We start from the raw sequence: 115,343 nt of genomic DNA, 5'->3' as shown, positions 1-115,343 counted from the left end.
TCCTGACCGAGTCTCACCAGGCCGCGCAGCACCCGCAGATGCGCTTCCGTGCGGCGCTGCGCGGCGCGCGCCGCGCCCAGCGGCTCCAGCAGCATGCGGATCTCCAGGAGGTCGGCGGCCTCCCGCTCCGTCGGCTCCGCCACACAGGCGCCCGCGTGCCGGCGGGTCACGACGAAACCCTCCGACTCCAGGGTGCGCAGCGCCTCGCGCACCGGGACGCGGGAGACCCCGTAGCGGCGGGCCAGCTGCTCCTCGGTGAGCCGGCTGCCGCGCTCGTAGACCCCGGAGACGATGTCGTCGCGGATCGCCGTGCATACCGAGTGCGCGGGAATACGCATGACCGAACCTCCGCATTGATCCGAGCGAAACGCAGCCGATTGACGCGTGTTCCCGTGACTCTATTGCAATCAACGCGGTTTTCCGACGCCAGGACGAAAACCATGGAAGTCTCTTGACGGAGACGGTAATCACTCAATGGGCGAAACGCCGTGGAATGCGCCGAAGGCCCCCGGCGGGGAGCCGGGGGCCTTCGGACTTGAGGCGCGGGACGCGGGGCGCCGAGGGTCAGACGTTGACGCCGTGCGAGCGGAGGTAGGCGACCGGGTCGATGTCGGAGCCGTACTCGGCGGTGGTCCGGGCCTCGAAGTGGAGGTGCGGGCCGGTCGAGTTGCCGGTCGAGCCGGACAGGCCGATCTGCCGGCCCGGGGTGACCTGCTGGCCGACGGAGACGCTGATGGACGACAGGTGGCCGTACTGGGTGTACGTGCCGTCGTTCATCCGGATGACGACGTTGTTGCCGTACGCGCCGCCCCAGCCGGCCTCGACGACGGTGCCCGAACCGACGGACACGACGGAACTGCCGGAGGCGGCACGGAAGTCGACGCCGGAGTGGCTGCCGGAGGACCACAGGGCGCCGCCGGTCTTGTAGCCGGTGGTGACGTACGAACCGGCGATGGGGAGCCGGAAGGAGTTCAGCCGCTTGCGCTCGGCCTCACGGGCGGCGCGCTCCTTGGCCTCGCGGGCCTCCTTGGCACGCGCCTCGGCCTTGCGCCTGGCCTCCGCCTTCGCCTCTGCCTCGGCCTTCGCCTGCGCCTTGGCCTTGGCGGCGGCCTCCTGGGCCTCCCTCTCCTGGGCGGCGGCCTGGTCGGCTATCTCGTCGGCGAGCGACCCCATGGAGACGATCTGGGTGAGGCCGGTGTCCTCGACGGACGGGGCCTCGGTGTCAGCGGCGAGCGCCGGGGAGGCGAGGGTTCCGATGACGCCGGTGGTGGCGAGGGCGGCGACGCCGGCCAGGTTCGCGCTCCTGCGCGTCAGGCGGCTCGGGGCACGATGCTTCCCGGTGGCACGGGTGAACGCCATGAAGAGGCTGGTCCTTTCCTTCCTTCTCGCCTACCGGGTTAGCTGACGGGTTCGGAGCAGGAAGGTCTCCTACGGCCCCCTCCGCACGGGCGAAGGACGGCCGATTCACCCCAGGGACTGCGTGGGTCCCCGGCTCCCCAGGCTCGCGCCTGACGGGGACTCGGCGATGGCTGCCCGATGCCGCGGGCGCGACGATCTTCAGGCGGACAGCCGGACCGACGCTAGGCAACCCATTCGTCAATCACCAAACAGACAGCCCGTTTTGTAGCGCATGCCACAGGGCAGACAGGCACTCAAGCCTGCAAATCGGACATAGAGCAGGACCCCGGCAAACGATTCGAAGCCGGGGTCCTGTTCGTGCGGATTGCTCGTTTCTTGAGTCGCCGGGGCCGGGCGGCTCCCGTATCAGCCCGTGACAACCCTCACTTCACCGATGCCGAGCGCCTTCACCGGCTCCTCGATCTGCGACGCGTCGCCGACGAGCACGGTCACCAGCCGGTCGACCGGGAAGGCGTTGACGACCGCCGCGGTCGCCTCCACGGTGCCCGTCTCCGCCAGCCGGACGTACATCTGCGCCTGGTAGTCGTCCGGGAGGTGCTGCTCGACCTGGTCGGCCAGCGTGGCCGCGACGGACGCCGCCGTCTCGTACTTCAGCGGGGCGACGCCCACCAGGTTCTGCACGGCGACGTCCCGCTCGGCGTCCGTGAGCCCCTCGGCGGCGAGCGTGCGAAGCACCTTCCACAGGTCCTCGAGCGCCGGACCGGTGTTGGGCGTGTCCACGGAGCCGCTGATGGCGAGCATCGAGGCGCCGGAGCCGTCCGGAGCGGAGCGCAGCACCTGGCCGAAGGCGCGCACACCGTAGGTGTAGCCCTTCTCCTCGCGCAGCACCCGGTCCAGGCGGGAGGTCAGCGTGCCGCCGAGGCAGTACGTGCCGAGCACCTGGGCGGGCCAGACACGGTCGTGGCGGTCGCCGCCGACGCGGCCGATGAGCAGCTGTGTCTGCACCGCACCGGGGCGGTCGACGATGACCACCCGGCCGGTGTCGTCGGCGGTGATCGTGGGCACCGGACGCGGGTCCGCCTTGTCGCCCGTCCACGCCCCGAGCGTGTCGCCGAGGACGGCGTCCAGGTCGATGTCGGTGAGGTCGCCGACGATCACCGCGGTGGCGGTGGCGGGCCGCACATGCGCCTCGTAGAAGGCGCGTACGGCGGCCGCGTCGATCCGCGCGACCGTCTCCTCCGTGCCCTGGCGCGGCCGGGAGACGCGCAGCGAGGCCGGGAAGAGCTCCTTGGAGAGCTGCTTGGCTGCCCGGCGGCCCGGGTTCGCCGTCTCGTGCGGGATCTCGTCCAGGCGGTTGCGGACCAGCCGCTCGACCTCGCCGGCCTCGAAGGCGGGTGCGATCAGCGCCTCGGAGAGCAGCCCGAGCGCCTTGTGCAGCCGGGAGACCGGCACCTCGAGGGAGACCCGGACGCCGGGGTGGTCGGCGTGCGCGTCCAGGGTGGCGCCGCAACGCTCCAGTTCCGCGGCGAACTCCTCCGCGGAGTGCTTGTCGGTGCCCTCCGACAGGGCGCGCGCCATGATCGTGGCGACGCCGTCGAGGCCCTCCGGCTCGGCGTCCAGCGGGGCGTCGAGCGAGATCTCGACGGCCACCACCTGCTGGCCGGGACGGTGGCAGCGCAGCACCGTCAGTCCGTTGTCCAGCGTGCCGCGGTCGGGGGCCGGGAAGGCCCAGGGCCGGGCGGTGCCCGGGGTCGGCTGCGGGTGGAACTCCATGGTCACGGCAGCGTCGCTCACTGGTCCGTCCCCTCCTGCTCGTGTCCGTCGGCCGCGTCGGTCTCTTCTTCGGCGACCGGTTCGTAGACCAGCACCGCCCTGTTCTCCGGGTGCAGCCGGGCCTTGGCGACCGCCTGCACCTCCTCCGCGGTCACGTCGAGCACCCGCTGGACGGCGGTGAGCGCCAGCTGCGGATCGCCGAACAGCACCGCGTATCGGCAGAGTTCGTCGGCGCGGCCCGCGACCGTGCCGAGACGGTCCAGCCACTCGCGCTCCAGCTGGGCCTGGGCGCGCTCCATCTCCCCCGGCGTCGGGCCCTCGGCCGCGAACCGGGCCAGCTCCTCGTCGACGGCAGCCTCGATCTGCGGCACCTCGACACCGCCGGACGTCTTCACGTCCAGCCAGCCCATCGACGGGGCGCCCGCCAGCCGCAGCAGGCCGAACCCGGCCGCGACGGCCGTCCGGTCACGGCGCACCAGGCGGTTGTGCAGGCGGGACGACTCGCCGCCGCCGAGGACGGTCAGCGCCAGGTCGGCGGCGTCGCACTCGCGGGTGCCGTCGTGCGGGAGGCGGTACGCGGCCATCAGGGCGCGGGCGGGAACCTCCTCGACGATCTCCTCACGCAGCTGCGCGCCGATGTTCTCCGGGAGGGTGCCCTCACGCGGCGGCTGCTTGCCGCTGTGGGAGGGGATGGACCCGAAGTACTTCTCGATCCAGGCGAGCGTCTGCTGCGGATCGATGTCGCCGACGACCGACAGCACCGCGTTGTTGGGCGCGTAGTAGGTGCGGAAGAAGGCGCGGGCGTCCTCGAGGGTCGCCGCGTCCAGGTCGGCCATCGAACCGATCGGGGTGTGGTGGTAGGGGTGGCCCTCCGGGTAGGCGAGGGCGGTCAGCCTCTCGAAGGCCGTGCCGTAGGGCACGTTGTCGTACCGCTGGCGGCGTTCGTTCTTGACGACGTCGCGCTGGTTCTCCATCGACTCGTCGTCGAGGGCCGTCAGCAGCGAGCCCATGCGGTCGGCCTCGAGCCAGAGCGCGAGCTCCAGCTGGTGCGTCGGCATCGTCTCGAAGTAGTTGGTCCGCTCGAAGCTGGTGGTGCCGTTCAGCGAGCCGCCGGCCCCCTGGACGAGCTCGAAGTGTCCGTTCCCCTTCACCTGTGCCGAGCCCTGGAACATCAAATGCTCGAAGAGGTGGGCGAGTCCCGTACGGCCCTTGACTTCGTGGCGGGAACCGACGTCGTACCAGAGGCAGACCGCGGCGACCGGGGTCAGGTGGTCCTCGGAGAGCACCACGCGCAGGCCGTTGGCCAGGCGGTGCTCGGTCGCTGTCAGGCCGCCGGAACCGGCCGGCGCTGTGGCCGTGTGACCCATGGGCATGTACGTCCCTTCGATCGCGAAAACTAAGAGGTGCTGCCAGACCTGCCACTGTATGCAAGCGTGCTGACACCTGGCGAAGTTCCCGGGCCGCGATCTGCGCCGTTCCACCCGCGGGGCGGGGTCGAACATGGGTCGCGGTCGGTGTTGTCAGCGGGACGGTCCACAATGGTCGGCGTCAGACGCCCAACTGGTACGTGAAGGAGCAGCAGCCGCGATGGCCCGCCGCAGCACGAAGACCCCACCGCCGGACGACTTCGAGGAGCGCATCCTCGACATCGACGTGGTGGACGAAATGCAGGGCTCCTTCCTCGAGTACGCGTACTCGGTGATCTACTCCCGGGCCCTTCCGGACGCACGCGACGGCATGAAGCCGGTGCACCGCCGCATCGTCTACCAGATGAACGAGATGGGCCTGCGCCCCGACCGCGGCTATGTGAAGTGCGCGCGCGTCGTCGGCGAAGTCATGGGCAAGCTGCACCCCCACGGCGACGCCTCCATCTACGACGCCCTCGTGCGCATGGCGCAGCCGTTCTCGATGCGCCTGCCGCTGGTCGACGGCCACGGCAACTTCGGCTCCCTGGGCAACGACGACCCGCCGGCCGCCATGCGGTACACCGAGTGCCGGATGGCCGACGCCACCAGCCTGATGACAGAGTCGATCGACGAGGACACGGTCGACTTCCAGTCCAACTACGACGGCCAGGAGCGCGAGCCCGTCGCGCTGCCCGCCGCCTACCCGAATCTCCTGGTGAACGGCGCGTCCGGCATCGCGGTCGGCATGGCCACCAACATGCCCCCGCACAACCTGGGCGAGGTCATCGCGGCGGCGCGCCACCTCATCAGACACCCCGGCGCGGACCTCGAGACGCTGATGCGCCACGTGCCGGGCCCCGACCTGCCGACGGGCGGCCGCATCGTCGGCCTGACCGGCATCAGGGACGCGTACGAGTCCGGCCGCGGCACGTTCAAGATCCGTGCCACGGTCTCCGTGGAGAACGTCACCGCCCGCCGCAAGGGCCTGGTCGTCACGGAACTGCCCTTCGCGGTCGGCCCGGAGAAGGTCATCGCGAAGATCAAGGACCTGGTCGGGTCGAAGAAGCTGCAGGGCATCGCCGACGTCAAGGACCTCACCGACCGGCAGCACGGCCTGCGCCTGGTCATCGAGATCAAGAACGGCTTCATCCCCGAGGCCGTCCTGGAGCAGCTCTACAAGCTGACGCCGATGGAGGAGTCCTTCGGCATCAACAACGTGGCCCTGGTCGACGGCCAGCCGCTCACGCTCGGGCTGAAGGAACTGCTCGAGGTCTACCTCGACCACCGCTTCGACGTCGTCCGCCGGCGCAGCGAGTTCCGGCGGACCAAGCGCCGGGACCGGCTGCACCTGGTCGAGGGCCTGCTCGTCGCCCTCCTCGACATCGACGAGGTCATCCGGCTCATCCGCTCCAGCGACAACTCGGCCCAGGCCAAGGAGCGGCTGATCGAGCACTTCTCGCTGAGCGAGATCCAGACGCAGTACATCCTCGACACCCCGCTGCGCCGGCTCACCAAGTTCGACCGCATCGAGCTCGAGAGCGAGCGCGACCGGCTGAACGGCGAGATCGACGAGCTGACCGGCATCCTCGAGTCGGACGCCGAGCTGCGCAAGCTGGTCTCCTCCGAACTCGCCGCCGTGGCGAAGAAGTTCGGCACCCCGCGGCGCACGGTGCTGCTGGAGTCCGCGGGCACGCCCGCGCCGGCGGCCTCGCTCCAGGTGGCGGACGACCCGTGCCGGGTGCTGCTCTCCTCCACCGGCCTGCTGGCCCGCACGGCCACCGGTGAGCCGTTGGTCGACGGACGCAGCCGGCGCTCCAAGCACGACGTGATCGTCTCCGCCGTGCTCACGACGCAGCGTGGCGAGGTGGGCGCGGTGACGTCCGCCGGGCGGCTGCTGCGTCTGTCGGTGATCGATCTGCCCCAGCTGCCGGACACGGCCACCACGCCGAACCTCGCCGGAGGCGCTCCGGTCGCCGAGTTCCTCTCGCTGGAGGCCGACGAGACCCTCGTCTGTCTGACGACGCTCGACGAGTCGTCGCCGGGCCTCGCGCTCGGCACGCTCCAGGGTGTGGTCAAGCGTGTGGTGCCCGACTACCCCGCCAACAAGGAGGAGCTGGAGGTCATCACCCTCAAGGAGGGGGACCGGATCGTCGGCGGCGCCGAGCTCCACACCGGCGACGAGGACCTGGTCTTCATCACCTCCGACGCCCAGCTGCTGCGCTATCCGGCCTCCCAGGTGCGGCCGCAGGGCCGCCCTGCGGGCGGCATGACCGGCATCAAACTCGCCGAAGGCGCCGAGGTCATCTCGTTCACGGCGGTGGATCCGGCGGGCGAGGCGGTGGTGTTCACCGTCGCGGGTTCGCACGGGACGCTGGACGACTCGATCGCGACGGCGAAGCTGACACCGTTCGACCAGTACCCCCGCAAGGGGCGGGCCACGGGCGGCGTGCGCTGCCAGCGTTTCCTGAAGGGCGAGGACGTGCTGCTCCTGGCCTGGGCGGGCGCGGCACCGGCCAGAGCGGCGCAGAAGAACGGCGAGCCGGCGGAGCTGCCGGAGATGGACCCCCGGCGCGACGGCTCCGGCACGCCTCTCGCGTCGCCGGTGGCGGTACTGGCGGGCCCGGCGAGCTAGGGCGGTGCCTGCCACGTCTTCGTGACGTGGAACCACGGCCGTCCGGGCCGATCCCTCGCGGGTCAGTCCGGACGGTCGCTCGCCAGGAGATCCTCGAACGGGTGGTCTGACGGTTCGTCGGACGGGATGCCGGACCGGAGGTCGGACGGGTCGTCCGAGGACTCGTCGCGTACGAAACGCAGGATTCCCCACATGCTGTGCTCCTCCGGGACGTCCTGCTCGCCGGTGACGCGGGCGGCGTCCAGTTCCGCCAGCAGGGCGGGGGCGTCGATGCCTGACCCGATGAGCACCAGCTGTGTCTGCCGCCCGCCGCCACCCGGCGGCCAGGGCTCGGGACGGAAACGCAGGAACCTGCCGACGGAGTGGACGGCGTAGCGGTTACGGGGATCGAGGGCGCCGAAGTCGACGAACCCCTTGATGCGGTAGAGGCCCTCCGGCCGTGAGTCGAGGAAGTCCAGCAGCCGGCGCGGATGGAGCGGGTCGTCCGAGGTGAACGAGGCGCTCTCGTAGGTGGCGTGCAGGTGGCCGCCGTGACCGCTGCCGCCGCAGTCGTGGGCCTGGGCGTGGGCTTCATGGTCGTCGTCGTGGACATCGTCGAAGGAGAGCTGGCCGACGCGCTCCGACGGCGGCCGCGGTTCGAAGAACAGCTCGGCGTCGACGCGCCCGTACGACGCCGGGATCACCGCGGCCCGGCCGGCGAGACCGGTGATCCGCTCCCGCAGCCCGCGCAGGGCGGTCTCACCGACCCGGTCGGCCTTGTTCAGTACGACCAGGTCGGCGACGCCGAGGTGCCGGTCGATCTCCGGGTGCCGTGTACGGGTCTGCTCGAACTCGGCCGCGTCGACGACCTCGACGAGACCGCCGTACAGGATCCGTTCGTTCTCGCTGGCCAGCAACATCCGCACCAGCTCCTGCGGTTCGGCGAGCCCGCTCGCCTCGATGACGATCACATCGAGGCCGACGGCCGGCCGCGTGAGCTTGTCGAGGAAGACATCCAGCTCGCTCGCGTCGACGGCACAGCAGAGGCAGCCGTTGCCGAGGGAGACGGTGGAGTCGCCGAGCTGTCCGGCAACCGTCATCGCGTCGATCTCGATCGACCCGAAGTCGTTGACGATCGCGCCGATCCGGGTGCCGCGGCTGGTCCGCAGCAGGTGGTTGAGCAAGGTCGTCTTACCGGATCCCAGAAAGCCCGCGAGGACGATGACGGGGATCTGCGACGCGCTCAAGACGGCACCTCCGGGGCTTCGCTGCACTTGGGTGTCCCAGGATATGGGCCGGCCGGAACGGCCTGGTGCGCGCAATATGCTGCGCGGGTGCCGCAAATTCGCGGCACGCGAGTGTCGGGGCCGCTGCGCGGGCGTTTCCCCACCCTGCCCGTTCCCGCTGCACCGATGCGCGGCCCCCGTGGCGGGGCAAGCCCCGGACCCCTCACCGCCCTGCGGGCGGGGCCCTCAAGCCCCCCTGCGGCCTGGCGGCCGTGCGAGGTGCCCCCGGGCGGGCTGGACATGCCGCTGCGTGGCACTCCAGCCGTGCCCCGGCGGCGGAAGCTTTCACTCCGCGAAATCAGCCACGCCGGCAACTCACGCCCCGCCGGCGGCTCCAGCGTTGCCCGGCAACTCCAGCCCCGCCGCGATTGAGGCGCGGGGGCCGGGGGCCTCACCCTCGCCGGCGGCTCCGGCGTAGCCGGGCGACTCCAGCCTCGCCGGCGTTTGAGGCGCGGGGGTCCGGTGGGGGTCCCCCCACGCCGCCAGGCGTAGGGGGAGGAGCCCCGAAACACCGCGCGGAGCGCGGTGCCGGGTCCGGGCGGAGCCCGGTTCGGGAAGGGGCGGGGAGGGGAACGCGCACGCGCAACACCGCCCGAGGGGGAACGCCCGCCGCAGCCGCAACGCCACCCGAGGGGGGAAACGCCCGCCCGATGGGGGACGTCCGCCGCAGGCGCAACGCCACCCGCAGGGGAAGGCCCGCCGCAGCCGCAACCCCGCCCGCGCTAGCCCCGCCGGACCTGCGCCGTCGACCCTCGTACCACCAGTTCCGGCTCGAACAGCAGCTCCCCCGGCGGCACCTCGCCCCCCTGGATCTGCGCGGTCAGCAGTTCGACCGCCGCCCGCCCCATCGCCTCGATCGGCTGCCGTACCGTCGTCAGCGGCGGCTCCGTGCAGTTCATGAACGCCGAGTCGTCGAAGCCGACGACCGAGACGTCGCCGGGGACGGCGAGCCCGCGCCGCCGGGCGGCGCGTACCGCGCCGAGCGCGAGCGGGTCGCTCGCGCAGATGATTCCGGTGACGCCACGGCCCAGGAGCCGACCGGTCGCGGCCTGACCGCCCTCGAGGGAGAACATCGAGCGCTCGACGTACTCCTCCGGCAGCTCCGTCCCGGCCGCCTCGGCCACCGCCTGCGCGGCCGCCAGCTTGCGGCGTGAGGGCACGTGGTCGCCGGGGCCGAGGACGAGGCCGATGTGTTCGTGGCCGAGCGAGGCGAGGTGCCGCCACGCCTGCTCGACGGCGACGGCGTCGTCACAGGAGATGCACGGGAAGTCCAGGCCGTCTATGGAGGCGTTGACGAGCACGACGGGAATCCGTCGCTCGGCGAGCAGCCGGTAGTGGTCGTGCGGGGCGTCCGCCTGCGCGAACAGGCCTCCGGCGAACACCACGCCGGAGACCTGTTGCTGGAGCAGCAGCTCCACGTAGTCGGCTTCGGAGACGCCTCCCTTGGTCTGTGTGCACAGCACGGGCGTGAGGCCCTGCTGGGCCAGCGCCCCGCCGATGACTTCGGCGAAGGCGGGGAAGATCGGGTTCTGCAGTTCGGGCAGCACGAGCCCGACGAGCCGCGCCCGCTCGCCCCGCAGCTGGGTGGGCCGCTCGTAGCCGAGGACGTCCAGGGCTGTCAGCACGGACTGGCGGGTGGCCTCCGAGACCCCTGGTTTGCCGTTGAGGACCCGGCTGACCGTGGCCTCGCTGACTCCAACCTTCTTCGCCACCTGAGCAAGTCGTCGCGTCATGCGCGCAAGGCTAGCGCAAGCCACGCAAGTGGCTTGCGCTGGCCTGGTCGGCGACCGGGCCACGCCTCGCTCGCCCCTACGGGTTGAGGTTGATCTTGAACGTGGAGGTGGTGTTCCTGATGTCCTGCGCGTTGCCGCTGAGCCGCAGGCCGTTGAAGGTGACCTCGCCGACCGCCGGGCCCTGTCCGCTCTCGGGCATCTCGTTCGCCCAGAGACCGAAGCCGGACTTGGCGTCGAAGGCGTCACCGCTCTTGCGGGCGCCGGATATGGAGATGTCGGTGAAGACGGTGTCCTTGATCGGGAACTCCGGTTGTCCTCCTTCGTACTTGGTCTGGAACATGATGCCGCTGTACGTCGGGTCGACGATGTCGACATTGCTGACGCGGATGCCCTGGAACACCTTGTCCGCGGAGAACAGCCAGATGCCGGGGAAGGTCTGCGCCCCCCAGAAGTGGCCGCCGGCCCGCACGACCGAGACGTTCTCGACCGTCGTCGGTCCGGTGCCGAACCCGTTCATCGGGTAGCCGAAGTCCAGGGAACTGATGGTGATGCCGGAGTAGACCAGGGTGTCGGCGATGTGGATGTTGCGGAAGGTGTTGTCGTAGCCGCCGTAGACGGCGACGCCCGCCGCGCGCCAGGTGAGGATCGAGGTCAGGTTCTCGTAGACGTTGTTCTTCATGTCCGCGCCGCCCGCGTCGATCGCCGAGAAGAGCGCGAAGCTGTCGTCGCCGGTCGCTCTGGCCTCGTTGTTCGACACCAGGTTGTCGGTCGAGCCGTTGGTCATGTTGACGCCGTCGGCGAACATGTTCCGGATACGCGAGTTCTTGACGGTGATCCGGTCGGTGTTGGCCCCCCAGTAGAGGCACACCATGTGCTCGTTCCAGATGTTGTCGATGACGATGTCCGACACGTTGGAGAAGTCGAACACCTTGCCCGGACCGTCGATGCGGGACGTGTAGTTGCCGAAGTAGGAGAAGTTCCTGAACGACGACCCCTTCGCCGACGCCTCGGCCCGGAACCCGATGTCGGTGTTGTCCTGCGTGGAGGGCGCACGGAACTTCGTGAACCAGGGGCCCGCACCGGTCACGTGCACGGCCTTGCCGTACACCTGGAACTTGCTCGACGTCTGGTAGTCGCCCGTCGGCAGGTACACACCGACGAGCTTGCCGGTCGTGTCCATCCGCACCCTGTCCAGGGCGTTCTGCACGTCCTGGTGGGTGAATCCGGCGGGCACGGTGTACGACGCGGGGTCCGGGTTGGCGACCGGGGCGACCTGCTCCAGGTTGATGAAGTCGATCGCGTACGACGATGTGTTGGCCGCGTCCTTCTGCAGCCTGATCACGCTGCCCGCGGGGACGGTCCCGCCGAGCATGATGTGCGCCTCGTCGTAGATGTGGCGTGGAGCCCCGGCCCCGGGCGAGTTGCCCGGCGAGGCCTCGGCCCCGTACAGCCAGGCGTACTTGGACGTGAGGTCGATCGCTTTACGGAACACGCCGTCGACGTAGACGTTCAGCGTGGCGTCGATGCCGCCGCCCCCGGGTGCGTCCGGTATGGAGAACCGGGTGACGAGGGTGTTGGTGCTCGCCCGGCTCGTGAATTCGACGTACTCGCCGGTGCTGTCGAGGGTGACCGCCTTACGGCCGGACGCCTCGCCCGCGATGTCGCCGACCGTCCGGTTCGGTCCGACGACCTGCGCGCCGCCGCCGGCCGTGCCGTCCTCGGCCTCGTACATGTCGAACGGCATGTCGGCGCCCCGGCCGACGAAGAGCGCCTGGGTGCTGGTGTTGTTCTCGCGCTTGACCGGCAGCTCGTTGGCGTCGTCGGCGACGGTCACCCTGAGCGTGTACGAGCCGTCGGCGGCCGTCCAGCTCCCCAGGTTCACCGGCGCGGTCGTCGCACCGGCGGCGATGGTGCCGCTGTAGGCGCCCGTGAAGGTCCTGACCGTCGCGCCACGGGAGTCGACCAGCGCGAGGGTGAGACCGTGGCTGCCGCCCGCGGACGCCGTGGTGCCTTGGTTCCTGACGGCGACCGAGAACGTGACGCTGTCACCGGCCGCCGGGGCGGACGGCGAGGTGGTGACGGAGGCGGCCACCAGGTCCGAGCTCGCGACCGGTTTCACCACCAGCGCGGTGGGGCTGGTGAAGGTGTTGTCGGTCTCGTTCTGCTCGATGACCGCGTTCGCCTCGTCGGCGACGGCGCTGAGTTGATAGGTACCGGCGTCGCGCGTCCCGATGGAGGCGCTGACCGTCGTCTGCGCCCCGGCCGCCAGCGGGCCGGCCTGTGCCGTGGCGACCTTGGTGCCGCCGAGCCGCAGCGCGACGGCGCTCGCCGGAGCGGCGGACGGGCCGCTGTTGCGTACCGTGGCCGACAAGGTGATCTCGTCCGACTCGACGGGCGAGGCCGGCGACGCGGTCACAGAGGTGATCGACAGGTCCGGGTTGGGAGCGGGTACGCCGAGCACCTGGAACTCGGCGATCTGCCCGGCCGTGGCCCCGGTGTTGGAGGTGAACCGGAGCTGGACGTCGGCGAGACGGGCGTCGAGCGGCACGGTGACCGTGTTGCCGCGTGCCGGGTCGAAGGCGTAGTCCTTCGCCGCCACCACGCCGGTGAACCCCGAGGCGTTCTGTCCGCGCCCGAGCACCTCGATGTTCTGGGTGCGGGCGCCCCAGGCACTGTCCGGATTCAGTTTGAGCACGACTGCGCTGACGTCCGCGTCGGCGCCGAGCTTGACGGTGAGCGTGTTCGGGTAACTGCCCGCCGCGCCCTCCCAGTAGGTGGTCACGTCGTTGTCGTTGGCGTTCTGGGCGACAAAGGTGTGGATCACCGAGGACGCGGTGATCGGCTTGGAGACGGCGAGGTTGGAGGCGGAGCCCGTGGAACCGTTGCGGGTGACGCTGTTGCTGTCGCCCGACTCGTTCCCGGCCGCGTCCTTCGCGCGCACCCGGTACGTCACCGTCTCCGACACGGGCCGGGTGTCCGTGTAGGTGGTCACGTCACCGGCGACGCTCTCGTGCAGGACGTTGCCGGCGTAGATGTCGTATCCGGCCACACCCGTGTTGTCGACGGAGGCGCCCCAGGTGAGGACGATCCGCCCGGCGACCGGCTCGGTGAAGGACAGGTTCGACGGCGCGGTGGGGGCCTGTGTGTCGCCGGAGTCGGCCCGGCGCGTCACGGTGTCGCTGTTCGCGGACTGGTTCCCGGCCGCGTCCCGGGCCCGCACGTAGTAGGAGACGGTGACGTTCGAGGGTCTGGTGTCCGTGTACGTGGTCACGTCGCCCGCCACGGCGGCGAGCAGCTGATTGTCCGCGTAGACGTCGTAGCCGGTGACCGCCGTGTCGTCGGTCGACGCCTTCCAGGTCAGCTGGATCCGGCCGGTCGCCGGCTCGGTGAAGGCGAGCTCCGCCGGGGCGCTGGGAGCCTCGGTGTCGCCGGTCGCCGGTCCGTAGATCTCGAGCTCGGACAGTTGCGCGGCCGGCTGCCCGGTGTTGGCGCTGACGAGGACGCGTACGTACCGGGTCGTGGCGGCGTCGAAGGCGATCGTCGCCGCATGGCCGCCCGCCGCGTCGAACGCGTAGCCCCTGGAGGCGGTCAGATCGGTGAAGTCGGAGCCGTTGGCGCTGCCCTGGATCTTCAGTGTCTGTGTTCGGGGGCCCCAGCCGTCCGGCAGCCGCAGCACCACGCGGTCGACGCGGACCGACGAGCCGAGGTCGGCCTGGATCCACTGCGGGAGTGCGTGATTGCGGCTCTCCCAGTAGCTGGCGCTGTTCCCGTCGCCCGCGTTCGCGGCCACGTAGACGTCGGTGTGGCTGCTCGCGGTGAGCGTGCGGCCACGGGCGAGGTTCCCCGAGGACCCGTCCGCGGCGTGGACCTCCAGTGCGGACAACTGGGCCGCCTGCCAGCCGGTGTTGGCCGTGATGTGCACCCTCACGTAGCGGGCCCGGGCCGACGGGAAGGAGACGGACACCGTGTTGGCCGAGCCCGGTGCGAAGGTGTAGGCGGCCGAGCTCTTCAGGGTGCTGAAGCTGGTGCCGTCGGCGCTGCCCTGGACGGACAGGGTCTGCGTCCGGCTCTCCCAGCCGGCCGGGAGCTTCAGCACGACCTCGTCGACGCCGGTGGTGCTGCCGAGGTCGGCCTGCACCCACTGCGGCAGGGTGCTCCCGGCGCTCTGCCAGTACGACGCCTGATCACCGTCCGTGACGTTGGCGGCGGCGTACTCGCTGTGCGAACCGCTCGCGGCGGCCGGGCGGCCCGCGGCGATGTCCGGACCGTCGGCCGCCGAGGCGGTCCACGAAGGCCGGCCGAGCATCAAAAGACTTGTGGTGATCACGGCGGAGAGGACCCGCCATCTCCAGCGTTGCGGTCTCATCTGTCCCCGATCTTCGGCCCCGTGCTCTGGTGCGACGAGGGCGCGGCTCTGACGACTCATCGGTGAAGCAGCATTTGTGCGGCGAAGTGCTGCATCTTTTGCGTTTGGCGGTCAGAGAGTTGCAGAGATATGCCGGGGCGTCCACCGTCGCGGCAGGCCCCTCCCGACCGCCCCGCACCCCTGACCCGCCGAGCATCGGCCGACACCAGGGGCTTTCATTCGCACTGTCAGGAAAATGAAAAATGACCGCAAGAAGCGCAAGCCATTTGCGCTGTGCCCACAATTTCGGAAAGCGGACGGCTGCCCTTACCGTTCCTAGGCATGAGTCCCGTTCCGACCGCCCCCGCCCGGCGACGGCGGTTCGGCTGGCCGCAGCGGGTCTTCTCACAGGTCCTGCTGATGCAGCTGACGATCGTCACCGGGGTCATCGCGCTGGCCACCGGCCTTTTCCTCGCCCCGCTCAGCGCCCAGCTCGACGACCAGGCGATGCGCCGCGCGCTCGCCATCGCGGAGACCACCGCGTCACCCGAGCTCGCCGAGGACGTGACCGGTTCCCGGCCGACCGCCGACGGCCCGGTCCAGGCGGAGGCCGAACGGATCAGGCAGGCCACCGGCGCCGAGTACATCGTGATCATGGACTGGCGCGGCGTGCGCTGGTCCCACACCTCCCCCGCCCAGATCGGCCGGATCGTCTCCACCGATCCGAGCGAGGCGCTGGCCGGGCGGGACGTGATGGAGATCGACAGCGGCACCCTCGGCCGTTCCGCCCGTGGCAAGGTGCCGCTGCGCGACGAGGACGGCCGGATCGTCGGCGCGGTGTCCGTCGGTATCGAGTACGACAGCGTGCGAGCCCGGCTGCTGGCGGCGATCCCGGGCCTGCTCGCCTACGCCGGCGGCGCACTGGCCGTGGGGGCGCTCGCCGCGTACCTGATCTCCCGCAGGCTCCAGCGGCAGACCCACGACCTGGCCTTCTCCGACATCTCCGCCCTGCTCGCCGAGCGCGAGGCGATGCTGCACGGCATCAGGGAAGGCGTCGTCGCCCTGGACGCGGCCGGGCGGGTGCGGCTGCTGAACGACGAGGCACAGCGGCTGCTCGGCGTGGGGCCGGAGGCCACGGGACGGCCGCTGGACGAGGTGCTGGGCGAGGGACGCACCAGTGACGTCCTGGCGGGACGGGTGAGCGGCGACGACCTGCTGACGGTACGGGGCAGCCGGGTCCTCGTCGCCAATCGGATGCCGACCGACGACGGCGGCGCGGTCGTCACCCTCCGCGACCGCACCGAACTGGAGCAGCTGGGCCGGGAACTCGACTCCACCCGTGGACTGATCGACGCCCTGCGCGCGCAGGACCACGAGCACGCCAACCGCCTGCACACCCTGCTCGGCCTGCTGGAGCTGGAGATGCACGAGGAGGCGGTGGAATTCGTCACCGAGGTGGTCGGGGTGCACCGGGCCACCGCGGAGCAGGTCACGGAGAAGATCCACGATCCGCTGCTCGCGGCGCTGCTCGTCGGCAAGGCGACGGTCGCGGCGGAGCGCGGGGTGTCGCTGCGGATCGCCCCCGCCACCCTGCTGCCCGATCGGCTGGTCGATCCGCGCGGACTGGTGACGATGGTCGGCAATCTGGTCGACAACGCGCTGGACGCGGCAGCGGGCACACCGGACCCTCGGATCGAGGTCGAGCTGCACACCGTCGGCAGCACGGTGATCCTCCGGGTCGCCGACAGCGGTCCCGGTGTCCCGGCCGAACACCGCGAGTTGATCTTCACCGAGGGGTGGACCACCAAGGAACTGCCGGCCCACGGCAAGCGCGGCCTGGGGCTGCCGCTCGTCCGCAGGTTCGCCGAGCGTCAGGGCGGCAGCGCCACGGTCCGCGAGTCGGCAGCCAAGGGCGCCGAATTCGTCGTCGTACTGCCCGACGCCCTGACCGAGACCGGCCCGGACGAGGACCTCCGGCGGATTCCCCGACCGCTCGACGCACCGGATCCGGGAGAGACCGGCACACCGGCTGGGGCGGGCGGCGTACGAGAGGTCCGGCAGACGCGGTGATCGACGTACTGGTCGTGGACGACGACGTCCGGGTCGCGCGCATCAACGCGGCCTATGTCGCCAAGGTGCCGGGCTTCCGCGTCGTCGCGGAGGCCCACTCGGCCACAGAGGCGCTCGCGAGGATCGCCGAGGCGCCCGTCGATCTGATCCTGCTCGATCACTACCTGCCGGACGAGAACGGGCTGTCGGTCGTCCGCGAGCTCCGCGCGCTCGGCCACCAGACGGACGTGATCATGGTGACGGCCGCCCGGGACGTGGCGACCGTCCAGGCGGCGATGCGCCACGGCGCCCTCCAGTACCTGGTCAAGCCGTTCAACTTCGCCGGACTGCGCGCCAAGCTCGAGGCGTACGCGACGTTGCGGCGTGCCCTGGACAGCGGTGGCGAGGCCGAGCAGGCCGAGGTCGACCGGATCTTCGGCACGCTGTCGGCCGGGGCGATCGCGCCGGAACTTCCCAAGGGGCACTCCCCCACCACGGCGGAGCTGGTCCGCCAGGTGCTGCTGGCTGCCGACGGCCCTCTGTCGGCCCAGGAGATCGCGGAACGGGCGGGCGTGAGCCGGCAGACCGCCCAGCGCTATCTGAAGCTCCTGGAGCGGTCGGGCAGGGTGCGGCTGACCCTCAGGTACGGCGAGACCGGCCGCCCGGAGCACCGATACGTGTGGATGGCGAGTACCTGACGCAGCCGGCCCGGACTCCGTCGGACGTCACGGCCCGCGCCCCGGCGTCAGACGGCGCCCGCCCCCGTCAGCGCCCGTACCTCGGTCTCCGCGTGCTTCGCCGCGTCCGGCGGCTCGGAGGAGACGACCGTGCCGATCCAGCCCGCCAGGAAGCCCAGCGGGATGGAGACGAGCCCCGGGTTCTCCAGCGGGAAGACATGGAAGTCCACACCCGGGAAGAGCGACCGCTCACTGCCGGAGACGACCGGTGACACCAGCACGAGCAGCACCGCGGGCACCAGGCCGCCGTAGACGGACCAGACAGCGCCGCGCGTGGTGAAGTTCCGCCAGAACAGCGAGTAGAGCAGGACGGGCAGGTTGGCGGAGGCGGCCACGGCGAAGGCCAGGCCGACGAGGAACGCGACGTTCAGGTCGCGGGCCAGCAGACCGAGCGCGATCGCGACGGCGCCGATGCAGACGGCGGCGATCCGGGCGACGGCGACCTCGCTGTACCGGCCGTCGCCGTCCTCCGCGCCCGCCGGCCCGGCCGCGCGCCGGCGCCGCAACGTCGCGTACAGGTCGTGCGCGACGGAGACCGAGGAGGCCAGCGTGATCCCCGCGACGACGGCCAGGATGGTCGCGAAGGCCACGGCGGCCACGACCGCGAACAGGACGGCACCCCCGGTGGAACCGGCCCCGCCGCCGAGGTCGAGGGCGAGCAGCGGCACGGCCGTGTTGCCGGCGGCGTTGGACGCCCGGACCTCGTCGGTGCCGACCACGGCGGCCGCTCCGAAACCGAGCACGATCGTCATCAGGTAGAAGCTGCCGATGAGACCGATGGACCAGACGACCGAGCGGCGGGCGGCCCGCGCGGTCGGCACGGTGTAGAAGCGGGACAGGATGTGCGGCAGTCCCGCCGTGCCCAGGACGAGCGCCAGGCCGAGGCTGATGAAGTCCAGACGGGCGGTCCAGTCCCCGCCGTACCGCAGGCCCGGCGCGAGGAAGTCCTTGCCGTGTCCGCTGCGTGCGGCGGCGGATTCGAGCAACTGGTCGAAGTCGCCGTGGAACCGCATCAGAACCAGCACGGTCATCGCGATCGCGCCCGCCATCAGCAGCACGGCCTTCACGATCTGGATCCAGGTGGTGGCCCGCATCCCTCCCATGGACACGTAGATCACCATCAGCGCTCCCACGCCGATGACGGTCCACGACCGGGCGGCCTCGCTCGTGCCGCCCAGCAGCAGCGCGACCAGGCTCCCGGCTCCCACCATCTGCGCCACCAGATACAGGACGGAGACGGTGACCGAGGAGGTTCCGGCCGCGATGCGCACCGGCCGTTCCTTCATCCTGGCGGCGACGACGTCGGCGAGGGTGAACCGGCCGCAGTTGCGCACCAGTTCGGCGACGAGCAGGAGCACGACGAGCCAGGCGACCAGGAAGCCCACGGAATAGAGCATCCCGTCGTAGCCGTAGAGCGCGATGAGCCCGGAGATGCCGAGGAAGGAGGCGGCCGACATGTAGTCACCGGCGATGGCGAAGCCGTTCTCCATCGGGGAGAACAGCCGCCCGCCCGCGTAGAACTCCTCCGCGGAACCGTGCCTGTTGCGGCTCACCCAGGTGGTGATGCCGAGGGTGACCGCGATGAACGCGCTGAACAGGAGCAGGGCGAGCGCCTGGTGGTCCCCGTTCAACGCCCGGCCCCTCTCGTCATCTCCTGCGTGTCCCACCGCAGGTCGAGCGCGGCCCGGTCCCTCCGCAGCCTGGCGTGGCGGGTGTACGCCCAGGTCAGCAGGAAGGTGGTCAGGAACTGTGCGAGTCCCGCGACCATCGCGACGTTGACCGCCCCGGCGACCGGCCTCGCCATCAGCCCCGGCGCGGTCGTGGCCGCGACGACGTACGCCAGGTACCACACGAGGAAGGCGGCGGACGCGGGCACGACGAACCGCCGGTAGCGGGCGCGCACTTCCTGGAAGGCCTCGCTGCGCTGCACTTCCAGATAGATGTCGGCGGCGCTGCGTCCGGCCGTCAGGTCCTCCCCGCCGAGCGGCGCGCCGGGGGCAGGGGCTCCGGTGCTGTCCCGGTCGCTCCAGCCCGAGGCCAGCGCGTCGTGCCACGGGTCCTCGAGCCGCACTTGGGCGGTGTCCGGGCCTTCCTGCTTCTCCACGCTCACTTCTCCTCGCCGACGAACCGTTTCGGCCGCCTGCCCAAGGATGGACAAGGTGGGAAGATCCAGGACTCTTCTTTGGGGGTCTTCACCCCATCAGGTGACGTTTGTCCCCGGAGGCTTCGCGAGACCCTCCCGATAGGCGTACCGGACCGCCTGTGCCCGGTCGTGGAGGCCGGCCTTCGCGAACAGGTTGTTGATGTGGGTCTTGACGGTGGCGGTGGAGATGCCCAGCCTCCCGGCGATGTCCGTGTTCCCCAGGCCCTCGGCGATCAGGGCGAGCACCTCGCCCTCGCGGGCGGTCAGCCCGTCGGGCAGCCGGGGACCGGTGGGCGGCGGCTCCGCCGTGACCTGTTCGAGCAGGCGCCGCTGGACCACCGGGGACAGCCCGCCCCGGCCGGCGACGACGTCCTGGATCGCCCGTACGATCTCGTCCCCGTCGGCGTCCTTCGTGAGGTATCCCCGCGCGCCGGCCCGCAGCGCGGGAAAGAGTGAGTCGTCGTCCGCGTAGGTGGTGAGCACGACGACCTGGGTGGCGGGGTACTCGCCGCGGATGCGGCGGGTGGCCTCCACACCGTCGACCCGTGGCATCCTCAGGTCCATCAGGACGACGTCGGGCGACAGTTGGGCGACGAGCGCGAGAGCCTCCTCCCCGTCCCTGGCCGACCCGACGACCTCGATGCCGGGCAGCAGTCCCAGCAGCATCACGATGCCCTCGCGCACCACCGCCTGGTCGTCGGCGACGACGACCCGCGCGATCTCCCCGGTCATGCCGGCACCCGCAGTCGCACCACGAACCCCTCCCCCTCCGGTCCCGCCTCGAGCGTGCCGCCGAGCAGTTCCGCACGCTCGCGCATACCGAGCAGACCGTACCCGGCGCCGGAACCTCCGAGCTCGCTGAATGTCCCCGGCCCGTCCGGCACCGCGGGTCTCCCCGAATCCCTCACTTCCAGGACCACTTCGCCATCCAGGTAGGCGAGCAGCATCCGGACCACCGCCCCCGGCGCGTGCTTGCGGACATTGGTCATCGCCTCCTGCGCCACCCTGCGCACCGCCTGGGAGGCGTCCGCGGACAACTGCCGCCGCGCCCCGGTGACTTCGGTGGACACCGGACCGCTTTCCGCCAGCTCCCGCAGGTACTCCTCCACGGGCGCCATCTCACCGCGCAGCGCCGACAGCGCCTGCCGGGTCTCCGCCAGTCCTTCGCGGGCCATGCCGCGGGCGGCGACGACCCGCTCCAGGATCCGGTCACGGAAGGGCCCTTCCGGGCCTCGTTCGATCTGCAGCCGGGCCGCTTCCAGGTGCACCAGCTGCGCCGACAGGCTGTGCGCCAGCACATCGTGGATCTCCCGGGCGATCCTGGCCCGCTCGGCGAGAGCGGCGGAGACCGCCTCGGCCTCACGGGCCGCCCGCTCCTGCGCGAGCAGCCGGAAGCCCGCGCCTCGGGCCTGGGCGTCGAGACGCAGGGCGCATCCGCCGAGCACGACGGCGGCGGTGGTGAGCAGTGCTCCGAGCGTGCTCTCCGCGGTCAGCAGGAATCCGGCCACCGGAAGCGTGACGATCGCGACGACAGGGGCCACCGGCAGCCGCTCGATCGCCATGAGTGCGACAGAGACCCACAGCACCATGGCCGGGACGTCCGCCCCTGCGGCGTGCGCACCGAGGCCGGTGGCCGCGATGATGCCGAGCAGCCCCAGCGAGGCGGACAGCCGGTTGTCGAGAGTGGTGCGGTGGTAGCGCGCGGCGGACGCCGCACAGCCGAGGAGGCCCAGCGGCGGAAGCACCGCCCCCCAGCCGTGGAAGACCTCGGACATGTACGCGCTGTACACCGCCCACGACGACAGGGCGGCGAGCAGCGCGATGTCGAGCACGTGCCGGGCCCGCGGGACACCGATGCCGGACAGGGCCTCGCGGGTGGGCCACTCGGTCCATCTGCTCCTGGGCACGCCGGGCACGTGTGTCCTCCTCCGTCGCACCCGATGCTAGGGAGCGGGGAGCCCGGCCGGATCGGACCAGGGGTGGAGACCTCGGCTCCACCCCTGGGTGCACGTCCGGTCGTACCGGTCAGGCGTCGATGCGCGAGCGGTCCAGAGTGGCCGCCGAACTGGTGATGAACTCCTTACGGGGAGCGACCTCGTTGCCCATGAGGAGGTCGAAGACCTGCTCGGAGGACTCCAGGTCCCCGATGTTGATCCGGCGCAGGGTCCGGTGGCGCGGATCCATGGTGGTCTCCGCCAGCTGGTCGGCGTCCATCTCACCGAGGCCCTTGTAGCGCTGGATGGAGTCCTTGAAGCGGACACCCTTGCGCTGGAACTCCAGCAGGGTCTGCCGCAGCTCGTTGTCCGAGTACGTGTAGACGTACTTGTCCTGGCCCTTCTTGGGCTGGATCAGCTCGATCCGGTGCAGCGGCGGCACGGCGGCGAACACCCGGCCGGCCTCCACCATGGGCCGCATGTAGCGCTGGAAGAGCGTCAGCAGCAGACAGCGGATGTGCGCGCCGTCGACGTCGGCGTCGACCAGCAGGACGATTTTGCCGTAGCGGGCGGCGTCGATGTCGAACGTCCGGCCCGAGCCGGCCCCTATGACCTGGATGATCGCCCCGCACTCCGCGTTCTTCAGCATGTCGGAGACGGACGACTTCTGGACGTTGAGGATCTTGCCGCGGATCGGCAGAAGGGCCTGGAACTCGCTGTTGCGCGCGAGCTTGGCGGTACCGAGCGCCGAGTCGCCCTCGACGATGAAGAGCTCGCTGCGCTCCACGTCGTCGCTGCGGCAGTCGGCGAGCTTGGCGGGCAGGGACGAGGACTCAAGGGCCGTCTTCCTGCGCTGCGCCTCCTTGTGCTGACGTGCGGCGATACGCGTACGGGCGGCCGCCACGGCCTTCTCCAGCACCGCGCGGGCCTGCGCCTTGGCGTCCCGCTTGGTGGACGTCAGGAAGGCCTTGAGCTCCTTGGCCACCACGTTGGCGACGATCCTGTTGGCCGCCGAGGTGCCGAGGACCTCCTTGGTCTGACCCTCGAACTGCGGCTCCGCGAGGCGGACGGTGACGACGGCGGTGAGGCCCTCGAGCGCGTCGTCCTTGACGATGTCGTCCTCGGCGACGCGCAGCATCTTGGCCGAGCGCAGCACCTCGTTCATCGTCTTGGTCACGGAGCGTTCGAAGCCGGTCACATGGGTGCCGCCCTTGGGGGTGGCGATGATGTTGACGAAGGACTTGAGCGTGGTGTCGTAGCCGGTGCCCCAGCGCAGGGCGATGTCGACGCCGAGCTCGCGGGTGACCTCCGTCGGGGTCATGTGGCCGCGCTCGTCGAGGACGGGGACGGTCTCCTTGAACGTGCCCTGGCCGGTGAGCCTCAGCACGTCACAGACCGGCTTGTCCTGGGCCAGGTACTCGCAGAACTCGCTGATCCCCCCGTCGAAGCGGAAGGTCTCCACGCTCTTGCCCTCGCCGCCGGCGTCGGTCAGGCCGCGCTCGTCGTGGACGACGATGGTCAGGCCGGGGACGAGGAAGGCGGTCTGGCGGGCGCGCTGGTGCAGCGTCTCCAGGGAGAGCTTGGCGTCCTTGAGGAAGATCTGGCGGTCCGCCCAGTAACGGACACGGGTGCCGGTCCTGGCCTTCGGGACGCGCTTGCCCTTGCGCAGGCCGTTCGCCGGGTCGAAGGGGGCGTCGGGGCCGGACTCGGTGAAGATGCCGGGCACACCGCGCCGGAAGCTGATCATGTGGGTCGCGCCGCCGCGGTCGACCTCGACGTCGAGGCGGGCGGAGAGCGCGTTCACCACAGAGGCGCCGACACCGTGGAGACCGCCGGACGCCGCGTAGGAGCCACCGCCGAACTTGCCACCGGCGTGCAGCTTGGTCATCACGACCTCGACCCCGGAGAGTCCGGTCTTGGGCTCCACGTCCACGGGGATGCCGCGGCCGTTGTCCCGGACCTCGACGGAGCCGTCCTCGTGGAGGATCACCTCGATGTGGTCGCAGTGGCCGCCGAGGGCCTCGTCGACGGAGTTGTCGATGATCTCCCAGAGGCAGTGCAGGAGACCACGGCTGTCGGTCGAGCCGATGTACATGCCAGGTCGTTTGCGAACCGCCTCGAGCCCCTCCAGGACGAGCAGGTGCCGCGCGGTGTAGTTGGAGCCGTCACGGTCTGCTGTCAGCAGTGCGGTGGACGGCACGGACGATTCGGCGGTCACGCGGTTCGCTCCTCGCTGAATTTCAAATGTGGCCAAGGGGGGTACGGGCCCGGCGTCGGTCGCCGGTCAGAGCGTACCGAGGCCTGGTAGAGCCGATGTAACGCCACCCACCTGATTTCTCATGCTAGTCCAGCTTCGCATGGGTGTTCGATCCCTCGATGGAGTGACGTGCACATCACGTTCCCATCGGGGCATGAACCATTTAGGCTCCGGGCACGTCCTCATCAACAACCGGCAACCCGGCCGGGAGGGCCAAACGAGACAAGCAACGCGAAATCCGTAGAGCGAAGCAATACGGCTCATTCGCCGCCAACCGGCAGCAGACAGCCACCTCGGGAAAAAGTTTCGAGGAAAAGCCACGAGCGGGAACGTTTTCGGCCTGGTTGGATGTTGACCCTGGTACGACAGCTCGTCGAGCTAGAGAAGAGGCGACGTGACTACTGTTCTGACCCCCGCGAGCCCGCTGACGGCCGCTGACCGCTGCGACCGCTGCGGCGCCCAGGCTTATCTGCGCGTCGTACTGATCAGCGGTGGTGAACTGCTCTTCTGTGCCCACCACGGGCGCAAGTTCGAGCCGGAACTCAAGAAGATCGCCGCGGAAATACAGGATGAGACGGACCGCCTGACGGCCGTGCCGGCAGACACCGGCGAAGAGGATCACTGACACCTCACATCCCGACGAGCCAAGGGCCGGTCCAGGACCGGCCGATGGGCGGCTCCCCCGGCCACCGGGGGAAGCCGCCCGCTCTCGTTCCGTGACCTTTTTCCGTGCTCGTCCGGCCGGTCCGGTCAGTCGGCGCCGGCCGTCGGCTGCACCACCGCGGAGACCCGCGTGTAGACGCCAGGCCCGTCAGGGCGCCCGCAGCCACTGCCCCAGGAGACCAGGCCGATGAGCCTGCCCCGGGCGACCAGCGGGCCCCCGCTGTCCCCCTGGCAGGCATCGTGCCCGCCCTGGGGATCTCCCGCGCACACCATCGTGGAAGGTGTGTACCTGCTGCCCTGTCCGCCGGGGTAGGCGTTGGCGCATGTCTCGTCCGGCAGGACCGACACCTTCGCCGCCCGCAGCGACGAGGCGTAACTGCCGTTGCCCTGTGTGTCACCCCAGCCGTAGACGGTCGCGGCCGTCCCCACCTCGTACGCCGGGTCCCCCGGCCCCGCCACCGGCAGCACATGATCCTCGGGCAGGGCCTTCTCGAGGGTCAGCAGCGCCATGTCGGGACTGTTCGTCACCGGGTCGTACCCGGGCGTGATCCACGTTTCCCGTACGGGCACCTCCTGACCGCCGGCACCGGCGAGCTCCGATCGGCCCGCGATGACCCGCAGATCGCGCACGGACGACGCGTCCTTGCCGAGGACGGCGTTGCTCAGACAGTGGGCCGCTGTCATCACCTTGGTGGGCGCCACGACCACACCTCCGCAGAACTGTCCGCTCCGCGCTGGGCCGAACCGGTCACGGCTGGCCAGCGCGACCACCCATGGACTGTCGTCGGCACGGACCTCGTACCCGCCGACGACGACGCTGTCGGCGGCGGCGGGGAAGGACATCGCCGGTGTTGTCACGACCGCTGCTGCGATCAGAGCCGGCACCCCGGCGAGGCTTCGGGCAGTGGGGCGACGCATACGGTCTCCTGACTCTGCGTGAATCCGATCCCACCCAGAGTCGTCCAGCCGGCCGTCCCGCGCACCCTCGCGCCACGCCGAAGGGCCCGGCTCCCCCATGGGGATCCGGGCCCTTCGAAGCCGTTCGCCGCGCGTGCCCGCGCCTCGATCAGGTGCGGCCTAGTCGAGGTAGTCGCGCAGGACCTGCGACCGCGACGGGTGACGCAGCTTGGACATCGTCTTGGACTCGATCTGCCGGATGCGCTCTCGCGTCACGCCGTAGACCTTGCCGATCTCGTCCAGGGTCTTCGGCTGGCCGTCCGTGAGACCGAAGCGCATGGACACCACGCCCGCCTCACGCTCGGACAGGGTGTCGAGCACCGAGTGGAGCTGCTCCTGCAGGAGGGTGAAGCTGACCGCGTCGGCCGGGACGACCGCCTCGGAGTCCTCGATCAGGTCACCGAACTCGCTGTCGCCGTCCTCGCCGAGCGGGGTGTGCAGCGAGATCGGCTCACGGCCGTACTTCTGGACCTCGATGACCTTCTCGGGGGTCATGTCGAGCTCCTTGGCCAGCTCCTCCGGGGTGGGCTCACGGCCCAGGTCCTGGAGCATCTGGCGCTGGACGCGCGCGAGCTTGTTGATGACCTCGACCATGTGCACCGGGATACGGATGGTGCGGGCCTGGTCGGCCATGGCGCGGGTGATCGCCTGACGGATCCACCAGGTGGCGTACGTGGAGAACTTGTAGCCCTTGGTGTAGTCGAACTTCTCGACCGCGCGGATCAGACCGAGGTTGCCCTCCTGGATCAGGTCCAGGAAGAGCATGCCGCGGCCCGTGTAGCGCTTGGCCAGCGAGACGACCAGCCGGAGGTTGGCCTCCAGCAGGTGATTCTTGGCGCGACGGCCGTCCTCGGCGATGATCTCGAGCTCACGCTTGAGCTTCGGCGCCAGCTTGTCGGAGTTCGCCAGCTTGTCCTCGGCGAACAGACCGGCCTCGATGCGCTTGGCGAGCTCGACCTCCTGCTCGGCGTTGAGCAGGGGGACCTTGCCGATCTGCTTCAGGTAGTCCTTGACCGGGTCGGCGGTGGCACCGGCGACCGCGACCTGCTGCGCCGGCGCGTCGTCCTCGTCGTCGTCGGAGAGGACGAAGCCCTTGCTCTCGCCCTCGGGCTCTTCCTCGTCGCCCTTGCCCGCGGGCTGGGCCTCGTCGAGCAGCTCCTCGCCCTCGGCGTCGTCGCTGTCCTTCTTGGCGGTGGTCTTCTTCGCCGCCGTCTTCTTGGCGGTGGCCTTCTTCGCCACCGTCTTCTTGGCCGTCGCCTTCTTGGCGGCCGCCTTCTTCGCGGGCGCGGTCTCCGAGGACTCGTCGGCCGGGACCTCGACGGTCTCGGCCGTCGGGGCCGCGGTGGCCGCGACGGTCTTCGCCGTGGTGGTCTTGGCGGCGACGGTCTTGGTGGCGGTGCGCTTCGCCGGGCTCTTCGCTGCGACGCTCTTGCGGGCGCGCTTCGGCGACTCCGCTGCACTGACCATCAGCGTCACACCCTCTTCCTCGAGGATCTGATTGAGGCTGCGCAGAACATTCTTCCACTGGGTTGGCGGAATCTGGTCAGCTTCGAAGGCACGACGCACGTCATCGCCGGCGATCTGCCCATCAGCCTTTCCCCGCTCGATGAGCGCCATCACAGACTCGGACTCGGCGATCTCCGGCGGGAGCGTACGGGATGTGCTGGCCGACACGAACAACCTCTCGGAACGATGGAAACGGCTTCCGGCCCCACCCATGATCGGGCCGGAGCCGACGACCACCGGGCTGCGGATGTGCCGGTGGCGCGGGCAAAACCCAGGAGCTGTCACAGCGCCATGTACGGCGGCTGTATTCCCTCCTCGGCTGTCACCTCTTAGGTCATCGCGCTGTCTCGAGGAGTGTTACGCCCAATCCACGTGGCCCGAGTCACACCCCAAATGCCGCTTTAGGGTCAAAGTGGTGCGATCGGTGCGGCGCGAGTCGCCGGACCCCCTGGGAATCCGGCGACATGCAGCCCGAACAGCGTCGCACGCGCCGACCGCCGCCGCGGTCAGTGCTCACGCGGCGCGGGGACCGCTCGCTCCACTTCCGGGTGAACGGTGAGCAGCCGGCGCATGGCGGACTCGGCGGCGTGGGCGTCACCCGAGGCGAGGGCGTCCGCGATGTGGGCGTGATGCGACAGGGACGCCTCGGTCGGGCGGTCACAGCCCGTGACCGGGCCGCCGGACACCTGGAGCGCGGCCGAGACGATCCCCGAGAGGTGCTCGAGCATGCGGTTGCCCGCGAGCTGGATGAGCAGGGAGTGGAATTCGGCGTCGGCGCGCGAAAAGGTGAGGCCGTCACCCTGAGCCAGGGCGTGACCCATGATCTCGACCATGTCACCGAGGCGCTGCTGGACGTCCTCACGGCCGTGACCGGCGGCGAGGCGGGCGGCCAGCGGCTCGATCGTCCAGCGCAGCTCGCTCAGCTCCCGGCGCTGGTCGTCACGCTGCGGGCCGAAGGCACGCCACTCGATGATGTCGGGGTCGAGGAGGTTCCAGTCACTGACGGGCCGGACGCGGGTGCCGACATTGGGGCGGGCGCTGACCAGCCCCTTCGCCTCGAGGACACGGAGGGACTCGCGCACGACCGTGCGGGAGACCTCGAAGCGCTGACCGATCTCCTCGGGGACGAGCGGACGGTCGGCCCCGAGATCGCCCGAGACGATCATCTGGCCGAGCTGCTGGACGAGTTGGCCGTGCAGGCCGCGACCGCGGCTGCCTGCCGTACGGCGGCCCACCCGGCCCAACTCGGTGTCGGACGCCTCCCAGGCGGGAGGACCGACGCGATCGGCCGCAGGCGACTCCCCGTAGCCGTAGCGGTCGAGTTCGCCCGGACCGGCCAGACCGGTCTCGGCGGGGCGGGCGGGGGGCATCATGGTGTGCGCAAGGGTACTCACGCATCCTTTGTCGGCTCAGCTTCCGAGCCCCTTGAGGTCTTTGGTGAAAAGCACACGAAAGGGTGATCGGCGCTCACCCCGCAATTGACGCCTTATCGGAAAGAAACGGGCATTCCCCAGGACGTTGTGGGCAGTTCACGGACAGCCGGTCGCCCTATGATCACCAAAAGGCCCTCCGGCGAAGGCCGGTGAACACATACGCGCAGATCAGGGCCACCAGCGACAACACCAGCGCGGCGCCCACGGGTTGCGCCGGCAACCGCATCGCGGCAATCAGCCAGCGATCCGCCTGCTGCGGAAGCTCGACCCAGGCCGGCTCCCGGAGCCTGCCGGGAAGTCCGGCGATCGAACGGACTGCCGGTACGACGAGCACCTTGTGTGCGAGGGGCGCCACGAGGACCGGCACGGCGAGAACCGCGGCGACTCCTGCCGCGGTGACGCGGAAGACTCCCGCGGCCAGCAGGCCCGACCATGCGCAGCCGACGCAGAGCGCACCCCAACCGGCCGCCAGAGCGGACCAGTCGGGCGGCACGGCCACCGATTCCGGCCCGAACACGAGCCGGAGCGCCTGCACATCGAGGACCACCACGAGGACCGCGAGCACGACGGCGGCTGCCGCCGTCACGACGAGCTTGGCCAGAAGCAGCCCCAGCCTGCGGGGCACCGTGCCCCGCGCGGACGCGAGAGCGGGGTAACGGAACTCCTCACCGAAGGCGAGCGCGCCGATCAGCCCGGCCCCGAACGCCGCCGGAGGCAGCGGCAGGAAGCCTGGCCAGGCGGCGACGGTGTGCGGCTTCACCGCGGTCGCGCCGGTCCGGGCGAGCACGAGGCACAGGGCGAGCGAAGCGGCAACCGCGGCCAGAGCGATCAGCGGAGAGGTCCGGACACCGAGGAGCCGGCGGAGCTCGTAGCGCAGTGGCCACCGGGGACCGCGCACCGGTCGCGGCCCCCGCGGGACAGCTGCCGCGCCGCCGGAGTCGCCGGGGGCGTCGGAGGTGGGGGCGGGCGTGCGCTTGAGGGCGGGGGCCGGGGCTGGAGGCTCCGAGGCTGCGGACGGCACAGGAGCTGAGGGCGGGACTGGAGGCCCTGACGCTGCGGACGGCACAGGAGCTGAGGCCGGGGAGGCAGTCGATGGCGGGAGAGGTGCGGGACTCCGGGCAGGTGCGGTCACGCCGACGGGCCCTGTCTCGGTCGCGGGAGCCGCGTCGCCGACCTCCTCGGTGAGGCGGTGGACGAGCACGCCGTGCCGGAAAGCGGTCTCACCCACCTCGGCGCAACTGGTGCCGAAGACGGCGAGCACACCGCTACCCTCGGCGACCACCTCGACCGAGCGCCGCTCCGCGCGCGCTTCGCGCGCGAGGACGGCGGAGAGCCGGGCCGCATGCGGGGTACGGACGGCGACCCGGGGCCGGAGCCGGGTCCGCGAGAACTCAGCCGCCTCCTGGTCCGCGAGCAGGCGCCCCTCGTGCAGCGTGACGACGCGATCGGCGATCCGGGCGGCCTCCTTGGGCTCGCGCAGCGTGCACAGAACCGTTCCGCCATGGGCTGCGTGCGCCCGCAGCAGTGCGAACAGCCAGCTTCTGTCGCGGGGCGAGAGCCCCCGGACGGGGTCGTCGAGGACCAGCGTCTGCGGGTCGCCGAGAAGGGCGGACGCCAGCCCCAGCCGGCGGGCCATACCGAGGGAGAGCCTCCCCAGCTGCTCCTGCGCGAGTCCGCCGAGGCCCACGACGTCGAGCAGCTCGTCGGCACGGGACGCGGGCACCCCGACAGCGGCACTCAGCATCCGCAGCTGACCGCGCACGGTCCTGGCGGGATGTCCCGGCACATCGCCGAGAAGGGCCCCCACCTCGCACGCGGGGTTGGCGATGCGATGCAAGGGGTTACCGCGGAAGTACGTGAATCCGCGGCCGGCCTCGAGCCCCAGGACGAGCCTCAGAGCCGTCGTCTTCCCGGCGCCGCTTGCGCCGAGCAGGACGGTGACCCGACCGGAACGGGCTTCGAAGGTGAGATCGTCGACGGCGGGCGGGTGCTCTCTGCGACGGGTGCTGGTCAGCCCGATGGCCTGGAGCATCGCTTCTCTCGCCTCTCTCGCGGAAGGTGAGACCGCTCAGCGGCAGCACGGATACCGGAGCAAGATAACTCGATATTTCAGACTTCTTGCGCATCGTCGGACGTCCCGGGTGTCAGGCCACGGCGAGAGACCGCACCTCCGTCCCGCCATGGGCCCGCGTCTCGAACTGCCGGGAGGCCCCTCGAGCCGTGCCATGCCGTGTCGTTCCGTGCCGTGCCGTGCCGCGCCATGCCATGCCGCGCCCGCGCACGCGGCGCCCTGGGCGCGCCGCCACCGCCCCGGAATCAGACCTCGGGCCGGAGCATCGGGGGGTTCAGAATCGTGGCGCCACCGGCCCGGAAGAGCTGGGCGGGCCGGCCACCCTGCCGGGTGGTCGTGCCGCCGGCCGGGACCAGGAATCCCGGTGTACCGGTCACCTTGCGGTGGAAGTTGCGGGGGTCGAGGGCGACGCCCCACACCGCCTCATACACCCTCCGCAGCTCTCCGACCGTGAACTCCGGCGGGCAGAACGCCGTGGCCAGGGACGAGTACTCGATCTTGGAACGGGCCCGTTCCACACCGTCCGCCAGGATCACCGCGTGGTCGAAGGCGAGCGGCGCCTCCTGTTCGTCCTCCCGTGCGAAAGCGGTGTCCCGGGCAAGGAGCTCCTCGACCGGCGCCCAACGGGCGCTGTTCGCGTCGCCGCCGGCACGGGGCGCCGGCAGGTCCGGGGCAAGCACGAGATGCGCGACGCTCACCACCCGCATCCGTGGATCACGCTTGGGGTCGCCGTAGGTGGCGAGCTGTTCCAGGTGGGCACCGTTGGCCGATCCCGGAGAGGCGGGGTCGTGGGCGCACAGTCCCGTTTCCTCGGCCAGTTCGCGCGCGGCCGCCGCCGACAGGTCCTCGTCGCCCCTGACGAAGCCTCCGGGCAACGCCCACCGTCCCTGGAACGGCGGCTCGCCGCGGCGTACGACGAGGGCGCAGAGCGCATGCCGACGCACGGTGAGCACGACCAGGTCGACAGTGACGGCAAAGGGCGGGAAGGCCGACGGGTCGTAGGGCGACATGCGGCGATCATAGTCGTCTGCCTGACGATAAACACAGCCTTCCACGCCTGCGCCCATCGTTTTCGGCCCGGCTCCGGACGTCCATCGCCGTCGGCCCCCCACCTCCCAAGTGGAGCCCGCCTGCGGCCGGCTCGACCGTCGCTGAACCACTGCGGGCCACCGCGGACCGCCGCGGGGCCGATGCGGGCGCTTGGGCGACGCTGCGGACCGCCCGACCGTTGCCCTTGGGGGTTGCCCGTTGGGATTGCCCATTGCCGGAGCATGGAGGCTGCCGAAAGCCGCCGCACTACGGGCCGTCGGCCACCGCACCGGTACCCGGTCATCGTCCGCTCCTGGCACCGCGCTGCCCGCTGCGTCGTGCGGCACGCGTACGAGCGCGAGCGGCCGCTGTTCCATGGCGTGGGCGGCCGGGCGCGGCACCGCTCCGAGGGTGCCGGCGGTGCGAGCCGGCCTCGTCCGGCTCAGCGGCGGACGGCCTGACGGGCCTGCCGCGCCGCCGCTGCCCGGCCGGGGCCCGGTGCGCGTCGGGGCAGGGTGCTGACGGTGTCCCCTGCGACGGGAGGTCCCGTTGACTCCGCAGGCAACGGCGCACCGTTTCCGGATCCAGCCCTTCGTTGCACGCCTGGTGCAGCAGGCGTGCGAAGACATACTCGGGGTCCGCCCGGAGGGCGAGCCCGAGTGCCACGCGTGCGCCGGGCTCGTCGCCGACGGACCAGGACACCCATCCGGCAAGGGTGAGCGTCGCGGCGGCGTGCTCCGTGTAGGGCCCGGCGCAGCGCCTCGACAGAACACGCCAGAGACGCAGGGCCGGAGCTGCTTCCTCCCCCTCCATCCATTGCGCCGCCCGGTCCCTCGTCTCCCGGTCCTGGAGGCCGAGGATCACCGCGGCGGCTTCGTCGTCCGAGACGAGCCGGTCGTCCTCGGCGTCGGCAGCGGGATCACCGTCGGCACGAGGGGCTTCCGCCATCCGTTCCAGCAGGAGGCGGGCCAGCGCGACGGTCTCGTCGGCGACCTCCTGCCGGCCTTGCGCGTCGAGAATCCTGGAGGTCAGTACGGCGCCCGCGGCGTCCAGCGCTCGCACCTGTTCCTCCGTCGCCGGGCCGGGTCGCGGGGCGAACCGCCGCTCCATGTCGCGCAGGCTTCCACGCACCCGGACACCCGCGTACGCGGCTGCGGCGGCCATCACCGACGTGCCCGGCAGAGCGAGCGGCGTGCCGTCGGGCGGGCAGCAGCGGGCATCAGGACAGCAGTAGCTCCAGAAACGGCCGTCGGAAATGCACAGTGCCTCGTACACGGGCACGTCGAGGCCTCCGCAGGCGGTGCGCAGCCGCTGCGCGAGCGGGCGCAGGCGCTCCATCACCCGGTCGCCCGTCTCGTCGCCGACCGGGTCCTGGCACAGGAACACGACGATGCCGTCGGGGCGTGGCCCGCGGCGCCCGCTGCCCCGGATCAGACACTCCGCGAGCTGGGCCGCTACGGGCTCCCACTCCCGTGGCGAACGCGGAATTCCGAGCCGTAGCCGTCCGCCGAAGCGTCCATGGCTGCCGTGCAGGGCGACGAGCACGATCGAGTCGGTCGGGTGGAAGCCCATCATGTACGGAAGCGCGTCGGCGAGTTCGCCAGGGCCGCGCAGGGTGATCTGCTGGTCGGGGCCTGATCCGGTGAGGTCGTGGTGCTTGTTCATGCCCTGACGGTCCCGTGCCTGCCCCACTCGCCGCGACCCCTGTGGATAAAGTTGTCCACAGGTCACGGGCTCGTTCGCGCTTTGTCGGTGTCATCGGGTTGCATGGGTGCATGACCAACGCAGACCGCGCGGAGCTTCGGGCTTCCGCCGATTCCGTACTGGCCCGGCTCGTCTCCGACACCTCCGGCCGTGCCCGGCTGCGTGAGGACCAGTGGCGGGCCATCGAGGCCCTCGTCGCCGACAAGCGCCGTGCGCTGGTCGTCCAGCGGACCGGGTGGGGAAAGTCCGCGGTCTACTTCGTCGCCACCTCCCTGCTGCGGGCACGCGGCAGCGGCCCCACCGTGATCGTCTCTCCCCTGCTCGCGCTCATGCGCAACCAGGTCGAGGCGGCGGCCCGGGCGGGCATCCGCGCCCGGTCGATCAACTCGTCGAACACCGAGGAATGGGAGACGATCCAGTCCGAGGTCGCCGCTGGTGAGGTCGATGTCCTGCTCGTGAGCCCGGAGCGGCTGAACAACCCCGACTTCCGCGACCAGGTACTGCCCCGGCTCTCGGCCGCGACCGGACTGCTCGTGGTGGACGAGGCCCACTGCATCTCGGACTGGGGCCATGATTTCCGTCCCGACTACCGCAGGCTGCGCACCATGCTCGCCGAGCTTCCCGCCGGCGTCCCCGTCCTGGCGACGACCGCCACCGCCAATGCGCGGGTCACGGCGGACGTCGCGGAGCAGCTCGGCACGGGCGCGGGCACGGACGCCCTGGTGCTGCGCGGCCCGCTGGACCGGGAGAGCCTGAGCCTCGGAGTGCTGCAACTCCCGGATGCCGCCGGCCGTCTCGCCTGGCTGGCCGACCATCTCGGGGAGCTGCCGGGCTCCGGAATCATCTACACATTGACGGTCGCCGCCGCCGAGGAGGTGACCGCGTACCTGCGCCAGTGCGGTCACACCGTGACCTCGTACACCGGACGCACGGAGAACGCGGACCGCCAGCAGGCGGAGGAGGACCTGCTCGCGAACCGCGTAAAGGCGCTGGTCGCGACCTCGGCACTGGGCATGGGGTTCGACAAGCCGGATCTCGGCTTCGTCGTGCACCTCGGCTCCCCCTCGTCGCCGATCGCCTACTACCAGCAGGTGGGCCGCGCAGGCCGTGGCGTGGAGCATGCGGAGGTGCTCCTTCTGCCCGGTAAGGAGGACGAGGCGATCTGGCAGTACTTCGCGTCCGTCGCCTTCCCTCCCGAGGAGCTTGTGCGGCGCACGCTCGACGTGCTGGCGCAGGCGGACAGGCCGTTGTCCCTGCCCGCGCTGGAGCCCTTGGTGGAACTGCGGCGCACGCGGCTCGAAACGATGCTCAAGGTGCTCGACGTGGACGGCGCGGTGCGCCGGGTAAAGGGCGGCTGGACCGCGACGGGACAGCCGTGGTCCTACGACGCGGAACGCTATGCGTGGGTGGCCCGCCAGCGGGCGGCCGAGCAGCAGGCGATGCGCGAGTACGCCCGCTCCAGCGGGTGCCGGATGGAGTTCCTGAGGCGCCAGCTCGACGACGAGGAGGCGACGCCCTGCGGACGTTGCGACAACTGCTCCGGAGCGCGATTCAGTGACAAGGTGTCGGCGGGGGCTCTGGACGCGGCACGCGGGGAGCTCGGCAGGCCGGGCGTCGACGTAGAGCCCCGCAAGATGTGGCCGACCGGACTGGCCGCCGTCGGCGTCGCCCTCAAAGGCCGGATCCCGGAAGGTGAGCAGTCCTTCACCGGGCGGGCACTGGGGCGGCTTTCGGACATCGGCTGGGGGAACCGCCTGCGCCCGATGTTCGCTCCGCAGGCACCGGACGGCCCCGTTCCCGACGACATGGCCGACGCTGTCGTGACCGTGCTCGCCGACTGGGCCAAGGGGCCGGGCGGCTGGGCCTCCGGGGCCGTGGACGCGCCGGCGCGGCCCGTGGGCGTGGTCACGATCGCCTCCCGCACCAGGCCCCGTCTGATCGGCTCTCTCGGGAGCCGTATCGGGCAGGTCGGCAGGATGCCCGTGCTCGGCACCGTCGAGTACGCACCGGAGGCCCTGGACGCACACGTTTCGCGCACCAACAGCGCGCAGCGGGTGCGGGCTCTGCACGAGACGCTCGTCGTGCCGCCGCAGTTGGCCGAGGCCCTGGCCGCCGCCGACGGGCCTGTTCTTCTGGTGGACGACTACTCGGAGAGCGGCTGGACTCTGGCCGTGGCGTCGCGGCTGCTGCGCAGAGCGGGCGCGCAGGGCGTGTTTCCGCTGGTCCTTGCCGTCCAGTCCTGATGCGGAGGGGTCACCGGTGGCAGATAGGGGAAGGGATATGAGAGTCATACCCGCCGATTTCAGCCGGTCGTGCCGAATTGCTCGTTGCCGCATTCCCATGCGGCAGGAAGAATTGGACTGCTCCCCGCACGGCCCGTAAGTGGTCCAGAAGGGCCTTGCCGCGGCGCGCCCTCACCCGACCCTGCCCGCACTGTGGGCGCGTATGCGAAGGGAGGACCGTGACCTTCGGATTCGCTTCGTCCGCAGCCACTTCGATCACCGCATCGGCCAACTCCGCCAACCGCCTTGCCCGGTTGCTCGAACCGGCCGAGTGGGCCGCGGCCGGCATCCCACTGCTGCGCAATCCGCGTGAGGTCGTCGGCGGACTGCACGCGCGGCACCGTCCCGCCCCGGCGACGGCTGTCGTCGCCGTGCTCGATCACGAGGAACGGCTCGCGGCCAGCGCGTCGTTCTCCCGGCGTGCCGTTCCGGCGGACGGCTGGGAGTTCCGCAACGCGCTGCTGGCCCATCTGCGCCGCGTGATCCCTCACGACCTCCGACGGCGTACGCCGGTGCGCACCGCCGTGCTGCTCTACTGCCGTGAGGGCGACGAGCGTTGGACGGAGGAGGACGGGGCCTGGATGTGGGGCCTGCGGGACGCCTGCACGCTGCACGGCCTGCGCTGCGGCGCGTACATCACGCTGACACGCGGAGGTTGGCAGGTGCTGGGTGAGGGCCGGGGCGGCCGGCACCCCAACTCGACGTCCTCGCCCGGCCGTCTGGCGGACGCGGGGACCGACACCGACCATGTGCCCCTGCGTACGGCAGGGGGCGCCGTGGACGCGCTCCGGCGCACGGCGGCCCGCTGAAGGTGTCATCCACCGGCTGCCCAGGCACTGGGCAGCCGGGTCACGACCGGGCCGTGCGGCCCGTTCCGCCGGTGCGGATCAGACGGCCGCGCCGAGCACGGCGTTGATCCGCTCCGGGTCACCGCACACGATGAGAAGCGCCGAAGCCTTCTCCATCGCGGCCGGCAGCGCGCGGGCGGCGGTGTCGTCCGTGCCGCCGTTGACCGCGACAACGACCACGGGGCGTGCCGCGGCCCGCTCCACGGAAGACGCGTCCGCGTAGAAGACATCGTCGCGGGCGTCGTGCTGGGCCCAGTAGGCGCCCTCACCGAACGACAGCTCGTGAGCGGCCCACGGGTGCTGGTCACCGGTGGTGAAAACCAGGACGTCGCCGGGGGCGCGGCCGGAGTCCAGCAGCAGGTCGACCGCCTCGTCGGCGGCGTCCAGCGCGCCACCCGCCGGGGCGGGGACCAGCTGGACCTGCGGCGCGGAACGATTCTCCGGCCGGGACGGCTTCGGCTTGCCGGCAGCGCCGGACCCACGCTGCGCGGGCGGGGCGGGCCGGGACGGCCCGGGGCCCGGGTGACCGGGACGCGGCGAGGCCGCGGAACGCGGACCGGGGACGGGACGGGGGGTCGGCGCGGTGCGGCCTGTGGCCGGAGTGACGCGGGGACCCTGGGCGCTCTCGTGAATGTGAGGCTCCTCGGGAATGAGAGGCATGGGTGGATGTCTATCAAACGCCGCTGCGGATGGCATCGGCGGGTGGCACAAAACGTGCGACGGATGGTGACGGCGGGGCGAGTTCAGAAGTCGAAGCCGAGCTGGCCCCCGCTTTCGAGTTCGGCCGCCTCCGGCGAGAGCCGGACCTTCTTGAGGTGCCTCCATTGGGGCAGGTAGTCCAGATAGGCCCAGGACAGCCGGTGGTACGGGGTGGGTCCGAGCTCCCGGAGGGCGGCCTTGTGCACGGGCGACGGATAGCCGGCGTTGTCGGCGAAGCCGAACGCGGCGAACTCCCCCGGCAGTTGAGCCATCATCGCGTCCCTGTGCACCTTGGCGATCACCGATGCGGCGGCCACGGCCACGCAGGACTGGTCGCCCTTGATCACCGTGCGCACCTGCCAGGGCACTCCCAGGTAGTCGTGTTTGCCGTCGAGGATGATGGCGTCCGGGCGCACCGGCAGCGCTTCCAGCGCCCGCCCGGCTGCCAGTCGGAGTGCCGCCGTCATCCCCAGTTCGTCGATCTCCTCGGGGGAGGCATGACCGAGGGCGTGAGCCGTGACCCAGCCCTCCAGAAGCTCCGCCATCTCCGCGCGGCGCTTGGGAGTGATCAGCTTGGAGTCGGTGAGGCCGACGGGGGGCCGGCGCAGGCCCGTGACCGCCGCGCAGACCGTGACCGGTCCCGCCCACGCTCCGCGGCCGACTTCGTCGATCCCGGCAACGATCTTGGCGCCGGTCGTGGCCCGGATCGAGCGCTCGACTGCGTGGGTAGGTGGTTCGTAGGCCATGGCGCCCACAAGGGTACGCCGCCCCGGCGGCCGGATGACACCCGGCTCCGGATCACGTTCCGCGAGACGGCGGCGGACAGCTGTGGGGCCGGAGCAGCGGGACCATGACCTGGTCGATCATCTCCGCGATGTCCCGGTCCGGCCAGTGACTTCCACAGATCTTCGAGCGGTACATCAGCAGGCCGGGGATCACGTCGAGGACGAGCTCGCAGGCCGCGTCCGCCCGCACGTCACCGCGGCGCACACCACGGTGCACGACCTCGCGGAAGAGCTGGGTGGACGGTCCGATCACCCTGGTGTTGATCAGGCTCTGGAAGCGTTCCGCGGTGGCGGTGTCGCATTCGTAGAGCACCGAGCGCAGCGCCATCCCGGTGCGGGAGAACATCGCGTCACGCACCCGCCGGCAGACGTGGAGGAGGTCCTCCCGGACGCTGCCGCGGTCGGGGGCCTCATCGAGGCTCGGCAGGCCCGCCTCGAGCGCGTCGGCGACAAGATCCTCCTTCGAGGGCCAGCGACGGTAGACGGCCGCCTTGCCGGTCTGCGCGGAGGCGGCCACCCCCTCCATCGTGAGCCCGCTCCAGCCGACCGTACTGAGCTGCTCCAGGGCGGCTTCGAGGATCGCACGCTCCAGCACGGGCCCTCGTCGGCGCAGGGCGACCGGCGGAACTTCCGCGGCACCGGTCCAGCGCGAAGTGGCCATCTTCATATCTCCGTTGGGGACGGGAGGTTCAGTGAACGCTTGCGTTCACTGACGGGGACTCTCTACGGTTGACGGGAAAGTGAACGCCTTCGTTCACTAACTCATGTGTGGGGGACCCATAGTGACAACCTCTCAGTTAACCGCACCTGCTGCTCCGGGAGCTGCCCGCCGACCGGGGCGTCCTGGCGTCGCACTCACCGTCATCGCAGCCCTGCAGCTCATGGTGGTCCTCGACACCACGATTGTGAATATCGCACTTCCGCACATCCAGGGAACTCTCGAGTTCACCACGACCCAGCTCTCCTGGGTGGTGAACGCCTACACACTCACCTTCGGCGGACTCCTGCTGCTCGGGGGCAGGGCGGGCGACATCCTCGGCCGCCGACGGGTGTTCGTCTCCGGCGTGCTGCTCTTCACCTTCGCCTCGCTGCTGTGCGGCATCGCCCAGGAGCCGTGGCAGATGCTGGCGGCCCGCGCACTGCAGGGCGTCGGTGGTGCCATCGCCTCGCCCACGGCGCTCGCCCTGATCACCACGACCTTCCGCGAGGGGCCGGAACGCAACCGCGCCTTCGGCATCTTCGCGGCCGTCTCCGCGAGCGGCGCCGCCATCGGACTGCTGGCCGGAGGCATGCTCACCGAGTGGCTGGACTGGCGCTGGGTCTTCTACGTGAACCTGCCCATCGGCATCCTCATCGCCGTCCTCGCGCCGGTGTTCATCAACGAGTCGGAGCGCAACCCCGGCCGATTCGACGTGACAGGCGCCCTCACCTCGACCGCGGGCATGGCGTCGCTGGTCTACGGCTTCATCAGGGCCTCGGAGGACGGCTGGAGCGATGGGCTCACCCTCGGTGCGTTCGCAGCCTCCCTGGTGCTGCTGACCGCGTTCGTACTGACCGAACGCAGGACCAGTGATCCGATCACGCCGCTGCGGATGTTCGCCGACCGCAACCGTTCCGGCACGTATCTGATCATGATGAGTCTCGCGGCTGCGATGTTCGGCATGTTCTTCTTCATCGTCCTGTTCGTGCAGAACGTGCTCGACTACAGCCCCATCACCTCCGGGCTCGCGTTCCTCCCGGTCACGGTGGCGATCATGACATCGGCCGGCCTCTCCACGAGGCTGCTGCCCGTGCTGGGCCCGAAGCCCTTCCTGACCGCCGGCGCGGTCCTCACGGGCACCGGCATGGCCTGGCTGACACTCATCTCGCCCGACAGCTCCTATCTGGGCGGAGTGCTGGGGCCGATGCTGCTCTTCGGCTTCGGCATGGGCCTGGTGTTCGTGACGGCGACGCTGACCGCCGTGTCGGGCGTGGCGCAGCACGAGTCGGGTGCGGCCTCCAGCCTGCTCAATGCCACCCAGATGGTCGGCGGTTCACTCGGCCTGTCGATCCTCATGACGGTCTTCGGAACGGCGAGCCGTGACGAGGCCGAGCGCCAGATGCCCTCGTTCCTCGCCGAAGCGACGCCTGCCCAGCAGGAGGCCTTCGCACGGACCCACGAGCTGCCGCCTCCGTGGGGTCACCAGGTGCTGGCCGAAGGCATCGCCACCGCGTTCTGGGCGGGGGTGGGCCTGGTCGCTCTCGCCGTTGTGACAGCCGTTCTCGTGGTCAGGGTGCGCAAGAGCGACCTGGAGGCACTCAGCGGAGCGGCGGGCCCCGGCGGCCACGCCGCATGACGCCCCGGATACAGGCCGTACGCGGGGGGACGGCCTGTATCCGCTCACGGGTGCTCCGGCGTCAGCCGAGCCGGTCGGCGCCGGGCACCCAGCCGGGCAGTTCCTCCGTCTGCTCCAGCCAGTGGGCCGGCGGCTGTCCGCCCTTGCTCGCGGCGACGACGCCGCAGGCGATGGCGCACGTGGTGTCGACGTCGCCGCCCACCTGGGCGGTGGTCCAGAACGCCTGCTCGAAGTCGCCGAGCGACCTGGCGGCGGACCACAGCGCGAACGGCACCGTGTCATGGGCGCTGGTACGCCGCCCGCAGCCGAGCACGGCGGCGACCGTACCGGCGTCGTCGTAGTCGAGCATGTCCCGGGCCCGGCGCAGTCCGGCGCCCACCGCGCTGCGCGGCACCAGGGCGACCACGCCGTCCAGCAGGTCCGCCGGCGCGGGCGGCCCGGCGGGGTCGGCGGCGAGCGCCGCCGCCGCGGCCACCGCCATGGCGCCGACCACCGCCTCCCGGTGCTGATGGGTGGGGTACGAGGAGATCTCGGCCTGGTGCGTGGCCTGCTCGGGATCGTCCGCGTACCAGGCGCCGAGGGGTGCGATCCGCATCGCGGAACCGTTGCCCCACGACCCCTGCCCCTTGAAGAGCTCGGCAGCCAGCTCCCGCCAGTCGCCGCCCTCCCTGATCAGCCGGAGGAGCCGGTTCACGGCAGGGCCGTAGCCGCGGTCGAAGTCGTGGTGTTCGGCGAAGGACCGGGCGAGGGCGTCCTGGTCCACACGGTGGTGGTCGACGAGCACGGCGAGGACGGAGCAGGCCATCTCTGTGTCGTCGGTCCACTGCCAGACGGACGGCGGCAGCTCGCGCCTCTTGAGCAGCGGATAGTTGGAGGGAACGAAGAACTGGGAGCCCAGAGCGTCTCCCACGGACAGGCCGCGCAGGCTGTCCAGAGCGCGTGCGAAGCGCCGGTCGGATGCGGGTTCAGCGGTCATCTTCCTGCCACTCTATCCGGTGGCCCCGTACGGCTCCGGGGTCCTCCACTGCTCGAAGGGCCGGTCGAGGTGGTACCTGCCGTCGTCGCCGAGCTGCAGGGTGCGGGTCTCGCCGTTGCCCGGGTTGGACAGCGATTCGAACTCCGCGACGGACCAGTGGAACCACCGCATGCAGAACAGCCGCATGGTCAGACCATGGGTGACCAGGAGGACGTTCGGCGGATGGTCCGGGGACTCGAAGCTCCGGTGCAGGCTCTCCAGAAAGGCGCCGACCCGGTCGTACACGTCGGCCCCGGACTCGCCCTGCGCGAAGCGGTAGAAGAAGTGGCCGTAAGCGTCGCGGTACGCCTTCTGGAGCCTTACGTCCTCCCTGTCCTGCCAGTTGCCCCAGTCCTGCTCCCTCAGCCTCGGCTCTTCCCTGATCCGCACGAGCTCCGGGTCGAGCCCGAAAGCCTGGAAGGTCTCATGGGTGCGGCGGTACGGGGAGACGTAGACGCTGACCCGCTCACGGCCGAACAGGTCCCGCAGCCGCGCTCCCGTCTCCGCGGCCTGGGCCAGACCCGCCGCGGTGAGCTGTAGCGCATGGTCGGGCTCGCGTTCGTACACCGTGTCATCGGCGTTGCCCACCGATTCCCCGTGCCGGACGAGGACGATACGTCGCGGTCGTGCCATACCAAGACCCTATGGCTCCGTCCGTTCAGTCGAGGAGCCGCCCCGAGTCCATCCGGCGGACCTGCCCGTCGAACCGACGGCGCAGCAGACGGTCGTGGGAGACGACCACCAGCGCACCCGTCCACCGGGACAAGGCCTCCTCCAGATCCTCGACCAGGCCGAGTGCCAGATGGTTGGCCGGCTCGTCGAGAAGCAGCAGGTCCGCGGGCCGGGCCAGCAGCCGGGCCAGGGCCAGCCGCCGACGCTGCCCGGCGGAGAGGGATCCGACGGAGATGTGCAGATCCCGTGAGCGGAAGAGCCCGTAGGACAGCAGCAGCTCCGCGGACTCGTCGTCCGCGAGTGCGAGGCCCCGCCGGAAGACCTCGAGAAGGGGCTCCGCCGGCCGGTTCACCGGGATCTCCTGGGCGAGGAAGCCGGTTCTCCCCCTGCGTTTCACAGACCCGGTGTCCGGTTCGACAAGGCCGGCCATGACCCGGAGCAGGGTGGACTTTCCTGCGCCGTTTCCGCCGTGGATCAGGATCTTCTGCCCCGCCGCGACACTGAACGCATCCACTGAGAGCCTGTCGCCGACGCGCACGCCGGTCAGGCTGACGAGCTCGCCCGCCGCGGCGCCGGACACCGGCCCCGCGGTGAAACGAAGCGGCTCCGGAGGCTTCGCGACCGGCTCCTCCCGGAGTCTGCGCAGCCGCTCCTGTGCGTTACGGATCCGACCGGAGACCGAGGCCTGGACCCTCCCGCCGGCCCGGTCGTAGGCCATTTTGTTGTTGTCCTTGATGGACCGGCCGACGGCGACGCTGTGCGCCGTGGTGTTCGCGAAACCCTCGAGCCGTGCCACCTCCTCGGTCCACTCCTCGTACGCCTGCTCCCAGCGCTTGCGAGCGGCTGCCTGCTCGGCGCGGAAGCCCTGGTAGCCGCCGCCGTAGCGCACGACGGCACAGCGGTCGGCGTCCACCTCGATGACCGCGGTGGCGACGCGCTCCAGGAAGGTGCGGTCGTGCGAGACGGCGATCACCGTCCCGGTGTGATTGAGCAGTGTGCTCTCGAGCCAGTCGAGCGCTGTCTCGTCGAGGTGGTTCGTCGGCTCGTCGAGCAGCATCACCTCGGGTGCCGCCGCGACAAGACAGGCGAGGCCGAGTCGGGCCTGCTCGCCTCCGGACAGAGTGCCGAGGACACGCTCGCGGTCCACGTGGGCGATGCCCAGGCCGTTCATGGCCTTGTCGACACGGGCGTCGGCTTCGTATCCCCCGCGGAGCTCGAAGGCTGTGAGCAGATCGCCGTACTCGTCGAGGACGTCCTGCTCCGCCGACCCGAGGTCCGCTTCGAGGTCACGCAGCCTCGCTTCCATGGAGCGCAGTTCGGCAAGAGCGGCGTCGACGGCTTCGCCGACCGTGCTCCCGGGCGGTAATTCAGGGGTCTGGGCCAGATGACCCGCCCCTTTCTCCGCGACGGTGACCACCTCGCCGTCGGCCGGCCGCTCGATGCCGGCCAGCAGGCGAAGAAGGGTCGACTTCCCCGCACCGTTCTCCCCGACGATGCCGATCCGCTCACCTGGACGCACGGCAAGGGAGACACCGTCGAACAGCAGCCTGTCGCCTCGGGACAGGGTCACTCCGCGCAGGGAGATCTGAGTGGGCAAGTGCACCTCCGGCGGAGTTCTAACGCAACGGTTGTCGCGTTACGAGCAGTGTGGCACACTCGAATCCCCTAACGCAACGGGAGTAGCAATTGACTGAGTCAGGGTCCGCCCCCGGCACGCTCCGCCCCGGCGGTCGCACCGCCCGCACGCGGGCCGCCGTCCGCGACGCCGTCCTCACGGGCCTGGGCGAACACGGCTACCCCGGCCTCACCGTCGAATACGTCGCCGAGCACTCCGGTGTGCACAAGACGACCCTGTACCGGCGGTGGGGCGGCATCGAAGGTCTCCTGGCCGACACGCTCGACCTCGCGGGCGAGGACGACTGGATCCCACCGGACACGGGGAGCCTCGAAGGAGACCTGCGGGCGCTGGCACGCGAGGCGGCCGAATCCTTCGCCGATCCGGAACAGGCAGCCGCCCCCACCGCGATCATCGCTGCGGCCTTCCAGTCCCCACGGGCCGCCGAGGCACTGCACGCCTTCTACGCGGAGCGGTTCTCCCGCTGCGAGAAAGTCGTACAGCGGGCGGTGGAGCGCGGGGAGGCACCGGCCGGGACCGACGCGGGCGCCGTCGTCCGTGCGGTCAGCGCGCCGTTGTACTTCAGGCTGTTCATCACGCGCGAGCCGATGGATCCGGCGCTCGCCGACCAGTCGGCCGCCGCCGCCCTCGCGGCGGTCCGGGCAGGCGCCTTCGCCACGGCCCGGACGGCAGGGCGGACGCTCCTGAGCAGCTGATCACACCGTCCAGGACGGCTCGAGCTCCACCACGTCACCGGCCAGTGCCACCACGTCCGTCTGCGTCTGAGCGCGCAGCAGCAACCGCTCTATGCGCTCGTCGCGGTACTTCCCGTGCTCTGCCGACGACAACCACATCGACATCACCAGGAACTCACAACCGGGCGCCTCTCCGAACACCCCACGCACCATGCCCGGCGACCCGGCCATGGCCGGGTTCCACACCTTCTCCTGCATCAGGGAGTAGTGCTCGACCCGGTCCTCACGCACCTTGCAGTGCGCCACCCTGACCACGTCGGCGTCCGTGAACCGTGGCTCGAACCCGGTCTTGACGTCGAAGCGGTAGTCGAAGAGCTTGGCCTGGATGTCCTTGTAGGTGCCCGACTGCCCGGCCGCGAGCCGGTCGTGGGAGCGGGCCATGAAGGAGTCGTAGAAGGCCCGGGTCTCCCAGAAGGCGAAGACATGGGCCACGTTCGGCCGTAGCCTGCTCCACCCTCCGCCCTGTCCCCGGAATCCTGGCTCACCCGGCAGCCCCGCCCATTTCCGCTGCCCGCGTTCGAACCCTCGACGGTCCACCACCGTGCAGCGAATCCACTTGACCAGCACCGCGCCATCGTACGGCGCGGAACGTGGCCCCGGTCACTCTCCGCGTCAGTGGGTCCCCTCCGGCTGCGATCGGTTTGCCCGACGAGGCGGAGCGGCCGCTGAGTTCGCGCCGTACCGCACGCCGTTCGCGGCCCACAATGATCGCCATGACCGACCTGCACACCAACCCGCTCTTCCATCGCCTCCGGTCCGCCGAGCGCGTCCTCGTCGCCGGCGCCGGCGGCGGCTTCGACGTGTACGCAGGCCTGCCGATCGCGCTCTCACTGCGCCACCAAGGCAAAGAAGTCCACCTGGCCAACCTCACGTTCAGCGCCACCGAGGGTCTGCCGCTGGATGCGTGGCTCGCCCCCGACGTGGCGGTGATCGGCCCCGGCACGGCACCGCACCAGACCTATTTCCCCGAGCGCTCGCTGGCCCGGTGGCTCGCCACCCACGGCTACCCCGACACGGTTCACGCCCTTTCCCGCGTGGGCGTCCAGCCGCTTCGTGCCGCATACCGTGCTCTGATCGAGCGGTACGACATCGACGCGGTCGTTCTCGTGGACGGAGGCACGGACATCCTCATGCGCGGTGACGAGTCGGGACTCGGCACCCCCGAGGAAGACATGACCAGCGTCGCCGCCCTGAACGGCATCGAGGGACCTGAACGCCTTGTCGTGTCCGTGGGTTTCGGTGTCGACGCGTACCACGGCGTCAGCCATGGACTCGTGCTGGAGAACATCGCGGCACTCGAGACCGACGGTGCCTACCTCGGCGCGTTCTCCGTGTCGCGCACCACTCGCGAAGGCGCCCTCTTCCTCGACGCGGTGGCGCACGCCCAGGCCACCACGCCGGATCACCCCAGCATTGTGAACGGCTCCATAGCCGCAGCCGTGCGGGGCGGTTTCGGGGATGTGCAGTTCACCTCCCGCACCCGGGGCAGCGAACTCTTCATCAACCCTCTGATGTCGATCTGTTTCGTCTTCGAACTCGAGGGGATCGCTCGACGCTGCCTGTACCTGGACCGTATCGAGCACACCCATCTGATCCGCCAGGTCAGCAGTGAGATCGCCGCGTTTCGTGACGAGGTCGTGCGCCAGCGGCCGCCTCGCCGCATCCCGCACTGAGCCGATACGGTCAACGAACGCATTTCATCCGGCAGTTACGGGGAAGGAAAAAGCGGTGAGCAGCCTCAACAAGGGCGTCCGGAAGGCGGAGGTGACCCTCAAGTGGGATCCGAGTCCGCTGGGAGAGCCGCCCCATGACCTCGACATCGTGGCCGCGACGTACTCCGCTCAGGCGCCGTTCGGTGAGCCGGCGTACGTCGTGCACTTCGACAGCCGCTCGCCCGACGGCACGATCATCCTGACCAGAGAGAGCAAGACGGGACAGGGCTTCGGGGCCGACGAGGTCATGACTCTGGAGTTCGACCGGCTGGCGGCGGAGTACGGCCGTGTGGTCCTCGGCGTGGTGATCCAACAGCGCAACGGACGCACGGTGTTCGGTGATGTCGCGAACGCCTCGGTACGGGTCCTCGAGGGGCACCAGGAGATCGGGCAGCACGACTTCACGGCGGTCGCCGGCGCCACGGCGGCCAAGGTCGGCGAGTTCGTCCGCGGCCAGTCGGGGGACTGGGCGTTCAACGACGCGCTCGTCGGCTTCGACGCGGACCCTCAGACGTTCGTCACGGTGATGGGCGCCCCCACCCCCTGAACACCCGTGCACCCTTCGACGCGCGGGCCAGCAGGGGCGCACGACAGAAAGGGGGACCGGCCTCTGGCCGGTCCCCCTCTTCACCTGCTGGTCAACTCCGTGTGCCGACTAGGCAGGATGTCGCGTCGACGGAGTTTCGCCCAGGGTCAGCTGCAGCCGCTGGTCGAGCCGCAGCCCTCGCAGATGTAGCACGAGCCTGCGCGCTGCATCTTGGTCCCGCAGGAGAAGCAGAGCGGGGCGTCGGCGCTGATACCGAGCTGCATCTCGACGAGCTCGGCGGAGGTGTGCGCCTGCTTCGGCGCCGGGATCTCCGCCTGCGGGGCGGTGACGGCCTTCAGTGACTCCTGCTGCCGGGGAGCGGACTGGGCCAGTGCCTCGACATCCATCTCGTCGTCCTCGAGCGACGGCTCGTAGGAGCCGGTCTCCAGGTGACGCTGGCGCTCCTCCGCGGAGTGGATACCGAGGGCGGAACGGGTCTCGAAGGGCAGGAAGTCCAGCGCCAGGCGGCGGAAGATGTAGTCGACGATCGACTGAGCCATCCGCACGTCCGGATCGTCCGTCATACCGGCCGGCTCGAAGCGCATGTTCGTGAACTTCGAGACGTAGGTCTCCAGCGGAACGCCGTACTGCAGGCCGACCGAGACGGCGATCGAGAAGGCGTCCATCATGCCGGCGAGGGTGGAGCCCTGCTTCGACATCTTCAGGAAGACCTCGCCGAGACCGTCGTCCGGGTAGGAATTGGCGGTCATGTAGCCCTCGGCGCCGCCCACCGTGAAGGACGTGGTGATCCCGGGACGGCCCTTCGGAAGGCGCTTGCGGACCGGGCGGTACTCGACGACCTTCTCGACCGCGGCGCGGATGGTCTCCTCGGTCTTCTGCGTGACCTTCTCCTGCTCCTTCTTCTTCGCGGAGAGGGGCTGGCCGACCTTGCAGTTGTCGCGGTAGATCGCGAGCGCCTTGACGCCCATCTTCCACGCCTCGAAGTAGACCTCTTCGACGTCCTCGACGGTCGCCGTCTCCGGCAGGTTGACCGTCTTGGAGAGCGCGCCGGAGATCCACGGCTGGATCGCGGCCATCATGCGGACGTGACCCATCGCGGAGATGGAGCGCTCGCCCATGGCGCAGTCGAAGACCTCGTAGTGCTCGGTCTTCAGGCCGGGCGCGTCGATCACGTTGCCGTGGTCGGCGATGTGGGCGACGATCGCCTCGATCTGCTCCGGCTGGTAGCCGAGGCGGCGCAGGGCCTGCGGGACCGTGCCGTTGACGATCTGCATGGAGCCGCCGCCGACCAGCTTCTTGAACTTGACCAGGGCGAGGTCCGGCTCGAGACCGGTCGTGTCGCAGGACATCGCGAGACCGATGGTGCCGGTCGGGGCGATGACCGACGCCTGGGCGTTGCGGAAACCGTTCTTCTCCCCGAGGCGGATCACGTCCTGCCAGGCTTCCGTGGCGGCGGCCCAGATCGGGCTGTCCAGGTCGTCCATCCGGACGGCCACGGTGTTGGCGTCGGCGTGCTGCTTCATGACGCGCTTGTGCGGCTCGGCATTGCGGGCGTAGCCGTCGTACGGACCGACGACAGCGGCGAGCTCGGCGGAGCGCTTGTACGAGGTGCCCGTCATCAGCGAGGTGATGGCGCCGGCGAGTGCGCGTCCGCCGTCGGAGTCGTACGCGTGGCCCGTCGCCATCAGGAGCGCGCCAAGGTTGGCGTAGCCGATGCCGAGCTGGCGGTAGGCGCGGGTGTTCTCGCCGATCTTCTGCGTCGGGAAGTCCGCGAAGCAGATGGAGATGTCCATCGCCGTGATGACCAGCTCGACGACCTTGGTGAAGCGCTCGACGTCGAAGGACTGGTTGCCCTTGCCGTCGTCCTTCAGGAACTTCATCAGGTTCAGCGAGGCCAGGTTGCACGAGGTGTTGTCCAGGTGCATGTACTCGCTGCACGGGTTCGAACCGTTGATCCGGCCGGACTCGGGGCAGGTGTGCCAGTGGTTGATCGTGTCGTCGTACTGGATGCCCGGGTCGGCGCAGGCCCAGGCGGCCTCTGCCATCTTGCGGAAGAGCGACTTGGCGTCGACCTCCTCGATGACATCGCCGGTCATCCGGGCGCGCAGGCCGAACTTGCCGCCCGTCTCGACGGCCTTCATGAACTCGTCGTTCACACGGACGGAGTTGTTGGCGTTCTGGTACTGGACCGACGTGATGTCGTCGCCGCCCAGGTCCATGTCGAAGCCCGCGTCACGCAGGGCGCGGATCTTCTCCTCTTCCTTCACCTTGGTCTCGATGAAGTTCTCGATGTCGGGGTGGTCGACATCGAGGATGACCATCTTCGCCGCGCGGCGGGTGGCACCGCCCGACTTGATCGTTCCTGCGGACGCGTCGGCGCCGCGCATGAAGGAGACCGGTCCGGAGGCGTTGCCGCCGGAGGACAGCAGTTCCTTCGAGGAACGGATGCGGGAGAGGTTCAGGCCGGCGCCGGAGCCGCCCTTGAAGATCATGCCCTCTTCCTTGTACCAGTCGAGGATCGACTCCATGGAGTCGTCGACGGACAGGATGAAGCAGGCGGAGACCTGCTGCGGCTGGGGCGTACCTACGTTGAACCACACCGGCGAGTTGAAGCTGAAGATCTGGTGCAGGAGGGCGTACGCCAGCTCGTGCTCGAAGATCTCGGCATCGGCGGACGAGGCGAAGTAGTTGTAGTCCTCACCGGCCTTGCGGTAGGTCTTCACGATCCGGTCGATGAGCTGCTTGAGACCGGTCTCGCGCTGCGGGGTGCCGACGGCCCCGCGGAAGTATTTGCTGGTGACGATGTTGACCGCGTTCACCGACCAGAAGTCGGGGAACTCGACGCCACGCTGCTCGAAGTTCACCGAGCCGTCACGCCAGTTGGTCATGACGACGTCACGGCGCTCCCAGACCACCTCGTCGTACGGGTGCACGCCGGGGGTGGTGTGGACGCGCTCGATACGCAGGCCCTTGCTCGCCTTGGATCCCTTGGCTCGGGACCCTCGTGCCGGGCCGCTCGTCGTCTCGGTCATGCCGCCTCCCATATACGGGCAAAAACGCCCTGAAGTGCCCAGATCTTCCCGGGGCACGGTTTGTGTCTGTTGCTCTGGCGCCACGCACAGCACCCATGAGCGGGTCATTTGCCGCCTGAGCCGGCCGGCGGACCTTTCGCGCGGCCCTTCTCCGTCCAGCCTCTGCCGATCAGTCGGCGGCGGTGGCGGGCACCGGGACCTCCACGGTCCCGCGGCCCCCGCCTTCCTCAGCAGGAGGCCGCCCGGCGCGGAGCTCCGCGATGGCGGCCTCGAAGTCTTCGAGTGAGTCGAACGCCCGGTAGACGGACGCGAAGCGCAGGTAGGCGACGAGGTCGAGCTCCTGCAGCGGACCCAGTATGGCCAGCCCTACGTCATGGGTCGTCAGCTCGGCACTGCCGGTGGCGCGCACCGCTTCCTCGACCCGCTGCCCGAGCTGGGCGAGAGCGTCCTCGGTGACCGGTCGGCCCTGGCACGCCTTGCGCACGCCGGAGATGACCTTGGTACGGCTGAAGGGTTCGGTCACACCACTGCGCTTGATCACCATGAGCGATGCGGTCTCGACCGTCGTGAAGCGGCGCGCGCAGTCCGGACACTGCCGACGTCGCCGGATCGCCGTTCCGTCGTCGGTGGTGCGACTGTCGACGACTCGACTGTCGGGATGCCTGCAGAAAGGACAGTGCATGGCCCCCAACCCCTCCTTCACAGCACGACCGAATGGCCTCTGAAGGCCGGATCCCAGCCCTTCGAAGCAGCCCCAAGCATAGGCGATGCCCTCGGCCTTGGAGCACCGGGGACACAAGTTCTGGGTGGCTAACCCAATCCAACCACTAGATCTGGGGGTTCGATGCACACACAGGTCGCTACGCGTGTCGCGGTGGACATCGCTGCGTGAAGGCGCCGGACACCTGCCGCACGGACCGTATCGGCCCTTGCACGCTGCGCGCGGGAGGGCGCCGGCCAGGGACAGGAAGGGACGACACAGGCGCGCCGCACTCCGGTTTCGGAGGGGCGGGAATGCGAAGATGCAACGGCCTCACCGGACCCCGCTCCGGCCGCCGCCGACGGCGAAGGCTACCGTGGCGACACACGCAACGACTCACCCTCCGGGTTCGATCGTTCGCACATACACCCAGCAGAATGCCCAGGTAAGGCAATCTGCAATTTTTCACTCGAACGTGTGTTTGGCGCAACCTTTCGAAAGCTACTACCGTTGTCAAACTAGGGAGACCATTCGAGAGGGGCCGACGTGACCACCACCGCCGACAGTGCCACCATCACTGCCCAGGACCGCTCACAGAGCCGATTCGAGCCGGTGCAAGCCATGAATGACGCAGCCACGACCCCGGAGGGGCCCAAGCCCGGCCGCTCGCTGCCCGGCCGACCTCCTGGCATCAGGGCGGACAGCTCCGGCCTCACGGACCGGCAGCGGCGCGTCATCGAGGTGATCCGCGACTCGGTCCAGCGGCGGGGATACCCGCCGTCGATGCGTGAGATCGGCCAGGCGGTCGGACTGTCGAGCACATCGTCGGTGGCGCACCAGCTCATGGCCTTGGAGCGCAAGGGCTTCCTGCGCAGGGACCCGCACCGCCCCCGGGCGTACGAGGTCCGCGGCTCCGACCAGCCCAGCACACAGCCCACGGACACCACCGGCAAGCCCGCCGCCTCTTATGTCCCCCTGGTCGGCCGCATCGCGGCCGGCGGACCCATCCTCGCCGAGGAGTCCGTCGAGGACGTCTTTCCCCTCCCCCGTCAGCTGGTCGGCGACGGTGAGCTCTTCGTACTGAAGGTCGTCGGAGACTCGATGATCGAAGCCGCGATCTGCGACGGGGACTGGGTGACGGTGCGCCGCCAGCCCGTGGCGGAGAACGGCGACATCGTGGCAGCCATGCTCGACGGCGAGGCCACGGTCAAGCGCTTCAAGCGGGAGAACGGCCATGTCTGGCTCCTCCCCCACAACGCCGCTTACCAGCCCATCCCCGGCGACGAGGCGACCATCCTCGGCAAGGTGGTGGCGGTGCTGCGCCGGGTGTGACCGCACCCGCCGGCCCCAGGACCGGACCCCGGGATCCACTGCGCCGGTCCCGGGGTCCTGCTGTACGAGCAGGGCGCTTCGGCCCTACTTCCCCTCCTGCTTCGCCGCTGCGTCGATGGCGGCCAGTGAGCGGCGTACCTGATTGCGATCCGTCGTGTACCAGAAGTCGGGCAGCGAGGCGCGCAGGTAACTGCCGTAGCGGGCGTTCGCCAGCCGCGGATCAAGCACCGCGACCACACCCCGGTCCCCCGTGGCACGCACCAGCCGGCCCGCGCCCTGAGCCATCAACAGCGCGGCATGGGTCGCCGCCACGGCCATGAACCCGTTGCCGCCCGCCTCTTCGACCGCCTTCTGGCGGGCACTCATCAGCGGGTCGTCCGGACGCGGGAACGGAATCCTGTCCATGACGACGAGCTGACAGCCCGGTCCGGGCACATCGACGCCCTGCCAGAGCGAGAGCGTGCCGAACAGGCACGTCTCCGCATCCCCGGCGAACGTCTTGATCAACTCGCCGAGGGTCTCCTCGCCCTGCAGGAGGATCGGCTTGTCGAGACGGCCGCGGAGCTCTTCCGCGGCGGCCTGGGCCGCCCGCATCGAGGAGAAGAGGCCGAGCGTGCGCCCTCCGGCGGCCTCCACCAGCTCGGCCAGCTCGTCCATCATGTCGCCCCGGGAACCTTCGCGTCCCGGAGTGGCGAGATGGCGTGCGACGTAGAGGATGCCCTGCTTCGGATAGTCGAAGGGCGACCCGACGTCGAGCCCCTTCCACTGCGGCACGTCCTCTCCCCCGCTGCCTTCAGGAGCGAGACCCAGGGACGCCCCCACCCCGTTGAAGTCACCACCGAGCTTGAGTGTGGCCGAGGTCAGCACCACCGAGCGCTCGGAGAAGAGCTTCTCCCGCAGCAGCCCGGAGACCGAGAGCGGCGCCACCCGCAGGGACGCCCCGAAACGGTCGTGCCGCTCGTACCAGACCACGTCGTACTCCGAGCCGTGGCTGATCCGCTCGGCCACGGCATGCACATTCTCGACGGCGGCCAGGGCCTGCTTGCGCACGGCGTTCTCGTCCTGGACCGACTTGTCCCTGGTGGCCCCGATCGCGGTGATCACAGTGCGGGCCGCGTCCCTCAGCGCCATCAACGCGTAGCCGAGATCCTCGGGAATCTCCTCGAGTCGCCCTGGGAGAGCCAGCTCCATCAGCTTCTCGAACGACTCGGCCGCGGTCTGGAGAGCGTCCGCCGCCTTCTCGTTGACGAGCTTGGCCGCACGGCGCACGGCGCGGTTGACCTGGCCCGGGGTGAGCTCGCCGGTGGCGACCCCGGTGACGCGGGAGACGAGCTCATGGGCCTCGTCGACGATCAGCACCTCGTGCTGGGGCAGCACCGGTGCGCCTTCGATGGCGTCGATCGCGAGAAGGGCGTGGTTGGTGACGACGACGTCCGCGAGCTTGGCCCGCTCACGCGCCATCTCCGCGAAGCACTCCGCTCCGTACGCGCACTTGGAGGCTCCCAGGCACTCGCGCGAGGAGACGGAGAGCTGGTTCCAGGCCCGGTCGGAGACCCCAGGGGTCAGGTCGTCCCTGTCCCCTGTCTCCGTCTCGTCGGCCCAGTCCCGCATACGGAGCAGGTCCTTGCCCAGCTTGCTCGTGGGGGCCGCCGCCTCGAACTGGTCGAAGAGACCCTCCTCGTCGTCCTGCGGCATGCCCTCGTGCAAGCGGTGGAGGCAGAGATAGTTCGACCGCCCCTTGAGCATGGCGAACTCCGGGCGGCGGCGCAGCAGCGGGTGCAGTGCCTCGACCGTCCGCGGCAGGTCACGCTCCACGAGCTGCCGCTGCAGGGCCAGAGTCGCCGTGGCCACGACCACACGCTCGCCATGGGCCAGGGCGGGAACCAGATAGCCGAGCGACTTGCCCGTACCGGTGCCGGCCTGGACCAGCAGATGGGAATCGTCGTCGATGGCCTCGGCGACGGCCTCGGCCATGGTGACCTGGCCTGGCCGTTCCACCCCGCCGACGGCGGTCACGGCGGCGTGGAGGAGATCGGGGAGGGATGGCTTCGTCATAGCCCGACCACCCTACGGGGCGCCACCGACAACAGGATCACGCATCGGAGCATCAGGCCGGCGCCAAGGGGTTGGGCACCGTGCCGTGGACGGCGGCGTGGGGGCGCTCCGGGCGGTCCCGGTAGCCGTCGAGATGCAGCCGGTTCCGGTTGAGGCACAACCGCTCGATACGGGGAGTGAGCAGGTCGAACGTCTCGTAACGCTCCTTGAGCTCGGGAAAGCGCGCCTGGTACCGGAGGATCTCCGCCCTTACGAGTGAGAAGAACTCCTCCTCCGGAACGTCCAGTTGCTCTTCGCAGAGCGGGGCGAGGTAGCGGAAGACGCCCACGAAGAGACCCGAGTGGATGAACTGGGTGAGGAAGCCCGGCTCCTCGGTGAGGAGGATCCGCCGGACGTCGTCCGGCATGGACGCGTGCTCGGGCACCGGCCGGGCACTCACGTTCACGTCGTCGACGAAGTCCTTGATCGCGAGGCGGACGGGAACATCGTGGTCGTCGTAGACGACGATGGCGTTCTCGCCGTGCGGGGAGAAGACCGTGCCGTAGCGGTAGAGGAAGTGCAGCAGCGGAGGCAGCAGCGCCGCGAAGAGCCGCCGGAGCCAGACGGTCGGGCCGAGCCCCGACCGGTCGACCAGTTCGGCCGTGAAGGCCCGGCCGTGCGGGTCCGTGTGGAGGAGCGATGCGAGGGTGCGGGCCCGCTCGCCGGCTGCCAGCCGCGGCTGGAGCGGTTCCCGCCAGATGGCTCCCAGCAGTTCCTTGTACTGGTACGGCACCTCTGCCAGGTGGTCGTACAACGGATGCTCGACCGTGACGGAGGCGACCTCCCCGAGCAGGACGACCCGGCACTCGTCGCGCAGGAACGGGTCGGCGTCACGCAGCCCGTGCACCCACGCGGTGACGGCGGGGGCGGCGAGAGTGCGCTCCGTGGGCAGGCCGCGCCAGACCAGGGTGTTCAGGATCGACAGCGGCAGTTTGACGGTGTGGCGATCGGGCCGGTCGACGTTCACGAAGGTTCTGATGGACTGCTGGGGAAGTCGCAGGTCACCGTCGCTGGGCAGAGGCACGATGTCGCCGTCGGCGACGGCGGGCGCGTACAGAGGCAGGATCACCTCGTCCCACTGCCAGGGGTGCACCGGGAGGAACAGGTAGGCGGCCGGGTCCAGTCCCTTGGCACGCAGGGTGTCGGCGAAGGAATCGCGGGTCGTCCTGTCGAGCTCGCGACGGTAGAGGTCCTCGGCCCGGTCGAGGCCGACGACGCCGCGGTAGGCGGCGAGGCCGGTCCGCACCGCTATCCAGGGGAGGCGTACGGGGCGGCGGGCTTCTGGTGCCCACTGCGCGGCGTCGCCGGCGGAGAAGCCGATCCGGCCCTTGTTGAGAACCAGCCACGGGTGGCCCGTCTGGTGGCCCTCGAGCTCCGCGTAGCCGAGGTCCGCGAGTTCGGCGGCGGTCAGTGCGGTGCCGTCGAGCCGGGTGTCGCTGCTCAGCGTGACGGACATTTCGCGCAGCAGGTGGCCGAGGGTCGCACCGTCGAGGCCCAGCAGGTTCCTGGCGCGCGCGAGGAACGCCAGCGGGTCGGTGAAGGGGCGGCCGTCGCATTCGACGGAGCCGGGATCGACACGCCAGCTGCCGTAGGCGCCACGGCGGGCACGGAAGGTGAGCACGCCTGTGGCGTCGATGGGGAGGGTGTAGCGACGGGCCTTGCCGGTGGATCCGGCTGTTCCGGGCGACGGGACCGGGTCCGGGACCGGCTCGATGATCTCTTCGTAGGCGAACTCGCCGATCATCTTCGCGAGGAGGCGGGCCGCGGCCCGGTCCCAGTTCTGCCGGGTCAGGCCGGGTGGCGTGAACGGCACCGCGTGCGGCCGGGCCGCGGTGCCGGCGGCGGCTGCATCGGGGCCGGTTCCGAGGCCTGTGGAAGCGATGCCCGTGGAAGCGGTGCCGGTGGAAGCGGTGCCGGTGGAAGCGGTGCCGGTTCTGATCCCGGCGGCATCGGTGCCCGTGGCATCGACGGGCCGGGGATCGGTGGAGCCGGAGCCGGTGGGGGCGGAGTCGATGGAGTCGTCGCTGGCAGGGGACTTCGGCACGGGGACTCCTCAGGTGGAACCGATGCGGATCGAGCGGTGTATGTAAGTCAGCGAGTTGTTCACAGCAGGTTCCGCAGGGCGCGATCACGGACCATCAGGGCGGCTCGTTTGTCGGGAAGGTCCAGTTCGGCGCAGTAGCGGAAGCCGGAGGTGAGAAATGCGGAGACGGAGGGGGTGTTGCACATGTCGGGTTCGGCGAGGACGCGGGTGCATCGAGGCCGATTGTCGAGAACGAGATCGGATACGGCTCGAAGGAGGACGGACCCGATGCCACGGCCGCGGTCGACGACGCCGCCGATGAGCAGATGGATACCGGTGTCGTGCGGGCGCGCGGGGTAGTGGCGTGCCAGCGGATCGAGGTCGGCCTGGTAGATCTCGAAGTAGCTCATGGGCTTGTCGTCGAGGACACCGAGGCAGGGGATGCTGCGGCCGTCACCGTCGAGTTGTGCGCGCAGGTGAGCGGCGGTGACGGAGTCATGTCCCGCCAGCTCCCAGAAGGCGGCGACCGCTGGGTCGTTCATCCAGCTGCTGATCAGGGCGAGATCACGTTCGAGGATCACGGGGACGAGCCGGAAGACGCCGACGGGCGTGGCCGCCGGCTCCCAGCCACCCAGGTTGTCGAGCAGATCACCGGCGGCTCTGCCATCGGCCTTCGCCGGGGCCAGAGGCGCTGCCGCTGCCTGGTCCGGGCCTGAACCGGAAGCCGTTTCCCAGGCCTGCCCGGCAGCCTGCGCCGGCTCCCACGCCAGTGCCGGCGTCACGTCCGGTGCCGGTGTCCTGCCTGGTGCCGGCGTCACGTCCGACGCCGGTGTCCTGCCCGGTGCCGGCGTCACCTCCCACGCCGGTGTCCCTGACGCGGTCCATGCCGGTGACAGGCTCGATGGCGGTGTCGACGCCGCCACAGGCGTCGGCGGCCCGGCGCCGTCGTGACCGCGGAACAGCGTGAGGAAGTTCTCCGGCAGCCGCAGGTCGAGCGTGTCCTCCGCACCCCCTCCCGGCCGGGGCGCGGGTCCAGGCCCGCTGTCGGTGTGCACATCGGTGGGAGGCAATGCGGCGCTCTCCTCTCGCGGTTCGGTCGGTTCGTGGTGCCTCAAGATCGGAGGGGGTTGGTGATGGTGACGTAGACGGACTGGGTGTCGACCGGGCCGACGAGTTCGTCGAGCCCGTGGAGCCGGGTGAGCAGGTTGGCCTTGCAGCGGAGGGTCGGCATCTCCAGCAGATGGCCGGGCAGCGGTGATCCCATGCCCACGGCGGAGGTGAGGAACTGGCGGAAGGCGGCGAGGAGGACGCGTTCGTCCGCGAGGCGCTGTGCTCCGAAGGCTCCGATCAGCCCCAGCACGTTGTTGATGCCGAGGTAATAGGCGAAGCGTTCGTCAGTGACATCGTCGGACACGAAGGTGTCGCTGTGGGTTCCGATCCCGGGGAGGCGGGCGGTGAGCCACTCGCGGTGCGACTCGCGGAAGTAGTAGCCCTGGTTGTCGCGGTAGCGGCCGCCGGTCGGCCAGCCGTGGGGGTCGAGCAGGACGAGCGTGTTCTGTTGATGCGCCTCCAGCGCGATGCCCGCGGCGGCGTCCAGCCACAGCACCGGGCGCACGACGTGGTCGAGGTAGCGAAGGAACCACTCGGCGGCCACTGCCGTGACCGGTCGGCCGGTGTGGGCCGCGAGCCGGTCGACGACGGTGGCGAGGCGTGACCGCATGCCCACCCGCCCGGGCCACGGCCGGGGAGTGGTCAGCGCCGCTACGCAGACCGCGTCGTCGCCGGGGCCGAAGGGGTTGTGACGGATCATCACGTCGAGCCCTTGCACGGGTTCGGCCCCGGAGGCGTCGACGGCCATCCAGGCCGGGTCGCGCACGATGTCGAATCCCGGGTGCGCGGCCCGCCACTGTTCGGCGAGACCGGCGCGGAGCAGTCGGTGCACCTCGACACCGCGGTGGAGTTCCTTGCGGAGGTTCTCTCTCCGCGAGTTGGTGATGCGCAGACCGAGGGAGAGTTTGAGCATGGCTGGCGCACCCGGGCGGTGCACGGTGCGGACGGAGGAGGTGGGGTACCAGACGTCACCACGGGGACCGAGGTCGTGGAGCAGGCCCGCGTCCAGGAGGGCCGCCACCGCGGGGCGTTGCCCGAGGTCCCGAGCCTGCCATGGGTGGAGGGGCAGGGCGACGGTGTTGTCGGGGAGCGGAAGGTCTCCCGCCAGCCGGGCGGTCAGCTGGTCGGCCGTGACCGTGCGGCCCTGCTCGGTCCAGGCGGATTCGGTGGCGAGGAGGGACCGGTCGACGGCCATCCAGTGCAGCGGGAAGGAGCCGTACAACTCGGGCGAGTAGCGCTGTGCTTCGGCCTCCGAGAGTCCTTCACGGCTCTTGGGAGTCGGATGGAGCGGGTGGCCGAGCAGCAACGACTGTTCGGCGGTGAGGAACAGATCCGCCTCGGGCGGGGCAGCGGGGCGGGCACGCCGTTCGGCGATGAAGTCGGCCGTGCGGCGGACGGAGTCGGCGACGCGGCCCACGAGGTCCGTGCCTTCGCCATGGCCGGCTTCGCGGCCGAGCAGCGCGGCGACGGTCACGGCGTCTGCCCGGGTGGCCTCGTGCGGACTGCCCTGCAGCGTGGGCGGACCGAAGCGGTGCCATCCGGTGGCCGACCAGTAGCGGACGGGGACCAGCAGCGCGGTGCCGCTGGCGTCGAGAGGGACGCGCAGCATGTCTCCCTCGGGCCGTGGCAGGCCGTTCTCCCGCACCCAGCAGCGGAGCAGGTTCTCCACGGTCGCCGTGTCCGCGGCGCGGCGCGGATCGGGGTCGTCGAGGTGGTCCTGCTCCACGTCCGGGTGGGCGGCGGACTCCGGCACACGGGCATGCGGGGTGCCGGCTGTCGCCCCGCTGCGCTGCTGGTCGTGCCGCCCGGCCTGGCGCGGCACCGTCGCTGCTTCCATGGTGAGCGGGCCGCTCACGCCGGCCTGGCTGCGGTGGTGGCCGGTGGGGCCGTCGGGGGACTCGGGCGCATCGGGTGCGGGTGTGGGGTTCACGGAGGGCTTCCTTGTGACGTGGTCCGGGTTCAGTACGACTGCCTGTTGTCGGTGCGGCGTTGCGTGGAGCGCTCTGCGGCGGCCAGGGCGTCGGCAAAACGGTCCAGGACGGCCACTGCCTGCTCGTCGGTCAGGGTGAGAGGAGGGAGCAGGCGTACGACACCGGCATGACGTCCGCCCAGTTCGACGATCAGGCCGCGGTGCAGACACTCCTGCTGCACGGCGGCCGCGAGCCGGGGCGAGGGAGGCGGTACCAGAGCGTCCGGTGCCGCGGAGCCGGCGTCGACCAGTTCGACGCCGATCATGAGGCCTCTGCCCCGTACGTCGCCGATGCAGGGGTGGGCCGCGGCGAGCCCCTGGAGACTCGCCAGCATGCGCGCGCCGAGCGTCGCGGCGCGCTCGGCGAGGCGGTTCTCGCGCACATGGGCAAGGGTCGCCGCACCGGCCGCCATGGCGAGCTGATTGCCGCGGAACGTCCCGGCGTGGGCCCCGGGCCGCCAGACGTCGAGCCCGGAGCGGTACACGACGACGGCCAGCGGAAGGGACCCCCCAATGGCTTTGGACAGCACCATCACGTCCGGCACGATTCCGCTGTGCTCGACGCCCCAGAAGGTGCCGGTGCGCCCCACGCCGGTCTGCACTTCGTCGGCGATCAGCGGAATGGAGCGGTCGGCCGTGATGGCGCGCATCCTGCGCAGCCACTCGTCGGGCGCCGGGATCACTCCGCCCTCGCCCTGTACGGGCTCCAGGATCATGCCGGCCGGTTCGGGGACACCGCTCTTGGGGTCGTCGAGCAGGCTTTCCGTCCATCGGGCGGCGAGTTCCGCACCACGCTCGCCGCCGATCCCGAAGGGGCACCGGTAGTCGTGCGGGAAAGGCAGCCGGGTGACCCTCACGTCGGTAGCGCCCCCCGACGCTTCGAGCGCGCCTGCCGTCATGCCGTGGTAGGCGCCGGTGAAGGCGAGGAGGCCGCTGCGGCCGGTCGCCGTCCTGACGAGTTTGAGAGCGGCTTCGACGGCGTCCGTGCCGGCCGGTCCGCAGAACTGGATGCGCGCGTCCTCTGCCAGCGCCCTCGGCAGTGTGGCGAACAGTTCTGTGGTGAACGCGTCCTTGACGGGGGTGGCGAGGTCGAGCACGTGCAGTGGGGCGCCCGAGTCGATGACCTTTTTGATCGCCTCGAGGACGACGGGGTGGTTGTGCCCGAGCGCCAGGGTGCCCGCACCGGAGAGGCAGTCGAGGTACCGCCGGCCGTCGGCGCCCTCGATCGTCAGACCTCTGGCCCGCACCGGCACGATGGGCAATGAGCGCGCATAGGTGCGGGCCGCCGACTCGCGGAGTGACTGCCTGCGCAGAATCCCCTCATGGGTCGAGGTCGGCGCCACCGGTGCAGGTTCGGTCACGGCCACGGCTGTTGATCCTCCGGCTGTCACAGTTGCGTTGCACATCGGTACGGCACTCCTGCGCGGCGCACCGGCGCTGAAGGCTGTCCTTGTGTCCCCCGCACGTACCAACGACGCGGGGAGCCGGGGATCACGGCCGATCGGAAGATCCTTGCGGTGCCGGAACCGTGGACCTGCCGCACGCCGTCCCCATCGGCACCGGCATAGTGGGGGGCGCCTTCCGGCAGCGGACTCCACTGCGGCGGGCGGGAGCTTGCTCGTGCCAGAAGTTCCGTGACAATTCCGACAGTTCAGATCAGCAGCACCGAAGTCCCAGGGGGATCAAGAGATGCGACCCATTCGCCCGACGCTGGCAGTGGCCTCCATGGCCGCGGTGCTCGCGCTGGCCGCCACCGCGTGCGGCCCGACCGAGGACAACGCCGGCGACAAGCCGAGCGCGTCGGCAGAGCAGCCGACCGACGACAAGATCACTATTCCGGACGATCTCAAGGACCGCCTCAAGGAGCGCGGGATCGACCTGGACAAGTGGAAGAACGGCGAGTGGAAGAACTGGGACAAGGACAAGTGGCTGCGTGAGGCCCAGGACTTCGTCAACCCGATCATCGAGGACCTCTGGGACCCCGACCGGATGCGCGACGCCGAGCAGCCGCCCGAGAAACCGGTCGACAACGACATCTCCGGCGACGAGGGTGTCACCGACCCCACTCCCGCACCGGTCGACGCCCAGGCAGTGAAGGCCCCGTACCACGCGAGCGCCGCCGAGGCCGGCAAGGTCTTCTTCGACGGCCCGCAGGGCTCGATGGTCTGTTCCGCGACCGTGGTGAAGGACCCGGCCAACCCCGGCAAGTCCAACATGGTGTGGACCGCCGGACACTGCGTGCACGCCGGCAAGAGCGGCGGCTGGTACCGCAACATCGCCTTCGTCCCCTCGTACAACGACGGGGCGAAGGAGACCGCGGAGCTGGAGAAGGCGCCGAAGGAAGAGATCGCTCCCTACGGTGTCTGGTGGGGTGACTGGGCGCAGACCTCCGACCAGTGGATCTCCCAGGGCGCGGCGACCGGCGGCCAGGGCGCTGCGTACGACTTCGCCGTCATCCACGTGACCCCGGAGAAGGGCAGCACCGGCAAGTCCCTCGAGGAGACGGTCGGTGCGGCCCTGCCGGTCGACTTCAACGCCCCCGCGGTGCCGAAGATCGACAACATGACCGCCACCGGCTACCCGGCGGCCCCGCCCTACGACGGCCAGAAGCTCTTCCAGTGCGCCGACAAGCCCGGCCGGCTGTCGCTCAGGGCCGAGGAGCCGACGATGTACCGCATCGGCTGCACCATGACCGGCGGTTCGTCCGGCGGTGGCTGGGTCGCACAGGGACAGGACGGCAAGCCCGCTCTTGTCTCGAACACGTCGATCGGCCCGGTGACGGCCGGCTGGCTGGCCGGTCCGCGCCTCGGCAAGGAGGCCGAGGGCGTCTACAAGGCGGTCAGCAAGAAGTTCGAGGGTCAGTAGGAGGATCCGGGCGCACGCGTGCCCGGACGCAGTGACGCGGGCAGGGGTCCGGCCGTACGGCCGGGCCCTTGTTCACCTCGTGGTTCTTCATCCTCGTGGAGACTCCGTGCAGTTGGGGCTCCCGCCCGGTTGATCGGCCGCGCACCGGCCTAGAGTGGTGCCGCACCCCGAGGCGGCCCCGGAGGCCGCCTTTTTCCATGACACGCTCATGGCAACCAGCTCCGACGCCGCCGTATCGGCGTGCGTCGCGGCACCTGGTGCGAGCACTTCCCGCACATGTCGAAGATTCGAAGCATTCAGGGGGAATCGTTTCCATGCGATCCATACGTCCGTTGCTGGCCGCGGCCGGTCTTGTCTCGGCCCTCGCGCTGACGGCGACCGCCTGCGGCCCGAGCGAGGACAACTCGGCCGACAAGCCGGCCGCATCCGGCTCCGCCGCGGACAACGGCGGCGCCGCGCTCCCCGCGGACCTGGCCGACAAGCTCAAGGAGCAGGGTGTCGACCTGGACAAGTGGAAGAACGGCGAGTGGAAGAACTGGGACAAGGACAAGTGGCTGCGTGAGGCCAAGGACTTCGTCAACCCGGTGATCGATGGCCTGTGGAAGCCCGAGCGGATGACGACGGCCAAGGCGCCCGCCAAGACCATGGCGGCCGGCGACATCTCCGGCGACCAGGACGTGACCGACCCGGAGCCGCGCCCCGTACAGGCCGAGCCCGAGAAGAAGCCGTACCACAAGAACGCCGCCCCGGTCGGCAAGGTGTTCTTCGACGCCCCCGAGGGCTCGATGGTCTGTTCCGCGACCGTCGTCAAGGACCCGAAGAACCCCGGGAAGTCCAACATGGTGTGGACCGCGGGCCACTGTGTCCACGCCGGCCAGGCGGGCGGCTGGTACCGCAACATCGCCTTCGTCCCCGCGTACAACGACCAGGGCAAGTCGCCCGCCGCGCTGGAGAGCGCGCAGCCGCACGAGGTCGCGCCGTACGGCGTCTACTGGGCCGACTGGGTCGCGACCTCCGCCGGATGGATCGATGAGGGCGGCCCCACGGGCGGCACCGGCGCCCCGTACGACTACGCCGTGATGCACGTGAAGCCGGAGAAGGGCACCAAGTCCCTCGAGGAGACGGTGGGCGTCGCCCTCGACATCGACTTCGACGCCCCCGAGGCGAAGGACATCAGCGCCATGGGCGCCTGGGGCTACCCGGCCGCCCCGCCGTACGACGGGGCTCTCATGCACAAGTGCGTGGACCGCCCCGGACGGCTTTCCATCGCCCCCGGCACGCCGACGATGTGGCGGATCGGCTGCACCATGACGGGTGGTTCCTCCGGTGGCGGCTGGTTCGCGGAGCAGCCCGACGGCAAGCTCGCGCTGGTCTCCAACACCTCGATCGGTCCGGTGACTTCGGGCTGGCTGGCCGGTCCGCGACTGGACCAGGACGCACAGCAGCTCTACGCGATGATGAGCGAGAAGTTCGCCGGCCAGTAGCGCCGGCAGGACCGGTCCCCGCGCGGTCGGGGAGACGTCCGCAGCGCATGAAGGCCCGCCCCGTCGAGGGGCGGGCCTTCATGCATGTCCGGGAGCGGTCGTCCCGTATGTCAGGGCCGGATCAGTGCGCGGCGGGCAGGAACGGAGACAGGGCCGCCGCCAGCTCCTCGTGCACCAGCGCCTTCAGCAGGGTGCCTTCCGTGGTGTGTTCCTCGGAGAGCACCTCACCGTCGGCGTGCACCCGCGAGACGAGCCCGCCCTCGGTGTAGGGCACGAGCGCCTCGATCTCGATCTTCGGCCTCGGCAGTTCGTCGTCGATCAGCTGCACCAGCTCGGCCATGCCCGCGCCGGTCCGCGCCGACACCGCGATCGCGTGCCGCTCGATGCGCAGCAGCCGCTGCAGCACCAGCGGATCGGCCGCGTCCGCCTTGTTGATCACCACGATCTCGGGCACGTCGACCGCACCCACGTCACGGATGACCTCCCGCACGGCTGCCAGCTGCTCCTCCGGTGCCGGATGCGATCCGTCGACCACGTGCAGGATCAGGTCGGAGTCCCCGACCTCCTCCATCGTGGAACGGAACGCCTCGACAAGGTGGTGCGGAAGGTGCCGTACAAAGCCGACCGTGTCGGCCAGGGTGTAACCCCTGCCGCTCGGCGTCTCGGCCCGTCGGACGGTCGGGTCCAGCGTGGCGAACAGTGCGTTCTCCACCAGGACTCCGGCGCCGGTGAGACGGTTGAGCAAGGACGACTTGCCGGCGTTGGTGTAACCGGCGATGGCGACGGAAGGCACGCGGTTACGGCGGCGCTCCTGACGCTTGACGTCGCGTCCCGTCTTCATCTCCGCGATCTCACGGCGCATCTTCGCCATCTTCTCGCGGATCCGTCGCCGGTCCGTCTCGATCTTGGTCTCACCGGGACCACGCGTGGCCATGCCGCCACCGCCGCCGCCACCCATCTGCCGGGAGAGCGACTGACCCCAGCCTCGGAGCCTGGGCAGCATGTACTGCATCTGCGCCAGCGCGACCTGCGCCTTACCCTCTCGGGACTTGGCGTGCTGGGCGAAGATGTCGAGGATCAGGGCGGTCCGGTCGACCACCTTGACCTTGACGACGTCTTCGAGCTGGATCAGCTGGCCGGGGCTGAGCTCACCGTCGCAGACGACGGTGTCGGCACCGGACTCGAGGACGATGTCCCGCAGTTCCTGTGCCTTGCCCGAACCGATGTACGTGGCCGGGTCCGGCTTGTCACGGCGCTGGATGACGCCGTCGAGGACCAGCGCGCCGGCCGTCTCCGCCAGGGCCGCCAGCTCCGCGAGGGAGTTCTCGGCGTCCTGCATCGTCCCTGTGGTCCAGACACCGACCAGCACGACACGCTCGAGGCGCAGCTGTCGGTACTCGACCTCTGTGACGTCTTCGAGCTCTGTGGAAAGGCCCGCCACACGCCGCAGCGCCGCACGCTCGGAGCGGTCGAACTGGTCGCCGTCCCGCTCGGTGTCGATCTCGTAGCTCCAGGCGACGTCCTCTTCCATCAGGGCATCGGCCCGAAGGCTCTCGGTGCGCGTCTCAGCCAAGCTCTGCTGTTCCTGGGAAGTGGATGAAGAGGAGGTCATTGGATCCTTACGTCGATGTGGGAGCCCTCCCGACGGACGACCGCCGGAGTGCTCGGTTACACGTGACAACGCGTGACCGTCCCGGAAGATTCCCCGTGGGATCCCCGTCCCGGCCGCGCCGCCGACCTGCCGATGGTCGCACGGGCGCACCCGGAGCGTCACCCCGATTTCAACGGCCCGCGCACTCCCCCTGCGGTATTTGCCCGAGTGTCCTCCGCGGCCTGGCTCCGCCACTCCGGGTGCCCCGGCATCGGCGGGGTCTTCTTGCCGTACAGCCACGCCTGGAAGAACGCCGACAGGTCACGTCCCGCGACGGCCGACGCGAGCCGCGTGAAGTCCTCTGTGGTCGCCGTGGCGTCCCGGTGCTCCGTGACCCATCGCCGCTCCAGGTGCTCGAAGGCGGCCGTGCCGATCTCCTGCCGCAGCGCGTAAAGGACCAGCGCGCTGCCGTCGTACACGACGGGCCGGAAGAGACTCAGCTTCTGGCCCGGGGCGGGGGCGGCGGGCGCCGCGGGCGGCCCGCCGGCGGCGCGCCAGGTGTCGGAGCGGGCGTAGGCCTCACGCATCCGGGTCTTCAGCGGCATCTCGGCCTTCTCCTGCGCGTACAGCGCCTCGTACCAGCTGGCGTGTCCCTCGTTCAGCCACAGGTCGGACCAGGTGCGCGGCGAGACGCTGTTGCCGAACCACTGGTGGGCCAGCTCGTGGACCATGACGGAGTCGACGTACCACTCGGGGAAGGCTCCGGAGGTGAACACGGAGCGCTCGAAGAGCGACAGGGTCTGGGTCTCCAGCTCGAAGCCCGTGTCGGCGTCGGCGACCAGCACGCCGTACGTCTCGAACGGGTAGCGGCCGACCTTCTCCTCCATCCACTTCACGTGGTCCGGCGTCTTCTTCAGCCAGCGCTCCAGCTCCTCGCGGTCGGCGGCGGGCACGACGTCGCGCAGGGGAAGACCGTGCGGGCCCTGCCGCTCGACGACCGCCGAGCGGCCGAGGGAGACCTGGGCCAGCTCGGTGGCCATGGGGTGACCGGTGCGGTAGACCCATGAGGTCTGCTTGTCGGTCGATGCCCTGGCGACGCGGCGCCCGTTGGCCACCACGGTGATGTCCCGCGGCGCGGTGACCCGGAAGGTGAAGTACGCCTTGTCGGAGGGATGGTCGTTGGAGGGGAAGACCCGGTGCGCGGCGTCCGCCTGGTTGGCCATCGCCAGGCCGTCGCCGGTACGCACCCAGCCGCCGGCGTTCTTGGGACCGCGCGGATCACTCGTGTGGGTCACCGTGATCTGCATCCGCGACCCCTCGGGGACGGTCGCGGGCGGGTCGATGACGAGGTCCTCGCCGGCGCCCGCGAAGTCGGCCGGGGTGTCGTTCACCATGACCGAGCGGACCTCACCGTGGGTGAAGTCGAGATTGACGCGGTCGAGCCTGCGGGTCGTCCAGGCGTCGATCTTCGTGACGGCGTCGAGGGGCTTGTCGTTGCGGCCCTCGTAGGTGAGGGAGATGTCGTACTCGAGTACGTCGTAGCCGGGATTGCCCAGTTCGGGGAAGAGCCGGTCCCCGATACCGAGCGGTTCCGGCGACGGCAGGGTGGCGGCGACGAGGGTGACCGAGGCGGCGGCCAGCAGGGCGGCACGCAGACGGCGCCGGGAGGTGTGCAGCATGCCCTACCGCTACCAGCGCCCTCCGCACGGGCCGTGGCGGCACGCGACACCCAGTGACGTGCCCACCCGAACGGGGTCAGGCCGTGGCGGCCGGATGCTGGGTCCGGCTGACGTCGTACACGCCCGGCACGTCCCGCATCGCCCGCATGAGGGCCGGAAGTCCGGCGGCGTCGGGAAGTTGCAGTGTGTACGTGTGCCGTACCCGCTGCTGCGTCGGCGGCTCCACCGTCGCCGAGACGATCGCGGCCCCCTCCCCCGCGATGACTTCCGTGAGATCCGCCAGGAGGCGGGGACGGCCGAACGACTCGGCGACAAGGGTGACCCGGCACTCGGCCGCGTCACCCCAGCGCACCGGCACCGGCTCGCGCCCCACATCGGTCATCCGCGCCACGGCGGGGCACTCCAGCCGGTGGACGGTCACGGCTCCACCGCGGACGGGGAAGCCGGTGACCGCGTCCGGCGGCACCGGTGTGCAGCAGCCGGCCAGCCGGACCGTGGCCTCGGGAAGGTCCACGACGGCGTTCGCGGAGGCCGGCCGGCCGGCGGGCAGCGGGGCGGGCCGGCGGGGAGCGGTGGAGGGCGCCGCGGCCCGCTGCGGGTGCGCGTCGAGCCAGCTGGTGATGGCGATGCGGGCGGCAGGGGTGCGGGCGTGGTCGAGCCACTGGGGCGAGGGGCCGGAGGCGCTGTCCTGCGCCAGCAGGACGTGCACGGTGTCACCGTCCCCGAGGACCGTGCTGAGCGTCGCCAGCCGGCCGTTGACGCGCGCCCCGATACAGGTGTGCGCCTTCTCGCCGTACTGGGCGTAGGCGGCGTCCACACAGCTCGCGCCCGCCGGCAGTCCGAGGGCCCGGCCGTCGGCGCCGAAGACGGTGATCTCCCCGTCCTGCGCCAGGTCCGCGCGCAGGGAGGTCCAGAAGGTGTCCGGGTCCGGGGTGGACTCCTGCCACTCCAGCAGCCGGGAGAGCCAGCCCGGCCTGGTCGGGTCGGCCCGCTCACCGTCCGCCGGCTCGGCCCCCTCCACGGGTACGTACGGGTTGCCCAGGGCGACCACACCCGCCTCCGCGACCTTGTGCATCTGGTGCGTGCGGATGAGGACTTCGGCGACCGCCCCGTCGGGACCCGCGACGGCGGTGTGCAGCGACTGGTACAGGTTGAACTTGGGGGCCGCGATGAAGTCCTTGAACTCGGAGATCACCGGTGTGAAGCAGGTGTGCAGTTCACCGAGGACGGCGTAGCAGTCGGCGTCCTCCCCGACGAGGATCAGCAGTCGGCCGAAGTCCGTGCTGCGCAGCTGCGACCGCTTCAGGCAGACCCGGTGGACCGACACGAAGTGCCGCGGCCTGATGAGCACTTCGGCGCTGATGCCGGCCTCACGCAGCGCGGCACGGAAGTCGTCCGCGATGGCGGCGAGCGCGGTGCACGCGGTGGAGTTCTCGGCGATGAGCGCCCGGGTCCGCTCGTACTCCTCGGGGTGCAGGATCGCGAAGACCAGGTCTTCCAGTTCTGTCTTGAGGGCCTGCACACCGAGCCGTTCGGCGAGCGGGATCAGCACGTCGCGCGTGACCTTGGCGATGCGTGCCTGTTTCTCCGGCCGCATCACCCCGAGGGTGCGCATGTTGTGCAGCCGGTCGGCGAGTTTGATCGACATCACCCGGACGTCGTTGCCCGTCGCGACGAGCATCTTGCGGAAGGTCTCCGGCTCGGCCGCGGCGCCGTAGTCGACCTTCTCCAGTTTGGTGACGCCGTCGACGAGATAGCCGACCTCGGCGCCGAACTCGGATCTCACCTGATCGAGTGTCACCTCGGTGTCCTCGACGGTGTCGTGGAGCAGAGAGGCCGTCAGCGTCGTTGTCTCCGCGCCCAGTTCGGCAAGGATCAACGTCACGGCGAGCGGGTGGGTGATGTAGGGCTCGCCGCTCTTGCGGAACTGCCCGCGGTGCGAGGACTCCGCCAGTACGTACGCCTTGTGCAGTGTGGCGAGGTCGGCGTCGGGGTAGTGGGCCCGGTGCGCGTCCACGACATGGCCGATCGCGTCGGGGAGCCGGTCGCGGCCCGTGGGGCCCAGCAGAGCGGCGCGGCCCAGCCTGCGCAGGTCGATCCTGGGACGGCCGCGCCTGCGGCTGTGGGCACCTGGGTTGGTGGCCTCTGCGCTCATGGGCACCTCCGGCAGCTTCGACCGGCGGTACGGAGAACTGGCATGCCTCCGGGCCGGTGCTTGATGCTACCGAGCCCACCACGTGGCGCAGTCCAGCTCTCGCCCAGCGTGAAACGGATCACCCATTCGAGCGAAGCCCTAGGTGGTCACGGTTTCGAGGAGAGCGGGGTCGATCACACCCTCGGCGACGATCACGGCGGCGCCGGTCATCTCGATCTCCCCGTCGGGCCGCTCGGTGATACGGAGCCGGCCACCGGGCAGATCCACCGTGTACGTCACCGGGGCGCCGGTCGCTGCCGGATCCAGACCGTCGCGGCGCGCGGCGGCCACGGCGACGGCGCAGGCGCCGGTGCCGCACGAGCGGGTCTCGCCGGAGCCGCGCTCGTGGACCCGCATCGCCACATGGCGCTCACCGCGGTCGACGACGAACTCCACGTTGACCCCGTCGGGGTAGACCGACGCGGGGGTGAACGGAGGCACTGTCAGCAGGTCGCCCGCGTGGTCCAGCTCCTCGACGAAGGCGACCGCGTGCGGGTTGCCCATGTTCACGTTCCTCGCCGGCCAGCTGCGGCCGCCGACGGACACGGTGACGCCGTCCTCGGGCAGCACGGCCCGGCCCATGGAGACCGTGATGTCGGCGCCGGCGCCGCCGCTCCCGGGAGCGGCCTTGGCGATGTGGACCTTCTTGATCCCGCCGCGGGTCGCGACGGAGACGTCGCCGGCGTCGATGTGGCCCGCGTACTGGAGGTACCGGGCGAAGACCCGTACGCCGTTGCCGCACATCTCGGCGATCGAACCGTCCGCGTTGCGGTAGTCCATGAACCACTCCGCCTCGTCGGCCATGTGCCCGGCCTCCGGGTGGGCGGCCGCGCGCACCACGCGCAGCAGCCCGTCACCGCCGATACCGGCCCGGCGGTCGCACAGCCGGGCGACGGCGGACGCGGACAGGTCCACGGCGTTGTCGGGGTCGGGGACGATCACGAAGTCGTTCTCGGTCCCGTGGCCCTTGAGGAAGGGGAGGGGCGACGTCTGCGAGGTGCTCACGTGCTCCATCGTACGAGGGCGGTCCGACAGCGGCCGGAGCCGGTCACCTCAGCCGTGCCACACGCCACACGGCGAGTGCGACGAGCACCGCGGCGACGCCTACGTACAGGGCGATCACACGCCAGTCGGGGCGTTCGCCCGAACCGCGCGACGGCAGGCCCGGCCAGGTGTGGCCGACACGGCGCGCCGCCATCACACCCCAGCCGGCGGCGCAGCAGCTGAGCAGCAGCCCGAGCATGGCCACGACCGCGCCCCCGTCGCCCGTACCGAAGGCGAGCGGGAAGGCGAACATCAGCGAGCCGAGGGCGGCGAGGACGACGATGGGGGCGAGCTGCCAGATCCTGAGCCGCCGCTGTGGACGCAGCTCGACCTCTACCTCGTCGGCGAGCACATCCTGCTCGTCGGGCCCGTCCGGGCTGAGACCGGACGCGCCGTCCGCCGCATCCCGTCGTTGCTGTTCCGTGTCGCGAGGGCCGGCCTCCATCGCCACGCGCCCTCCCAACTCGGACTCAACTGTCGATCGATGCTCGATGATGGCACGCTCCCAGGGGCCGCAATGGCGGCCGGAGCGTCCCGATGCCATCACGTGATCAGGCTGTGACCGCTCGTTCGATCAACGCCAGCGCGCGGTGCGGAAGTTCCGTCCTGTCGGCGGCGGCGCCGCTCAGCCAGTGCACCCGCGGGTCGCGACGGAACCACGAGTCCTGGCGGCGCGCGAAGCGCTTGGTGGCGCGTACGGTCTCGTCGCGCGCCTCCTGTTCGCCGCACTCTCCGGCGAGAGCGGCCAGCACCTGCTGGTAGCCGAGCGCCCGCGAGGCCGTGCGTCCTTCCCTGAGCCCCTGCGCCTCGAGTGCGCGCACCTCGTCGACGAGGCCCGCCTCCCACATCCGGTCCACACGTACGGCGATGCGTTCGTCGAGCTCGGGCCGTGCCACGTCGACGCCGATCTGGACGGTGTCGTAGACGGCGTCGTGGCCGGGCAGGTTGGCCGTGAAGGGCTTGCCGGTGATCTCGATGACCTCGAGGGCCCTGACGATCCGGCGGCCGTTGCTCGGGAGGATCGCCCGGCCGGCCTCCGGGTCGGCTGCGGCCAGCCTGGCGTGCAGGGCGCCGGGGCCGCGCACCGTCAGCTCCTCCTCCAGGCGCGCCCGCACCTTCGGGTCGGTGCCGGGGAACTCGAGGGCGTCGATCGCGCCGCGCACATAGAGCCCGGAGCCTCCGACGAGCACCGGGGTGCGGCCCTCGGCGAGCAGTCGGTCGATCTCCGCCCTCGCCAGCCTCTGGTACTCGGCGACGCTCGCGGCCTGGGTGACGTCCCAGATGTCGAGGAGCCGGTGCGGCACTCCGCCGCGTTCTTCGGTCGTCAGCTTGGCGGTGCCGATGTCCATCCCCCGATAGAGCTGCATGGAGTCCGCGTTGACGACCTCGCCGTTGAGTTGCCGGGCGAGGAACACCCCCAGATCGGACTTTCCGGCTGCGGTGGGACCGACGACGGCGATGACCCGCGAGGCGGGAGCTGCACTTCTCACCGCCCCAGTCTCGCAAACCCTGGCGCGTGTCCCCGAACGAGCGAGGTGACGGCGGCGACTCGGGGTCGTTGCCTGTTGCGAGGTTCCGAACGCCGGTTTCCGGACCGGCCCCCGCGCGTGACGCAAGACGGCGCTCCGGGCGGCGCAGAACTTCGCCCGCACGAGTAGGGTATGGAGTAGATATGGGTGTTTTCTCATGGTTTCGCGGTAAGCCCGCAGCAGCCGTGGAGGCGTCGGCACCGGAGGCAGCTGTCGGAGTTCCCGCCGAGGAGTCCGAGGAGTCGGGGCGGTCCGAGGTGAGCGACGGCACGGCCGAGGCCCCGGCTGTGGTGGTGGAGCCGGCGGAAGAGGTGGCAACTGCCACCGGAGCCGTCGAGGCCACCGGATCCACCGATGCCGCCGCAGAGGCCGCGGTACCTCCCCTCGACGGAGGTACCGCGGCCGAGGCGGTGGAGATCCCGAGGCAGCAATCGGCCGGGGAGGCGGCGGACAGCGAGGCCGGCGAAGGCGCCCGCACGTAGCAGCCGCGACGAGGGAAGGTGCCCCATGGGCTTCCTGGACAACCTGAAGACCAAGCTCGGCCCCGCGAAGGACAAGGTCTCCGGCCTTGCCCAGCAGCACGAGGGCAGGATCGGGCAGACGCTGGAGAAAGCTGCCAAGAAGGTCGACGACAAGACCAAGGGCAAGTACAGCAACAAGATCGAGACGGGTACCGGGAAGGCGAAGCAGGCCCTCGGCCGCATCGCGCACAAGGACGACGGCGGGACGACACCGCCGGCCGCCTGAAGGGCACCGGACCGGTTCGGCGGAGGGCGGTGGTGGAGCACAGGCTCCACCACCGCCCTCCGCGCGCGTCCCGGAGGTTTTCCCGGCGAGCGGACGTGCCAGGGCCCGCGAGCCCGGCATGGTCCGAACGAGAGGCCCTAGGACCGGGACCAGGCCGCGACGAAGTAGCCGACACCGTACGGGTCACTCTCGTGGAGCAGCCGGCCCGTGAGCCCCGCGCCTTGTGCGGCTCCGGCGAGGACCTGCCACGGCGCGCGGCCCGACACCTTGAGCTCGCGGGCCAGCGACTCGTCGAGCTCCCTGAGCCCTTCGATGTCGGCCGCGCCGAGCGCGTCGGCGGCCCGCCGGTCGAAGTCCCCGGCCCGCTCGTCGAGGTAGCCGGGCGCCTTGAGCGTGCGGCAGGCGCTGCCGTCGCCCATCACCAGAAGCGCGACCCGTCCGGCGCGCGCGGCGAGTTCCTTCCCGGCCGTCATGCACCGGTGTCCGTCCAGGGGTTCGCCGACCCCGAGGCCTTCGACCGGAGCGGCCGCCCAGTCGCCGCGGGCGAGAAGCCAGGCGCCGACGGCCAGTGAAGGCGGCAGTGTCCGTTCCTGCCGGGGGCCGTCGCCGAGCCGGACGTCGAGTTCCACGCCGAACTCCCGGAAGGAGCCGGTGGTGCCCGCGGAGTGCGGTCCGCGCCGATCGTGTTCCGCGGGTCCGACCACGATCAGCAGGTCCGGCTCCGCGGCGGCGAGGACGGCCACGGCGTCGGCGCACGCCGCGCGTGTCGCGTCCAGTTCGGGCGCGGCACCGGAGGCGACCTCGGGGACGAGGAGCGGCGGGCACGGACACACGGCGGCGGCTACGAGCATGATCCGCAGCCTAGTCGGCGTGGTGCGCGAGGCGGGCACCTGCCGGGCCCGGGCGGTCGGACCCGTCGCCTGCCGTCGCCCAGCAGGTCGTCGTCAGCCCGCCGCGCAACCGCCCGTCGCCGGCGGCAGCGGCGCGGGGACGCCCAGCGAGGGCAGGCCAAGCATCACACCGGCCGGCTTCGCGGCCTCCGCCCCGTTGCGCTTCTCCCACGCGTCTCCCGAGCGGGTGCGGCGCACGGATGTCACCGCGCCCTCCGCCAGGAGGTGGTGCGGGGCGGCGTAGGTGATCTCGACGGTGACCACGTCGCCGGGGCGCACTTCGGCGTCCGGCTTGGTGAAGTGGACGAGGCGGTTGTCTGGGGCCCGGCCGGAGAGCCGGTGGGTCGCCCCGTCCTTGCGGCCCTCGCCTTCCGCGACCATCACCTCGAGCGTGCGGCCGACCTGCTTCTTGTTCTCCTCCCAGGAGATCTCCTCCTGGAGGGCGACCAGACGCATGTACCGCTCCTGGACGACCTCCTTGGGGATCTGCCCGTCCATGGTCGCCGCCGGGGTCCCGGGGCGCTTGGAGTACTGGAAGGTGAAGGCGTTCGCGAAGCGGGCCTCACGCACGGTGTGCATGGTCTGCTCGAAGTCCTCCTCGGTCTCGCCGGGGAAGCCCACGATGATGTCGGTGGAGATGGCGGCGTGCGGAATGGCCGCGCGCACCTTCTCGATGATGCCGAGGAAGCGCTCCTGCCGGTACGAGCGGCGCATCGCCTTGAGGACCGTGTCCGAACCCGACTGCAGCGGCATGTGCAGCTGCGGCATCACGTTCGGCGTCTCGGCCATGGCGGCGATCACGTCGTCCGTGAAGTCGCGCGGGTGGGGCGAGGTGAACCGGACCCGCTCGAGGCCTTCGATGTTGCCGCACGCGCGCAGCAGCTTGCTGAAGGCCTCACGGTCGCCGATGTCGGACCCGTAGGCGTTGACGTTCTGGCCGAGCAGGGTGATCTCGCTGACGCCCTCCGCGACGAGTGCCTCGATCTCGGCGAGGATGTCGCCGGGCCGCCGGTCCTTCTCCTTGCCGCGCAGCGCGGGCACGATGCAGAAGGTGCAGGTGTTGTTGCAGCCGACGGAGATCGAGACCCAGGCCGCGTACGCCGACTCGCGGCGCGTCGGCAGCGTGGAGGGGAACGCCTCGAGCGATTCCGCGATCTCGACCTGTGCCTCTTCCTGGACACGGGCGCGCTCGAGGAGCACCGGAAGCTTTCCGATGTTGTGCGTACCGAAGACGACGTCCACCCACGGCGCCTTGGTGACGATGGTGTCGCGGTCCTTCTGCGCCAGGCAGCCGCCCACGGCGATCTGCATCCCGGGCCGCCGCGACTTCATCGGGGCGAGCCGGCCGAGATTGCCGTAGAGCTTGTTGTCCGCGTTCTCCCGCACCGCGCAGGTGTTGAAGACGACGACATCGGCGTCCCCGTCGGCGCCTTCGGGCGCGCGTACGTATCCCGCGTCCTCCAGCAGGCCCGACAGCCGCTCGGAGTCGTGGACGTTCATCTGGCACCCGTAGGTGCGCACCTCGTAAGTTTTCGCACTCATCGCGCCCACCAGGGTACGGGGTCGTACCGACAGTGCGACCCCTCCTCCGGCAAGGCCGGGCCTGGCCATCACAAGGAGTGAGCTGGCAGGATCGCGCCATGCTCCCGGCACTTCCCGTCCTCTCCCGCCTCGGCCGCCGCCGCGCCCTTCAGGGCGCCGCCGCTGCCCTGGTGGTCCTCGGGCTGCTGCTGTGGTGGCTGCTGCCGTTCGGCCAGTCGTCGCCGAGCGGGAAGCTGACGCTGAGCACGGGGTCGCACAGCGGTGTCTACCAGCGCTACGGCGTGCTTCTGAAGGACGCGCTGGCCCGTGACATGCCGGACGTGGCGATAGACCTGCGCACCAGCGAAGGGTCCCAGCAGAACCTCGAGCGGGTGGCGTCCGGGGAGGCCGACTTCACCATCGCCACCGCCGACGCCGTCGCGAAGTACAAGCGGGAAGGGCTGGCGGGCGCCGCCCGCCTCCGGGGCTGCGCCCGGCTGTACGACGACTACGTCCAGCTCGTGGTGCCCCGGGACTCGCCGGTCAGGTCGGTGGCCGACCTGCGCGGCAAGGTGGTCGGCGTGGGTCAGGACGGCTCGGGCATCCGGCTGGTAGCCGACCGGCTGATGAAGGCCGCCGGGATCGATCCCGCACAGGACATCACCGCGCTCCCGTCGGGCATCAACGTGGCTCCTGGCCAGTTGGAGAAGGGCCGCATCGACGCGTTCTTCTGGTCCGGCGGGCTGCCCACCAACACGGTGCAGAAGCTGTCGGAGCGCTTCCCGGTCCGGCTGGTCGCACTGGAGCCGGAACTGGTGTCGAAGCTCCATGCGTCGGGCGACCCGACCAGCTACTACCGCTCCGCCGTGATGCCGCCCGACGCCTACCCGCAGGCCCAGGGCGGACTGCCCGTCGAAACCATCGCGGTGGCCAATCTGCTGGTGACCACCGACCGGATGAGCGCGGCGCAGACGGAAGGCTTCACCCGCACGGTGATCAGGAGCCGGGACCGCATCGGCAACACCGTGCACCCCGCCCAGCTGGTCGACCTGCGGACCGCCGTCTACACGGACCCGCTGCCGCTGCACGAAGGCGCGCGGCGCTACTACCGCTCGGTCAAGCCGTAGCGGCGGCTCCAGGGACCTGTCCGCTGCCGCCGGTCGACCGGTGGTCTCAGGCGTCCTGCGCGTGGGTCCGCGGCAGCGTGAGCGTCACCTTCAGGCCGTGCGGCTCGTGGTGCGCGTACGCGATGGACCCCCCGCCGGCCGCCAGCAGCGCCCTCGAGATGGACAGGCCGAGGCCGGAGCCCTTCACGTTCTGATGTCGGCCGCTGCGCCAGAAGCGGTCGCCGATCCGGGAGAGCTCCTCGTCGGTCAGGCCCGGGCCGCGGTCGGTGATCACGATGGTCGACGTGTTGCCCTGCGCCGCGACCTCGACGGTGACCTCCTCACCCTGCGGGGTGAACTTCAGGGCGTTGTCGATCACCGCGTCGAGCGCGCTGGAGAGCGCCACCGGATCCGCCCAGGCGGTGACAGCGGCCGTCTCGTAGGACAGCACCACCCGCTTCTCGTCGGCGAGCGGCCGCCAGGCGGCCACCCGCTCGGCGGTCAGCTCACCGATGTCGGTGAGCTGGAGCTCCGCGGAGGCGTGCTCGGCGAGCGCCAGGTCCAGCAGGTCGTCGAGGACCTGGGCGAGGCGTTTGCCCTCGGTGCGGACGGAGGCGATCTCGGGGTTCCCCTCGGGAAGTTCGAGGGCGAGCAGTTCGATACGCAGCAGGAGGGCGGCGAGCGGGTTGCGTAGCTGGTGGGAGGCGTCCGCGACGAAGGCCCGCTGCTGTTCGAGGACTTCCTCGACGTTGTCGGCCATCTCGTTGAACGAGCGCGCCAGCCGTCTGAGTTCCGGCGGCCCCCCGGCGGCCGCGACCCGCGAGTTCATCCGGCCGGTCGCGATGTCGTGGGTGGCGGCGTCCAGGATCCGTACGGGCCGCAGCACCCATCCGGTCAGCCGGAAGGCCGCGCCGACGGCCACGAGCATCGCGGCGGACTCACCGGCGACGATCAGCAGCCAGCCGCGCAGGACCCGCGAGCGCAGTTGGTCGGTGGGCGAGTCGGTGAACACGACGGCGACGACGTCCCCGTCCCGTACGACGGGCGAGGCGACGACGAGCCGTTCGCCGCGCTGCCAGGGCCACACCTGCGGCGGGTCGTCGCTGCGCCGGCCGGTGAGCGCCTCCTGGAACGCCTCGCGGCCCTCACCCTCGCCCGGCACGTACCAGTCGTGCGGGGCGCGGGCCATGGAGGCGCCGCTGCGGTAGAAGACGCCTGCCTTGATCCCGTACGTGTCGTGGTACCGGTCGAGCTGCTCCTGCAGCGTGGACCGCCGCTCGTCCGGGGCGGATCCCTGGTCGGTGACGAACTGGGCCAGCGCCGCGAAACGCACGGTGTCGTCGATCCGGTCGACGACCACGCCCTGTTGCTGCGCCGCTGCGACGCTCACCGCCAGCGGAAAGCCGAGCGCCAGCAGCACACCGGCCATGAGCACGATGAGGAGCGGAAGAAGTCGGGTACGCACCGGCGCGAGGGGCCTTACGCCCCGGCGGGCGCGACGAGCCGGTAGCCGACGCCCCGCACCGTCTCGATCAGGGCCGGCATCCGGAGTTTCGAGCGCAGCGACGCGACGTGCACCTCGAGCGTGCGGCCGGTGCCCTCCCAGCTGGTCCGCCAGACCTCGCTGATGATCTGCTCACGCCGGAAGACCACTCCCGGGCGCTGGGCGAGCAGCGCCAGCAGGTCGAACTCCTTGCGGGTGAGCTGCACGTCCGCCCCGTCGACGCTGACCCTGCGGGTGGGCAGCTCGATGGTGACCGGCCCGAGCCGCAGCGCCTCGTCGGAGGCGGACGCACCGGCGTCGTCACCGGCGGTGGTGCGCCGGCTGACCGCGTGGATCCGGGCGAGGAGCTCCCCCGTGTCGTACGGCTTGACCACGTAGTCGTCGGCGCCGAGGTTGAGTCCGTGGATCCGCGAGCGGACGTCCGAGCGCGCGGTCACCATGATCACGGGCGTGGACGTGAGCTTCCTGAGCTTGCCGCACACCTGGTAGCCGTCCTGATCGGGGAGGCCGAGGTCCAGCAGGACGACCCCGAAGGGCGGCTTGGCCGGGTCGGTGGCGGGCAGGACGGCGCGGAGGGCCTCCTCGCCGTTGCGGGCGTGGACCACCTCGAAGCCGTGCCTGGCGAGCACCGCAGACAGGGCGGCGGCGACATGGTCGTCGTCCTCGACGAGCAGCAGTCTCATGGCCCCCCTCCGGTCGTGTGGTGTTCGTGGCGCGGTCGTGTGCTGTTGATCGTGCGGTGTTGTACGAATGGTTCGCGACACACCACAGGGCATCAACGCGGATGTCACGGCGCACAGTCAAGAGGCTTCCGGGTACCTGACGGTTCCGTTATCCACCCGGTATCGCAGTGGACCACCCTGTTCACGCATAGTGTCCGGATGAGGCCGGATCGTTATGCTCAATTTCCCCTCAGATGTAATGACGCTGGTCGCAGTGGGTGACTAGGGTCCTCCCAACCGAGGAGGACGGAGCAAGAAGCCGATGAGCGGAGTGTCAGTGACCAAGGACGCCGAGGACGCGGTGCCCACGGCCGATCTGGTCGTGCTGAGCAACGTGAACAAGCACTTCGGCGCGCTGCATGTGCTCCAGGACATCGACCTGACCATCGCCAGGGGCGAGGTCGTGGTCGTCATCGGACCCTCCGGGTCCGGAAAGTCCACGCTGTGCCGCACCATCAACCGCCTGGAGACGATCGACTCCGGCGCGATCTCGATCGACGGCAAGCCGCTGCCGCACGAGGGCAAGGAGCTCGCCCGGCTGCGCGCCGACGTGGGCATGGTCTTCCAGTCGTTCAACCTCTTCGCGCACAAGACCGTGCTGGAGAACGTGACGCTGGGCCAGATCAAGGTACGCAAGGCCGACAAGAAGGCGGCGGAGACCAAGGCGCGGGCCCTGCTGGACCGAGTGGGCGTCGGTGCGCAGGCCGACAAGTACCCGGCGCAGCTCTCCGGTGGCCAGCAGCAGCGTGTGGCGATCGCGCGTGCGCTGGCGATGGACCCGAAGGTGATGCTCTTCGACGAGCCGACGTCGGCGCTCGACCCCGAGATGATCAACGAGGTTCTCGAGGTCATGCAGCAGCTGGCACGTGACGGGATGACAATGGTGGTCGTCACACATGAGATGGGCTTCGCCCGCTCGGCCGCGAACCGGGTCGTGTTCATGGCCGACGGCAAGATCGTGGAAGAGGCATCGCCCGAGGAATTCTTCAGCAACCCGCGCAGCGACCGGGCCAAGGACTTCCTGTCGAAGATCCTTCACCACTGAGTCCTGGATCGGCTGATCCAGCACATCGCGTCTGTTTCCAATACCTCGCGTCAACTCTAGGGAAGTCACCATCATGAAGCTTCGTAAGGTCACCGCCGCTTCGGCCACCGTTCTCGCGCTCGCCCTGTCCGCCACGGCCTGCGGCTCCGACAGCAAGGAGAGCGGCAGCGGCTCCGGCGAGGGCGGCGGCAAGAAGATCACGGTCGGCATCAAGTACGACCAGCCGGGCCTCGGCCTGAAGACCCCTGACGGCAAGTTCACCGGCTTCGACGTCGACGTCGCCACGTATGTCGCCAAGGAGCTCGGTTACGACGAGGGTGACATCGAGTTCAAGGAGACGAAGAGCGCCGACCGCGAGACCGCGCTCGCCCGCGGCGACGTCGACTTCATCGCCGCCACGTACTCGATCACCGACGAGCGCAAGCAGAAGGTCGACTTCGCCGGCCCGTACCTGCTTGCGCACCAGGACCTGCTGCTTCGCGCCGACGACAACATCGCCAAGGGCGACGACCTCAACGGCAAGAAGCTCTGCTCGGTCACCGGTTCCACGTCCGCGCAGAACGTGAAGAAGGACTTCGCGCCGAAGGCCCAGCTGAAGCAGTACGGCACGTACTCCCAGTGCCTCAGCGCCCTCCAGAGCGGCCAGGTCGACGCGCTGACCACGGACGACTCGATCCTCGCGGGCTACGCCTCGCAGGAGCAGTACAAGGGCAAGTTCAAGCTCGCCGGCCTCAAGCTGAGCAACGAGAACTACGGCATCGGCGTCAAGAAGGGCGACAAGGAGATGGTCGACAAGATCAACGCCGCCCTCAAGAAGATGGTGCAGGACAAGGCCTGGGACGAGGCTGTGAAGGCCAACTTCGGCCCGGCCAACTACAAGAACGAGCCCGCCCCGGAGATCGGCAACATCGTCAAGTGAAGCAGGGCTGACGAGGCGCGCCGCCGCCGACGGCGGCGCGCCGGGCCCTCCCACACGCGGAAGCGCGGGAGATCGTGTTCGACTTTCTTGAAGGTTACGACTTGCTCGGGGCGTTCTGGATGACGGTGAAGCTCACCGTCCTCTCCGGAATCGGCTCCTTGGTGCTCGGCACCGTCCTCGCAGGGATGCGAGTGAGCCCGGTGCCCTTGATGCGCGGATTCGGCACGGTCTACGTGAACGTGGTCCGGAACATCCCTCTGACCGTGATCATCGTCTTCTCCTCGGTCGGTCTCGCCGATGTCTTCGGCATGACCCTGGGCGCGGCCGACGACTTCGACGCACTGGCGTTCCGGCTGGCGATCCTCGGGCTCTCCGCCTACACCGCGGCCTTCGTCTGCGAAGCAGTACGCTCCGGCATCAACACAGTGCCGGTCGGGCAGGCGGAGGCGGCACGCGCCATCGGGCTGAGCTTCACCCAGGTCCTGATGACCATCGTGCTTCCGCAGGCCTTCCGCTCGGTCATCGCGCCGCTGACCAATGTGCTGATCGCCCTCACCAAGAACACCACGGTCGCGGCGGCCATCGGTGTCGCCGAAGCGGCTCTGCTGATGAAGGAGATGATCGAGAACGAGGCACAGCTGTTCCTCATCACGGCAGTCTTCGCCTTCGGCTTCGTGGTTCTGACCCTTCCCACCGGCCTCATCCTCGGCTGGGTCGGCAAGCGCATGGCGGTGAAGCGATGACGTCCGTCCTCTACGACGCCCCCGGCCCCCGCGCCAAGCGTCGCAACATCATCTACACGGTCGCCTTCCTCGTCCTGCTGGTGCTGGGCATCTGGTGGGCCATGGGCGAGATGTCCGACAAGGGACAGCTCGAATGGTCGCTGTGGAAGCCGTTCACCGAGTCCGAGGCCTGGACGACCTATCTGCTGCCCGGACTCGGCAACACGATGAAGGCGGCGGCGCTCGCGATGATCATCGCCCTGCCGCTGGGCGCGATCTTCGGCATCGCCCGCCTCTCCGATCACCGCTGGATCAGGGTTCCGGCCGGCGTGGTCGTGGAGTTCTTCCGCGCCATCCCGGTCCTGATCCTGATGTTCTTCGCGAACGAGCTCTACGCGGGCTTCGACGGCATCAGCAGTGAAGTCCGCCCGCTGTACGCCGTGGTCACCGGTCTCGTGCTCTACAACGCGTCGGTCCTCGCGGAGGTCGTGCGCGCAGGCATCCTGTCGCTGCCCAAGGGACAGTCGGAGGCCGCGAAGGCGATCGGCCTGCGCAAGGGCCAGACGATGACGAGCGTTCTGCTGCCGCAGTCCGTCACCGCGATGCTGCCCGCGCTGGTCAGCCAACTCGTCGTCATCGTCAAGGACACCGCGCTCGGCGGCGCTCTGCTCGCCTACACCGAGCTGCTCAGCGCGCAGGGAACGCTGGCCGCGAACTACGCGAACACCATCCCGAGCTTCATCGTCGTCGCGTTGATCTTCATCATCGTCAACCTGATCCTCACCACGTTCGCCTCGTGGCTGGAGGGCAGGCTGCGCCGGGCCAAGAGGGGCACGGGCGCGGTGCTGGCCGCACCCGGCGGCGCCGAGGAGCCCGTCGCCGAGCCCGGCCTGGGTAAGACCGATGACGGACGCGGCGCCTGACGGTTCATCGGATGTTCGACCGCTGAGGGGCGGTGGCCTGCGGGCCACCGCCCCTCGCCGCGTCCCGGTGGCGCTTGACGCAGGCACCGGCAGTGGGTTGCATACGTTCTGTGATCGCGCACCGGGCTCCAACCGCACGTCCCCTCACGACCCTACGGGCCCGGGGAGTCACGCCGTGGACCCGGTGATCGTGGTCGGCGCGGGTCCGGTCGGACTGGCGCTGTCACTCGCCCTCGCGGCACAGGGCGTTCCCTCGGTCGTGCTTGACGAGGGGAACGGGAAGGACGAGCCGCGCCCGGCCCGCACGGTCGTACTCCGCCCCGACACGGCCGACCTCATGTCGCGGCTCGGCTGTGGAACCGTGCGTCACGAAGGCACCCGGTGGAGCGGCTGGCGCTCGATGCTGCGCAAGCAGGAACTGCGACAACTGCCCCTCGACGACGGCGGCGAGGACCTGCGCCGGGGCGACGACCGACACCACTGGGACAGGGACGACGCCTACCCCGGGGACGGACGCGACCGAGGCGACGGCGCATACCAGCGGGGCGACAGGGGCGCCGGAGCCGACGGGGGCCCCGCCGCCCCCCTCCACATCCCGCAGCACAGCCTCTCTCGCGGACTGCGCGAAGCCGCTGCGGAGCACCGGCTCGTACGGCTCGTGACCGACAGCCGCCTCGACTCGCTGGAACAGGACGCCGGCGGCGTCGGCGTGCACACCAGGGGGCCTGCCGCGACCTGGTGGCGGGGCAGTTATCTGGTGGGCTGCGACGGCGCGAGGTCCACGGTCCGCAAACTCCTCGGCATCCGTTTCCCCGGCCGCACGGCGGTGGAACGTCACGCCGTGGCGGCGTTGCGCACCGAACTGCCCTGGCCGGGCGAGGCGGTGCTGCACCGCCAGCCACCGTGGAGCTCGGGCGGCGACGAGATCACCGCACGCCCGCTGCCGGACGGCATGTGGCGACTGGACTGGCTGCTTCCGCCCCGCGGCGAGCTGGTGACGCCGGAGGCCCTCGTGGCCCGGGTCCGTGACACTCTGGCCGGCTGGTGCGGCGGCACGCCGCCGTACGAACTGCTCGACACCGGCGTCTACACCCTGCATCACCGCCTCGCCCGGCGCTGGCGCGTGGACCGGGCCTTCCTCGCGGGCGACGCGGCGCACCTGCTGGGAGCGATCGGCGCCCAGGGGCTCGACGAGGGTCTGCGTGACGTGGACAACCTCGCCTGGAAGCTGGCGCAGGCCTGGCATCACGGTGCGTCACAAACTCTGCTGGACAGTTATCAGGCCGAGCGGCGCACCGCCGTCGCCGCACGACTGCGCGCGGCCGACCAGTCACTGCCGATACTGCGCAGCGGCAGCGGGCTGCGCATGTACCTTCCCGGGGCGGCCCGGGGCCACGACGCGATGCTCACCGACGCGCATCTCGGGCGGGGGGCCCTCGGCGCGCCGCCCGTGTACACGCATTCGCCGCTCACACCGGAACCCACCGGTCCGCAGACACTGGCGGGCGCCGTACCGGGTTCCCCGGTCGCCGATGTGCGGGTGACGGCTCCCGACGGCACATGCGCCCGCTTGCGGGACCGGCTGTGCCAGGGGCGGCTGCTGGTCGTGCTGGTGGCGCCGGGCACCGGCGTGTGGGACCGGAGGCACTGGGCCGGCGCGGGCATCATGCCGCGGCTGGAAACAGCGGTGTCCGGCCTGCCGTCGCCGGCGGAACTGCTGGTGACGGAGAGCTATCCGGGCGCCTCCGCGCACACCGTGCTGCTCGTGCGGCCCGACGGGCATCTGGTGGCCGCGTTCGCCGGGGTGCGGCCGGCCGAGCTGTACGCCGCCGCGGACATCGCGAGAGGAGGGGCACCCGCCACGGCGGGCAGTGACCGCACTGCGGACATCGATTGATTCACGGTGTCCGGCATGGTGTACTCCCGAGCATGAACGACACCGATGTGCGCCTGTGGCGGAGGGTCCATATGGACCTCGTCCGCTACGCGGGCTGCGTGTGTCGGCCGTCCTGCTGAATTCGCCTTCCCTTCGCGCCGTGGCCTTAGACCCGTGCGCTCACCAGCGAACCCCAGGACGGTTTCCGTGTCCCACCTTGCTCCGCTCCCCCCTGTCCCGGCGCCTTCGGCTCCAGGATCCTCCGCCGGTCCCATTCCCCTCACCGGCTCCTGGCCCGCCCCGAACCCGACCGGCGCGCCGACCTCCGCAGAGCTGCTCGACTTCGTACGGCACGCCGCCGCCGACAAGGAACTGATCGCTTCGCTGCCTCTCGATCCCGAGGGGCGCACCTGGCTGCGGCTCGAAGGACCGCGCGGCAGCGAGGCGTGGCTCATCGGCTGGCCGCCCGGCACCGGCACCGGCTGGCACGACCACGCCGACTCCGTCGGGGCGTTCGCCACGGCGGAGGGCGTGCTGAAGGAGAACTCTCTCGCCGTACGGCTTCCCTCCGCCGGCTGGAAGACGCTCGAACTCGACGACGGTGTGGACCGCGAGCGGCACCTGGCCGCAGGCCGGTCCCGGGCCTTCGGTACGCACCATGTGCACGAGGTGCTCAACGAGTCGTCCGTCGAGCACGCCGTCTCGGTCCATGCCTACTACCCCCCGCTGCCGCTGATGAGGCGCTACAGCCGGTCGGGGGCCGTCCTCCGTCTCGAGCACGTCGAGCACCCCGAGGACTGGCAGTGAGCGGGCCTCCGGGGATCGACGAGTACCTGGAGCGGGTACGGCAAGGGCTCGAACGGATCGGTCCGCAAGAGGCCTTCGATGCGGCGGCAGACGGGGCGCTGCTGGTGGACATCCGCTACCAGGCGCTGCGCGAGCGCGACGGGCTGATCCCCGGTGCGCTGGTCGTGGAGCGCAATGAACTGGAATGGCGGCTGGACCCGCAGGGCAGTCATCGCCTCCCCCAGGCGATCGGCCACGACCTGCGGATCGTGGTGATCTGCAACGAGGGTTACGCCTCCTCCCTCGCCGCCCTGTCCCTGCACCAGTTGGGCCTACGGCGTGCGACCGACCTGGTCGGTGGTTTCCAGGCGTGGAAGTCGGCGGGACTGCCGGTCACCCGTTAGTCCAAGGCCGAGGGCGCGTCCCTGACCGGCCCGGACGCGTCCCTGGCCGGCCCGTCCGGTACGTCCGCGTCTAGTACCCCACGTCGTCCAGGTCCGCCGTGTCCTCGCCCTCTTCCTCCAAGGCACGCCTCACCACCCGCAGGGCCATGCCCTCCGAGTAGCCCTTGCGGGCCAGCATCCCGGCCAGCCGGCGGAGACGACGGTCACGCTCCAGTCCCCTGGTGGAACGCAACTTCCGAGCCACCAGCTCGCGGGCCGTCGCCTCCTCCTGGTCGGAGTCGAGCTGCCCCACAGCCTCGTCGATCAGCGCGGAATCCACGCCCTTGGTACGCAACTCCCGTGCCAGGGCACGCCGGGCGAGGCCCCGGCCGTGATGCCGGGACTCCACCCACGCGTCCGCGAAGGCGGCGTCGTTGATCAGCCCCACGTCCTCGAAGCGGGAGAGGACCTCCTCGGCCACTTCCGGGGGGATCTCGCGTTTGTGCAGCGCGTCCGCGAGCTGTTTGCGGGTGCGCGGGGTCCCGGTGAGCAGGCGCAGGCAGATGGCCCGCGCCCGCTCCGCCGGATCCTTGGGTGACAGCTCCTTCTCGGCCCTCGACGAGTCGGGGCTGTCACCCGGCCATTCGGTACGCCGGGCGGCCATGTGCTACCCCTTGGCCGCCGCCGTCTTGGCCGCCTTCGCCTTGGACGCGGGGGCGGGCACGGACTTCGCCGTGTCCTCGGCCGCAGCTGCTCCGGCCGCCGCGTCCGCACCGGGCTCCGCCGCCGGGGTGGTCTCCGGCCTGACGCCGACGCCGAGCTTCTCCTTGATCTTCTTCTCGATCTCGTTGGCGAGATCGGGGTTGTCCTTCAGGAAGTTACGGGCGTTCTCCTTGCCCTGGCCCAGCTGGTCGCCCTCGTACGTGTACCAGGCGCCGGCCTTGCGGACGAAGCCGTGCTCCACGCCCATGTCGATCAGACCGCCCTCGCGGCTGATGCCCTGGCCGTAGAGGATGTCGAACTCGGCCTGCTTGAAGGGCGGGGCGACCTTGTTCTTGACGACCTTGACGCGGGTGCGGTTGCCGACCGCGTCCGTGCCGTCCTTCAGGGTCTCGATGCGACGGATGTCCAGACGCACCGAGGCGTAGAACTTCAGCGCCCGGCCACCGGTCGTGGTCTCCGGAGAGCCGAACATCACACCGATCTTCTCGCGGAGCTGGTTGATGAAGATCGCGGTGGTCTTGGACTGGTTCAGCGCGCTGGTGATCTTCCGGAGCGCCTGGCTCATCAGCCGCGCCTGCAGACCGACGTGCGAGTCGCCCATCTCGCCCTCGATCTCCGCCTTGGGCACGAGGGCCGCGACGGAGTCGATGACGATCAGGTCGAGCGCGCCGGAGCGGACGAGCATGTCGACGATCTCGAGCGCCTGCTCGCCGTTGTCCGGCTGGGACAGGATCAGGTTGTCGATGTCGACGCCGAGCTTCTTGGCGTACTCCGGGTCGAGGGCGTGCTCCGCGTCCACGAAGGCCACCGCTCCGCCCGCCTTCTGGGCGTTGGCCACGGCGTGCAGCGTGAGGGTCGTCTTACCGGAGGATTCCGGTCCGTACACCTCCACCACACGCCCGCGCGGCAGGCCGCCGACGCCGAGGGCGACGTCGAGGGCGGTCGACCCGGTGGGGATGACCTCGATGGGCTCGTTCGGCCGCTCGCCCAGCCGCATCACGGCACCCTTGCCGAATTGGCGTTCAATCTGTGCGAGCGCGGCGTCGAGCGCCTTCTCGCGGTCGGTTCCTGCCATGGGTTCCACCCGATTTGCTTGTGTCGATCGCTTCACGTCAAAGACGCTAACCCCTGCCACTGACAATGGGCCCCGACGTCCGGCCGGCCTGTGGACAACTCGCGGGAGCGAGGGCCGGAATCCCATAAGAATGGATGTTCGATTTTACTGTCAAGCTCACCACGCGGGGCCGGAATCACGTGCGATCCGGCCCCGCACCGGGGCCGGGCGGCCCCTCGTCGGACGGGCTCAGGATCCGGGGCCTGCCTGCGGGGGGACCCCACCGGGTGAGCCCTCGGCTGTGGACGGAGCCTGCCGGCCGTTCCCCAACGCGCTGCGCACCCGCGCCAGCCGGCCTCCGCCGTGCCTGCTGTGGGCGTGGACCCGCGGGTCGTCCGTCACCGCGTACCGCTTCACGTACGCCCCGAGGAAGGCCTGGAGGGTGGCGACCGCCGGGATCGCGATCAGCGCGCCGACCGCGCCCAGCAGGGCGGTACCCGCCACGACCGAGCCGAAGGCCACCGCCGGGTGGATGTCCACCGTCCTGGCGGTGAGCTTCGGCTGCAGCACGTAGTTCTCGAACTGCTGGTAGATCACGACGAAGCCGAGGACCCACAAGGCGTACCAAGGATCGATCGTGAACGCGATCAGCATCGGCAGCGCGCCCGCCAGGTACGTGCCGATGGTCGGGATGAACTGCGAGACCAGGCCGACCCAGACCGCGAGGGCCGGGGCGTACGGCACCCCGAGGATCTCGAGCAGGATGTAGTGCGCCGCTCCGGAGATCAGCGCCATCAGTCCGCGTGAATAGAGGTAGCCGCCGGTCTTGTCGACCGCGATCTCCCAGGCCCGCAGGACCTCCGTCTGCTTGGCGGGGGGCAGTACGGAGCACAGCGCGCGGCGAAGCCGGGGCCCGTCGGCCGCGAAGTAGAACGAGAACAGGAAGATCGTCAGCAGTTTGAACAGGCCGCCGAGCACGGTCGCCGAGACGTCCAGCACACCGGTGGCGCTGTTCTGGACGTACTTCCTCAGCCAGTCGGAACGCAGCAGGCTGTCCTGGACCTCCACCCGGGACAGTTCCGTCTGGAAGGTGCTGTTGATCCAGCGGATGACCGAGTCGAGGTACTGAGGAAAGTCCTCGACCATCTCGACGATCTGGCCGGCCAGCATCGAGCCGAGCAGGACGACGAATCCCACCCCCGCGACGAGCACCGCGAAGAAGACCAGGAAGGTCGCGAGGCCCCGGCGCATGCCGCGGGCAGCCATCCGCCCCACCGCGGGTTCGATCGCGAGCGCCAGGAAGAAGGCGATCAGAATGTTGATCAAGAGGCCGATGAGCTGGTGGAAGGCCCAGCTGCCGAGCTGGAAGCAGGCGTAGAGCGCCAGCGCGAGAATCAGTGCGCGCGGCAGCCAGCGAGGCATCCGGCCCGAACCGCCGCTGCCGGCGTCGGCCCCGGAGGGCGGGGACGCCGGCGGTGCCGTGGGCGCCGTGGTGCCCTGTGCGGGGATCCCCGCCGCGGCTTCGTCCGACGCGACCGCGTCCGGCGCGGTCCTCTCGTCAGCGGTCATGTCGTCAGCGGTCCGTCCTGTGCGGGGGCGTGTGCGGTCCGGCCGGTGCGGCCTCGTCCTGTACAGGTTCGTTTCCGTACGGGCTCGCCTCCGCGGCCCCGCCTCGTGCTGTCGTGTGCGTCCTGTCGTTCCTGGCCATCGGCTCAGTGTGGCTCACCGGGACGACCGCGAGCTGCCCGCCCGGTGTCTCACCGCTTGTCCGCGGGAATGTCCATGGCGGCGCAGACGGCGCGCCACACGTCCTTCGCCTCCCAGCCGGCGGCCAGAGCCTCATGGACCGTGCGGCCGCCGAGCTCGGCCATCACGTGGTCCCGTGCGAAGGATTCCGCATACGCCGCTCCGAAGTGGTCGGCCATGCGTTCCCAGAAAATCGTCAACCGCATGCCCTCAGTATCCCGCTCCTGAGAGTGCAGCCCTGTCCGTCCGCCTTGCTGAAAGCCCTTTCCGCTCTACCGTCGGGACATGGCTGGAAACGGAGCAACCATCGACCCCTCCCCCGCGTCCGCGCTCGCACGCGCCGAGCGCTTCATCTGGCTGACGGCCCGGGTACTCGAGCAGCGGCGGTTCGCCTACCACTTTCTCGCCGGCGGCTCCGACCCGGTCGAGACGGCACTGACCGCGTACCTCAACGAGGACGGCGGCTACGGCCACGCCCTCGAGCCCGACCTGCGCGGCCCGCTCAGCCAGCCCCTGCACACGGCGCACGCCCTGCGGGTCCTGGACTCCATCGGCCGCTGCGGCGGGCTCCGGGTGGAGCGGATGTGCCGCTACTTCACCGAGGTGTCCACACGGGACGGGGCACTGCCGGCCGTCCACCCGTCCCAGCGCGCCTACCCGGCCGCCCCGTTCCTGCCGATCGTCGACGACCCCCCGAGCGAGCTGCTCGCGACGGGGCCGGTGGTCGGTCTGCTGCACCGCAATCAGGTGTGGCACGCATGGCTGTTCCGGGCCACGGACTTCTGCTGGTCGGCGGTCGACACGATCGAGAAGTCGCATCCTTACGAGATCCAGGCGGCGATCGCCTTCCTGGACGGCGTACCGGACAGCACGCGCGCACAGGCCGCGGCGGACCGGCTCGGCGGTCTCGTGCGCGAACAGCGGCTCGTCGCGCTGGACCCGGACCGGCTCGACCAGCAGCCGGTGGCCCCCGGCTACGCCCCGGGCGAGCACCATTTCGCCTACGACTACGCCCGCAGGCCCGATTCCCTCGCCCGTCGCTGGTTCACGGACGAGGAGATGAACCGGGCCCTGGAGCACCTCGCGGCCGGGCAGCAGCAGGACGGCGGGTGGCCCATCACCTGGCAGGAGTGGGCCCCGGGCACCTCTCTGGAGTCGCGGCCGATCGTGACGATCGAGGCGCTGCGGACCCTGCGGGCGCACGGCCACCCCATCGAGTGAAGCGGGTGCCGGTGCGCTGACCGACAGGCCACGTAGTACCTACGGCCGGCGTTCATGGCCGGCGTTCATGGCCGGCGTTCCGCCGCGCAGAGGGCCTGGCCGGCGTTCCGCCGCGCAGAGGACCTGGCCTGCGTCGCGGCCGCGCGGAGCCCGGGCACCGGCGCGTTCCAGCCGCTGGACGCATCAGCCTCCCAGCGCCCGCACACCCGCCGTCACAGCCACCGCGACTCCTACCACCACCAGGAACGGGGCGCGCAGCAGCAACGCCAGCGCCGCCGCGCCGACTCCTGCGGCCCGTGCGTCGAGGACCAGCGACTGCCCCGTGCTGAACGTCTGCTGCGCGGTCAGTGCGGCCAGCAGGGCGACGGGCAGCAGGGCCGCCAGCCGCTGCACGAGCGGCCGTTCCAGAGTGTCGGCCGGCACCAGCAGGCCGACGAGTTTCACGAGGTAGCAGCCGACCGCCGTCGCACCGATCGCGATCCAGATGCTCACTGTTCCCGCTCCTTCCGCTGAACCTTCTTCGTCCTGCCCAGGCCGTCACGGCCCGCACCGTCGCGGGTCGAGCCTTCTCGGCCCGCACCGTCACGGGTCGAGCCGCCACCACTCACGCCGTCGCCGATCGCGCGCCCCTTGAGCCACAGCACCGCGGGAGCGGCCACTGCCGCCACGAGCACCGGCACCCCGGCGGGCAGCACCGGCAGGAAGCCGAGGCCGAGGAGGACCGCGAGCCCGGCCACCGCGCGTTCTGTGGCGGTCCGCAGCATCGGCGCGAGCAGCGCGAGGAAGACGGCCGGGCCCGCCGCGTCGATCCCCCACGCGTCGGTGTCGCCGATGGCTTCCGCCCCGAGCGCCCCGAGGAGCGTGGTCAGGTTCCACAGCACGTAGAGCGTCAGGCCCGTGACGGTGAAGCCGAGCCGCGCACTGCGCCTCGTCGGCTGGGCGAGAGCGACGGCGGTGGTCTCGTCGATGACCCAGTGCGCGGCGAGAGGCCGTACGAAGCGGGGCAGCGCGAGCAGTTGTGACAGCCGCAGCCCGTAGAAGGCGTTGCGTACGCCGAGGAAGAAGGCTCCCGCCGCGGCGGCGAGAGGATTGCCGCCGGCCGCGATCGCGCCCACGAGCGCGAACTGCGAGGCCCCGGTGAACACGAGCAGGCTGAGCACGCAGGTCTGCAGAAGGGTCAGGCCGGAGCCTGCCGAGGTCACACCGAAGGCGAAGCCGGAGAGGCCGACGGCTATGCCGACGCCGAGCGCGTCTCTGACGACGGCCGAGTCGGGCTTCGGTTCCCCGGGCGCGGAAGGCGCGTCCCCAGGCACGGGTCCGGGTCGCGGCCCGGCCGCGTCCCCGCGTCCGGGCGTGGGTCCCTCGCCGCGCGCCGCGAGCGCCGTGGCCGGCGCGGCGGTCGCGTAGGCCTCCCCGGCCGGTATGTCTGGTCGAGCTGTCTGTTCTGCCACGACAGGGACGTTACGCAGGGCTCCCGCCTGCGGTCTTGTACGTTCTTGCGCGCCTACGCCCTCGTCCGCTCCCGGCGGTACGCACCCGGGGGGACGCCGACGATCCGGGTGAAGTGGCGGTTCAGGTGCGGCTGGTCGGTGAAACCGACCGCGACGGCCGCCTCGGACGGGGTCGTGCCGGCGTCCAGGAGGAGACGGGCACGCCGGACGCGCGCGTCCGTGAGCCAGGTGTGCGGCGGCAGCCCGTAGGCGGCCTTGAAGGCACGGAGCAGTGCGAAGGGCCCGACCCCGACCTCCTGCGCCAGTTCCTCGAGCGACGGCGGGTCGGCCATCCGCGCCTCGAGGAGTTGCTTCGCGGCGGCCGCCGTCCGCGCACCCGCCGCCAAAGGCTTACGCACCGGCAGCGAGCGCCCGTGGCGGCGCAGCAGTGTGGCGACGGTGACGCGCAGGACACTGTCGGCGGCGAGGGCGTTGCCCGCCTCGGCCGCCCGGTGCACCTCGTGCACCAGCCTGGCGGTGTTCGGGTCCTCGACGATCGTCTCCGCGAAGCCTGCCGTCCCTCGCAGGGTCGTCGTCTCCTCGGCGATCGTGGCGACGAGCTGCGACGAGGGGTAGAGCGTGGAGTACACCCAGCCTTCGGGCACCCCCGCCTTCGCCGAGTGCGGCACCTCGGGGTTGATCATGACGACCGTGCCGGGCCTCGCCCGCACCGTGCCCTCGGGCAGGAAGACGTCCTCGATGCCACGGCGGACGGCGCCCACGACGAATCCCTCATGACTGTGCCGGGAGAAGGAATGGCGCACGTAGCGGGCCTGCAGCAGATCGAGACCGGGCACGCCCGGGTACTGCCAGTGCCGTGCCCACTCGCCCTCCCTCTCCGGCGCGGCTTCCTCTTCCATAGAGCCCATTCTGCTCCCGCGACCCCTCCGGCGGCCCGGCCGGTCCATGTCCTGGACAGGCGTTGTCAGTGGTCGGGTGCACGATGGTGGGCATGGCCAGGACTGCGCTCGACTCCTTCTCCCCCGCGACCCGAGGCTGGTTCTCGGGGGCGTTCAACGCGCCCACCGCCGCGCAGGAGGGGGCGTGGAAGGCCATCGGCGAGGGCTCGGACGTGCTGGTCGTGGCGCCCACGGGATCCGGCAAGACGCTGGCCGCGTTCCTCGCCGCCCTTGACCGGCTCGCGTCCACGCCGCCACCGGCGGAGGCGAAGAAGCGCTGTCGCGTGCTGTACGTGTCACCCCTGAAGGCTCTGGCGGTCGACGTGGAGCGCAACCTCCGCAGCCCGCTGACCGGGATCAGGCAGGAGTCGGTCCGGCTCGGGCTGCCGGAGCCGGAGGTGCGGGTCGGGATCCGTTCGGGCGACACGCCCCCCGCGGAGCGCAGGTCGCTGGTCACCCGGCCGCCTGACATCCTGATCACCACCCCCGAGTCGCTCTTCCTGATGCTCACCTCGTCCGCGCGGGAGGCGCTGTCGGGCGTGGAGACGGTGATCCTCGACGAGGTCCACGCCGTGGCGGGGACCAAGAGGGGCGCCCATCTCGCCGTGTCCTTGGAGCGCCTCGACGAGCTGCTGCCCCGCCCGGCCCGCCGGATCGGCCTTTCGGCCACGGTCCGGCCGGTGGACGAGGTGGCCCGCTATCTGTCGCCGCAGCGCCGGGTGGAGATCGTCCAGCCGGTGTCCGGCAAGGAGTTCGACCTCTCCGTGGTCGTCCCGGTGGAGGACCTGGGCGAGCTCGGAGGCTCGCCCGCCTCCGACAGCGGCGACGGCGTCGCAGAGAAGCCGTCGATCTGGCCGCATGTCGAGGAGCGCATCGCCGATCTCGTCCAGGCCCACCGTTCCACGATCGTCTTCGCCAACTCCCGCCGTCTTGCCGAGCGGCTGTGCAACCGCCTCAACGAGATCGCGTACGAACGGGCCACGGGCGCGCCCATGCCGGAGGACGGGCCGCCGGCGGAGATCATGGCGCAGTCCGGGGCTGCCCGGGGCGCCCCGCCGCTGCTCGCCCGCGCTCACCACGGTTCGGTGTCCAAGGAGCAGCGGGCCCTCGTCGAGGAGGACCTGAAGGCGGGCCGGCTGCCCGCGGTCGTCGCCACGTCGAGCCTGGAACTGGGCATCGACATGGGTGCGGTGGACCTGGTCGTCCAGGTCGAGTCCCCGCCGTCCGTGGCCTCCGGTCTCCAGCGCGTCGGCCGGGCGGGCCACCAGGTCGGCGCGGTCTCCACGGGCGTGGTCTTCCCCAAGTACCGGGGCGATCTGGTGCAGGCGGCGGTGGTCACCGAGCGCATGCGCAGCGGCTCCATCGAGTCGTTGCGCATCCCGTCGAACCCTCTGGACGTGCTGGCCCAGCAGCTCGTCGCGATGGTCGCCCTGGACAGCTGGCAGTCCGACGATCTGCTGGCGCTGGTCCGTCGGGCCGCGCCGTTCGCCTCACTGCCCGAGTCGGCCTTCACCGCCGTTCTCGACATGCTCGCCGGCCGTTATCCCTCCGACGCGTTCGCCGAGTTGCGCCCGCGCGTGGTCTGGGACCGGGTCGCGGGGACGGTCACCGGCCGTCCCGGGGCGCAGCGCCTCGCCGTCACCTCCGGAGGCACGATCCCGGACCGCGGCCTCTTCGGCGTCTTCCTCGCCGGCGCCGACCCCAAGAAGGGCGGCGGCCGCGTCGGTGAGCTCGATGAGGAGATGGTCTACGAGTCCCGCGTCGGCGACGTGTTCACGCTGGGCACCACGTCATGGCGGATCGAGGACATCACCCGCGACCGGGTGCTGGTCTCCCCCGCCCCCGGGGTGCCCGGGCGGCTCCCGTTCTGGAAGGGCGACCAGCTGGGCCGGCCGCTGGAGCTCGGCCGGGCCGTCGGCGCTTTCCTGCGGGAGGTCGGCGGTCTCACCCCTGAGGACGGCCGGCTGCGCCTGCTGGCCGCCGGTCTGGACGCCTGGGCCGCGGACAATGTGCTGGCCTACCTCGACGAGCAGCGCCGGGCCTGCGGCCATGTCCCTGACGACCGGACGATCCTGGTGGAGCGGTTCCGGGACGAGCTGGGCGACTGGCGGGTCGTGATCCATTCCCCGTTCGGCGCCCAGGTCCACGCGCCGTGGGCACTGGCGCTGGGCGCCCGTCTCGCCGAGCGCTACGGCATGGACGCGCAGGTGATGCACGCCGACGACGGCATCGTGCTGCGCCTGCCGGACGCCGACCTGATGGGGCTCGACCTGCTCGACCAGGACCCGGTGCAGCTGGACGCCTCACCGGACGGGGCGTACGACAGCGAGCAGGCGCCCGTCGGCGCCGGCGACGCCGTCTTCGACAAAGGCGAGATCAGTCAGATCGTGACGGACCAGGTCGGCGGATCCGCCCTGTTCGCCTCCCGGTTCCGCGAGTGCGCCGCCCGCGCGCTGCTGCTGCCGCGCCGCAGTCCCGGCAAGCGCACCCCGCTGTGGCAGCAGCGGCAGCGCGCCGCCCAGCTGTTGCAGGTCGCCAGTGAGTTCGGTTCGTTCCCGATCGTCCTGGAGGCGGTCCGCGAGTGCCTCCAGGACGTCTTCGACGTCCCCGGGCTCACCGAACTGATGGGCGATATCGAGTCCCGCCGCGTCCGTCTGGTCGAGGTCACCACCCCCGAGCCCTCCCCCTTCGCCCGCTCCCTGCTGTTCGGCTACGTCGCCCAGTTCCTGTACGAGGGGGACTCGCCGCTCGCCGAGCGCCGGGCCGCCGCCCTGTCCCTGGACTCCCGGCTGCTGTCCGAGCTGCTCGGCCAGGCGGAGCTGAGGGAACTGCTGGACGCCGACGTGCTCACCGAGCTGGAGCGGGAGCTGCAGTGGCTGACGGAGGAACGGCGGATCAAGGACGTGGAGGGGGTGGCCGACCTGCTGCGCGTCCTCGGTCCGCTGACGGAGGCGGAGCTCGTCGAGCGCGGCAGCGATCCCGCCTGGCCGCAGGAGCTCGCCGCGTCCCGTCGCGCCATCCGCGTCCGCATCGCCGGCGCGGAGCACTGGGCGGCGGTCGAGGACGCGGGGCGGCTGCGCGACGCGTTGGGCACGGCGCTGCCCGTGGGCGTCCCTGAGGCCTTCACCGAGCCCGTCAAGGATCCGTTCGGTGACCTCCTCGCCCGCTTCGCCCGCACCCACGGTCCCTTCACCTCCGCCCAGGCCGCCGCCCGCTTCGGCCTCGGCGCGGCGGTCACCGACGGCGGACTCCAGCGCCTGGCCGCGAGCGGCAGGGTCGTACAGGGCGAGTTCCACCCCTCCGGCATCGGCCAGGAGTGGTGCGACGCGGGCGTGCTGCGCCGGCTGCGCAGGCGTTCCCTGGCCGCGCTCCGGCACGAGCTGGAGCCGGTGCCGCCCGCCGCGCTGGCCTCCTTCCTGCCCCAGTGGCAGCACCTGGGGAGCAGCAGCCTGCGCGGCATCGACGGCCTCGCCCGCGCCATCGAGCAACTGCAAGGCGCCTCCGTGCCGGCCTCCGCCCTGGAGAAGCTGGTCCTCCCTTCCCGCGTCTCCCACTACAGCAGCACCCTCCTGGACGAACTGACCACGAGCGGCGAGGTGTTGTGGGCCGGTGCCGGCGCTCTGCCGGGCAAGGACGGGTGGGTCTCGCTCTATCTGGCCGACGCGGCTCCACTGCTGCTGCCCCCGCCGCACCCGCTGGAGCTGACGGCTCTGCACGAATCGGTGCTCACCGCTCTCTCCGGTGGGTACGGCCTGTTCTTCCGCCAGATCGCCGACCAGGTCCGCGCGACCACGCATCCCGACGCCACCGACCCGCAACTGGCCGACGTCGTGTGGGATCTCGCCTGGTCCGGCCGGCTCACCAACGACACGCTCGCACCGTTGCGGGCCATGCTCGGCTCCGGTCGCACGGCGGGCTCCACGGCCCACCGCGCCAGGCGGACGGTCCCGCGTGGCCGCTACGGAAGCCTGACCGCAGCGGCGCGTCCCGCCTCCCGTACCGGTCCTCCCACGGTGAGCGGCCGCTGGTCGCTGCTGCCGTCCCTCGAACAGGATCCGACCCACCGGGCGCACGCCCTGGCCCGGACCCTGCTGGACCGCCATGGTGTGGTGACGCGTGGCGCCGTGGCGGCCGAGGGCGTGGAGGGCGGCTTCTCCGCCGTGTACCGCGTCCTGTCTGCCTTCGAGGACAGCGGACAGGCGCGCCGTGGCTACGTCGTCGAAGGGCTGGGCGCCGCCCAGTTCGCGATGGACGGCGCGGTCGACCGCCTGCGAGCGGCTTCCTCCGCGCGGGACCGTGCCGAGGGACAGGCCGCGCCCCGCGCGGTGGTGCTGGCCGCTGCCGACCCCGCGAACGCCTACGGGGCGGCGCTGCCCTGGCCGGAGCCGCCGGAGGGGGCCGGCCACAAGCCGGGCCGGAAAGCGGGCTCGCTGGTGGTCCTGGTCGACGGGGAGCTGACGCTGTACATGGAGCGCGGTGGCAAGACGCTGCTCGCCTGGGCCACCGACCCGGATGCGCCGGCGCTGCAGGCGGCGGCCGGCGCGCTCGCCGCCGCGGCTCGCGAAGGCGCCCTCGGCACGGTCACGGTGGAGCGCGCCAACGGAGCGCCGGCCCTGACGGCACCGCTGGCCCGCGCCTTGGAGAGCGCCGGATTCCATGCCACCCCACGGGGGCTGCGCCTGCGCCCCTGACCGCCCCGGCACCCGCCCGGCCCGCCCGTCGCGCATCATGGGTCCATGCCCGAAGGAGACACCGTCTGGCTGACCGCCCACCATCTGCACGAGGCGCTGGCCGGCCAGGTCGTGACCCGTTCCGACCTCCGTGTCCCACGCTTCGCCACGGCGGACCTGACCGGCCGGACCGTCCTGGACGTGACCCCGCGCGGCAAGCATCTCCTCACCCGGTTCGAGGGCGGGCTGACCCTGCACTCTCACCTCGGCATGGAGGGCTCATGGCGGGTGTACGACGTGAGTGCGCGCTGGAGCGGCGGCCCGTCGCACCAGATCCGCGCGATCCTGGGAAACGAGGCCCGTACCGCCGTCGGATATCGCCTCCCCGTCGTCGAGCTGCTCCGTACCGTGGAAGAGGAGGAGGCCGTCGGCCATCTCGGGCCCGACCTCCTCGGCCCGGACTGGGATCCCGAGCGAGCCGTGGCGAACCTGCTCGTCGACCCCCTCCGGCCGCTCGGGGAGGCCCTCCTGGACCAGCGCAACCTCGCCGGGATCGGCAATGTCTACAAGTCGGAGCTGGCCTTCCTGGCCCGTGTCACACCTTGGCTGCCGGTCGGTGAACTACAAACCGGCATTCCCGAGCGGCTGGTGGCCACCGCGCAACGGCTCCTCGAGGCCAACAAACGGCGCTTCGACCGGCGCACCATGACCAGCGGCCGCAATCCGTCCCAGAAGCTGTACGTGTACGGACGCGAGGGCCGCCCCTGCCCGCGCTGCGGTACGTCCGTGCGCAAGGCCGACCAGGGTGAGGCGGGCCGTGAGCGTCCGACCTACTGGTGCCCGCGCTGTCAGACCGGCCCCACGCCCTGACGACCGCACCGCTCCTCCGCAAGAAGAGCCAGGCGCACATAGTTGACGGACCGTCAGATCAGGCCGTACGTTCCCCGCATGGCCCTCACGGCGTACGACCTCACCGGCCGCACCGCATTCGTCACCGGAGCGGCAGGCGGGATCGGTCGCGCCTGCGCCGTACTGCTCGCCGAGGCGGGAGCGGTCGTCCACTGCGCCGACCTGGACGGGCACGGCCTCGCCGGGACCCGCTCCCTGATCGAAACCGCCGGAGGCAAGGCCCACACGCACACCCTGGACGTCACCGACCGCACAGCCCTCGAGGCGGCGGTCGCGAGTGCGGTCCACCTTGACGTCATGGCCGCCGTCGCCGGGATCATGCACACGAGTCCGGTCCTCGAGACCCGGGAGGAGGACCTGGACCGCGTCATGGCCGTCAATTTCAAAGGGTGCTGTACGCCTGCCGGGCGGCGGCCCGCGCCATGATCCCGGCGGGCGGCGGCTCCATCGTCACGATGGCCTCCGGCGCGGTGGACGCGGCCAACGCCGGCCTGCTCTGCTACAGCGCGTCCAAGGCCGCCGTCGTCCAGCTCACCAGGACGCTGGCGACCGAACTCGGCCCGCACGGGATCCGCGTGAACGCGGTCGCCCCGGGCTGGGTCCGCACACCGATGACGGACCGTCACGAAGCCGACCTGCAGCACAGGACAGAGACGGCGATGGCACGGTTGTCACCCCTCGGCCGCGTGGGCGAACCCGCGGACATCGCCCACACGGTTCTTCATCTCGCTTGCGACGCCTCGTCGTTCACGACGGGTCAGATATGCCGTCCGAACGGGGGCGTCGTGATGCCCTGGTAGTCCGGCGGGCCGCCGTCGCATGGACCGGGAGCAGACTGAGGCCCCAACCACTCGCGGCCACCGCCCCTTCGACGACGCCGGAGTGCTCCGGGACCAGGGCGAGCCGAAGCACGGCCCACCACCACAAGCCGCCGACGACGAGTCCGAGCGCGACAACGGGCACGAGGGCCGCCCCGCGTACTGCCATGGCTGCCTCCTCCGGCCCACGCTAATGCGACGCACCGGGCCGCGGGGAGGGCGCACGGTTGGGCGACCCGGCGCGCGCGTGCAGCGATCGTGCGCTCGACGTCACGCGTTCTCCGCTTGGAACATCCACGCGTGCTTCTCGAGGTCCGCGGTGAGCTGGATCAAGATGTCCTGACTCACCGGGTCCGGCTCGGCGGTCGCCTCGATGCGCTCACGCATGCGCCCGATGACGGCCCCCAGCGAATCGATCATGGTCCGCACGACATCGACGTCCTTGATCCAGCCCTCGGGAACGGAGCCGATCGCGCTCTGCGCGGCCACTGTCGCCGCCCGGCCGTCAGGCGCCACGCCCATCGCCGACGCCCGCTCCGCGACCATGTCGGAGTGCTGCCGTGCGGTGTCGACGACCTCGTCGAGCTGCAGGTGCACGGACCTGAAGCGGGGGCCGACCACGTTCCAGTGCACCTGCTTGGCCACCAGGCCGAGGTCCACCAGATCCACCAGCGCACCCTTCAGCGCATCGCCGACCGTCTTGAGGTCCGCATCGGACAGAGTGCTCTTCACGACAGACATCCACGTCCTCCACTCGGTTCGCCGACTACCGTCCACGATTACATAACTACCGAAAAGAGCCATTCGGGACAGACGGTCGAGCACTGCGCCTGCCCAAGCGAAAGGCCCTGACCGGTATCGAGTACCGATCAGGGCCCAGCTCAAACAGAGATACCGTGCGGGATGGTGCAGGACCTGCGATCAGGCGGCGACGACGTCGACCGCTTCCGCGGGTGCCTTGATCGTCACACGCTCCGTCGGCACACCTGCCACCGACGTCACGGAGACGGAACCCAGCATGGGACGTACCGGTGCGGGCACCTCGCCGGCGGCTGCCGACTGGGCCAGTTCGGCCAGCGACAGTTCGTCGCTCACTTCACGCATGAGCTCGGACATCCGTACGTCAAGCGCGTCGCAGATCGCGGAGAGCAGCTCGGAGGATGCCTCCTTCTGCCCCCGCTCCACCTCGGAGAGATAGCCGAGCGAGACTCGGGCGGACGAGGAGACTTCGCGCAGAGTACGGCCCTGGCGCTGGCGCTGCCGACGCAGCACGTCACCAAGCAGGCGACGGAGCAGAATCATCGGTGGCTCCCTCCTCGGACCGCGTAGCCGCATCCTTCACGCCCCACCGTACCGCCTTGCGCGGCGGCCGTGCGGGGAGCGATGTCGTGTTCACTCAGGGCTGCAAACATCAATTCCCCCCGTTCTGTTCCGTATCCTGTGCCCGCGCGTTCTCGCGCAGTTCCTCGTGCAGCAGCTCCAGCACGCTCCGTACACTCTCTCTACGGATTTCCCCGCGGTCGCCGTTCAACCGCAATGCGGCAACTTTCCCGGCTCCCGCCGGTCCCGTGACAGCCACATATACCGTCCCGACGGACCGCCCGTCCTGTGGATCGGGGCCCGCCACCCCGGTGGTCGCCAGACCCCAATCGGCTCCCATGACGTCCCGGACACCGGCCGCCATCTGCGACGCGACCAGCGGATCGACCGGTCCGCACTCCGCCAGAAGGACACCGTCGACGCCCAGAACATCCCTCTTGAGAGTGGTGGCGTACGCCGTGACAGAACCGCGGAAGACCTTCGAGGCCCCGGGCACGGAAGTGAGCTCCGCGGCCACGAGACCGCCCGTGAGGGACTCCGCGGCGGCCAAGGTCTGACCACGCTCCGCAAGCAGCGCCAGGACTGCGGCGGCCTCGCTCACTTCGAGGAGCCCGCCCCGGCCCGCTCGGCAGCGAGCCCCTTGCGCCTCAGCACGATCGCCTGCCGCACGTAGTCGAGGCCGGTGACGACCGTCAGCACCACGGCGAGAGCCATCACCCAGAACCGCAGCGTCGCCAGCGGTCCCGTCAACGCCAGGACGTACATGCCCACAGCGGTGCCCTGCGCGAGCGTCTTCATCTTGCCGCCGCGGCTGGCCGGGATCACCGCGTGCCTGATCACCCAGAACCGCATCAGCGTGATCCCGAGCTCACGGAAGAGGATGACTCCGGTCACCCACCACGGAAGGTCGCCCAGCGCGGAGAGACTGATCAGTCCCGCCGCCATGATCGCCTTGTCGGCGATCGGGTCCGCGATCTTCCCGAAGTCGGTGACCAGGTTGTACGTGCGGGCGAGGTGCCCGTCGAAGATGTCGGTGATCATGGCGACGGCGAACGCCGCCCATGCCCAGGCCCGCCAGGCCGGGTCGTAGCCGCCGTCCTGCAGCAGCAGCACGACGAAGGCCGGCACGAGGACGAGCCGCACCATGGTCAGAATATTGGCGATGTTCCACAGGCTGGCCTGATTGACGGCCGCAGCGCCCAGCTTGCCGCCGGGCGCCGGCCTTCCGGTCCCGCCCGCCGCGGATGCCGGCACTCCGGTCATCTGCCCGCCTCCTCGTCAGGGGTCCGGGAGCCGGCCCCCAGGACCTCGCAGTACTCGGCCACCAGGTCGACACCGTCGGTGCCCACGACCTTCGCCACGACCATACGACCGGGCTCGAGGCCCTCGCCCGACGTGAAGACGACCTGTCCGTCGGTCTCCGGCGCCTGGTGAGCGGCACGCCCCACCGCGCCGTCCTCGTCGTCGACGGACTCCACGAGTACCTCAAGGGTCTCACCCAGGCGCTCCTCCGCCCGTTGGGCGGTGAGCTCGTCGGCGATGCGCGACATGTGCTCGAGCCGCTCCGCGATGACGTCGGCGTCCAGCTTGCCGTCGTAGCCGACGGCCTCTGTGCCCTCTTCGTCGCTGTATCCGAAGACACCGACGGCATCCAGGCGCGCGGCCGAGATGAAGCGTTCCAGCTCCGCGAAGTCCGCCTCGGTCTCGCCCGGGAAACCGACGATGAAGTTCGAGCGCACGCCGGCCTGCGGAGCCTTGCCGCGGATGGTCTCCAGCAGCTCGAGGAACCGCTCCGTGTCACCGAAGCGGCGCATCGCCCGCAGCACGCCCGGCGCGGAGTGCTGGAAGGACAGGTCGAAGTACGGGGCGACCTTCGGGGTCGAGGTGAGGACGTCGATCAGCGCGGGACGCATCTCGGCCGGCTGCAGATAGCTGACGCGGACCCGCTCGATGCCGTCGACGGCCGCCAGCTCGGGCAGCAGCGTCTCGAGCAGACGGATGTCGCCGAGGTCCTTGCCGTAGGAGGTGTTGTTCTCGGAGACCAGCATGATCTCCTTGACGCCCTGCTCCGCCAGCCAGCGCGTCTCGCCGAGGACATCGCTCGGACGGCGCGAGATGAAGGAGCCGCGGAAGGACGGGATGGCGCAGAAGGAGCAGCGCCGGTCGCAGCCGGAGGCCAGCTTCACGGAGGCGACGGGGCTCGTTCCGAGCCGCCGCCGCAGCGGCGCGCGCGGTCCGGACTCCGGGGCGACGCCTTCCGGCAGGTCCTCGGGCGCCGGGGCCACCTCGCCGTGGCCGGGCAGTGCCACGTCGGTCGCCTGCTGCCGTTCGACGGGGCTCAGCGGCAGGAGCTTGCGCCGGTCGCGGGGGGTGTGGGAGGCGTGGACGCCGCCGCTGAGGATGGTCTGCAGGCGGTCGGAGATGTCGGCGTAGTCGTCGAATCCGAGCACGCCGTCGGCCTCCGGGAGGGCCTCCGCGAGATCCTTGCCGTACCGCTCCGCCATGCAGCCGACGGCGACGACGGCCTGGGTTCTGCCGTGATCCTTGAGATCGTTGGCTTCCAGCAGGGCGTCGACGGAGTCCTTCTTGGCGGCTTCGACGAATCCGCAGGTGTTGACGACGGCGACGTCGGCGTCGGAGGCGTCCTCGACGAGCTCCCAGCCGTCCGCTGCCAAGCGGCCTGCAAGCTCCTCCGAGTCCACCTCGTTACGGGCGCATCCGAGAGTGACAAGGGCGACGGTACGGCGTTCGGGCATGGGCTCAAGACTACTTTGTCCCGGCGCGGGCCCCGGCCGCGAGGGTCGGGGCCCGTGCCGGGACAAAGGGGCTCAGCCGACCTCGGGGTCACCCTTGGTGTAGGAGAGCCGTTCGACGCCGCCCATCTTGAATTCGTCCTTGACCTTCTTGCCGTTCACGAACAGCTCGATCGCCCCGGCGTTGCCGAGGATCAGGTCGACGCGCTCGTCGTCCTGGAAGGTCTTGGTCTCGCCCTTGAGCAGCAGCCCGTCGAAGAGCAGCTTGCCGTTGTGCGATTTGGCGGAGATCCAGCTCTTGTCGCCGGTGGCGGACAGCTTCACCGTGACCTTGTCCTTCGGCAGGGCCGCGATGGCACTGTCCGAAGGCTCGGGCTTGGGATCGGCGGGCTTGGTCGTCCGGGCGTCGGTGGGAGTGGGCTTCGTGCCGGACGCGGGGCCTTCCGCGACATTGCCGCCGCTGGTCTCCCCGTCGCTGAAGAGCGTGAAGCCGGAGAAGCCGACCACGACGACGATCGCCGCGACCATCGCCGCGGTCCAGTTGGGGCGGCGACGCTCGGGACGGATGCGCTCGGCTTCGAACAGCGGGGCGGCAGGCGTCGGGGCCGGCCGGCCGCCGTGCTCGTCGTCGAACTGCTCGACGAGCGGTTCGGGATCGAGCCCGACGGCGCGGGCGAGCATACGGATGTGCCCGCGGGCGTACACGTCGCCGCCGCAACGGGAGAAGTCGTCCTCCTCGATCGCGTGCACGATGGGGATGCGCACCCGGGTGGAGGTACTGACCTCGTCAACGGTGAGGCCTGCGCCGACACGCGCCTGCTGGAGCACGTGGCCGATCGAAGGCCGGTCGTCTTCGACTGAAGGCCGGTCGTCTTCGGGGGAGTTGCCGATGGACACGGGGGCGCCTTTCGAGCGTGTAACCACCTGCTGGAGGTTCAGTCTATGGGTGGTACGAAAGGGTGGGGCAACCGGGCGGTGGAGCTTTGTACGCCATCGGAATGGCCGGGCGGTCCCGGGGTCGGGACATCTGTACATCCCTCCCTCCAACTTGACGTACGACCAAGGGAAACGGTTGCCCGCAAAACCCTTACGAGTGAGTCTCTCCCCGGATCACGGCGAGCACTCCATCCAGTTCGTCCGGTTTCACGAGAACGTCGCGGGCCTTCGAGCCTTCGCTGGGGCCGACGATGTTCCGCGACTCCATGAGGTCCATCAGCCGTCCCGCCTTCGCGAAACCCACGCGCAGCTTGCGCTGCAGCATCGACGTGGAGCCGAACTGCGTGGAAACGACGAGCTCGGCGGCCTGGCAGAGCAGATCGAGATCGTCGCCGATGTCCTCGTCGATCTCCTTCTTCTGCTTCGTGCCGACGACGACGTCGTCCCGGAAGACCGGGGCCATCTGGTCCTTGCAGTGGCGGACGACCGCGGCGACCTCCTCCTCCGTCACGAAGGCGCCCTGCATACGGGTGGGCTTGTTGGCGCCCATGGGCAGGAAGAGGCCGTCGCCCTTGCCGATCAGCTTCTCCGCGCCCGGCTGGTCGAGGATGACCCGGCTGTCGGCGAGGGAGGAGGTGGCGAAGGCGAGCCGGGAGGGCACGTTCGCCTTGATCAGGCCGGTGACGACGTCGACCGACGGCCGCTGGGTGGCCAATACCAGATGGATGCCCGCCGCGCGCGCCAGCTGCGTGATGCGGACGATCGCGTCCTCGACGTCCCGCGGCGCGACCATCATGAGGTCGGCCAGCTCGTCCACGATGACGAGCAGGTAGGGATACGGCTGGAGCTCGCGCTCGCTGCCCTCCGGCGGCTTGACCTTGCCGTTGCGCACGGCCTGGTTGAAGTCGTCGATGTGGCGGAAGCCGTAGGCGGCGAGGTCGTCGTAGCGAAGGTCCATCTCACGCACGACCCACTGCAGGGCCTCCGCGGCCCGCTTCGGGTTCGTGATGATCGGCGTGATCAGGTGCGGAATGCCCTCGTAGGCGGTGAGCTCGACCCGCTTGGGGTCGACCAGCACCATCCGCACGTCCTCCGGCGTCGCTCTTATCATCACGGAAGTGATCAGGCAATTGATGCACGAGGACTTGCCGGAGCCCGTGGCGCCCGCGACCAGGACGTGCGGCATCTTCGCCAGGTTGGCCATCACATAGCCGCCCTCGACGTCCTTGCCGAGCGCGACGAGCATCGGGTGGTCGTCCTCCGCGGCGTCCGCGAGGCGCAGCACGTCGCCGAGGTTGACCATCTCGCGGTCGGTGTTCGGGATCTCGATGCCGACGGCGGACTTGCCGGGGATCGGCGAGATGATCCGCACGTCAGGGCTGGCGACCGCGTACGCGATGTTCTTGGTCAGGGCCGTGATCCGCTCGACCTTCACGGCGGGACCGAGCTCCACCTCGTACCGCGTGACCGTCGGACCCCGGGTGAAGCCGGTGACAGCCGCGTCGACCTTGAACTCCATGAACACGTTGGTCAGCGAAGCCACCACCGCGTCGTTCGCGGCGCTACGGGTCTTGCCAGGGCCACCTCGCTCGAGCAGGTCCAGCGACGGCAGCGAGTAGGTGATGTCGCCCGACAGCTGAAGCTGCTCGGCCCGCGGCGGCAGGGGCTGGGACTCGTCGGGCGCCGGCTTCGTCAGGTCTGGCACGGCTCCCTTCGCCCCGGGGGCCTTCTGCCCGCGGCCGGGTGTCTCGGGTTCGCGTGCGGTGGGGACCGGTGATGCGGCACGCTGCCGCTCTGCGGTGACGTCCCGGGTGAGGTCGGCGACGAGCGGCGAGGGCGGCATGCCGTTCAGTACGGCTCCGTCGAGCGCGGCGGCCGCGGCCGCGGCCACGTCCACCGCGTCCATCTCCCTGCCCAGAGCCGGCTGGGCCGACGGCCTCCGCGGCCGGCGGCGCCGGGAGAGGGCCTCCTCCTCCGCCGCGTCCGGGCCGGTTTCCGCGGCGGCGCCGCGGCCGGCCGAGCGGCCCGGGCGGGCGGGCAGAGCCTCGCGCCACTGCTCGTCGTACCGCTCGTCGTCCGTGTCGGCGTCGGGGCCGGGCAGCGGCTCGATGATGCCGAGCTTGGAGCCGAGCAGCCGCAGTCGCTGCGGGATGGCGTTGACGGGCGTGGCGGTGACCACGAGCAGCCCGAAGACGGTGAGCAGTACGAGCAGCGGCACCGCGAGCACCTCGCCCATGGCGAAGATCAGCGGTTTGGACACGGCCCAGCCGATCAGGCCGCCCGCGTCCTGGATGGCCTCGGTCCCCTCGCCCCGGCCGGGCGAGCCGCACGCCATGTGGACCTGGCCGAGTACACCGAGGACCAGCGCGGAAAGGCCGATGACGATACGGCCGTTGGCCTCCGGCCGTTCCGGGAAGAGGATCAGCCGCACGGCGATCGCGCCCAGCAGTATCGGCGCGAGCAGATCGAGCCTGCCGAAGGCGCCGGTGACGAGCATTTCGACGAGATCGCCGACGGGGCCGCGCAGATTCGACCAGGTACCCGCCGCGACGATCAGGGCCAGGCCGAGCAGCAGCAGTGCCAGCCCGTCCTTGCGGTGCGCCGGGTCGAGGCCCTTGGCTCCACGCCCTATGCCGCGGAACATCGCTCCGACGGCGTGCGCGATCCCCAGCCAGACGGCGCGCACCAGGCGGTACACACCGCCGGTGGGAGACGGGGCGGGCTTCGGCGCGGCCGCCTTCTTGGCCGCCGCCTTCTTCGCGGGCGCCTTTTTCGGGGGCACAGCCTTCTTGGCAGCGCTCTTCTTGGCGGGCGCTGCCTTCTTCGCGGCGCCGGTCGTACGGCCGGCGCGCGGCTTCGCGGTGCCCGCCGTGCCCTGGGAACCCTTGCCGGACGTACGTGAGGCCATGGTGGTGAGGTTACCGGTGTCGACCGCAGCGGACACGTGTGCCCACTGCTTCACCCGTTCGTGTCGTTGCTGATGATGCGTGGAACTGACGTGGCATCAAGCGCCGGTCAGGCGCCGTCGGGTGGGTGACACCCGGCGCCCGACCGGCGTCAGCTCTGCGAGGGAACGTTCGGTGAGCCGCCGCCCGTGCCGGGCTCCAAGGCGTCAAGAGCCCTGCGCAGTCCGGTGAGTTTGCGCTCGAGGTGGGCGGCCGTGGCCACGGCCGCCGCGTCCGCCGAGTCGTCGTCGAGCTGTTTGGAGAGCGCCTCCGCCTGCTCTTCGACGGCGGCGAGCCGCGCGGACAGTTCGGCGAGGAGACCCGCGGATTCCCGGCCGGCTCCCGTCTCCGCCTGGTTGCCGCCCTCGAGCTGGAGCCGCAGCAGCGCCGCCTGCTCCCGCAGTTGGCAGTTCTTCATGTAGAGCTCGACGAAGACGGAGACCTTCGCGCGCAGCACCCAGGGGTCGAACGGCTTGGAGATGTAGTCCACGGCGCCCGCGGCGTAGCCGCGGAAGGTGTGATGGGGGCCGTGGTTGATCGCGGTCAGGAAGATGATCGGAATGTCACGCGTCCGCTCCCGGCGCTTGATGTGCGCGGCGGTCTCGAATCCGTCCATTCCAGGCATCTGGACATCCAGCAGAATGACCGCGAAGTCGTCCGTCAGTAGCGCCTTGAGCGCTTCCTCCCCTGACGATGCCCGCACCAGCGTCTGATCGAGCGCTGAGAGAATGGCCTCCAACGCGAGCAGATTCTCCGGCCTGTCATCGACCAGGAGGATCTTGGCCTTCTGCACCATGCCCCGTCCTCCTCGCCCCGGCATGGGGTCTCCCCAGCTCGATGAGCCGGGGGACGCACCGGGCGCCGCCCCAGGGGACGACTCCCTTGCGCCGCCCGTCCTTGTGCCGGTCATCGTAGCCGCACCCCGCCCGTCGCCACACCCTGTCACCGTGATGTCACTGTGCACGTACCGCAAACGTGGGGGGAGACCGGATAGTTCCCCGGATACTCCCCTCTCACACGCCTCCGGCCAAAGTCGATCAGGGACTCGCACACAATCACACGACCTGCTGTCACTTCTCGCGCATCCACTGCTCCATCACCGACAGAAGGTGATCGGGATCCACCGGCTTGGTCACGTAGTCGGACGCTCCCGACTCGATGGCCTTCTCCCGGTCGCCCTTCATGGCCTTCGCCGTGAGCGCGATGATCGGCAGACCGGCGAACTGGGGCATCCGCCGGATCGCCGTGGTCGTCGCGTACCCGTCCATCTCCGGCATCATGATGTCCATCAGTACGACAGTCACATCGTCGTGCTGCTCAAGGACTTCGATGCCCTCCCGGCCGTTCTCCGCGTACAGCACCGACAGCCCGTGCTGCTCCAGAACGCTGGTGAGCGCGAAGACATTGCGGATGTCGTCGTCGACGATCAGGACCTTCTCGCCGTCGAAGGTGAACACCCGCCGCTGCTCCGGGCCCTCCTGCTCGCCGGTCGCCCACGGCTCCTGTCCGGGCGTCTCCCCCGGCTGCCCCGCGCTCCGCGACGGCTCCAGGGCCGCCTGGGCCTTGCGTCGCCGCCGCAGCAGGGCCGCGGGGCCGGTGGGAGCCGCCTGGGTCGGCTGCGGCCGCACCTGCGCCCCGCCGTCCTCCGCGACGCCCTCCTCGCCCGGACGGCTTCCGACACCGCCCGGTCCGAGCTGCGGGTAGCCCTGCGGCGGCAGTTCGCTCGGGTGGAGCGGCAGGTAGAGCGTGAACGTCGAACCGCGCCCCGGCTCGCTCGCCGCGTGGATCTCGCCGCCGAGCAGCCGCGCGATCTCCCGGCTGATCGACAGCCCGAGGCCCGTACCGCCGTACTTACGGCTGGTCGTCCCGTCGGCCTGCTTGAAGGCCTCGAAGATCACCCGCATCTTGCCGGCCGCGATCCCGATGCCCGTGTCGGTCACGGAGAAGGCGATCAGGTCCCCGTCCGGGTCGCGCAGCGATCCCGCCTCCAGCAACTGCTCGCGGATCGACTGCGGCACATCCGCACCGGCCGGCCTGATCACCAGCTCGACGGCACCGCTGTCGGTGAACTTCACCGCGTTCGACAGCAGGTTGCGCAGCACCTGCAGCAACCGCTGTTCGTCGGTGTGCAACGTCGCCGGCAGCTCCGGCGAGACACGGACGGAGAAGTCGAGTCCCTTCTCCGCCGTCAGCGGCCGGAACGTCGCCTCGACGTAGTCCACCAGCTGCACCAGCGCGATACGGGTCGGGCTCACGTCCATCTTGCCCGCCTCGACCTTGGACAGGTCGAGGATGTCGTTGATCAGCTGCAGCAGATCGGACCCGGCACCGTGGATCGTCTCCGCGAACTCCACCTGCTTCGGGGAGAGATTGCCCTCCGCGTTGTCCGCGAGCAGCTTGGCCAGGATCAGCAGGGAGTTGAGCGGCGTCCGCAGCTCGTGCGACATGTTCGCCAGGAACTCCGACTTGTAGCGCATGGAGACCGCGAGCTGTTCCGCCCGCTCCTCCAGCACCTGCCGGGCCTCCTCGATCTCGGTGTTCTTCACCTCGATGTCGCGGTTCTGCTGCGCCAGCAGCTCCGCCTTCTCCTCCAGCTCGGCGTTGGACGCCTGGAGCGCCTTCTGCCGGTTCTCCAGCTCGGCGGAGCGCTCACGCAGCTGCTCCGTCAGCTCCTGCGACTGCTTGAGCAGCACCTCGGTCTTCGTGTTGACGCTGATCGTGTTGACGCTCGTCGCGATCATCTCGGCGATCTGGTTCAGGAAGTCCCGCTGGATCTGCGTGAACGGCTGGAACGACGCCAGCTCGATGACTCCGAGGACCTTCCCCTCGAACAGCACCGGCAGCACGATCACATAGGCGGGCGACGCCTCACCCAGCCCCGAGGAGATCCGCAGGTAGCCCGGCGGAACGTTGACCTGGATGGTCCGCTTCTCCTCCGCCGCTGTCCCGATGAGGGTCTCCCCCGGCCGGAACGACGTCGGCATCAGACCGGCCGAGTATCCGTAACTGCCGCGCATGCACAGCTCGTACGACTCCCCGCCCCCGGTCTCCTGGCCGTTGCCCGCGGGCACGGCCAGGAAGAAGGCGCCGTGCTGCGCCGAGACGACCGGGGTGAGCTCGCTCATGATCAGCGACGCGACGTCGTCGAGGTCGCGCCGGCCCTGCATCAGACCGGAGATACGGGCCAGGTTGCCCTTGAGCCAGTCCTGCTCCTCGTTGGCGAGGGTGGTGTCGCGCAGGTTGGCGATCATCGTGTTGATGTTGTCCTGCAGCACCTGGATCTCGCCGGCGGCGTCCACATCGATCTTGAGGTTCAGATCGCCGCGGGTGACCGCGGTCGCGACGGCCGCGATGGCACGCACCTGACGGGTCAGGTTCCCGGCCATCTCGTTCACCGACTCGGTCAGGTCGCGCCAGGTGCCGTCGACGTCACGGACCCGGGCCTGACCGCCCAGCTGTCCGTCGGTGCCCACCTCGCGGGCGACCCTGGTGACCTCCTCCGCGAACGAGGACAGCTGGTCGACCATGGTGTTGATGGTGGTCTTCAGCTCGAGGATCTCACCCCGTGCATCGATGTCGATCTTGCGCGTCAGGTCGCCCTTGGCGATGGCGGTGGTGACGGTCGCGATCTGGCGCACCTGACCGGTCAGGTTGGACGCCATCGAGTTCACCGACTCGGTCAGGTCCTTCCAGGTGCCGGAGACCCCGGGCACCCGCGCCTGACCGCCGAGGCGGCCATCGGTGCCCACCTCACGGGCCACCCGGGTCACCTCGTCGGCGAACGACGACAGCGTGCGCACCATCGTGTTCACGGTGTCGGCGAGCTCCGCGACCTCGCCACGCGCCTCCACCGTGACCTTCTTCGTCAGGTCGCCGTTGGCGACCGCCGCGGAGACACGGGAGATGTTGCGCACCTGGCTGGTGAGGTTGTTGGCCATCAGGTTGACGTTGTCGCTGAGGTCCTTCCAGATGCCGGTCACACCGCGGACCCGCGCCTGGCCGCCCAGCACTCCCTCCGTACCCACCTCGCGGGCGACCCTGGTCACCTCGTCCGCGAAGTCGGACAGCTGGTCGACCATGGTGTTGACGGTGGTCACCAGCTCGAGGATCTCGCCCTTCGCGTCGACGGTGATCTTCTTCGACAGGTCGCCCTTGGCGACCGCCGTCGTCACCTCCGCGATGTTGCGCACCTGACTGGTGAGGTTGTTGGCCATGAAGTTGACGGACTGGGTGAGGTCCTTCCAGGTGCCGGAGACACCCTGTACCTCCGCCTGACCGCCGAGGATGCCCTCGGTGCCCACCTCGCGGGCGACCCTGGTGACCTGCTCCGCGAAGTTCGACAGCTGGTCGACCATCGTGTTGAGGGTGTTCTTCAGCTCGAGGATCTCGCCCCGCGCATCGACGTCGATCTTCTGCGACAGGTCACCGCGCGCCACCGCCGTGGCGACCTGCGCGATGTTGCGGACCTGCGCCGTGAGGTTTCCGGCCATGCCGTTCACGGAGTCGGTCAGGTCGCGCCACACGCCTGCCACGCCCGGCACCTGGGCCTGACCGCCGAGGCGGCCGTCCGTGCCCACCTCGCGGGCGACCCTGGTGACCTGCTCCGCGAAGGCGGAAAGCTGGTCGACCATGGTGTTGATGGTGTTCTTCAGCTCGAGGATCTCGCCCCGCGCGTCCACGTCGATCTTCTGAGACAGGTCACCGCGGGCCACCGCCGTCGTCACCTGAGCAATCTGGCGCACCTGCGACGTCAGATTGCCGGCCATGAAGTTGACGGAGTCCGTCAGCTCCTTCCAGGTCCCGCTGACGCCGTCCACCCGGGCCTGGCCGCCGAGGCGGCCCTCCGTACCCACGTCCCTGGCCATGCGCGTGACCTGGTCGGCGAAGGAGGACAGCTGCGCGACCATCGTGTTGACGGTGTTCTTCAGCTCCAGCATCTCGCCCGCGACATCCACGGTGACCTTCTGCGACAGGTCACCGTTGGCCACCGCGGTCGTCACCTGCGCGATGTCACGCACCTGACCGGTGAGGTTCCGGAACGCGGTGTTCACCGAATCGGTGAGGTCCTTCCACGTACCCGCCGCACCCGGCACCTCGGCCTGGCCGCCGAGGCGGCCCTCGACACCGACCTCGCGGGCGACCCGCGTCACCTCGGAACCGAAGGACTGCAGCTGGTCCACCATCGTGTTGACGGTGTTCTTCAGCTCCAGCATCTCGCCCGCGACATCCACGGTGACCTTCTGCGACAGGTCACCGTTGGCCACGGCCGTCGTCACCTGCGCGATGTCACGCACCTGTGTGGTCAGGTTCCGGAAGACGGTGTTCACCGAATCGGTGAGGTCCTTCCACGTACCCGCCGCACCCGGCACCTGCGCCTGACCACCGAGCAGGCCTTCCGCGCCGACCTCGCTGGCGACGCGCGTGACCTCGTCCGCGAACGTCCGCAGCGTCTCGGTCATCTGGTTGATGGTCTCCGCGAGCTGGGCCACCTCGCCCCGTGCGTTGACCGTGACCTTCTGCGACAGGTCACCGTTGGCGACGGCCGTCGTCACCTCCGCGATGCCGCGCACCTGCGAGGTGAGGTTTCCGGCCATCGTGTTCACCGAATCGGTGAGGTCCTTCCACACGCCGGCCACACCGGGAACGGTCGCCTGACCGCCCAGCTCGCCTTCGGTGCCCACTTCCCGGGCCACCCGGGTCACCTCGGAGGAGAAGGACGACAGCTGGTCGACCATCGTGTTGACGGTGTCCTTCAGCTGAAGCATCTCGCCGGCCACATGAACCGTGACCTTGCGGGACAGATCGCCCTTCGCGACGGCCGTCGTGACGAGAGCGATGTCACGCACCTGCGCGGTCAGCCGGTACGCCATGGTGTTGACCGAATCCGTGAGGTCCTTCCACGAACCGGACATACCGCGCACCTGAGCCTGGCCGCCGAGCTTGCCCTCCGTGCCCACCTCTAGCGCGACCCGCGTCACTTCGTCGGTAAACGCCGACAGCTGGTCGACCAGGCTGTTGACCGTGCGTGCGACCTTCAGGAACTCGCCGCGCAGCGGGCGCACCGCCGCTGCCCCGTCCTGACCGTCCGCGGCGGGCGAGCGCAGCTCCATACGCTGCTCGAGATCACCGTCAGCGACCGCGGAGAGCACCCGTCCGACCTCGGACACGGGCCGTGCCAGGTCGTCCACCAGCTCGTTCGCCGCGTCGACGGCCGCCGCCCAGGACCCCTCGCAGGCGCCCGTCTCCAGCCGCTCCGTGAGCTTTCCCTCACGGCCGACCATCCTGCGGACTCTCGCGATCTCACCCGTGAGGTGGAGATTCCGGTCGGCGACCTCGTTGAAGACAGCCGCGATCTCGGCCATCACACCGTCGCCGGACACCGTCAGACGGCGCCGGAAATTCCCGTCGCGCATCGTCACCAGCGCCGCCAGCAGCCTGTTCAGGGCCGCCGTATCGACTTCGGTTGTCCCATTGCTCCGGGACCGTCCGCCTTTCGCGCGCGTGTCCTTCGCCCGCGCCGTCACGCCAGACTCCACCGTGTCCCTCCCGCAGGGGTTGACCGTTACTGCCTGGGCCGTCTCAGGAAGCCTGCCCAGTGTTTCACCATGCCGGAACCAGGCGATAACAGTTCGGCAGCTTCGCATAGCGTCCCCACCCCCGCAGGGCGGAAACAGCGGCAACCGGCATCCGCTCGGACAGCGAAGGTAAGTAACCTGGCATCCGGCTGTCCAACCGCCCCGGTCCGCCCGGCGGGGGCGGTGTGGTGCTCGTTCCACCACCGGGCACCGGGAGGGGTAGGCCGATCATGGCAGAGCCGGGCGTCGAGACGCGTACGAGGAGTTCTGTGATCACCGCGCGGGCGGCCGCCAGCTTCGACCCTGTCGGGCGGTCCGTCGCGACCGCCCGTGCCTTCGTCCGCGACACCCTCCAGGGGTGGGGATATTCCGACGTGGTGGACGACGCGGTGGTGCTCACCAGCGAGCTCGTCACCAACGCCGTCGTCCATGCGGGAACTTCCGCGGACGTGCTGTGCCTGCGCTCCGAGGACGGCGTCCGCGTCGAGGTCGCGGACCGCTATCCCGAGCGGGAGGTCCCGATACAGGGCGCCGGCCGCGCCATCGCGAACCTCGACAGCGAGAACGGTCGCGGGCTGCTGCTGTGCGCGGCGCTCGCCTCCCGGTGGGGCGTCGAGTACACCCCCACCCACAAGACGGTGTGGTTCCAACTGGATCTGCCCCAGCGGCCCGTGGGCACCAGGTCGGCCGGCCCGGTGCTGCCCACCGCGATGCTTCCGGTGGCCGAGGAACGGGTACGGGTCGCCGTCGCCCAGATCGACCGAAGCGGCACGATCTCCGCCTGGAACGAGGACGCGGAGCGTCTCTTCGGTTATGCGGCGGACCAGGTCGTCGGCAAGCCGCTCACCGACCTGGCGGCCTGGCCGCAGACACCGGGCATCGGAACCGGCATCGCCGAAGCCCTTCGGATGTCCCGCTGGGAGGGCAGCTACGGAATTCGCGGCCTGGACGGCCGTGTCCTCCCGGTTTACGCCTCCCACCTGCGGGTACGAGACGCGGACGGCGAACCCTCCACGGTCTGCCTCCTGGTGCGCGACGACGAGCGTGCCGTGCTGCAGACCCCTCAGCGGACGCCGGACAGCGGCGCGGAGCACCGCAGCACGGACCCGTTCGAGGTCTTCATCGGCTCCCCCGCCCCCGACGATCTCGACGGCCTGCTCCAGCGCACCGTCGAACGGGCCAGGGACATGCTCGACGGCGACGCCGCGTTCCTGCTCCTCGCCACCGACGACGAGACGGAGCTCGAGGTACGGGCCACGACAGGCCTTCCCTCCGCCCGTCAGCGCTTCGCACGCGTCCCGGTGGAAGCGGGCGCGGGGCGTTACGGCTCCGCCCGCATGCCGGCGGTCCACGAGGACCTCACGGCTGTCCCCGGCGCCGTCCCGCTCCTCAACTCCACCGGCATGCGCTCGGTGGTCACCGTGCCGCTGAAGGTCGAGGGCCGGCTCACCGGTTCCCTCGGCGTGGCCGCCGAATCCGCGGGCCGCTACTCCAACGAGGAGGCCCTGCGGCTCCAGTTCGCCGCCGACCGGATCGCCCTGGCCGTCGAATCGGCCCGCCTCGGCGAACTGGAACGGCTACGCCGCGGCTCCCTTTCCTTCCTCGTCGAGGCCTCCGACCTGCTGGCCGGCACCCTCGACCGGGACCAGACGCTCGCCCTGATGGCGCAGATGACGGTCCCGACGCTCGCCACCTGGTGCGCGGTCTATACGATCGCCGACCAGTCGTCCGAGCCGTACCTCAGCTATGTGCTGCACGAGGACGAGGAACGCATCGACGGCCTCAAGGCACTCCTGTCGAAGATCGACCCCCCGGACCCCGTCCCGACTCCCGGCGCCCGCGTATGGAACGCACCCGCGGAGGCCGCCCAGCGCGCCGCACTGCTCGCCTCCAAGCGTGAACTGGGCCTCGGCTCCACCCCGCCCGTCTCCTCGGGAATCGGCACCACCCTCGCCACGGCGGCCGCGGTCGGAGGCGAGACCGTCGTCCTGCCGCTCGTGGCCCGTAACCGCGTGATCGGCATGCTGACCCTCGGCAAGCCCTCCGACGACCACTTCCGCCAGGAGATCCTGGAACTGGCAGAAGACCTTTCCCGCCGGGCGGCCCTGGCGCTCGACAACTCCCGGCTCTATTCGGAGCGCGTGGCGATCAGCCAGTCCCTGCAGCGCAGCCTGCTGCCGCCGGAGCTGCCACTGATCGAGGGCGTCGAGGTGGAGGTCATCTACCGCGCCGCGGGTGAGGGCAACGAGGTCGGCGGCGACTTCTACGACCTGTTCCCCATCCGGGACGGCGCGTACGGCTTCGCCATCGGCGACGTCTGCGGCACGGGCCCCGAGGCCGCGGCCGTCACGGGCCTGGCCCGCCACGCTCTGCGTCTGCTGGCCCGGGAGGGCTTCGGAGGCCCCGCGGTCCTGGAGCGGCTGAATGCGGCCATTCTCGACGAGGGCGCCCGTAGCCGGTTCCTGACGCTCCTCTACGGCGAATTGTGGCCGCAGGAGGACGGCAGCGCGATCCTCAAGGTCGTGTGCGCCGGCCACCCGCTGCCGCTACGGCTGCGCCAGGACGGCACCGTGGAGCCGGCGGCCGAACCGCAGCCGCTGCTCGGCGTGATGGAGGACCTGGAGCTGTACGAGCAGATGGTGACGCTCGATCCGGGCGACGTCCTGCTGTGTGTGACCGACGGCGTCACCGAACGCCGCGAGGGCACACGCATGCTGGGTGACGACGGCCTGAGCGACGTTCTGACGACCTGCACGGGGCTCACCGCCGGTGCGGTGGCGGCCCGGGTGCTGAGGGCCGTGGAGCGCTTCGCGGCGGAACCGGCGTCGGACGACATGGCCATCCTTGCGATGCGAGTCCCGGAGCCCCACAACACCTGACGGCAGCTGAGGGCGCTGACCGCGTCAGCGAATGGGCACACGAAGAAGGCCCCCGCCTTTCGGCGGGGGCCTTTCTTTGTCCGGAGCCCCCAAACGGAATCGAACCGTTGACCTTCTCCTTACCATGGAGACGCTCTACCGACTGAGCTATAGGGGCCTGTTGCCCTGCGGCAACGGGATAAAGCATACCCTGCATCAGGGGATGCTCATAACCACCGGCCGAGGCAATCCGGGCCGCCCGTTTCCGACCATACTGGTGCCGGCCTGTGCAGTGGCCCCCTGAACGCAGGAAAGCCCCGCACCAGAGGTGCGGGGCTTTCCCACAATGATTGTTCGGCGGCGTCCTACTCTCC

Annotated in this window: 86 protein-coding genes, 1 tRNA gene, 1 pseudogene and 1 riboswitch (1 of these 89 running past the window's edge); of the genes and pseudogenes, 29 read left to right on the top strand and 59 right to left on the bottom strand. The window is 70.4% G+C overall.

The window, feature by feature from the left end:
• The 4 genes from AB0K36_RS06410 to AB0K36_RS06395 form a co-directional block, all read right to left on the bottom strand.
• A protein-coding gene (locus AB0K36_RS06410; RefSeq protein ID WP_189474712.1) for a GntR family transcriptional regulator crosses the window boundary here: on the bottom strand, positions 1 to 338 show its 5' portion. Its footprint begins 340 nt before the window's first position; 338 of the gene's 678 nt are visible here — the first part of the coding sequence; its start codon is at positions 336 to 338; its stop codon lies beyond the left edge, outside the window.
• A 226-nt stretch (positions 339 to 564) separates the two neighbouring features.
• Entirely contained in the window at positions 565 to 1,359 is a 795-nt protein-coding gene (locus tag AB0K36_RS06405) for a M23 family metallopeptidase (protein WP_364589087.1), read from the bottom strand.
• Positions 1,360 to 1,372: 13 nt separating this feature from the next.
• Positions 1,373 to 1,535, bottom strand: a riboswitch (cyclic di-AMP (ydaO/yuaA leader).
• Positions 1,536 to 1,764: 229 nt separating this feature from the next.
• Complete coding sequence (locus tag AB0K36_RS06400; protein ID WP_364589084.1) at positions 1,765 to 3,153, bottom strand: M16 family metallopeptidase; 1,389 nt, start codon at positions 3,151 to 3,153, stop codon at positions 1,765 to 1,767.
• Entirely contained in the window at positions 3,150 to 4,505 is a 1,356-nt protein-coding gene (locus AB0K36_RS06395; protein WP_364589082.1) for a M16 family metallopeptidase, read from the bottom strand. Before AB0K36_RS06395 ends, AB0K36_RS06400 begins: the two co-directional genes overlap by 4 nt.
• Before the next feature lie 214 nt (positions 4,506 to 4,719).
• Here AB0K36_RS06395 and AB0K36_RS06390 point away from each other — a divergent pair, with 214 nt between their 5' ends.
• On the top strand, positions 4,720 to 7,170 hold the full coding sequence (locus tag AB0K36_RS06390) for a DNA gyrase/topoisomerase IV subunit A (protein WP_364589079.1): 2,451 nt from the start codon (positions 4,720 to 4,722) through the stop codon (positions 7,168 to 7,170).
• Positions 7,171 to 7,232: 62 nt separating this feature from the next.
• On the opposite strand, the gene AB0K36_RS06385 is transcribed toward AB0K36_RS06390, so the two are convergent.
• The 3 genes from AB0K36_RS06385 to AB0K36_RS06375 all read right to left on the bottom strand — a co-directional run bounded on the left by AB0K36_RS06385 (position 7,233) and on the right by AB0K36_RS06375 (position 14,534).
• Positions 7,233 to 8,396 carry a CobW family GTP-binding protein gene (locus AB0K36_RS06385; protein ID WP_364589076.1) on the bottom strand — a complete coding sequence of 388 codons (1,164 nt, stop codon included), beginning with the start codon at positions 8,394 to 8,396 and terminating at the stop codon, positions 7,233 to 7,235.
• Between the two features lie 761 nt (positions 8,397 to 9,157).
• Positions 9,158 to 10,168, bottom strand: coding sequence for a LacI family DNA-binding transcriptional regulator (locus AB0K36_RS06380; protein ID WP_364589073.1), 1,011 nt, complete (start codon positions 10,166 to 10,168; stop codon positions 9,158 to 9,160).
• 76 nt (positions 10,169 to 10,244) lie between these two features.
• Positions 10,245 to 14,534 (bottom strand): discoidin domain-containing protein, encoded by a 4,290-nt coding sequence (locus tag AB0K36_RS06375; RefSeq protein WP_364589071.1) that lies wholly within the window; start codon positions 14,532 to 14,534, stop codon positions 10,245 to 10,247.
• A 321-nt stretch (positions 14,535 to 14,855) separates the two neighbouring features.
• Here AB0K36_RS06375 and AB0K36_RS06370 point away from each other — a divergent pair, with 321 nt between their 5' ends.
• Together AB0K36_RS06370 and AB0K36_RS06365 are read left to right on the top strand one after the other, a co-directional pair.
• On the top strand, positions 14,856 to 16,583 hold the full coding sequence (locus AB0K36_RS06370) for an ATP-binding protein (protein WP_364589068.1): 1,728 nt from the start codon (positions 14,856 to 14,858) through the stop codon (positions 16,581 to 16,583).
• Positions 16,580 to 17,260: a DUF7342 family protein gene (locus AB0K36_RS06365; RefSeq protein ID WP_364589065.1), complete on the top strand. Its 681-nt coding sequence runs from the start codon at positions 16,580 to 16,582 to the stop codon at positions 17,258 to 17,260. Before AB0K36_RS06370 ends, AB0K36_RS06365 begins: the two co-directional genes overlap by 4 nt.
• A 47-nt stretch (positions 17,261 to 17,307) precedes the next feature.
• Here AB0K36_RS06365 and AB0K36_RS06360 read toward each other — a convergent pair whose 3' ends face one another.
• The 5 genes from AB0K36_RS06360 to AB0K36_RS06340 all read right to left on the bottom strand — a co-directional run bounded on the left by AB0K36_RS06360 (position 17,308) and on the right by AB0K36_RS06340 (position 23,594).
• Positions 17,308 to 18,930 (bottom strand): monocarboxylic acid transporter, encoded by a 1,623-nt coding sequence (locus AB0K36_RS06360; RefSeq protein ID WP_364589062.1) that lies wholly within the window; start codon positions 18,928 to 18,930, stop codon positions 17,308 to 17,310.
• Positions 18,927 to 19,403: a DUF485 domain-containing protein gene (locus AB0K36_RS06355; protein ID WP_364589059.1), complete on the bottom strand. Its 477-nt coding sequence runs from the start codon at positions 19,401 to 19,403 to the stop codon at positions 18,927 to 18,929. The genes AB0K36_RS06360 and AB0K36_RS06355 overlap by 4 nt, the downstream gene beginning before the upstream one ends.
• 96 nt (positions 19,404 to 19,499) lie before the next feature.
• Positions 19,500 to 20,174 carry a response regulator gene (locus tag AB0K36_RS06350; RefSeq protein WP_364589056.1) on the bottom strand — a complete coding sequence of 225 codons (675 nt, stop codon included), beginning with the start codon at positions 20,172 to 20,174 and terminating at the stop codon, positions 19,500 to 19,502.
• Positions 20,171 to 21,349 carry a sensor histidine kinase gene (locus AB0K36_RS06345; RefSeq protein ID WP_364589283.1) on the bottom strand — a complete coding sequence of 393 codons (1,179 nt, stop codon included), beginning with the start codon at positions 21,347 to 21,349 and terminating at the stop codon, positions 20,171 to 20,173. The genes AB0K36_RS06350 and AB0K36_RS06345 overlap by 4 nt, the downstream gene beginning before the upstream one ends.
• Before the next feature lie 118 nt (positions 21,350 to 21,467).
• On the bottom strand, positions 21,468 to 23,594 hold the full coding sequence (locus AB0K36_RS06340) for a DNA gyrase/topoisomerase IV subunit B (RefSeq protein ID WP_364589053.1): 2,127 nt from the start codon (positions 23,592 to 23,594) through the stop codon (positions 21,468 to 21,470).
• Positions 23,595 to 24,027: 433 nt separating this feature from the next.
• Between AB0K36_RS06340 and AB0K36_RS06335 the strand changes: the two genes are divergently transcribed.
• Complete coding sequence (locus tag AB0K36_RS06335) at positions 24,028 to 24,258, top strand: DUF7455 domain-containing protein (RefSeq protein WP_005311020.1); 231 nt, start codon at positions 24,028 to 24,030, stop codon at positions 24,256 to 24,258.
• 125 nt (positions 24,259 to 24,383) lie between these two features.
• Here AB0K36_RS06335 and AB0K36_RS06330 read toward each other — a convergent pair whose 3' ends face one another.
• The 6 genes from AB0K36_RS06330 to AB0K36_RS06305 all read right to left on the bottom strand — a co-directional run bounded on the left by AB0K36_RS06330 (position 24,384) and on the right by AB0K36_RS06305 (position 32,957).
• Positions 24,384 to 25,214 (bottom strand): serine protease, encoded by an 831-nt coding sequence (locus tag AB0K36_RS06330; protein WP_364589050.1) that lies wholly within the window; start codon positions 25,212 to 25,214, stop codon positions 24,384 to 24,386.
• Between the two features lie 159 nt (positions 25,215 to 25,373).
• Positions 25,374 to 26,927: an RNA polymerase sigma factor gene (locus AB0K36_RS06325; RefSeq protein ID WP_364589047.1), complete on the bottom strand. Its 1,554-nt coding sequence runs from the start codon at positions 26,925 to 26,927 to the stop codon at positions 25,374 to 25,376.
• Between the two features lie 338 nt (positions 26,928 to 27,265).
• Positions 27,266 to 28,153 (bottom strand): FadR/GntR family transcriptional regulator, encoded by an 888-nt coding sequence (locus AB0K36_RS06320; protein ID WP_364589044.1) that lies wholly within the window; start codon positions 28,151 to 28,153, stop codon positions 27,266 to 27,268.
• Positions 28,154 to 28,313: 160 nt separating this feature from the next.
• Positions 28,314 to 30,224, bottom strand: a complete 1,911-nt coding sequence (locus AB0K36_RS06315; protein ID WP_364589042.1) for an ATP-binding cassette domain-containing protein — start codon at positions 30,222 to 30,224, stop codon at positions 28,314 to 28,316.
• A gap of 284 nt (positions 30,225 to 30,508) precedes the next feature.
• On the bottom strand, positions 30,509 to 31,273 hold the full coding sequence (locus tag AB0K36_RS06310) for an NUDIX hydrolase (protein ID WP_189474680.1): 765 nt from the start codon (positions 31,271 to 31,273) through the stop codon (positions 30,509 to 30,511).
• Positions 31,274 to 31,592: 319 nt separating this feature from the next.
• Positions 31,593 to 32,957: a DUF4192 domain-containing protein gene (locus AB0K36_RS06305; RefSeq protein ID WP_364589039.1), complete on the bottom strand. Its 1,365-nt coding sequence runs from the start codon at positions 32,955 to 32,957 to the stop codon at positions 31,593 to 31,595.
• 110 nt (positions 32,958 to 33,067) lie between these two features.
• Here AB0K36_RS06305 and AB0K36_RS06300 point away from each other — a divergent pair, with 110 nt between their 5' ends.
• Both AB0K36_RS06300 and AB0K36_RS06295 read left to right on the top strand, forming a co-directional pair.
• Positions 33,068 to 35,239 carry a RecQ family ATP-dependent DNA helicase gene (locus AB0K36_RS06300; protein WP_364589036.1) on the top strand — a complete coding sequence of 724 codons (2,172 nt, stop codon included), beginning with the start codon at positions 33,068 to 33,070 and terminating at the stop codon, positions 35,237 to 35,239.
• A 218-nt stretch (positions 35,240 to 35,457) separates the two neighbouring features.
• On the top strand, positions 35,458 to 36,087 hold the full coding sequence (locus AB0K36_RS06295) for a hypothetical protein (protein WP_005311039.1): 630 nt from the start codon (positions 35,458 to 35,460) through the stop codon (positions 36,085 to 36,087).
• Between the two features lie 78 nt (positions 36,088 to 36,165).
• Here AB0K36_RS06295 and AB0K36_RS06290 read toward each other — a convergent pair whose 3' ends face one another.
• The 3 genes from AB0K36_RS06290 to AB0K36_RS06280 all read right to left on the bottom strand — a co-directional run bounded on the left by AB0K36_RS06290 (position 36,166) and on the right by AB0K36_RS06280 (position 38,271).
• A complete protein-coding gene (locus AB0K36_RS06290) occupies positions 36,166 to 36,786 on the bottom strand; it encodes a hypothetical protein (protein ID WP_364589033.1) in 621 nt (206 codons plus the stop codon).
• Positions 36,787 to 36,869: 83 nt separating this feature from the next.
• Positions 36,870 to 37,571 (bottom strand): ribonuclease HII, encoded by a 702-nt coding sequence (gene rnhB / locus AB0K36_RS06285; protein WP_189474675.1) that lies wholly within the window; start codon positions 37,569 to 37,571, stop codon positions 36,870 to 36,872.
• A 52-nt stretch (positions 37,572 to 37,623) separates the two neighbouring features.
• Positions 37,624 to 38,271 (bottom strand): TetR/AcrR family transcriptional regulator, encoded by a 648-nt coding sequence (locus AB0K36_RS06280; protein WP_364589029.1) that lies wholly within the window; start codon positions 38,269 to 38,271, stop codon positions 37,624 to 37,626.
• A gap of 121 nt (positions 38,272 to 38,392) precedes the next feature.
• On the opposite strand from AB0K36_RS06280, the gene AB0K36_RS06275 reads away from it, so the two are divergent.
• Positions 38,393 to 39,946: an MFS transporter gene (locus AB0K36_RS06275; RefSeq protein WP_435877797.1), complete on the top strand. Its 1,554-nt coding sequence runs from the start codon at positions 38,393 to 38,395 to the stop codon at positions 39,944 to 39,946.
• 61 nt (positions 39,947 to 40,007) lie between these two features.
• On the opposite strand, the gene AB0K36_RS06270 is transcribed toward AB0K36_RS06275, so the two are convergent.
• The 3 genes from AB0K36_RS06270 to AB0K36_RS06260 are packed head-to-tail and all read right to left on the bottom strand — an operon-like array spanning position 40,008 to position 43,230.
• Positions 40,008 to 40,922 carry an ADP-ribosylglycohydrolase family protein gene (locus AB0K36_RS06270; protein ID WP_364589023.1) on the bottom strand — a complete coding sequence of 305 codons (915 nt, stop codon included), beginning with the start codon at positions 40,920 to 40,922 and terminating at the stop codon, positions 40,008 to 40,010.
• Positions 40,923 to 40,934: 12 nt separating this feature from the next.
• Complete coding sequence (locus AB0K36_RS06265) at positions 40,935 to 41,594, bottom strand: histidine phosphatase family protein (RefSeq protein ID WP_189474667.1); 660 nt, start codon at positions 41,592 to 41,594, stop codon at positions 40,935 to 40,937.
• Between the two features lie 25 nt (positions 41,595 to 41,619).
• Entirely contained in the window at positions 41,620 to 43,230 is a 1,611-nt protein-coding gene (locus tag AB0K36_RS06260; RefSeq protein ID WP_435877796.1) for an ABC-F family ATP-binding cassette domain-containing protein, read from the bottom strand.
• Positions 43,231 to 43,319: 89 nt separating this feature from the next.
• Between AB0K36_RS06260 and AB0K36_RS06255 the strand changes: the two genes are divergently transcribed.
• The gene (locus tag AB0K36_RS06255; protein ID WP_364589017.1) at positions 43,320 to 43,964 is read left to right on the top strand and encodes a TetR/AcrR family transcriptional regulator; all 645 of its coding nucleotides are present in this window, start codon (positions 43,320 to 43,322) and stop codon (positions 43,962 to 43,964) included.
• Here AB0K36_RS06255 and AB0K36_RS06250 read toward each other — a convergent pair whose 3' ends face one another.
• The gene (locus AB0K36_RS06250; protein ID WP_005311059.1) at positions 43,965 to 44,570 is read right to left on the bottom strand and encodes a YdbC family protein; all 606 of its coding nucleotides are present in this window, start codon (positions 44,568 to 44,570) and stop codon (positions 43,965 to 43,967) included. It lies immediately after the preceding gene.
• A 146-nt stretch (positions 44,571 to 44,716) separates the two neighbouring features.
• Between AB0K36_RS06250 and AB0K36_RS06245 the strand changes: the two genes are divergently transcribed.
• Both AB0K36_RS06245 and AB0K36_RS06240 read left to right on the top strand, forming a co-directional pair.
• The gene (locus AB0K36_RS06245; protein ID WP_364589014.1) at positions 44,717 to 45,676 is read left to right on the top strand and encodes a DUF1152 domain-containing protein; all 960 of its coding nucleotides are present in this window, start codon (positions 44,717 to 44,719) and stop codon (positions 45,674 to 45,676) included.
• Positions 45,677 to 45,680: 4 nt separating this feature from the next.
• On the top strand, positions 45,681 to 46,262 hold the full coding sequence (locus tag AB0K36_RS06240; protein ID WP_364589280.1) for a TerD family protein: 582 nt from the start codon (positions 45,681 to 45,683) through the stop codon (positions 46,260 to 46,262).
• A 146-nt stretch (positions 46,263 to 46,408) separates the two neighbouring features.
• Here AB0K36_RS06240 and AB0K36_RS06235 read toward each other — a convergent pair whose 3' ends face one another.
• The gene (locus tag AB0K36_RS06235; RefSeq protein ID WP_364589011.1) at positions 46,409 to 49,294 is read right to left on the bottom strand and encodes a vitamin B12-dependent ribonucleotide reductase; all 2,886 of its coding nucleotides are present in this window, start codon (positions 49,292 to 49,294) and stop codon (positions 46,409 to 46,411) included.
• A 169-nt stretch (positions 49,295 to 49,463) separates the two neighbouring features.
• Positions 49,464 to 49,976 (bottom strand): transcriptional regulator NrdR, encoded by a 513-nt coding sequence (gene nrdR / locus AB0K36_RS06230; RefSeq protein WP_364589008.1) that lies wholly within the window; start codon positions 49,974 to 49,976, stop codon positions 49,464 to 49,466.
• A gap of 564 nt (positions 49,977 to 50,540) precedes the next feature.
• Between nrdR and lexA the strand changes: the two genes are divergently transcribed.
• On the top strand, positions 50,541 to 51,326 hold the full coding sequence (lexA, locus tag AB0K36_RS06225) for a transcriptional repressor LexA (RefSeq protein ID WP_189474654.1): 786 nt from the start codon (positions 50,541 to 50,543) through the stop codon (positions 51,324 to 51,326).
• An 84-nt stretch (positions 51,327 to 51,410) separates the two neighbouring features.
• On the opposite strand, the gene AB0K36_RS06220 is transcribed toward lexA, so the two are convergent.
• The 5 genes from AB0K36_RS06220 to AB0K36_RS06200 all read right to left on the bottom strand — a co-directional run bounded on the left by AB0K36_RS06220 (position 51,411) and on the right by AB0K36_RS06200 (position 59,889).
• Positions 51,411 to 53,381: an ATP-dependent DNA helicase gene (locus AB0K36_RS06220; protein WP_364589005.1), complete on the bottom strand. Its 1,971-nt coding sequence runs from the start codon at positions 53,379 to 53,381 to the stop codon at positions 51,411 to 51,413.
• Between the two features lie 52 nt (positions 53,382 to 53,433).
• A complete protein-coding gene (locus AB0K36_RS06215; protein ID WP_364589277.1) occupies positions 53,434 to 55,233 on the bottom strand; it encodes an IucA/IucC family protein in 1,800 nt (599 codons plus the stop codon).
• A gap of 290 nt (positions 55,234 to 55,523) precedes the next feature.
• The gene (locus AB0K36_RS06210) at positions 55,524 to 56,405 is read right to left on the bottom strand and encodes a GNAT family N-acetyltransferase (RefSeq protein WP_435877802.1); all 882 of its coding nucleotides are present in this window, start codon (positions 56,403 to 56,405) and stop codon (positions 55,524 to 55,526) included.
• Between the two features lie 149 nt (positions 56,406 to 56,554).
• Positions 56,555 to 58,483 (bottom strand): IucA/IucC family protein, encoded by a 1,929-nt coding sequence (locus AB0K36_RS06205; protein WP_364589000.1) that lies wholly within the window; start codon positions 58,481 to 58,483, stop codon positions 56,555 to 56,557.
• A gap of 29 nt (positions 58,484 to 58,512) precedes the next feature.
• Complete coding sequence (locus AB0K36_RS06200) at positions 58,513 to 59,889, bottom strand: diaminobutyrate--2-oxoglutarate transaminase family protein (protein ID WP_364588997.1); 1,377 nt, start codon at positions 59,887 to 59,889, stop codon at positions 58,513 to 58,515.
• Positions 59,890 to 60,211: 322 nt separating this feature from the next.
• Between AB0K36_RS06200 and AB0K36_RS06195 the strand changes: the two genes are divergently transcribed.
• Both AB0K36_RS06195 and AB0K36_RS06190 read left to right on the top strand, forming a co-directional pair.
• A complete protein-coding gene (locus tag AB0K36_RS06195) occupies positions 60,212 to 61,387 on the top strand; it encodes a trypsin-like serine peptidase (RefSeq protein WP_189474648.1) in 1,176 nt (391 codons plus the stop codon).
• A gap of 314 nt (positions 61,388 to 61,701) precedes the next feature.
• Complete coding sequence (locus tag AB0K36_RS06190; RefSeq protein ID WP_364588994.1) at positions 61,702 to 62,871, top strand: trypsin-like serine peptidase; 1,170 nt, start codon at positions 61,702 to 61,704, stop codon at positions 62,869 to 62,871.
• 121 nt (positions 62,872 to 62,992) lie between these two features.
• Here the strand turns inward: AB0K36_RS06190 and hflX are convergent, their stop codons facing one another.
• The 6 genes from hflX to miaA all read right to left on the bottom strand — a co-directional run bounded on the left by hflX (position 62,993) and on the right by miaA (position 70,869).
• Positions 62,993 to 64,483: a GTPase HflX gene (gene hflX / locus AB0K36_RS06185; protein WP_364588991.1), complete on the bottom strand. Its 1,491-nt coding sequence runs from the start codon at positions 64,481 to 64,483 to the stop codon at positions 62,993 to 62,995.
• 158 nt (positions 64,484 to 64,641) lie between these two features.
• The gene (locus AB0K36_RS06180) at positions 64,642 to 66,141 is read right to left on the bottom strand and encodes a M1 family metallopeptidase (protein ID WP_364588988.1); all 1,500 of its coding nucleotides are present in this window, start codon (positions 66,139 to 66,141) and stop codon (positions 64,642 to 64,644) included.
• Between the two features lie 76 nt (positions 66,142 to 66,217).
• The gene (locus AB0K36_RS06175) at positions 66,218 to 68,296 is read right to left on the bottom strand and encodes a RelA/SpoT family protein (protein ID WP_364588985.1); all 2,079 of its coding nucleotides are present in this window, start codon (positions 68,294 to 68,296) and stop codon (positions 66,218 to 66,220) included.
• A gap of 138 nt (positions 68,297 to 68,434) precedes the next feature.
• Positions 68,435 to 69,349, bottom strand: a complete 915-nt coding sequence (dapF, locus tag AB0K36_RS06170) for a diaminopimelate epimerase (RefSeq protein WP_364588982.1) — start codon at positions 69,347 to 69,349, stop codon at positions 68,435 to 68,437.
• A gap of 34 nt (positions 69,350 to 69,383) precedes the next feature.
• A complete protein-coding gene (locus tag AB0K36_RS06165; protein ID WP_159694959.1) occupies positions 69,384 to 69,824 on the bottom strand; it encodes a hypothetical protein in 441 nt (146 codons plus the stop codon).
• A gap of 106 nt (positions 69,825 to 69,930) precedes the next feature.
• Entirely contained in the window at positions 69,931 to 70,869 is a 939-nt protein-coding gene (gene miaA, locus AB0K36_RS06160; RefSeq protein ID WP_364588979.1) for a tRNA (adenosine(37)-N6)-dimethylallyltransferase MiaA, read from the bottom strand.
• 182 nt (positions 70,870 to 71,051) lie between these two features.
• Between miaA and AB0K36_RS06155 the strand changes: the two genes are divergently transcribed.
• Together AB0K36_RS06155 and AB0K36_RS06150 are read left to right on the top strand one after the other, a co-directional pair.
• Positions 71,052 to 71,390, top strand: coding sequence for a hypothetical protein (locus AB0K36_RS06155; RefSeq protein ID WP_364588976.1), 339 nt, complete (start codon positions 71,052 to 71,054; stop codon positions 71,388 to 71,390).
• 25 nt (positions 71,391 to 71,415) lie between these two features.
• Positions 71,416 to 71,655: an antitoxin gene (locus tag AB0K36_RS06150; protein ID WP_364588973.1), complete on the top strand. Its 240-nt coding sequence runs from the start codon at positions 71,416 to 71,418 to the stop codon at positions 71,653 to 71,655.
• A gap of 137 nt (positions 71,656 to 71,792) precedes the next feature.
• On the opposite strand, the gene AB0K36_RS06145 is transcribed toward AB0K36_RS06150, so the two are convergent.
• Both AB0K36_RS06145 and miaB read right to left on the bottom strand, forming a co-directional pair.
• Positions 71,793 to 72,506, bottom strand: coding sequence for a class III extradiol dioxygenase subunit B-like domain-containing protein (locus AB0K36_RS06145; RefSeq protein ID WP_364588970.1), 714 nt, complete (start codon positions 72,504 to 72,506; stop codon positions 71,793 to 71,795).
• A gap of 93 nt (positions 72,507 to 72,599) precedes the next feature.
• A complete protein-coding gene (gene miaB / locus AB0K36_RS06140; protein WP_364588967.1) occupies positions 72,600 to 74,087 on the bottom strand; it encodes a tRNA (N6-isopentenyl adenosine(37)-C2)-methylthiotransferase MiaB in 1,488 nt (495 codons plus the stop codon).
• Positions 74,088 to 74,185: 98 nt separating this feature from the next.
• On the opposite strand from miaB, the gene AB0K36_RS06135 reads away from it, so the two are divergent.
• Entirely contained in the window at positions 74,186 to 75,193 is a 1,008-nt protein-coding gene (locus AB0K36_RS06135; protein WP_364588964.1) for a TAXI family TRAP transporter solute-binding subunit, read from the top strand.
• Between the two features lie 46 nt (positions 75,194 to 75,239).
• On the opposite strand, the gene AB0K36_RS06130 is transcribed toward AB0K36_RS06135, so the two are convergent.
• Positions 75,240 to 76,637: a sensor histidine kinase gene (locus AB0K36_RS06130; protein ID WP_364588961.1), complete on the bottom strand. Its 1,398-nt coding sequence runs from the start codon at positions 76,635 to 76,637 to the stop codon at positions 75,240 to 75,242.
• Positions 76,638 to 76,651: 14 nt separating this feature from the next.
• Positions 76,652 to 77,359 carry a response regulator transcription factor gene (locus AB0K36_RS06125; protein ID WP_364588958.1) on the bottom strand — a complete coding sequence of 236 codons (708 nt, stop codon included), beginning with the start codon at positions 77,357 to 77,359 and terminating at the stop codon, positions 76,652 to 76,654.
• 301 nt (positions 77,360 to 77,660) lie between these two features.
• On the opposite strand from AB0K36_RS06125, the gene AB0K36_RS06120 reads away from it, so the two are divergent.
• The 8 genes from AB0K36_RS06120 (at position 77,661) to AB0K36_RS06085 (ending at position 84,073) form a co-directional block, all read left to right on the top strand.
• Entirely contained in the window at positions 77,661 to 78,443 is a 783-nt protein-coding gene (locus AB0K36_RS06120; protein ID WP_159686208.1) for an amino acid ABC transporter ATP-binding protein, read from the top strand.
• Positions 78,444 to 78,516: 73 nt separating this feature from the next.
• Positions 78,517 to 79,362: a glutamate ABC transporter substrate-binding protein gene (locus AB0K36_RS06115; RefSeq protein WP_364588955.1), complete on the top strand. Its 846-nt coding sequence runs from the start codon at positions 78,517 to 78,519 to the stop codon at positions 79,360 to 79,362.
• Positions 79,363 to 79,436: 74 nt separating this feature from the next.
• Positions 79,437 to 80,105, top strand: a complete 669-nt coding sequence (locus tag AB0K36_RS06110; RefSeq protein WP_189474629.1) for an amino acid ABC transporter permease — start codon at positions 79,437 to 79,439, stop codon at positions 80,103 to 80,105.
• Complete coding sequence (locus AB0K36_RS06105) at positions 80,102 to 81,007, top strand: amino acid ABC transporter permease (protein WP_364588952.1); 906 nt, start codon at positions 80,102 to 80,104, stop codon at positions 81,005 to 81,007. Before AB0K36_RS06110 ends, AB0K36_RS06105 begins: the two co-directional genes overlap by 4 nt.
• A gap of 175 nt (positions 81,008 to 81,182) precedes the next feature.
• Positions 81,183 to 82,904: an FAD-dependent monooxygenase gene (locus AB0K36_RS06100; protein ID WP_364588949.1), complete on the top strand. Its 1,722-nt coding sequence runs from the start codon at positions 81,183 to 81,185 to the stop codon at positions 82,902 to 82,904.
• Positions 82,905 to 82,936: 32 nt separating this feature from the next.
• Positions 82,937 to 83,023: a putative leader peptide gene (locus AB0K36_RS06095; RefSeq protein ID WP_312845644.1), complete on the top strand. Its 87-nt coding sequence runs from the start codon at positions 82,937 to 82,939 to the stop codon at positions 83,021 to 83,023.
• 133 nt (positions 83,024 to 83,156) lie between these two features.
• Positions 83,157 to 83,690, top strand: a complete 534-nt coding sequence (locus tag AB0K36_RS06090) for a cupin domain-containing protein (RefSeq protein WP_364589273.1) — start codon at positions 83,157 to 83,159, stop codon at positions 83,688 to 83,690.
• Complete coding sequence (locus AB0K36_RS06085) at positions 83,687 to 84,073, top strand: rhodanese-like domain-containing protein (RefSeq protein ID WP_364588946.1); 387 nt, start codon at positions 83,687 to 83,689, stop codon at positions 84,071 to 84,073. The genes AB0K36_RS06090 and AB0K36_RS06085 overlap by 4 nt, the downstream gene beginning before the upstream one ends.
• Positions 84,074 to 84,143: 70 nt before the next feature.
• Here the strand turns inward: AB0K36_RS06085 and recX are convergent, their stop codons facing one another.
• The 4 genes from recX to AB0K36_RS06065 form a co-directional block, all read right to left on the bottom strand.
• Entirely contained in the window at positions 84,144 to 84,716 is a 573-nt protein-coding gene (gene recX / locus AB0K36_RS06080; RefSeq protein WP_307708616.1) for a recombination regulator RecX, read from the bottom strand.
• Positions 84,717 to 84,719: 3 nt separating this feature from the next.
• On the bottom strand, positions 84,720 to 85,850 hold the full coding sequence (recA, locus tag AB0K36_RS06075) for a recombinase RecA (protein WP_364588943.1): 1,131 nt from the start codon (positions 85,848 to 85,850) through the stop codon (positions 84,720 to 84,722).
• Between the two features lie 228 nt (positions 85,851 to 86,078).
• Positions 86,079 to 87,251 (bottom strand): AI-2E family transporter, encoded by a 1,173-nt coding sequence (locus AB0K36_RS06070; RefSeq protein WP_364589270.1) that lies wholly within the window; start codon positions 87,249 to 87,251, stop codon positions 86,079 to 86,081.
• Between the two features lie 335 nt (positions 87,252 to 87,586).
• Positions 87,587 to 87,781: a DUF3046 domain-containing protein gene (locus AB0K36_RS06065; RefSeq protein WP_189474616.1), complete on the bottom strand. Its 195-nt coding sequence runs from the start codon at positions 87,779 to 87,781 to the stop codon at positions 87,587 to 87,589.
• Positions 87,782 to 87,860: 79 nt separating this feature from the next.
• On the opposite strand from AB0K36_RS06065, the gene AB0K36_RS06060 reads away from it, so the two are divergent.
• Positions 87,861 to 88,796: a hypothetical protein gene (locus AB0K36_RS06060; RefSeq protein ID WP_364588940.1), complete on the top strand. Its 936-nt coding sequence runs from the start codon at positions 87,861 to 87,863 to the stop codon at positions 88,794 to 88,796.
• Between the two features lie 183 nt (positions 88,797 to 88,979).
• Here the strand turns inward: AB0K36_RS06060 and AB0K36_RS06055 are convergent, their stop codons facing one another.
• The 3 genes from AB0K36_RS06055 to AB0K36_RS06045 form a co-directional block, all read right to left on the bottom strand.
• Complete coding sequence (locus AB0K36_RS06055; protein WP_189474613.1) at positions 88,980 to 89,288, bottom strand: AzlD domain-containing protein; 309 nt, start codon at positions 89,286 to 89,288, stop codon at positions 88,980 to 88,982.
• A complete protein-coding gene (locus tag AB0K36_RS06050; RefSeq protein ID WP_364589267.1) occupies positions 89,285 to 90,109 on the bottom strand; it encodes an AzlC family ABC transporter permease in 825 nt (274 codons plus the stop codon). Before AB0K36_RS06050 ends, AB0K36_RS06055 begins: the two co-directional genes overlap by 4 nt.
• Positions 90,110 to 90,300: 191 nt before the next feature.
• Entirely contained in the window at positions 90,301 to 91,146 is an 846-nt protein-coding gene (locus tag AB0K36_RS06045) for a helix-turn-helix transcriptional regulator (RefSeq protein ID WP_364588937.1), read from the bottom strand.
• Between the two features lie 92 nt (positions 91,147 to 91,238).
• Here AB0K36_RS06045 and AB0K36_RS06040 point away from each other — a divergent pair, with 92 nt between their 5' ends.
• The 3 genes and pseudogenes from AB0K36_RS06040 (at position 91,239) to AB0K36_RS06030 (ending at position 97,564) form a co-directional block, all read left to right on the top strand.
• Positions 91,239 to 95,876, top strand: coding sequence for an ATP-dependent helicase (locus AB0K36_RS06040; RefSeq protein ID WP_364588934.1), 4,638 nt, complete (start codon positions 91,239 to 91,241; stop codon positions 95,874 to 95,876).
• Positions 95,877 to 95,921: 45 nt separating this feature from the next.
• On the top strand, positions 95,922 to 96,725 hold the full coding sequence (locus AB0K36_RS06035) for an Fpg/Nei family DNA glycosylase (protein WP_364588932.1): 804 nt from the start codon (positions 95,922 to 95,924) through the stop codon (positions 96,723 to 96,725).
• Positions 96,726 to 96,803: 78 nt separating this feature from the next.
• Positions 96,804 to 97,564: pseudogene (locus AB0K36_RS06030) on the top strand (SDR family NAD(P)-dependent oxidoreductase).
• Between the two features lie 288 nt (positions 97,565 to 97,852).
• Here the strand turns inward: AB0K36_RS06030 and AB0K36_RS06020 are convergent.
• The 9 genes from AB0K36_RS06020 to AB0K36_RS05980 all read right to left on the bottom strand — a co-directional run bounded on the left by AB0K36_RS06020 (position 97,853) and on the right by AB0K36_RS05980 (position 112,072).
• Positions 97,853 to 98,323 (bottom strand): Dps family protein, encoded by a 471-nt coding sequence (locus AB0K36_RS06020; RefSeq protein ID WP_364588926.1) that lies wholly within the window; start codon positions 98,321 to 98,323, stop codon positions 97,853 to 97,855.
• A 180-nt stretch (positions 98,324 to 98,503) separates the two neighbouring features.
• On the bottom strand, positions 98,504 to 98,884 hold the full coding sequence (locus tag AB0K36_RS06015) for a helix-turn-helix domain-containing protein (protein ID WP_364588923.1): 381 nt from the start codon (positions 98,882 to 98,884) through the stop codon (positions 98,504 to 98,506).
• A gap of 109 nt (positions 98,885 to 98,993) precedes the next feature.
• The gene (locus AB0K36_RS06010) at positions 98,994 to 99,503 is read right to left on the bottom strand and encodes a CinA family protein (RefSeq protein WP_364588920.1); all 510 of its coding nucleotides are present in this window, start codon (positions 99,501 to 99,503) and stop codon (positions 98,994 to 98,996) included.
• Complete coding sequence (pgsA, locus tag AB0K36_RS06005; RefSeq protein ID WP_159686267.1) at positions 99,500 to 100,165, bottom strand: CDP-diacylglycerol--glycerol-3-phosphate 3-phosphatidyltransferase; 666 nt, start codon at positions 100,163 to 100,165, stop codon at positions 99,500 to 99,502. The genes AB0K36_RS06010 and pgsA overlap by 4 nt, the downstream gene beginning before the upstream one ends.
• A complete protein-coding gene (rimO, locus tag AB0K36_RS06000) occupies positions 100,162 to 101,658 on the bottom strand; it encodes a 30S ribosomal protein S12 methylthiotransferase RimO (RefSeq protein ID WP_364588917.1) in 1,497 nt (498 codons plus the stop codon). Before rimO ends, pgsA begins: the two co-directional genes overlap by 4 nt.
• A gap of 72 nt (positions 101,659 to 101,730) precedes the next feature.
• The gene (locus tag AB0K36_RS05995; protein WP_364588914.1) at positions 101,731 to 102,552 is read right to left on the bottom strand and encodes a helix-turn-helix domain-containing protein; all 822 of its coding nucleotides are present in this window, start codon (positions 102,550 to 102,552) and stop codon (positions 101,731 to 101,733) included.
• A 190-nt stretch (positions 102,553 to 102,742) separates the two neighbouring features.
• On the bottom strand, positions 102,743 to 105,499 hold the full coding sequence (locus AB0K36_RS05990; RefSeq protein ID WP_364588911.1) for a DNA translocase FtsK: 2,757 nt from the start codon (positions 105,497 to 105,499) through the stop codon (positions 102,743 to 102,745).
• 149 nt (positions 105,500 to 105,648) lie between these two features.
• A complete protein-coding gene (locus AB0K36_RS05985; protein WP_364588908.1) occupies positions 105,649 to 106,332 on the bottom strand; it encodes a response regulator in 684 nt (227 codons plus the stop codon).
• Positions 106,333 to 106,606: 274 nt separating this feature from the next.
• The gene (locus tag AB0K36_RS05980) at positions 106,607 to 112,072 is read right to left on the bottom strand and encodes a HAMP domain-containing protein (RefSeq protein WP_364588906.1); all 5,466 of its coding nucleotides are present in this window, start codon (positions 112,070 to 112,072) and stop codon (positions 106,607 to 106,609) included.
• A gap of 269 nt (positions 112,073 to 112,341) precedes the next feature.
• Here AB0K36_RS05980 and AB0K36_RS05975 point away from each other — a divergent pair, with 269 nt between their 5' ends.
• Entirely contained in the window at positions 112,342 to 114,990 is a 2,649-nt protein-coding gene (locus AB0K36_RS05975; RefSeq protein ID WP_364588903.1) for a SpoIIE family protein phosphatase, read from the top strand.
• An 84-nt stretch (positions 114,991 to 115,074) separates the two neighbouring features.
• On the opposite strand, the gene AB0K36_RS05970 is transcribed toward AB0K36_RS05975, so the two are convergent.
• Positions 115,075 to 115,147 (bottom strand) — tRNA-Thr (locus AB0K36_RS05970).
• Positions 115,148 to 115,343 lie beyond the last annotated feature (196 nt).

The organism is Streptomyces kurssanovii (genome assembly GCF_040677245.1).
In the GTDB taxonomy this organism is placed as follows: domain Bacteria; phylum Actinomycetota; class Actinomycetes; order Streptomycetales; family Streptomycetaceae; genus Streptomyces; species Streptomyces kurssanovii.
Note: the sequence above shows the minus strand (reverse complement) of the source record. Positions and strands in the feature narration are given on the sequence as shown.

What these genes read in the sequence shown, in the direction of transcription:
- AB0K36_RS06405 (WP_364589087.1), bottom strand. Translation starts at nt 1,359, where the DNA reads ATGGCGTTCACCCGTGCCACCGGGAAGCATCGTGCCCCGAGCCGCCTG.
- AB0K36_RS06395 (WP_364589082.1), bottom strand. Translation starts at nt 4,505, where the DNA reads ATGCCCATGGGTCACACGGCCACAGCGCCGGCCGGTTCCGGCGGCCTG.
- AB0K36_RS06390 (WP_364589079.1), top strand. Translation starts at nt 4,720, where the DNA reads ATGGCCCGCCGCAGCACGAAGACCCCACCGCCGGACGACTTCGAGGAG.
- AB0K36_RS06380 (WP_364589073.1), bottom strand. Translation starts at nt 10,168, where the DNA reads ATGACGCGACGACTTGCTCAGGTGGCGAAGAAGGTTGGAGTCAGCGAG.
- AB0K36_RS06375 (WP_364589071.1), bottom strand. Translation starts at nt 14,534, where the DNA reads ATGAGACCGCAACGCTGGAGATGGCGGGTCCTCTCCGCCGTGATCACC.
- AB0K36_RS06370 (WP_364589068.1), top strand. Translation starts at nt 14,856, where the DNA reads ATGAGTCCCGTTCCGACCGCCCCCGCCCGGCGACGGCGGTTCGGCTGG.
- AB0K36_RS06350 (WP_364589056.1), bottom strand. Translation starts at nt 20,174, where the DNA reads ATGACCGGGGAGATCGCGCGGGTCGTCGTCGCCGACGACCAGGCGGTG.
- AB0K36_RS06330 (WP_364589050.1), bottom strand. Translation starts at nt 25,214, where the DNA reads ATGCGTCGCCCCACTGCCCGAAGCCTCGCCGGGGTGCCGGCTCTGATC.
- AB0K36_RS06315 (WP_364589042.1), bottom strand. Translation starts at nt 30,224, where the DNA reads ATGCTCCAGGCCATCGGGCTGACCAGCACCCGTCGCAGAGAGCACCCG.
- AB0K36_RS06310 (WP_189474680.1), bottom strand. Translation starts at nt 31,273, where the DNA reads ATGTCGCCCTACGACCCGTCGGCCTTCCCGCCCTTTGCCGTCACTGTC.
- AB0K36_RS06305 (WP_364589039.1), bottom strand. Translation starts at nt 32,957, where the DNA reads ATGAACAAGCACCACGACCTCACCGGATCAGGCCCCGACCAGCAGATC.
- AB0K36_RS06300 (WP_364589036.1), top strand. Translation starts at nt 33,068, where the DNA reads ATGACCAACGCAGACCGCGCGGAGCTTCGGGCTTCCGCCGATTCCGTA.
- AB0K36_RS06290 (WP_364589033.1), bottom strand. Translation starts at nt 36,786, where the DNA reads ATGCCTCTCATTCCCGAGGAGCCTCACATTCACGAGAGCGCCCAGGGT.
- rnhB (WP_189474675.1), bottom strand. Translation starts at nt 37,571, where the DNA reads ATGGCCTACGAACCACCTACCCACGCAGTCGAGCGCTCGATCCGGGCC.
- AB0K36_RS06280 (WP_364589029.1), bottom strand. Translation starts at nt 38,271, where the DNA reads ATGGCCACTTCGCGCTGGACCGGTGCCGCGGAAGTTCCGCCGGTCGCC.
- AB0K36_RS06270 (WP_364589023.1), bottom strand. Translation starts at nt 40,922, where the DNA reads ATGACCGCTGAACCCGCATCCGACCGGCGCTTCGCACGCGCTCTGGAC.
- AB0K36_RS06265 (WP_189474667.1), bottom strand. Translation starts at nt 41,594, where the DNA reads ATGGCACGACCGCGACGTATCGTCCTCGTCCGGCACGGGGAATCGGTG.
- AB0K36_RS06245 (WP_364589014.1), top strand. Translation starts at nt 44,717, where the DNA reads ATGACCGACCTGCACACCAACCCGCTCTTCCATCGCCTCCGGTCCGCC.
- AB0K36_RS06235 (WP_364589011.1), bottom strand. Translation starts at nt 49,294, where the DNA reads ATGACCGAGACGACGAGCGGCCCGGCACGAGGGTCCCGAGCCAAGGGA.
- nrdR (WP_364589008.1), bottom strand. Translation starts at nt 49,976, where the DNA reads ATGCACTGTCCTTTCTGCAGGCATCCCGACAGTCGAGTCGTCGACAGT.
- AB0K36_RS06220 (WP_364589005.1), bottom strand. Translation starts at nt 53,381, where the DNA reads ATGACGAAGCCATCCCTCCCCGATCTCCTCCACGCCGCCGTGACCGCC.
- AB0K36_RS06195 (WP_189474648.1), top strand. Translation starts at nt 60,212, where the DNA reads ATGCGACCCATTCGCCCGACGCTGGCAGTGGCCTCCATGGCCGCGGTG.
- AB0K36_RS06190 (WP_364588994.1), top strand. Translation starts at nt 61,702, where the DNA reads ATGCGATCCATACGTCCGTTGCTGGCCGCGGCCGGTCTTGTCTCGGCC.
- hflX (WP_364588991.1), bottom strand. Translation starts at nt 64,483, where the DNA reads ATGACCTCCTCTTCATCCACTTCCCAGGAACAGCAGAGCTTGGCTGAG.
- AB0K36_RS06180 (WP_364588988.1), bottom strand. Translation starts at nt 66,141, where the DNA reads ATGCTGCACACCTCCCGGCGCCGTCTGCGTGCCGCCCTGCTGGCCGCC.
- AB0K36_RS06175 (WP_364588985.1), bottom strand. Translation starts at nt 68,296, where the DNA reads ATGAGCGCAGAGGCCACCAACCCAGGTGCCCACAGCCGCAGGCGCGGC.
- dapF (WP_364588982.1), bottom strand. Translation starts at nt 69,349, where the DNA reads ATGGAGCACGTGAGCACCTCGCAGACGTCGCCCCTCCCCTTCCTCAAG.
- AB0K36_RS06165 (WP_159694959.1), bottom strand. Translation starts at nt 69,824, where the DNA reads ATGGAGGCCGGCCCTCGCGACACGGAACAGCAACGACGGGATGCGGCG.
- AB0K36_RS06155 (WP_364588976.1), top strand. Translation starts at nt 71,052, where the DNA reads ATGGGTGTTTTCTCATGGTTTCGCGGTAAGCCCGCAGCAGCCGTGGAG.
- AB0K36_RS06150 (WP_364588973.1), top strand. Translation starts at nt 71,416, where the DNA reads ATGGGCTTCCTGGACAACCTGAAGACCAAGCTCGGCCCCGCGAAGGAC.
- AB0K36_RS06145 (WP_364588970.1), bottom strand. Translation starts at nt 72,506, where the DNA reads ATGCTCGTAGCCGCCGCCGTGTGTCCGTGCCCGCCGCTCCTCGTCCCC.
- miaB (WP_364588967.1), bottom strand. Translation starts at nt 74,087, where the DNA reads ATGAGTGCGAAAACTTACGAGGTGCGCACCTACGGGTGCCAGATGAAC.
- AB0K36_RS06135 (WP_364588964.1), top strand. Translation starts at nt 74,186, where the DNA reads ATGCTCCCGGCACTTCCCGTCCTCTCCCGCCTCGGCCGCCGCCGCGCC.
- AB0K36_RS06125 (WP_364588958.1), bottom strand. Translation starts at nt 77,359, where the DNA reads ATGAGACTGCTGCTCGTCGAGGACGACGACCATGTCGCCGCCGCCCTG.
- AB0K36_RS06120 (WP_159686208.1), top strand. Translation starts at nt 77,661, where the DNA reads ATGAGCGGAGTGTCAGTGACCAAGGACGCCGAGGACGCGGTGCCCACG.
- AB0K36_RS06115 (WP_364588955.1), top strand. Translation starts at nt 78,517, where the DNA reads ATGAAGCTTCGTAAGGTCACCGCCGCTTCGGCCACCGTTCTCGCGCTC.
- AB0K36_RS06105 (WP_364588952.1), top strand. Translation starts at nt 80,102, where the DNA reads ATGACGTCCGTCCTCTACGACGCCCCCGGCCCCCGCGCCAAGCGTCGC.
- AB0K36_RS06095 (WP_312845644.1), top strand. Translation starts at nt 82,937, where the DNA reads ATGAACGACACCGATGTGCGCCTGTGGCGGAGGGTCCATATGGACCTC.
- recX (WP_307708616.1), bottom strand. Translation starts at nt 84,716, where the DNA reads ATGGCCGCCCGGCGTACCGAATGGCCGGGTGACAGCCCCGACTCGTCG.
- recA (WP_364588943.1), bottom strand. Translation starts at nt 85,850, where the DNA reads ATGGCAGGAACCGACCGCGAGAAGGCGCTCGACGCCGCGCTCGCACAG.
- AB0K36_RS06070 (WP_364589270.1), bottom strand. Translation starts at nt 87,251, where the DNA reads ATGCCTCGCTGGCTGCCGCGCGCACTGATTCTCGCGCTGGCGCTCTAC.
- AB0K36_RS06065 (WP_189474616.1), bottom strand. Translation starts at nt 87,781, where the DNA reads ATGCGGTTGACGATTTTCTGGGAACGCATGGCCGACCACTTCGGAGCG.
- AB0K36_RS06060 (WP_364588940.1), top strand. Translation starts at nt 87,861, where the DNA reads ATGGCTGGAAACGGAGCAACCATCGACCCCTCCCCCGCGTCCGCGCTC.
- AB0K36_RS06045 (WP_364588937.1), bottom strand. Translation starts at nt 91,146, where the DNA reads ATGGAAGAGGAAGCCGCGCCGGAGAGGGAGGGCGAGTGGGCACGGCAC.
- AB0K36_RS06040 (WP_364588934.1), top strand. Translation starts at nt 91,239, where the DNA reads ATGGCCAGGACTGCGCTCGACTCCTTCTCCCCCGCGACCCGAGGCTGG.
- AB0K36_RS06035 (WP_364588932.1), top strand. Translation starts at nt 95,922, where the DNA reads ATGCCCGAAGGAGACACCGTCTGGCTGACCGCCCACCATCTGCACGAG.
- AB0K36_RS06020 (WP_364588926.1), bottom strand. Translation starts at nt 98,323, where the DNA reads ATGTCTGTCGTGAAGAGCACTCTGTCCGATGCGGACCTCAAGACGGTC.
- AB0K36_RS06015 (WP_364588923.1), bottom strand. Translation starts at nt 98,884, where the DNA reads ATGATTCTGCTCCGTCGCCTGCTTGGTGACGTGCTGCGTCGGCAGCGC.
- pgsA (WP_159686267.1), bottom strand. Translation starts at nt 100,165, where the DNA reads ATGACCGGAGTGCCGGCATCCGCGGCGGGCGGGACCGGAAGGCCGGCG.
- rimO (WP_364588917.1), bottom strand. Translation starts at nt 101,658, where the DNA reads ATGCCCGAACGCCGTACCGTCGCCCTTGTCACTCTCGGATGCGCCCGT.
- AB0K36_RS05990 (WP_364588911.1), bottom strand. Translation starts at nt 105,499, where the DNA reads ATGGCCTCACGTACGTCCGGCAAGGGTTCCCAGGGCACGGCGGGCACC.
- AB0K36_RS05985 (WP_364588908.1), bottom strand. Translation starts at nt 106,332, where the DNA reads ATGGTGCAGAAGGCCAAGATCCTCCTGGTCGATGACAGGCCGGAGAAT.
- AB0K36_RS05975 (WP_364588903.1), top strand. Translation starts at nt 112,342, where the DNA reads ATGGCAGAGCCGGGCGTCGAGACGCGTACGAGGAGTTCTGTGATCACC.